This window comes from Flavobacterium frigidum, from assembly GCF_048286795.2.
Genome location: NZ_JBLVPT020000001.1, coordinates 230,686 through 346,028 on the forward strand (window position 1 = coordinate 230,686; position 115,343 = coordinate 346,028).

Below are 115,343 nucleotides of genomic sequence, written 5' to 3' on the forward strand. Positions count from 1 at the left end.
ACAATTTTTATATCTATTTTTATCGTTAGTCTTTGTGCAAGCAATAGACGCCCAAACAAGAGGCACTAAACTAGGTTTCATAGATATGGAATACATTTTACAAAATGTACCCGATTATACAGAAGCAAAGGCGCAATTAGAGCTAAAAACTGAAAAATGGAAACTTGATATTGATGCTAAAAAAATTGAAATCAATAAACTCAAAGAAGCCCTAAAAGCAGAAAGAGCTTTGTTAACTAAAGAATTGATTGATGAAAGAGAAACAGAAATTAATTTTCTAGAAAATGAAAACCTAGATTACCAACAGAAACGATTTGGACCCAATGGAGATTTAATCATACAAAAATCCCTCTTGGTTAAACCAATACAAGATCAAGTTTTTACTGCTGTTCAAGATATTGCTGAAAGGTTAAAATACGATTTCATTTTTGACAAAACATCTGATCTAACCATGTTGTTTGCAGCAAAAAGATTTGATCTTAGCGACCAAATTATACGCACGCTTACCCGAACTGAAAAAAGAGAGCAGTTGACTAAAAAACAACAAAAAGCAGAAGAGGATAAAGAGAAAAAACAAGACGCGATGGATGAAAATCCAGATTTAGCAGAACGTCAAAAGCAAATAGACGAAAAAAAATATGCTAGAGAGAAAGTACTTGAGGACAGGAAATTGCTTCAAGAGCAAAAGAAAAAGGAATTTGAAGACAAAAGAGCACAAATAATAGCAGACAGAGAAGCTAAAAAAAATGGCACGGTTTCTGCAAATGTTAAAATAGAGGATCCTAAAAAAGCGGCAAATGCAGATACGACAAATGATGCTTCAAAACAGTTAGCAGAAGACCTCAAACAAAAACAAGTGGAAGTTAATGCACAAAAACTAGAAGATCGGAAGAAAATTTTAGAGGACCGCAAAAAAGCATTAGAAGAAAAAAGAAAAAAAATTCTCGAAGAAAGAGAAGCGATTAGAAAAGCAAAAGAAGAAAAATTAAAAGAAAATACAAACAAAAATTAATTACTAAATATTTTAAAAACGATGAGACAAATTAAAACTCTATTTATTGCTGCAATTTTTATTTTAGGAGCAAGCCAAACAATTAATGCACAAGCAAAAACGGCTCATGTTGATGTAAGTGAGATTATGACAAAAATGCCAGCAATGTTAGATGCTCAAAAACAATTGGATAAATTGAGTACTACTTACGATGCTGATTACAAAAAGATGGTAGAAGAATACCAAGGGAAATTAAAAAAATACGAAGCTGAAGCTGCTACAGTAACTGAAGCTATTAATGGAGAACGCTCTAAAGAAGTACAAGACATGCAGTCTAGAATTGTAGCTTTTAGAGACAATGCTCAAAAAGAATTGCAACAAAAAGAATCTGATATTGTTAAACCATTGATGGAAAAAGTGAGAGCTTCAATCCAAAAAGTAGGAAAAGCAAAAGGATTCCAATATGTTCTTGATGGTTCTTCTCTTTTACTTGCTGATGGTCCAAACTTGACTCTTGATGTTAAGAAAGATTTAGGTTTCTAGGAAAAATAGACAATCGTTTAAAACTGCTCGTCCTAAATATAGGATTGAGCAGTTTTTTGTTTAAATAAACTATTGGAATGTCATTGATTAGCGTGTAACTTTGTTTTTATGAATAACAACAATCAACCTATTGGAATTTTTGATTCAGGAATTGGAGGAACTTCGATCTGGAAAGCAATCCATGAATTACTAGCTAATGAAAAAACTATATATCTTGCTGATAGTGCCAATGCACCTTATGGACTAAAATCGAAACAAGAGATTGTAGCTTTGAGTATGAAAAACACGGATTTCCTATTGGAAATGAAATGTAAATTAATTGTAGTTGCTTGCAATACGGCAACTACGAATGCCATCCAGGAATTGCGAGCGAAATATGACATTCCTTTTATTGGCATTGAACCAGCAATAAAACCCGCAGTAACGCATTCTAAAACGCAAATAATAGGCATTCTGGCTACGCAAGGAACGTTAAATAGCGAGTTGTTTAACAAAACTACAGAGAAGTATCAAGACACAAAAATAATAGAACAAGTGGGCCACGGATTAGTACAACTAATTGAAAACGGTGACATTCATTCGACAGAAATGACAAAACTACTTCAATCCTACTTGACACCAATGATAGCTGCTAATATTGATTATTTAGTATTAGGATGCAGTCATTATCCGTATTTGATTCCGCAGATAAAAAAAATTCTCCCAGAGCACATTAAAATCATAGACTCTGGTGAGGCCGTTGCCAAACAAACTCAAAATGTATTAAAGACTAAAGTAGGATTATCAACAGCAGAAAATAACAAACCTATTTTTTATACGAATACGAATCCGACCGTATTGAAAGAAATAGTAGGAAATGCATACACCGTTGAAGAAAAGAAATTCTAGAAAAGACTATTCTTCGTCTTTAAACCAACCAGAATACATCACGTAATTATTGGAAATACGTTCGATTTCTCCAGCAAAATCAGATTGATCAATGTCTTTCACTTTTTTGGCTGGAACACCTGCCCAAATCGTACCTGAAGCAACAACCGTATTTTGAGTAATAACAGCTCCTGCTGCTACAATCGAATTGCTTTCGATAACACAATTATCCATCACAATTGCGCCCATTCCTATTAGCACATTATCATGAACTGTACATCCGTGTACGATCGCGTTGTGGCCAATAGAGACATTATTTCCTATAATTGTTGGGTGTTTTTTATACGTACAATGAATTACTGCTCCATCCTGAATATTTACTTTATTGCCAATTGTGATAAAATTTACATCGCCACGAATCACAGCGTTAAACCAAACACTACAATTTTCTCCAAAAGAAACATCACCAACAATAGTTGCATTTTCTGCAACATAACAATCCTTCGGGATTGAAGGTGACTTACCATTTATCGATTTTACTAGCATAATATAAAAGGAGAAATTAATTAATTGCTGGACAGTTGCAATCGTATTTGACAGGTTTACAAAACAGATCGATTCCTAAGGTAATTTGGTGATAGCCACCATTATCAAACTTAACCGCACCTGACAACTGAGAATACGTATAAGCAAACATAAATTTATCAAAATTAACTCCTACAATTGGCGTGATGTATTGCAGTTTTTGTTTAGAAACGGTACTGCCTTGCAGGAATTCGGCACCATCAAAACTTCTTCTATAGGATAACCCACCAAATATTTTTCCGAAATCTAGTGTCTTGTAGGCCTTCAAATTAACATCGATTGCCTTTTCTTTCGTTTTTTCGACCATTTGAAATAAAACAGATGGTTCCCACAAGATTTTATCGCGATCTCCAAAAATATATCCAGCACTCAATAAATACTTTCTTAAATTATCACTCTCGTATTCCGTGTAAATATTTCTTCTAGTTTCGACTGCATTTTTGACTGTTCCATGCACATATAAATCCAAGAAATTATAAGAGGCACCAATATCAACATTAAAATACGAATCTTTTTGAACAATTGTTCCATTTATGATCGGATCAAAATCACCAGATTGACGGAATTTCGTTTCGTCTAACTGACTTTGGATTAGTCCAGCACTGATTCCAAAAGACAACTGATTTAAATCGATTTCATTTCTAGAAAACATTAAATGATACGCATATGTGAATTTGACACCTTTATGGGAATGATATCCATTTTTATCATTAAAAACTATAATTCCTGCACCCGCTTTCTCTCCTACTCTACCATTGAAACTTAAGGTTTGGAGTTCTGGAGCATCGTCTTGATCAAACCACTGTTTACGACCAGTGAGTCTGACTTTGGCGCAATTTGCAGCTCCCGCCATAGAAGGATGAATTAAATAGTAATTATCCGTCAGATAATCCGAGTAAACAGGAATACCTTCCTGCGAATAGGAATAAAACGAGATAAATAAAAGAGCAAATAGGAATTTAATTTTGGTGTGCATTTAATTACTTTTTAGTAAGAAGGAATGATTCTAAATCAATAAAAGTTTTTTGGAAATAAAAGTCAAAATACGTATCCAAAAGTAAAACTAAAGTTAATTTATTCATTAAAAATCAAATATAATTATTCTTAGAAAATAACTTTAGTAAATTTGTAAAAATTTAAAAGTTATGAGCAAAATTAGCATAAAAGAAACACAAAACCCAACTATACTAAAATTTGAATTTCAAGATTTTATCACTCAAAATGAAAGTTTTGAATTTAAAAATATTGATGAAGCAAAAACATCTCCTTTAGCACAGCAATTATTTTACTTACCGTTTGTAAAAACAGTTTACATTTCTGGGAATTTTATAGCAATCGAAAAATACAGTATTGTTGAATGGGATGATGTTAGAGATGATGTTGCTAAACAAATAGAGGAATTTGTAAAAAATGGAGGAAGCATAATTACCGTTGACGAAAACAAAACAAAAAAACAACCCGTAACTGTTTACGGTGAGACTACGCCAAATCCTGCTGCATTAAAATTTGTAGTAAGTAAAATGTTGACCAAAAACGCTATTGAATTTAAAAATATTGATCAAACTGGAGCTTCCCCACTAGCAAAGGAATTGTTCAAATTTCCGTATGTGAAAGAAATTTTTATCGATGAAAATTACATCTCTGTCACAAAATATGAAATTAACGATTGGCAAGAAATAACCTTAGAGTTACGAAGCTTCATTAAGCAATATATTGAAAATGGCGGAACAGTTCTAGATGAAAATTTCATCCAAGCCGTAACAGAAAAGGAAGATACCAAAGCAAAAGAATTTGATAATTTAGATGTGACCTCACAACAAATCATCAATATATTAGAGGAATACGTAAAACCAGCTGTTCAAGCAGACGGTGGAAATATTGCATTCGATTCGTATAACGAAACAGATAAAACTGTTAAAGTAATTCTTCAAGGTGCATGTAGCGGTTGCCCGTCGTCAACATTTACTTTAAAAAGCGGCATTGAAAACATGTTAAAAAGCATGCTGAACGATGAAGCCATTAAAGTGGAAGCCGTAAACGCATAAAAAGAATAAAAAAAATACAATTGATTGAATATGTTATAGTTATGTGAAAAAAATTGCCGTTTTAAATAAAATAGGTACATTTAATACTTAACTTAACACATAGAAATTATGTCAGTATTAAAAGTAATTGAAGTGCTTTCCAGTTCAGATATAAGTTGGGAAGACGCCACTCAAAAAGGAGTAGCAAAGGCAGCTAAAACCATTAACCAAATACGATCTGTATATGTTAAGGATCAAAGTGCTGCCGTAAGTGGGGGAGAAATCACAGAATATAGAGTAAATCTAAAATTAACTTTCGAACTCGAATAGATTAATTTGACCGATTAATTTAAGCGTTCGCATTAGCGAACGCTTTTTTATTTCTAGAAGCTATTTAAAGCTATCGATTGCATTACTTTCTGATGTCAGACACTCATTTGAACTTTCAAACTGAATGAATTTTGCTGAAACCAAAAAAATCAAATAGTGTTATTATCTGTACACTACATAAAAAAGAAAAATGTTGTTTTATGTTTGCCAAAACAAAACGAACATGATGCCAAATACTGATTTTCAGTAAATTATTAATAATTTAATAAAGTAATCCTAGAAAAAATTGTTTAATATTGTGAGACTAATCAAATAAAATAACATGGGACTATCTTCATTTTTAAAAAATTTATTTGGCTCAGCCAAAGAAACTGCCAGCGAATTAGCTGACACAGCGGAAACTACTTTTGAGCAAGCAAAAGAGACTGCTGCACCTTACCTTGAAAAAGCAGAAACATTTGCAGAAGAAACATTTGAAAAAGCAAAAGAAACGGCCACTCCTTACTTTGAAAAAGCAGAAACATTTGTAGAAGAAACATTTGAAAAAGCAAAAGAAACTGCAGCGCCTTATATTGAAAAAGCAGAAACATTTGTAGAAGAAACATTTGAAAAAGTAAAAGAAACTACAGCTCCAGTTATAGATAAAGTAGAGAATTTTACTGGTCATGCTAAAGAAACTGTTACTGAACATAGTGAGAAAGCAGTAGAATCAGTAAAAGAAAATACTGCGATAGCCACAGAAAAAATTGAAGAAATAGCAACTGAAACTAAAACAATAGCTACTGATGCTGTTGAAACTGTTTCTGAAAAAGCAAGTGAATTAGTAAAAGACGGTGATGCAGACGCCACTGAAAAAGCTAAGGAAACTATAAATAAAATAGAAGAAGACGCAGATTAATTTATAAAAAAAAATAATTGTATTTTTGCACTTCAAACTTAACCTTCTCTTTTGGGAAGGTTTTTTATTAGATAAAAATGAACTTAAATCCAAATCAGTTAACTGATTATGCCAATACATTCGTTACTGTATTGGTTGATTATTCCCCAAAAATTATTTCTGCCTTTGTCATTTTATTTATTGGCCTTTACGCCATTCGGCTTATCAATAGATTTATCAGGAAACTGATGACTAAAAGAAATTTAGATCCTACTTTGACAAAGTTCCTTGCCGATATTTTACTTTGGGTTTTAAAAGTCCTATTATTTGTAACATTCATATCAAAGCTAGGAATAGAAACTTCATCATTTGTTGCTATTTTGGGTGCAATGGGACTTGCTGTTGGTTTATCACTTCAAGGTTCTTTATCGAATTTTGCAGGCGGTATGTTGATTATTCTTTTCAAACCTTTTAAGGTTAACGACACTATTGAAGGGCAAGGAGTAATAGGAACGGTGAGCGAAATACAAATATTTGTAACGAAACTAATTGCTGCTAACAATCAAACTATTTTTGTACCTAATGGCGCTTTGTCTAATGGAAACATTATCAATTACTCTTTGCAAAAAATTAGAAGAGCTGATTTGACCATCGCTATTTCCTATGATGCAGATATTAAAAAAGTAAAAGAAATAATTACTGCCATATTAAAAAATAATCCCAAAGTTCTTCAGACTCCATCTGCCGAAGTTTCTGTAAAAAACTTAACTGACAATGCCATTCAAATTGCGGTGAGACCATGGGCAAATAATGAAGATTACGGTCTTGTTTTCTCTGAAACTTTAGAAAGCTGTAAACTGGCGTTTGATGCTGCTGGAATTATCATTCAGCCTTATGTAAGAGAATCAACCCAAACAATTTAATCTAATAAAATTATTTCTTTGGAGTCGTAATCATAAAGTCTTTCAAATAATACGGTTCAAAATAGGCGAGATCTACAGTGTCGCTTTTTTTTAATTTTTCGAAGCTTAAAAAACTCATTTCTTTAGCCGAAGGATATACAATTTCGTCAAGGAAAATATAATTTTCTTTGGTCAAAACCGATTTGCACTTTTCCGCGCAATCGCCAACAAAATAAAGTGTTTCTTGCAAATTTTCAAATGAATTCTCTGTAATTATTTCGGCAAGAACTTCTCTTTTTTGTTCCAAATTTGGAGCAAAAACAGCACTATATACTTCCATTCTTCGGGCATCAATCATAGGAATGATTAATCCATTTGAAATGGCTACCTGCGAAGCCAAAGCTTGTAAAGTATCTACAGCAATTAATGGAATATTGAGCGCATAGCACAATCCTTTTGCTGCAGAAACTCCTATTCGAAGCCCAGTATAGGAGCCAGGCCCTTGACTTACGGCTACAGCACTTAAATCTTGGAGCGTAATACCTACTTCTTTTATGATTTCTTCAATAAAAACATGCAATCGTTCTGCGTGGGAATAGCCTTCTTCTGCAATCTCTTTATAAAAAATTGTTTTCCCTTCTTTTGCCAGAGCAACAGAGCAATTCTTTGTTGCAGTCTCAATGTTTAGTATATAACTCAATTTTGGGTTTTGTTTTAAATTAAAAATCACAATCACAAAATTATATTTTATGATTGTGATTTCAAAACTGTTCTCCTAGACAATTACTTTTTGCTATCGCCTTTTTTGTCTTTGTCAGTAATTAAAGATACTTTATCACCCGAATTTAATTCTTTAGAAACAGTATTATACGGTCCTGTAATGACAACATCGCCTTTTTTAAGACCTGATAAAACCTCAATATTGGTATCATCTTGGATTCCGGTTTTGATAATTCTAATTTTAGCTTTATCCCCTACTTTTACAAATACGCATTCAAATTTCTTATCACTTTTTGGTGCAGCTCCTTTTTGTTCTTCATTAGGATCGTCCACTTTAATTTCTTTTACAGCCGCAGTATCCGATTTTACAACGACAGAACTAATAGGCACCGACAATACATTCGATTTTGTTTCTGTAATAATATCTACGGTTGCGGTCATTCCAGGTCTAAACGGAGAATAGGTGTCCGGTTTACCCTCTAGTAAATCAAGGTATGATTCTTTTAGTATTCTAACTTTAACTTTAAAATTCGTTACTTGATCCGCCGTTAAAGCCGAGCTAGCAGAATTAGAAATACTTGTCACTGTTCCTTTAAATTGCTTTTTCAGGTATGCGTCAACTTCGACATTTGCATCGTCGCCAACTTTTATTTTTACAATATCATTTTCATTAACATCTACTTCAACTTCCATATTGTTTAAGTTGGCCACTCTTAAAATTTCGGTACCCGTCATTTGTTGCGTTCCTAAAACACGCTCACCTAATTCTACGTTCAACATAGAAATTGTTCCGTCAGCTGGAGCATAAATGGTAGTACGTCCTAGATTGTCTTTGGCTTCATTGACAGTTGCCGAGGCGCTTTGCACATTAAAATAAGCCGTCTGTTTAGCAGCTTTGGCAACTTCATAGGATGCAACTGCCTTATCCCAATCCGACTTTGAAATAATTCCTTTTTCGAACAATGTTCGATTACGGTCGTAACTTGATTTCGATTCTTTGAAAGAAGCATCAGCTTGACTTAAATTTGCTTTGGTTCCTGATAAATTTGAAACCGACCGATTGTAGCCAGAAGTGTATAAATCAGGATTTATCTTTACTAGTAAATCTCCTTTTTTAACTACTTGACCTTCTTTTACATTCAAAGAAATAATCTCTCCCGAAACCTCAGATGAAATTTTCACTTCGATTTCTGGTTGAATTTTTCCTGTTGCTGAAACCGTTTCTACAATCGTTATTGGATTGACTTGGGCAATTTCAATTTCGGTACCTTTATCTTTATTTCCGATAACACCCGATTTTGACAGTATTATTAGACCTGCAATGATTACTACTGCTCCACCTATTAGGATATAAATTGTTTTTTTTGACATAATAAATTAGTTTTTGATAAGTGGAATTCCAAAATAGAATTCTAGAACTTTAATTTTAAAGATATAATCGTATTTGGTTCTTAGCACATCTGATTGCGCATTGGTAAGCAATGTCTGTGCTTGATTGAAATCAAAAGAATTCATCAAACCAACATCATATTTTTCTTTAGCATAATCGTAAGCACCTTGTCTCGCTTCTACAGCTACAATCGCCGATTCGTAAGCATTTAGCGCTCCTTTAGCATCTGCAAAACCAGTAAATACATTCCTTTGCAAATCTAAATCTTGTTGCTCAACAGCGATTTTTGATCGTTCTAAACTTACTTTAGAACGGTCTACATTATTTCTAACTGCAAAACCATTAAATATCGGAATCGATAATTGAACTCCAAAAGATTGTCCTTTGTTGTTACTAAATTGATCAAAAAACGGAGCAGAATTTCCTAAAACTGGAGAGACATTATTTTGTATAACATTTTGATTTGTACCGTCAACATAGCCGATTATTGAGGTAGGATTTGAAGTATTTGGTTGAATACCCACTACTCTGTCACCGTAACCAACTCTTGAACTGAAACTATAAAACCCTTGTAAAGTAGGTTGAAAAGCACCTTTGGCAATTGCCACATTTTTCTCTGCTATTTCTAAATTGGTTCTTGCAATTTTTAATTCTGTTCGCCCCTCTTTGGCTTTTTGATATATACTATTTGGAGTTTGCGCCATAATATTATTCTCATCTTTAATGTTGGTGTCATCAACAACATCAAAACTCTCAAAGTCCTTCAGTTGTAATAATTGAGCCAAACTTAATTTTGAAATCAATAAAGTATTTTCTGCAGTAATCACATTTTGGTTGTTTGATGCTACTGTTGCTTTTACGTCCAATAAATCACCTCGAGGAATAGAACCTGCTTTCACTAATTCTTCGGAACGTGCTAATTGTTTTTGGTTAATTCCAAGTTGTTCCAGTTGTACTTTTAAATTTTCCTTGTTAAAAAGCACTTGCAAGAAAGCATTTGCCACATTCAAGGCTACATCCTCTTGCATTTTTAACAATTGATATTTTGCAGCAACTATAGAGAGGTTCGCTCTGCGCAACGTATTTTGATTTTGCAATCCTTTATAAATATCAATTCCTAAATTAACTCCCGCTGATGTAAATTGTGTGGTTTGATTACGCAAAACGCCAGTTAAAATATCAGTATTTAAACCTATATTCCATGAGTGGCGAACATTAGCATCCAATGAAGGGAGAAAACCACCAAGAGCTCCTCTTTTATCAATCAATGCTGTTTTAGTATCTAACTCCGATTGTTTGATAGAGATATTATTTTGGATAGCATAATTTACGCATTCTTGTAGAGTCCATTTCTTGGACTGTGCCTGCATAATCAAGCAACTAAACACGAGTACTATTAAACTGAAAAAACTTCTTTTTTTCATATATTTTTGAATAAAAGCGCAGTAGGACTGCAAACAAATTTAAATATTTATAGATAAGATTTATGTGAAAAATAGCAACTATTTCAATTCAAAATCATCTATTAAATCATTAGACTTTAGAAATTAGCATTTGTTACAAAAATTAATAAAAAAAGAATTCTTTTATTAATTTAGCTACTCTAAAACATTCCTAAAAAATGCCCAAATTCACATTCAATCTGCTTATACTTTTTTCCATTATTTGTACAACTAGCTGTTCAACAACAAATAAGATAGCAACTTTGAAACCAGAGCCAGACGATGCGACACCACTAGTTTACGAAAGTATTCCTTCTTACATTAATTTACCAATTAGCGTAAAACTAAAAGACATTGAAAACCAAACAAACACACAACTGAATGGCCTAATCTATGAGGATAGTACTATCGATGATGATGATATAGAAATGAAGATTTGGAAGCTAGCTCCCATTACAATCAAAAATGATAATACTACAAATGGTCAAAAAATCATAACAGTATTGCCCTTAAAAGCTATTGTAAAATACAGGATTGGCACAAAAAAAATGGGTGTCGAATTATACAATATAAAAGAGTTCAATTTAGATGGAGTGGTAACTTTGATAAGTGAAGTAGGTTTGACCAATTGGAAAATGAACACCAAAACAGAACTTAAATCACTCGATTGGAACGAAAGCCCAACGATGACTGTTTTTGGTAAAAATGTCCCTGTCACCTATTTAATTAATCCAGCCATTGCCCTTTTTAAATCAAAAATTGAAAAGAAAATTGATAATGCCATCGAAAAATCAATGGATTTCAAACCAAATGTTTTGGTTGCTTTGGAAAAGATCTGCGCCCCTTTTCAAATGAGTGACACTTACCAAAGTTGGCTTAGGATTACACCAATCGAGATTTATTCTACGAACGCCAAACTCAAAAACGACACGTTTGTACTCGACATGGGAATGAAATGCACCATGGAAACCATCATTGGAAAACAACCTGAATCAAAATTTAATGATAACAAAATTATTGTAAAGTCTGTTTCTAAAATACCTCAAGACATTTCAGCTAATATTGTAGCCGTTTCGACCTATCAAGAGGCTTCAAAACTAATGACAAAGAATTTTAGCGGACAAACATTTGGTAGCGGCTCTAAGTCAATAAAAGTACAAAATGTTGCTATTTGGCATAAAAACGGGAAAATGATAATCGCTTTAGATATACTAGGAGCTGTAAACGGAACGATTTATTTAGCAGGATTTCCACAATATAACGACAAAACTAAGGAAGTATATTTTGATCAATTGGACTATGCTTTGGATACAAAAAATAAATTGATGCGAACCGCCAATTGGCTGGCTCAGGGATTAATTTTGAAAAAAATTGAGCAAAGCTGCCATTACTCCATAAAACCAAATCTTGAAGAAGGTCAAAAAAGCATGATGACTTATCTAAAAAACTATTCTCCGATGCAAGGTGTTTTTGTAAATGGGAAAATGGAAGAAATTCAATTTGAAAAAATTCAATTGACAAATCAAGCTATCATCGCTTTTCTCAAAATAAAAGGTACTCTAAATGTATCCGTTGATGGATTGAAATGAATTTTAAGAAGCTAACTTGATTTCTTCTTTTTCATTCGGTAAATGGCATACCCAATTCCTGCAACAAGCAGATAGGGAATCACCATTAAATAAACAATTCCGTCATTTACCGCAGCCGCTTGTGATGAATTCTCATTGCTGGTCAAAGCGGCCCGACACATTGCACATTGCGCATTTGTTGGCAGTGAAATAAGATTTAAAACAAATATTAATGATAAGGAATAAAAACAACTTACACGGTTGCTTTTTACTTTCTCCCGAGTTCCCACTACTTTAAATTCGGTTATTAAATTTTTAGTATACATAATAGGGTGAAATCATTAAATAAACAATTACGCCGGTTACTGCAACGTACAACCAGATAGGAAAAGTGATTCTAGATATTTTCTTATGAGACTCAAAATTGGCTGCTAAGGCCCGAACATAGGTTACTAAAACCATCGGAATGATCGCTATTGACAAAACAATGTGGGTAATTAATATAAAATAATAAACATACTTAATAGCACCTTCACCACCAAATTTTGTGGAGTCACTCGTCATATGATACGCTACGTACATCACTAAAAAAGCAAGCGATAGCGCAATTGCTGATGTCATCAACCACTGATGCAGTTTTCTATTACCATTTTTTATGGCTAGTACAGCCACAATTAGCAGGACTGCAGTTATTGCATTGGTAGTGGCATATATTGGAGGCAAAAAAGAAAGAGGTGCTACATCATACCCGAAATCTTTTAGTTTTATTCCAAAAAGTATTGCAACCACTAACGGTATCACAATTGAAACTGCGATAATATATTTACTGAATTTTTGTTCTAACGAATTATTTTCCATCATTATTCTTTTAATAAAATATTAATATCTTGTTGAATATTTCTTACTCCTTTTTTATCTAAACCGTCATAATACAAAATTGGATTTCCAAAATCGTCTGTCCTGCAACGTATGTTTCCATTCTTGTCTATTAGAGCAAACAATCCTGAATGTTCAAAACCACCAGCTACTTTGTTATTTTGACCTGCATAAAGATTAAAACCTTTATTAGCCAAATTAAAAATATACGCTTTGTCTCCTGTCAAAAAATTCCAATTAGCCGATTTCACACCCAAAAGATTTCTGTGATCCTGGAGTACTTTTGCAGTGTCATGTTCTGGATCTATGGTTATTGAAACCATCCCGAAATTAGGATTCCCAAAAAAATTCTTTTCCAGCACCAACATACTTTGATTCATTTTTGGACAAATGGTAGGGCAAGTAGTGAAGAAAAATTCTAACACATATACTTTTCCTTTGTATGTTTCATTGGTGATTTTTTTACTGTCTTGATTGATGAGTTCAAATTTGGGAGCAGGGCCTATTTTTAACAATTGTCCTTCAGATACTGCAACCGGATTTACACTGTCTAATCGATCTCCTTGTACTACTTTGTCATTCTTAATTCTTTCGACTATTTTAGGTATCGCATAAATACCAAAAATCAAAATAATAAAAGAAATTCCTATGTAAGATTTATTTTTGAACATACCGTATTATATTTTTCTAGTGGCGTTATTGTTCTTTTTTAGAGCAGCACGATATTCATAAAGAATCACTTTAAAATCGTCAAGCATTTCATTACTCAACTCTGCGGGGTGAAAAGTGTTGTATCCCTCTTTGGTGTTTTTAACTAATTTTCGACCTCGAAGATTTCGTTTTTTATCAACGATGTACACTTTAGGAGTTCCTAAATTATCATCTAATTTTTCTACTAACTTTAATTGAGAATAATAGGTTTTTATTTCCTCGCTTGAAGCAAAAACAAAACGCCATTGTGCAACATCTGTAAAGGCAGCCAATGCATCGATCACTTTTTTGGCATCTTTTTCAGTACCAGTAGGACAAACCATAACAAACTGCACGTCTTTGAACTCATGATATCTTTGATAAATCTTTTGATTTAAATTAAAAAGATTTCCTCTATTTCTTAAAAGTTCAGTACCCATAAAACCCAAAATGGTTACTTTACCATTCAAACTAACTTTTTGACCATCTAAGGATTCCCAGTTACCTAAGTCAGCGGTATTGGGAGTTATAGTTGGTAATTTAGTAAACCCATTAACACCTGAAGCAAAAAAAAGGTATGCCACAATAGGTAGTATAAACAAAACGAAAAGAACAATATTTTTTTTCATTGGAACATTAATAATTAAAGTACAAAAATAAAAAAAGGCACGCAATGCGTACCCTCTTTTTGAATTAATATCTTGTTAAAAATTCCATTTAATTGTAGAATTTTTAAAAACCTCATAAATATAATCCCCTTCTGTCAAAAGAATGAAGAGCAAATATAAAATCAGAAAAATTACTGGATAAACAACTGCACTTCTTAAAGAGCTTTTTTCACCTTCCATATGCATAAACGCATAAACGATGTAATACGCTTTAAAAATGGTAAGAGCATAAAAGATCCAATTAAGTAAGTTCATACTTAAAAAATCATTCATGAAAAGAAAATCAGGTTTTAAAATTCCTAGATAAACTTCTACTATTGTAACGGCAGATAATATTCCGAAAACTTTCCAGATTCTACCTATATTAGATACGTGTTCGTGTGACATGATAATTACTTTTAGAAAATTAAACGAGATAGAAAACTGTAAATACAAATACCCAAACTAAATCGACAAAGTGCCAATAAAGACCCACTTTTTCTACCATTTCATAACTTTTTCTTTTCTCATAAGTTCCAACTAACACATTGAAAAATATGATAATATTTATGATTACTCCAGAAAAAACGTGGAATCCGTGAAATCCAGTGATAAAGAAAAAGAAGTCAGCAAATAATTTACTTCCGTACTCGTTTCTTACCAAGTTTGCGCCTTCAACAACATAGTGTGCTTGGCTCAATCTTGCTACAGACTCTTCTCTTGAAAGAATTGTTTTCTTTTTGTCTTTTGTAATTACCTCCGTTCTGATCAAAAGTTCTGGATGCGCCTTAAAACCCGCTTGAACTTCCGCAACTGAATACGAAGGCAAACTTGGTTCATCCATAAACCATTTACCCTTGCTTCTTGTTAGTTGTTCTCTCTCTTCAGGTAAAGTCGTTGCAAATTCTGCTAATGCAACACGGTTTCCTTCTTTATCGACAAACTGAAGTAAACTTCCTCCTTTTGTTTCAATAGCACCGTATTCCCCTTTGATGAAATTTTTCCATTCCCAAGCTTGAGAACCTACGAAAATCAAACCACCGATAATGGTTAAGAACATGTAAAGAACTACTTTGTTTTTTTTCATTTGATGTCCAGCATCAACAGCCAAAACCATTGTAACTGATGAAAAAATCAAAATAAATGTCATCAACGCTACGTAATACATAGGAGCCGATACGCCATGCATGAATGGAAAGTGTGTGAACACCTCATCAGCCAATGGCCATGTTTCAATAAATTTAAATCGTGAAAAACCATACGCCGCCAGAAATCCAGAGAACGTTAAAGCATCTGATACGATAAAAAACCACATCATTAATTTGCCATAACTTGATCCCATTGGCTCATTGCCGCCTCCCCAAGTTTTTCCTTCACTATTTGCAGTAGTAACTGTCGCTTCCATAAAAGTTATTCGTTAAAAAGTTCCCAAATTTACGTTTTTTTCTTATTTAAAGAAATATAAAAACAAAAACAAATAAACCCACAATAAGTCAAGAAAGTGCCAGTACATTGCACCAAGTTCAATTCCAAGGGTTTGAGATGAATTGTATTTTTGTTTAAAATGATTATAAATTATAATCAGCAGTGAAATCACGCCACCAGCAAGGTGAATCAAGTGCACAACCGTTACAACGTATAAAAAAGTAGTAGTAATAGAGCTTCCACTTCCTGTGAAATAATACCCATTATCGACTATTTGTCCAAATCCCACAAATTGCAAAACTACAAACAATATTCCAAGAACTAGTGTAGTCAAAAGGAAAAGTGTCGTTTTGCTTTGATTGTTTTTTTGAATTGCTTTTTTTGCCAAATAAAATGTGACGCTACAGCCGATGATTGCAACGGTACTGTAGAAAAAAGCAGTTGGTAATTGAAAGTCTTTCAACCAGTCTGCTCTTGACTTACTTACAACAAATGCACTAGTTAAACCAGCAAACATCATTGTCATACTCACCATAGCAAACAACAAAATCAACTTGTATGATCGTGCTGTTCTGGATTTTTGTTCCTCAGTTGTCATTATCGTATCCATAACTATCTTAAAAATTTATCAAATATATAAACCAATTGCAGCAATGTAATGTAAGAAACACTAACTAGCATCAAAGTCCTAGCAGCTTTTGGAGTTCTTACTTTATACAATTTTACTGCGTAAAAAAGCATCCACAATCCCAACAAGAAAACAACTACTGCCGCTACTGGCGTAATAAATAAACGCCCCGTGTAACCAAAAACAGGAAGAAGTGAAGCCAAAATCAACCAAACGGTATATAAAATAATCTGTAACGCTGTACCTTTGTCTTTTTTGCCTGTAGGCAACATAAAGAAACCAGCCTTCTCATAATCGTCATACAAAAACCATCCAATAGCCCAAAAATGTGGAAACTGCCAAAAAAACTGAATTAAGAATAAAGTTCCTGCTTCTATTCCAAATTCGCCCGTGGCGGCAACCCAACCCAACATAAAAGGTATTGCTCCTGGAAAAGCGCCTACAAAAACAGACAACGAGGTCATTGTTTTTAAAGGTGTGTAAATACTAGTGTATAAAAATATTGAAATAGCGCCAAACATAGCGGTTTTTGGATTGATAGTATAGAGTAATACAATTCCAATAACCGTCAAAAGACTTGCAATAATAAGCGCAACTCCCGAAGACATTCTTCCAGTAGGAACAGGACGATTTTTGGTCCTATCCATTAAAGCGTCCAAATCCTTTTCGATAATTTGATTGAAAGCGTTTGACGCACCAACCATACAATACCCACCTAGTGCCAATTTTAACAACACCATCCAATCTAAGGAATGCAAATCATAAATACCGAGCATAAACCCAGCAACTGACGAAAAGACCACACTAATCGCTAAACGAGCCTTAGTGATTTCGCGGAAATCAATATAAATGGATTTTAGTGAAAATATATAAGGTGTTGCGTTCAATACTTGCGTTTATTTGTTTTAAAATCTTTTGCAAAAGTAGTGCATCAAAAGGGATTTGGCAAAAAACAATTCACAAAAGATTAATAATCAAAATACCAATTAAAAATATCAGCTCGTATCCCCAAAGTAAACCAATTAGTACTTTCAGTAAAAGTAGTAACCGTGTTTTTTGAAGGGTCAAAACTTCTATAGATATAACTACCAAAAAGCTTTAGGTTTGTGGCTGGATTTACCAAATAACCTCCTTGAAAATCAACAATAAAAACAGCCGTTTTATTTCCTTGCCCTACTTTTACATTGCTATCAAAAGCTCTTTTTTCATCATAATCTTTATAAATATTTCCTCCGTAGTTTAAATCATCTTCAAGAGTGTCAAAATCAAATCCTCGTGTCCCCGCAGTAACTTTTGCATCAGCAAAAAGTCTCCCTTTGTGATAGCGAGCAATCGCAATAAATTCCTTGAAGTTTCCGCCCCACTGGTGCCCAATACTCTGATTATTGTGCGCATAATTCGTAATTGGCATGCTGTGCGAATAAACATAGGGACGCACATGATTGTATTCTAATTGTAGTTGCAAATTATCTACTTTAAAAGCATTGTAATACTTAACTCCTAATTGATAACCATACTTATTTTTCCAACTATTATTGCGCTCTTTGATGTCTCCCAAAGAAAACTCATCCAAAATAAACTGTCCATAAAAATTAATTCGATCACTCCATTTGTACTTAAATGTCAATCCTAAAATAGCATTACCGCTTCGAGCCGAAGAAGCAAATTCAACAGCGCGATAAAATATAATTGGATTTACAAAATTCACGTCAAAACCTCGATCGTTTGAATTAGTCCAAACAACTGATTCAAACAAACCAAGATTGAATTTATTAGAAATATTCCAACTCAAATAATGATTTGCCATAAATTTCGTGGCATAGGTGCGTTCTAGCGTAACTACAGGACGAACATCTTTGAGCCACATGTAGGTGTTTGTGTATTTTATTTTCCAAAAATTAGTATTCAACTTAAAATAAGGATATGGACTTGCACCATCACTTTCGAGCAAAGATCGATACCCATCTCCGATAAAATTTCTACCGTAACCCAACTGTAAATCGATGAATTTGCTTGGAGTAAAAGTTAAATTGGCTTCTGCCAAAGGGAAATCATATGCGGAAGTTTTAAAATCTTTTGCAATTCCAATTCCCGGAATAATAGCTGGATTGCCTCCCGCTGGTTTAATTGATTCGGCATATCGATTGAAGTATCCCGCAAATCGACCTTGACTTTCAAAAACTGTGGTCGAAAAATTGATTTGTTTCCCCAATCCACCTCTAAAATTAATCCCCCTTGTGTTCACAAAAGTATTAGAGACTTGACTTTTTGATGCTTTTCCAACCTGTAAATCAAGAATAGGATTTAGTGTAAACCAATATCCCTCGCCCTTGATTTCGACAGTATTCTCATTCCACAATTTTCTTGCCCACCAGCCAGAAGCCTTCTTTTTTAGCTGTTCATTAACTGCTTTTAGATTATAATATTTCGAAACCTCAGCATAGGTGTATGGCTTAGAAGCGGTATGATTATTACTTCCCACTTGATTTAAAGAACTATCAAACTGCTCATAATAGCTATGCGAAAAAGGCACATTTAAATGACTTTCAAATTCTGGATTATTGTATTTTTTATAAACTATACTATCTAATTCTGTACGTCTTGGTTTTGTGTTTGAAAGGATCTCGGCCTTCGCCAAAGCTTCCGATTCTCTTTCCGCCCTACTCTTTAATGGTATCGCTACAATTAGGGTAAACTTAGAATAGACTGGATTCCCATTATAGGTTGAAGGTTGTATTTTTGGAAAAATTGCAAAAACTCTTTTTGTTTCTTTGATTAGGAGTTCCTCATTTGCATCGACATAAATAACTTTAAAAGTACTTGTAGCATCTACCTCAAAAAGTACTTTTATATTCCCATTAAAATTATTCTGTTTTAGAGATTCTGGAACTTGGAAATTTGAAAAAACAAAGTCTTGAACCTGGTTGTAAAAACATTTTTCTAATCCTTTGGATTGCAAATTCAAACATTCTGCAAATACAGGAAAACGCTCTGCTGTAGTGCCCGAATGTTCTACAATAACATTAGTATCTTGAGAAAAAGCAAAAAAGGAGAACGAAAACAAAAATAAAGTGAAAAAGGCTTTTATCATATTTATACTTTTGCAAATTTAATACTCATTTTGCGAATTCTGCCCGTTCGCTATATTCTTTGCGCCCGAAGTTCCAATTCGCTTTACACCCAACTGGATCATCGCGACTGCCTCTTCATAAGTTCTTACACCGCCAGCCGCTTTAACAGGAAGTGGCGACGCATTTTCTAGCATCATTTTTATTGCAGGTACAGTAGCACCATTTGGAAGATTGTCTTCCGTGTTATAAAATCCCGTAGAGGACTTTACAAAAACAGCATAAAAAAGCTCTTGTTCAAAATTAGAAATAATCACGTTTTTTATCAAACTTGACAACTGTATAATTTCCATTTCCGTGAGTGCAGCCACTTCAATAATCCATTTAACTACCTTTTTTTTATTTAAACCTAACTGTGTACATTCAAAAATTTCCTCTTTAACGACAGAAAGTTCGCCCCGTTTAAAAGCTGCATAGTTGCATACAAAATCCAAATCATCAACACCTTCTTGGATCGCTTGACGCGCCTCACTAAGCTTGTCATCAATAGAAGATGCCCCCTCAGGAAAATCGATTACGGTTCCTACAAGAACCATAGAATTCGCCTCCACGATCATCTTTTTTGCCAAAGAGACCATGTTTGGACGAATCATAATCAACTTAAAATTCTCCTCAATTGCTTCTTTGATAAACGCTTCGACTACCAGAGTATTCTCCTTTTCACTGAGTTCAGCTTGTTCAGCTGTTTTCAAATAGGTAGAATCCAAATATTGCTTGATATTCATGTTCTTTAGTTTTCTAATTCTTAGCAAATTATGATACACAAAAATACATTTTATATAAACATAAGAGCATTTAAAAATTTTACTATTTATACGGTATTACTACATCCATTGTTTTTTAATGCTTGTCATAGAAATTAATCTTAGTCAAAAAAAAAGACTCGTAGAACTAGATGTAAAATGAAAAATCCCACTAGAGTGGGATTTTATATGAAATTGTTTTTTATCAGAACCTCTTTTTCAAATTCAATAAAAGAACAACGACTATTCCTAAAATGGCGCCAGATACATTTGCTAAAACATCAAATACATCAGCATGCCTGGTGGCCGTAGCTAATTCTTGAGTTATTTCTATACCGATTCCGAAAATAAAAGAGAAAAGGAAAGCGGGCAATGTAGATTTCCAAATATGTACCGAATTTATATGTTTTTGTAAAAAAGAAAAACAAAGAATCGTTAAAACAAAATGAAAAAAAAGATGCACTACTTTATCTAGGTTTGAGACATTCCCTAAAGGAACTGTCTCAATTTGAACCAAACAAAAAAATGCAATTACTCCAGCCCAGAACAAAGTAGCCACAAAGTAGAGCTGTTTAAGCACCAATAAGTTCTTTGTATGCCTCACTAGACAATAAATCTTCTACCTCTGCCATATTTGAAATTTTTATCTTGATCATCCATCCCGCTCCGTAAGGATCAGAATTTACACTTTCAGGAGAACTTTCAAGTGCATCATTGAAAGCAATAATTTCACCTGACAATGGCTGGAACAAATCAGAAACTGTTTTAACCGCTTCAACGGTACCAAAAACTGCATCTTTGTCTAAGCTCTGATCTAAAGTTTCAACTTCAACATAAACAATATCTCCTAATTCTTTTTGTGCAAAATCAGTGATTCCTACTGTTGCAGTATCGCCATCAATATTAACCCATTCGTGATCTTTAGTGTATTTTAAATTTACTGGTATGTTCATAAAAATTGTAATTGATAATTAATTATTGATAATTTGAATTTTCAGACACAAATGTAACAATCTTATGCACAAAAATGGTTCTCTAAACGGAAAATTAATTTCCAAAATTATAGCGAATCGTAATTCCAGAACGAATATTTGTCAACGGAAATGAAGTTGAGATTACGGCTTTTGAAAACGAATGGTCGTAATAGAAAATGGCCGTTAGGTTTTTGCTAAAAGCATAATCAGCTTTAACTGTTATAGACCAAATATTTTGCCCGCCTGCTAATTGATTGTTGTCATAATCCAAATACCTCACGATTGTTTGGTTATTTCTATAGGTTATATCCGCCTTAAGATTGATGTCACTTTTAATTACTCCAGTTGGATTATCGGCCAATCTGGAGGAGAAAATCACGTCCTTGAAACGATAGCCAAGTCCAACTACATATTCGATACCTTTAACTTCGGTCAATAAATTATTATCAAAACTCATTGATAAAGCACGGTCTTTTTTAATTTCGGCTAATACTTTTAAAGAACTTTTCAACTCAAAATCCATGCGCAACAAAGGATTAAACTGCTCCACCAAATTGATATTTGACATGATTGTTTGATTGAACAAATTCCCTCCCAAATCCGTGTTCAAATCTCCATTTGGTTTATATCCCGATGGGGCTTTATCATATTCAAAATTTGATCTAAAAGCATTTATGGTATAAGAAGCTCTGTAATTATGTTGTAATGAAAAACGTTTGAAATTCTTTTTGAATAGTCCATAACGCATCAATCCATTGTATTTTATAGACCAGTTTGGCAATGGAAAACTTCTGAAAATTCCCAATCTAACATTGGAAGCATCACCTCCTGAATAAGCTGCAAAAAAAGCAGGCAATAATACTGCTTGGTTATTTCTGCCAAAACCAATAGGATAGCCCTCATTAGCTAAATAAATGGGCCTAAGTGAATATTTTGGATCAGATGGATCTGTTGGAATTGGATTTGCAGCATCTCCATACCTTGGAATCAATCCACCATAAAAATTCTGAGCCAATCGATCAGCTACCGTTAATCGATTAGTTTTTAAATTATCAAATGCTGCAGATGAATTTTCATCACTTATTGAGAAAGATGTTTTAATCAACACCGTAGAAATAGAAAAAATACCAATATCGTAAGGTGATCTAGGATTGTAAACACCATCCGTAACATCATACTGCTCCGAAGAGTTCTGAGAATAGGCACGATCAAGTGTCAAATCAATTTTTAAATCTGGAAACAAATCTACATTAGCCGTAGCTTTAAAAACCTTATTTGTCACTTGCGAGAAGTTTTGGTTAAAATCAGGATAGTTTGTCAACCAGCCATTCTTAGCCGCTTCGTAACGAACATCATCTTGACTACCAAAAATAAAACCTAACGATGGTCTTGATGACCCTAGAAACCCTACACCTGGCGTATACCCTGGCAAAACGGTACCGCTGTTGTGGGTGTAATTCATTTGAATGTTTTTAAGACTAGTCAAAACACCGATAAAACCATCAACAAATTCACTGTTTTTTGGAACCTGATTTGGATTTGTATTTACTATTTTTTCACCTGGTTTTGGTGCAGCTACTTTTGGTTTTGGTGCAGTTTTATTTGCGTTTTTAGTCAATCCCAAATATTTGTACAACATGTCCATATTCATTGTTGCATTCAAATTGTTAGAGCTTGCGTTTTGCACCGTATTCCCTAAGTTGTAATCTGTTCCATCAATTTTAATTTGAGATAGCGCATTAGAAGTACGCTGCCAACTGTAATCTCCTGTGTACGTATAATTAGCCTTGATAAAACTAAAAACTGGTATTTTATTAATTGGAATTTCATAATTTACAACTAATTGTTGCATGTGCTGATTGGGATCTCCAATATCCCAATAACTGTCCCAGATCGTAAAAGTATCTATTGGCTCATTATTTTCGTTCAAATAATTTTTGACAATATTGCTGGAAGAAGCCGTATAATTCAACTTCAATGACTTAGTCAAATTAAAATTAAATCCATATTGGTAATTGAAAGCAAAATTTCTTCGGTATAAAGGATCTAGTCCAATTCCTTCCACATCCACTTGCCTGAATTGCTGACGGTTGTATTGTCTATTGATATTCGTATTAAAAGAGATATTAGAAGGTAAATAGTTAAAATTGAAATCTCTTAATAACTTCCAATAATTACTTTTCTTCATGAATTTTGTCTTCGTAAAAGGCTCGATAGGCTTTGGTTTAAAAGTATACGCATAGTCAACAGAGGAATTTACTTGCTGGTCTACATAATCTTCAATTTCAAAATCGTGTCTTTGCACTTCATTAATTGACTGCGAAAAAGTGAAATTTTCCGGATCATAAACGTGCTGTTTTTGCTCGGTACCTCTTTCTTTTCTAACCCCAATGAAGTTGATACTTTTACGTTTGGTATAATCAACAGCTCTTCTCTCTATGTTGTCGCGCTCTTTTTGGTCTGCTGTTTTTTCCAGTAATTGTTTTAATTTGATGTCTTGATTAAAAGGATCATATTGCGGGGTTATGGTTTCCTCACCAATGGCATAATTAAAAGGGAGATTAATTTGCCATTTTTGCGGTAATAATTTACCTAAATTCACATTGGTTACAATATTATATTGTTCTATATCTTCACGATTTCTCTCGTTTGGTCCTTGCTCTAGGGTTCCGAAGCCTATAGTGCTTTTTTTGCCTGACATAGAAACAGTAGCAAAATCAGCAAAGTTTGTATCTATATTCAATAAAGCTGCCATACCGCCTTGATTGTCCATATCAGCCAGACGCAATTCATTGAACCACACTTCTCCTTTGATATCATTGCGCAGATCACTATTTTTCACACCAACCATTAGCGTACGTACTAAACCAAAGTTAGGGTTTCCCCTAATTCCTAATCTCAATTTAGCGTCTCCGTCTCTCATATTAGGATCTCCGTCTATACTTGTATCGTCATCAGGATAATACACCCCATTCAATGGTAAGGTATCTTTTGGAGCGTTTATCTTCATTGCGGTCAATAAAGCCAACGATAAATCTATTTCATTTTCTTCCGGCCAAACCAAATCAGCACTTAACGCAGAACAATCCTTAATATTTGGATTACTGGGAATTGGATTATTGGGATCCGGAATAACAACTTGATCGGCAACCGTTACTTTTAAAGGAATTTCAATTTGATAGAAATTTTGAGTAAAGTCATTTCCAAAACGAATGAATCCCACCATTTGATTGTCTCTCAATGCCACTTCATTTGGCAATGATTCCGCATGTAAAAACATTTTCAATTTATTGAACTGACGCATATCAATACTCACGTTTTTAAAAACGGCTCTAGAATCCTCAGGCTCTAATCCGTTTCCAGAAACTCGTAATGCGAGTGATTGCTCATTTTGATTGAGCACGGTATTGTTGTTGTATAATTGCTCCCGCTGCACGCCTGGTGGAACAACATAGTTAATAGGACATCTTTCATTATTTTCTTGGACATTTACTGCTAAAACATCTAGGTTTGTATCGTCATTATCAACATTAGTGTCATTAAAATCTAGCGTATTAGTATAGCGTCGCCATTCGCCTCGCACTAAATCTAATGCGCCAAAACGTAGGGTTACTTGATCATTAAAATCCGTCATAAACATTCGCATAAAACGAATCGATCTAAAATCAGAAATGTTTCCTATCTTATTTTCTGGTTGTGAAACTGGTATTTTAAACTGCATCCATCTGGCTTCGGTAACAGAACCATCCGGTAAAGGCACCTGCGTATTTCTAATGTCTGTGATATAATTTTGCCCAACATTCATGTTAGGTTGCACATTTATGCTATACTCATAATACGCATTGATGGTGTTCATAGTATTGTCTCTATTGATATCTTCTACATCAGGAACCGTAGTTGAACCTCGGTTTGGATCTGTAATATCAACTGCTGAATTTCCGTCGGTGCCATTGTATTGTTTGTAGCGGTCTAAAATTCCACCTGAAGCATTCAAGTAAAAAGAATAATCATCTGCCGCAGGATCTAATTCAGATGCAAAATTCGTGTATACCGATCCTTCATTGGTATTAGTTAAACCATCCAGACCAATATCCTGATTCCTTCTATTATCGGCATTGGTATCAAACGCATAAATTAACGACTGAGAAGCCGGAACATCGCCCCACAAAGGTTGTGGATTTACTAAAATTTGATCGGGACCAAGTCCGTTTTCATATTGTTTCCTTCCATCTTTCAAAACATCTTCCGAGATTTCTCCTAAATTGAAATAAATTTTCCCCGTGTTAGATTGAGGAATCTTTCCGTTTCCTACATAAGGATCTAACACCCAAAACTGAATGTACTCTACGTTACCTTGCTCAAAATTAGTGGAATTTATAGAGCGCATGATCCCTCCAAAATTTTCTCTTGGATCAACAGCTACAGATGAACTATTGTTATACGGCCCTCTATCAGACGGATAATAACTAAAATCTAATGTATTAACAACTTGTGACTGCCCTTGCGCAATATCTGTTAAAGGGTATAATTCCTCACTAAAAATTCTTCGTGTGGTGTTAAATGACAAATCCTCATTAGAAATCCCGGAGGGTCTTTGGGCATAAAAAATGGGGTCGATAGAGTACCAAGCTAATTTGGCTCTTTTAAAACCGTAGCTCAAATCATTAGAATTAGCATTGAAATCATAGGTACTCAGCGCATTCCGGTCTGGTGTGGATGCCAAGGACCAAGCATAAGGAGAACGCATATCAATAGTGGATTGTGAACCTTCGAAATCATCCACATAAATCGTGGATTCTCCTTCAAACTGATCCGCTTTTGGAGTATCGGGTCTCAAAAAAGCAACTTCACCTCGCACTGAAAGGTTAGATGGAACATCAGTATCAATATTTGGTAATTTATTTACTAAACGCGTAAAGAATGGAACTTCGGTTGAAAAATTTGAATTGAATCCAAAAATAGTATTGTTTACTGATTCCTGACCAAAACTAGATTTTTGTGTAAATGGTCGTTCCGTCATCTTAAGGAATGTTCCCCCGACTACAAAATTATCAGAAATTTTATGCTCTACATTGACCCCCATAAATCTTCTGGTTTGTAAACCAAAAACAGAATTGTTTTCTAAGGATACTTCTATTGGTGTATTAGATGCCTGTAGTGCCGGATCTAAAATCTGGACCCTTCCTAATTGATAGTTTACACTGTAATCGATCCCTTCTACTAAAATCCTTCCTGCAGCGGTAACCACAACAGAACCTGGTGGCACATTCAAAGCACCAATTGGTATGCCGTCTCCACCAGATGATTTGTATCTTCCTCTTAATAAAAATTTATTTTTATCACTGTCTTGTAATGCTCCCGATTGAGTGTTGCGGTACATGCTACGAAACACATATTTTTTCTGATTTTCATTGTAAGAACTAGTGTTGTTGTAATTTTCTCCTGAACCAGTATTTGACAATTTAGAAAATAATAGTTCTCCAAAAGGTTCTTTGGTAGTGAAAATAATTCGACCGTATTGCGCATCCATCGTTAAACTTGGCAGAAAATCAAAAAAACCATCCCCTCCAGTTTGCGGATCGTTGTTGTAGTTTAATTTATCTAAATTGAACACTTTGAGCAAAGGTGTTTCAGCGACTTTATTTTCTGGATTTGGATTGGAAGGAAAAGGACTCCCAGTCACTTCCGTAATATAATTTAAAGGTGAAGGATCTGTGTAAAGGATGTTAAATCTAAAATCTTCCTGTTTCACTTGATAGGCACCAGGAATTTGATAAATATTCTTCATCATCAAGTTCCAAACCGGATTTTTAACATTGGTCAAATTGCTTTTCAACATTTTCAAAATTAAACTCTGAGATATAATAGCTTGCGTTGCAGGAGTATTCCCGGTAACCACGGTTGCATCTACTCCATCATTACCAAACTCTCCTACTTGATACACTTGATCGCCAATGGTGTATTGATAAGCCACAGCTAAAACCTCATCATTAGCCAAGCGTTGTTGCAAAGAAATATATCCTAATTGAGGACTAAAAGTGTACTCGTTTGGATTCAGTTTTCGCGCGTTTTCAAGTTTAGAATAATCTTGTCCTTCACTCACAGTAACATTAAAACCCGAATTTGCAGTAACAATTTCACGGATATTAGGATTCAATAAACCGCCACCCGCCTGAATTAACTCAGGGTTATAAGCATTGTTTTTATTGTCGCTCGGAGTATCGAGACCTGCCGTAAAAAAAGGAGGGCTTGCTGGAATAGGATCTAAAACAACCACTTCATTATCTGCTAAACCAGTTAATTGGGCTTCTCCCAAATCTTGTAAAGCAATGATATTTCGGAGATTATTATTCGTCGCTACTACCCTATTTTGTTTGTTGGTTACCCAAATTTCCAATCGGGTAATTTGAACTCTACTGTCTATAAATGGATAATTAACAAGAGACTTATCGTATCTGTCTCTAAAATACTGGGATAAGAAAAAGTGTCGGTCACTATCATAATCCAAAGCAAACATATCAAAGTCTTGAATCGTGCCGCCACCTTGAGCTACTAAGCTTTTAGTTTGTGATTTTTGCTCTGAAAAAACACCCGTAATTGTTGTTTTTCCAAACTGCAATTGTGTTTTTACACCAAATAAACTTTGAGCACCTCGAATTAAAGAGCTGTTCAAAGGCATGGATACATTTCCTACTTCGATTTTTTGAATAATGTCATCTTCAGTTGGTGCATATTCCAACTTCATTAAGTTTTGAAAGGCAAATGTGGATTGCGTATCATAATTTGCGTTAACACTCAATCGGGTTCCTACTTTTCCCATCAAACTCATGCTAATCCTTTGATCAAAATCAAAAGAGAGATTGGATCTATTTCTTGGTGAAAAAGAAGGATTGTCTTGTTTTGTATACCGCAATCCCAAATCCATTTCTACAGATCCAGTGGGTTTTACATCGATAGTATTACTCCCAAAAATGGATTCAAAAAGTCCAGATTTTACATAATATCTCGGCAGTAAATCTTTTTTGGCATTTTCGCTACCTTCTTTTTTTCCTTCAATTGCATCCAGCTTTTTTTTGAAATAATCCCGCATAGATTCTTTCAAAACGAGCTTTTCATATTCTTTTGGCGTCAATATAATGGGGTAATTAACAGAAAAGCCATCCAATGTACTTGTATAGATGTATCGATCTGAAATGGGATCATACGTATAGGAGGAGAGAATACTCTTTGGATTTTTTAGCTGTACTTTTCCAACAGAAAATCCAGTTTTAACAGTATCCTGAGTAGCTGGTTTTACTTGGGCTTGCACAACAAAGCCAGACAAAAAAACAAGCAGAAAAATGTAAATTTTACGCATACAAACGTGTTACTTGAATACCTTTATAAATTTTTTAGCGCTTTCTTGATTATGGACTCTACAGAAGCATCTGGTTCCTCTTTAACAATCTTTTCTACGACTCGTTCTGAAGCTTTTCTTAAAAAACCTAAAACCTCCAACGCAGATAACGCCTCATCACGATTTGTATTGCTTTGAGACATAGAAACTTCGTCTAAATCAAACAATTTCAACACTTTTTCTTTTAAATCTAGTATTACTCTTTGCGCGGTTTTGCTACCAATTCCTTTTATAGACTGAATAGTAACAACATCAGCAGAGGCTATGGCATTGGTAATTTGTTTTGGATCTAATGATGAAAGCATGGTTCGAGCGATATTGGCTCCTATTCCAGAAACCGACAATAAAAGTCTAAAAATTTCTCGCTCTGACTTTTCCATAAATCCAAAAAGTGTATGCGCATCCTCTTTTATTTGAAGATGCGTATATACTTTTATAAAATCTGTGTTGGGAAGCAAAGAATACGTGTGTAAAGAAATATTTACATGATAACCAACACCACCACAATCTATAATAATTTGAGTTGGCGATTTCTCCACTAATTTTCCTTGTAAATGTGCTATCATTAATTTTTATATATATCCTTCAAATATAATAAAATTACGACATGATTATGTCCATTTATTAGATTTAACACACTTGTAATTTACTACGTTTAATACTAAATTAAATTTGCTTTTTTCTTTCCTTTCTCCTGCGCATCAATAACGGCAATAGCAGCCATATTGACCATTTCCTCAACACTTGCACCTAATTGAAAAATGTGAACTGGTTTTCCCATACCTAACATTATAGGCCCTATGGAGTCTACTTTATTCAATTCTTTCAACAATTTATAGGTGATATTTGCAGATTCCAAATTAGGAAAAATTAAGGTATTCACTTTTTTTCCTGCTAACTTCGAAAAAGGGAATTTATTTTTTAACATTTCAGGATTCAGAGCAAAATCAGCCTGAATTTCTCCGTCAATAACCATATCGGGGTGGTTTTTATGCAAATAAGCTACTGCCTCTCTCACTTTAGCAGCACTTTCATTAGTGGATGATCCAAAATTAGAAAATGATATCATTGCAATTACTGGATCTACACCAAACATTTTAGCCGTTTTTGCAGTCATGATGGCAATTTTAGCCAAATCATCTGCAGATGGATTAATGTTTATGGCGGTATCCGATAAAAACATTGGCCCACGAGCCGTCATCATCATGTTTGTAGTGGCAACAATCGAAGCTCCATGCGCTTTTTCAATGAGCTGCAACATAGGTTTTACAACTGATGGATAACTTCTAGAATGTCCTGTCACTAGCGCATCGGCCTCTCCTTCATTGACCATCATTGCTGCAAAATAGTTTCTTTCGCGCATTAGTTTTTGAGCATCCAAAAAGGAAATTCCACGTCTTTGTCTGGAAGACCAATAGGTATTGGCAAATTTATTTCTGCGGGCTTCCTCTTCTTTAATTTTAGGATCTATAATTGGAACATCAGCATCAAAACCAATTTCCTCTTTTAATTCTAAAATAATTTCTTTATTCCCCAATAAAATAGGAAAACCGATACCCTCTTCCCATACAATTTGGGCAGCTTTTAAAACATCCAAATGATCTGCTTCCGCAAAAACAATTCGTTTGGGATCGATTTTGGCTCTGTTAGTAATCAAACGAACCATTTTGTTATCATTCCCGAGACGATCCATCAATTCCTCTTCGTATTTTTTCCAATCGGTAATAGGATTTAATGCTACACCAGAATCCATCGCAGCTTTTGCAACAGCTGGAGCAACAATGGTAATTAATCTTGGATCAAATGGTTTTGGAATAATATAGTCTCTACCAAAATTTAATTTGGTAGCACCATAAGCAATATTTACTTGTTCTGGAACAGATTCTTTAGTCAATAATGCGAGTGCTTTAACGGCAGCCATTTTCATAGCCTCATTTATTTTCGTAGCACGAACATCTAATGCTCCTCTAAAAATATATGGAAAACCAAGAACGTTATTGACCTGATTAGGAAAATCAGATCTTCCTGTTGCCATAATTACATCTTTACGAGTAGCGATTGCTAGATTATAATCAATTTCTGGATCTGGATTTGCCATTGCAAAAACGATAGGATTGTCTGACATCCCAAGCAGCATTTGCGCCGACATAATATCGCCCGTTGACAAACCTAAAAACACATCTGCGCCCACAAGTGCTTCTTCCAGATTCATGGAAGGAATATCTTTAGCGTATTTTAATTGTAGTTCGGATAGTTTTGGATTGTCTTTAGTCAACAATCCTTTGCTATTGAACATGAAAATATTTTCAACTTTCACACCCAATAAAACGTATAAATCAGCACAAGCTATTGCGGCTGAACCCGCTCCAGAAACTACTAATTTTACATCTTCTGCCTTTTTATCTGCTAATTCTAAAGCGTTTAATAATGCTGCTGAAGAAATGATGGCTGTACCATGCTGGTCATCGTGCATTACAGGAATATTTAACTCTTCAACCAGACGTCTTTCTATTTCAAACGATTCTGGTGCTTTGATATCCTCTAGGTTTATCCCACCAAAAGTTGGCGAAATATTTTTAACCGTCTGTATGAATTCTTCAATATCTTTTGTACCAATTTCGATATCAAACACATCAATATCAGCAAAAATTTTAAACAACAATCCCTTCCCTTCCATTACAGGTTTTGATGCTTCTGGGCCAATATCGCCCAAGCCTAAAACGGCAGTTCCATTAGTAATTACAGCTACTAAATTGCCTTTTGCAGTATATTTGTAAACATTGTTGATGTCTTTGGCTATTTCTAAACAAGGCTCAGCAACCCCAGGAGAATACGCTAAAGATAAATCTCTTTGTGTTGCATATTTCTTAGTGGGAACTACTTGAATTTTTCCAGGAGTTGGCTTTGCGTGGTATAATAATGCTTCTCTTCTTTTACTGTTTTTGTCCATTTTTTTAGATTTTATTCTAGCTCACAAAGATAGAAGACTTGGTTTAAAAAGTCAGCTTTTATACTATTCTTTTCAAAAAAATAGATTAATGACAGCTCATAGTAACAAAAATAGCCACATATAATTGTGGCTATTTTTAATTTTAATCTAATTGGACCTATTGTGTAATATAAGAGTTTAAGTGTTGGATCGTATCTTTTTGCATTTCGATAATTGCTTTTACCACATCGCTAATAGAAATAATTCCTATCACAATTTCGTTTTCTAAAACAGGCAAGTGTCGTACTCTTTTTGTACTCATTAATTCCATACAGTACTCTAGATTATCCGATGGACTTACCGTTACTACATCAGTTTCCATGATTTCATGAACAAAAGCTTTCTTTGAAGATTTAGCTTTCAAAACAATTTTTCGAGCATAATCCCTTTCAGACAAAACGCCTTTAAGAACAGTATCCTCGATGATTAAAATTGCCCCAATGTTTTTTTCGCTCATCACTGTCAAAGCTTCATAAACAGTGTTAGTAGAAAGTATAGAGAAAACTTCCTTTCCTTTGTTGCTTAAAATTTGATTTACCGTCATAATTGGTTCATTTAATGAATTATAAAGTTAAAGAAAATATAGATTCAAAAAACAATATTTAAACTCTAAAAAACATCATTTCAATAAATTAACGTTTTTACTATAACTTTAAATTCATTTTTTGGAAACTTGCACTATATAAATAGGAACAATTGCTTTACCAAAACTTTCTATTATCATGTAATCATAATGAGTTGCTCAATACTACAAAAAATGGAAGTAAACGGATTGGTTTGTCACTCTCTTTTACTTAATAAAATCGACATTTCTTCTAATGCCCTCAAACTTGGCTCTTTTTAAAGGGGAATCTTTAAAGACAATTTTAAAAGTTTCCTCAGTCAATTCTATCCAATCCTTTTTGGACATGGAGAGTAGTTCTGGATTTGGGTTAAATAAGGGTTGGTTATGTGGTTTCGAAAACTTATTCCAGGGGCAAACATCCTGACAAACATCACAACCAAAGGCCCAATCATCAAATTTACCTTTCATTTCCTGAGGGATATTCTCCTTCAATTCAATTGTAAAATACGAAATACATTTACTACCATCAACTACATAAGGTGCTACGATAGCCTGTGTTGGACAAGCGTCGATACAAGCTGTACAAGTGCCACAGTGGTCTGTAGTAGGATTGTCATAATCTAGATCTAAGTCGATAATAAGTTCTGCGATAAAATAAAAAGAACCCACTTTTTGCGTCAATAAGTTACTATTTTTCCCAATCCAGCCTAAGCCACTCTTTGCAGCCCACGCTTTATCGAGTACTGGAGCAGAATCTACAAAAGCACGCCCTGAAACTTCCCCGATGGTGGACTGAATAGAAAACAAAAATTCTTTCAACTTTTCCTTAATTACAAAATGGTAATCTGCACCATAAGCATATTTTGATATTTTAAAAGTATCCGAATTTTGAAATTGTTCTGGGTAATAATTCAATAGCAACGAAACGATACTTTTGGCACCATCAACTAGTAACGTTGGATTTAAACGTTTGTCAAAATGATTTTCCATGTAGGTCATTTGACCATTACTATTGTTTTTTAACCAATTTTCTAATCGAGGTGCTTCTTTATCTAAAAAACCTGCTTGAGATATACCACAAGACATAAAACCAAGCCGTTTTGCTTCGGATTTGATAAATTTCGTGTATGTTGATTTATGGTTTATGATAATCAGAATAGTAGTTAATAAACGAAAGTCCATAGCCCCGATAGCAGTGAAAATCCTTTCCTCTCGTTTCTTTAACGAGCGGAAAGATTGCAACGAATAGCGGGAAATAGCTCCCGAAAATATTAGAATAAACCTCCTTGAATGTTTGTATTTAGTTTTCCTAAATGTTTATAGGCTTTATCTGTAACTTCACGACCACGTGGCGTTCGCATAATGAAACCCTCTTGTATTAAAAACGGCTCGTACACTTCCTCAATTGTTTCGCTACTCTCTGATACGGCCGTCGCCAAAGTAGTCAATCCTACTGGACCGCCCTTGAATTTTTCAATAATAGTGGTAAGTATCTTATTGTCCATTTCATCTAATCCATGCGCATCCACATTAAGCGCTTTTAAGGCATAGCGAGCAATTTCAATATCAATTGTACCATTCCCTTTTATCTGAGCAAAATCACGTACACGGCGCAATAACGCATTGGCTATTCGTGGCGTTCCTCTACTTCTACCTGCAATTTCTATAGCAGCTTCTATAGAAATTGGCATTTTGAAAATAGCGGCGCTTCGCTCTACAATAGTTGTTAATAGCTCAGTGGTATAATACTGTAAACGAGAGGATATTCCAAAACGTGCTCTCATAGGAGCTGTTAATAAACCCGATCGTGTGGTAGCACCAATTAAAGTAAAGGGATTTAAATTGATTTGAACGGTTCTTGCATTTGGCCCAGATTCTATCATGATATCAATTTTGAAATCCTCCATAGCAGAGTATAAATATTCCTCTACAATAGGGCTCAAACGATGAATCTCGTCTATAAATAATACATCACGCTCTTCAAGATTAGTCAACAAACCAGCTAAATCGCCTGGCTTATCTAAAACGGGACCAGATGTAATTTTAATTCCAACTTGCAATTCATTTGCTAGAATATTTGCCAAAGTAGTTTTACCCAAACCAGGCGGACCATGAAAAAGTGTATGGTCAAGTGCTTCATTTCTTTGATTTGCAGCTTGCACAAAAACTTTCAAGTTCTCTAATATTTGGTCTTGGCCAGCAAAATCATCAAAAGAAAGCGGTCTTAATTTCTTTTCAAGATCTAATTCTTCAGAGTCATATGCGTTGGATGTAGGATCTAAATTTTCATTCATACAACAAAGATAACAAAGCTAGATTAAAATAAAATTTAAAATATTAATTGCTTTAAATTAAATCAAAGAATGTATTTGATAACTGATTTGATCAATAAAACGTATAAAAAAAACCTCTATTTTCATAGAGGCTTTTGTGTATATTTTAGTGATGTAGAACTTCTTCACCTTCTTTCATTGGAACATTTTGAGGTACAAAATCCACATCGTGAGATGGATTACTGTAGTCATAAGGCCAACGGTGAACTTCTGGAATCTCTCCTGGCCAGTTACCGTGTATGTGCTCAACAGGTGCAGTCCATTCTAAAGTATTTGATTTCCATGGATTCATTACAGACTTCTTACCATAAAAAATACTACTGAAGAAGTTATACAAGAATACTAATTGGAAAGCACCACCAATTAATGCAAAAGTTGTGATTAGAACATTTACGTTTTGCAAATCATCAAATAATGGAAAGTTAGTATTGGTGTAATAACGTCTAGGCAGACCAGCTAATCCAATAAAATGCATTGGAAAGAAAACACCGTAAGCGCAAATTGCTGTTACCCAAAAGTGAACATATCCAAGGTTTTTATTTAACATTCTACCGAACATTCTAGGAAACCAGTGGTAAATACCAGCAAACATTCCGTAAAGCGCAGATATACCCATTACCAAGTGAAAGTGAGCTACAACAAAATACGTATCGTGTACATTAATATCTAGTGTACTATCACCGAGAATAATTCCAGTTAAACCACCTGTTATAAAAGTAGAAACCAAACCAATAGAAAACAACATCGCAGGATTCAATTGCAAGTTCCCTTTCCACAATGTTGTGATATAATTAAAAGCTTTTACAGCACTAGGAATCGCAATTAACAATGTAGTAAACGTAAATACTGATCCCAAAAATGGATTCATACCCGATATAAACATGTGGTGACCCCAAACTATTGTAGATAAAAAAGCAATAGCTAATATAGACATAATCATCGCTCTGTATCCAAAAATTGGTTTACGAGAATTCGTTGCTATAACCTCAGAAGTGATTCCTAAAGCAGGCAATAAAACAATATAAACCTCAGGATGACCTAAGAACCAAAATAAATGTTCAAACAATACGGGAGAACCTCCTTGGTAATGTAAAACCTCTCCAGCAATGTAAATATCAGAAAGGAAGAATGAAGTACCAAAACTTCTGTCAAAAATTAACAACAACGCTGCTGATAACAAAACTGGAAAAGAAACAATTCCGATAATCGCCGTAACAAAGAACGCCCAAATAGTAAGTGGCAATCTTGTCATTGACATTCCTTTTGTTCTCAAATTAATAACGGTTACAACATAATTTAGAGATCCCATTAAAGAAGATGCAATAAAAATAGCCATAGAAACCAACCATAAAGTCATCCCCATACCAGAACCTGGAATAGCTTGAGGCAAAGCACTCAATGGAGGGTAAATAGTCCATCCTGATGAAGCCGGCCCAGCTTCAACAAAAAGGGAACCAATCATAATTACACTTGAGATGAAAAACAGCCAATATGAAATCATGTTCATAAATCCGGAGGCCATATCTCGTGCGCCAATTTGTAATGGTATCAATAAGTTACTAAAAGTACCACTAAGGGCGGCCGTTAGTACAAAGAATACCATGATGGTACCATGTATGGTGACTAATGCGAGGTAAATATCGTTGGCCATAACTCCATTTGGAGCAAATTTATCACCAAGTAAAATATTGAATATCTTGAATGATTGCTCTGGCCATGCCAATTGCATTCTAAATAGCATAGACATACCAACTCCAATAATCCCCATGAAAATACCTGTAATTAAGTATTGCTTGGCAATCATTTTATGATCTATACTAAAAATATATTTAGTAATAAAAGTGTCTTTATGGTGGTGTTCGTGTTCGTGATCCATTGCGTGATCGTGACCTTCTGCTGACATATATGTTTACTTTAAATTTTCTTATTAATTATTTCGTACCAATTGGGGCAACAACTTCAGTTTCTTTAGCTTTAGTGGTATCCACATCCATTGCTCCATCTACAGGCGCAGCAGGTGCAGCAAGTGCCGCCTTAACTTCGCTAACTATAGTAGCTTTATCTTTTAACCATGCTTTGTAATCTTCAGGAGTATCTACAATAATTTTCATTTGCATATTGTAGTGAGAAGCACCACAAATTTTATTACAAAGTAACAAGTAATCAAATGTGTAGGGATCTAAAGCGGTTTCACCTTTTGCAACAAGATCAGCGCTTTTTTTAGTTCTAATAGCATTGATATTAGCAACTTTTTCTACCATAAAAGGCAATTCTCTATATTCATCTGTCGTGTAGATCGGTTCAAAAGCAAATTGTGTCACCATTCCTGGAACGCAATTCATTTGTGCTCTAAAATAAGGCATGTAAGCTGAATGTAGTACATCTTGAGAACGCATCTTGAAAAGGATTTTTTTGCCTTTTGGAATGTGTAATTCAGTAACTACAATATCATCTTGAGCATAAGGATCTGCTAAATCAACACCAACAGCATTAGCACCTTCAATAAATCTAACATTTGCTTTACCTAAAACATTATCATTACCTGAATATCTTGCTTTCCAGTTGAATTGTTGTGCATATAATTCGATGACAATAGTATCTTCATCTTCATCAACAAACATAATGTTAGTCCAAGCAAAAAGTCCATAAAGAATCAAACCAGCCAAAACAACAGCAGGAATAACACTCCAGATTGCTTCTAATTTATTATTGTCTGCAAAATAAAGCGCTTTTTGATCTTTCTTACCTCTATATTTAAAAGCAAAATAATGTAATAAAACCTGAGTAATAGCTTGAACAATAAAAATAAGAACCCAAGTAATGTTCATCAAATTATCAACTTCAGCTCCATGAGCAGAGGCTGGAGTATGAAGAACAAGTGGACCCCATTTAAACAATCCGTAAATTGAAAAAATATAAATGAAAGCTAAAAAACCAAACATCAAATAACCTTGTACGTTATTATCATCATCTGTAGCTATTTCTGAACTATCTGAAACGGAACCAACTTGCGTTAGATCGAATATTTTGGTCAATTGCCATAAAGCAACAGCTAATAAAACTAAAACTATAATTACCAACAAACTTGTCATCTGTTTTTTTCTTTAAATATTAATAATGAAAATGTTTACTTTCGTCAATGAAAGGATTTCTTTTTGGTAACAATGGATTTTTTGTAAGAGCTGTAAAAACAACAAAAATAAATAATCCAAGGAAGAAAAGAACAGAAGCAATTTCTGAAATTCCAATAAACCATCTGTCACCTACTGTTCCTGGCATAATCATATTAAAGAAATCAATGTAATGACCCGCTAAAATAACAACACCAGCCATAACCAAAATCCAAGTAATTCTCTTGAAATCTGTATTAATTAATATTAATAAAGGGAACAAAAAGTTCATTACAACCGCACCAAAAAATGGTAAATTGTATAATTCAATTCTAGTTATAAAATAAGTTACTTCCTCTGGTATGTTTGCATACCATATTAACATGTACTGTGAAAACCACAAATAAGTCCAGAAAACACTAAATCCAAACATAAATTTAGCTAAATCATGTATATGACTTGTATTAACATACTCTAAAAAACCTCTTGATTTTAAATATAAAGTAACCAATGCGATAGTTGTTATAGCGCTTACAAAGAAACTTGCAAAAACATACCAACCAAACAAAGTACTGAACCAATGTGGATCAATAGACATAATCCAATCCCACGACATAATTGATTCGGAAACTATAAAGAAAACTAAAAAAATTGCAGAAATATTAAAGTTCTTTTTATAATTCAAATTATCATTTGCGTCATCTTGTGCCAAACAATTCTTTTTAGAATAGTATTGATAGAGACTCCATCCTGTTAAAAAAATTGCCGCTCTAATTATCCAAAAAGGAAAATTCAAATAACCTGATTTATTAGCTATTAATTTATCTGTAGCTACTACCTCAGGATCTAACCATATAAAAAGGTGATTGAAATGCAGACCACACAAGATTAAAATAACAAAGAAAATAACAGAACCAACAGGTAAATAGGATGTAATACCCTGCATAACTCTAAATAATACTGGTGACCATCCTGCTTGGGCTACTTGTTGAATTGCATAAAAAACTAATACACCTAATGAAATAAGCATAAAAAATATACAGGCAACATACAAAGCCGACCAAGGTTTGTTTTGCAGTTGGTGCAAAACATGATTTAAATGCTCTTTATGTTCAGCTGCCTCAGTAACATCATGTCCTTGCTTTTCAGCTGAAGATTCATTATGCATTGCTTCAACTGCACCAATATCAGTACTGTTAACAGTATCAACATTCACAGAACCTGCTTCATGAGCACCTTCTTCCTTAACTTCGCTACCTTCGACATGTTTAGAAGCAGGAGCATGAGCAACAGTTGCCACTGTCTCATGTTTAGCTTCCCCATGCCCACCATGGCTTTCAGCAGCAAGTAGTTTTTCAACTTCTTGAATATCTTTTGGTGCAGTTAAAAAACCATATCCAATTCCTAAAAGACCTAAAGCCATTAAGATGAATGAAAAAGTTTTTAATTTACTTGAAAATGTATACATATCTATTACGATCAGTTTGTTCTACAATTATAATTTTGCTCTCAGTTTCATAACATAAGAAGCTACTAACCAACGCTCATGCTGATCAATTTGGTTAGAGTAAGCACCCATGGAGTTTAAACCATAAGTCATTACGTGATAAATGCTTCCTTCGTTTATGTCTCTGTCTTTGTAATTAGGAATACCTAATAATTTACCTTGGGTAACCAATTTACCTTTACCATTACCTTCATTACCATGACAAATGGCACAATAAATCTCATACAATTCTTTAGCTTTCGCCTCTTCTTTCACGGAAATTGTATCTAATGGTGACTTAGAATTTAATTTAGCTAAATCGTAACCTTCAGTAGAATTATCATAACCGTAAGGAACAAAACCTCTTTTTAAAGTCCCATCTGCAGGTAGTTGCCCTTCTTTACCATTTTTAAATGCGCTCGATTCGGAATATGTGTCATATCCAATGTGCTCATACATATTTGGAAAATACTGATAGTTTGGTGCTGCATTATTATGGCAAGATGAAACTAAAATAGTTATGCCAAATAAAAGTGTTATTTTATATACGCTTTTCATATCTATAATTAATGCTTTTCTATTACTTTAACTTCTACAGCTCCCGTACTTTGGAAAAAAGAAACTAATTCTTCTTCGTTATCATTTACAGCAACTTCCATTAAAAAATGGTCATCTGTAGTTCTTACATCTGGATTTTCTGCTTCTTTAAAAGGCCACAATTTACTTCTCATGTAAAAAGTAATAACCATTAAGTGAGCCGCAAAAAATACCGTAAGTTCAAACATAATTGGAACGAAAGCTGGCATATTCTCAATATAACTGAAACTTGGTTTTCCTCCAATATCTTGTGGCCAATCTTGAATCATAATATAATTCATCATCGCTGTAGCAACAGAGATTCCAACACAACCATAAAGAAAAGCACAAATGGCTAATCTTGTTGGTGCAATTCCCATAGCTTTATCCAAACCGTGAACCGGAAATGGAGTAAAGACTTCTTCGATATGATGATGAGCTGCTCTGGTTTTTTTAACCGCATCCATCAATATATCATCGTCATTATAAATGGCGTATATTACTTTATTACTCATGGTGTGAATCTTTATTTGCTTCTCTTTCTCTTTTGTAATTATCTCCTGTTCCTTTCAAAATTGTTTTTACCTCTGCTTGTGCAATTACAGGGAATGTTCTAGAATACAACAAAAACAACACGAAAAAGAAACCAATTGTTCCAATAAAAATACCTATATCAACAAATGTTGGTGAAAACATCGTCCAAGAAGATGGAAGGTAATCCCTATGTAACGACGTTACGATAATAACAAACCGCTCAAACCACATTCCAATATTAACTACTATTGAAATGATGAATGAAAACATAATGCTTGTTCTCAATTTTTTAAACCACATGAACTGTGGTGAAAACACATTACAAGTCATCATTGACCAATATGCCCACCAATACGGTCCTGTTGCTCTGTTAAGGAACGCATATTGTTCGTATTCAACACCTGAATACCAAGCCACAAATAATTCTGTAATGTAAGCAACACCTACAATAGAGCCGGTGATCATAATTACAATATTCATCAACTCTATGTGTTGCACAGTAATGTACGCTTCTAGGTTAGATACTTTTCTCATGATGATCAGCAAGGTATTAACCATTGCAAATCCGGAGAAAACTGCTCCAGCTACGAAGTAGGGAGGAAATATAGTTGTATGCCAACCAGGAATTACAGATGTAGCAAAATCCATCGATACAATAGTATGTACAGAAAGTACTAAAGGAGTAGCTAATCCAGCAAGAACTAATGAAACTTCCTCAAAACGTTGCCAATCTTTTGCTCTTCCGCTCCATCCAAAACTCAAGATGGAATAAACTCTTTTATTAAAAGGAGTAATTGCTCGGTCGCGCAACATCGCAAAATCAGGTAATAAACCAGTCCACCAGAAAACTAATGACACGGAAAGATACGTAGAGATTGCAAATACATCCCAAAGTAATGGTGAATTAAAGTTTACCCAAAGTGAGCCAAATTGGTTCGGAATTGGTAATACCCAATACGCTAACCATGGACGACCCATGTGAATGATTGGAAATAAACCTGCTTGAATTACAGAGAAAATTGTCATTGCTTCAGCAGAACGGTTTATGGCCATTCTCCAACGCTGACGGAAAAGTAAAAGTACTGCGGAAATTAGTGTTCCTGCATGACCAATACCAACCCACCAAACAAAGTTCGTGATATCCCAAGCCCATCCAACAGTTTTATTTAAACCCCAAGTTCCAATACCTGTTGATACAGTGTAAATGATACAGCTAAGTCCCCAAAGGAAGGCTATTAATGCGATTGAAAATACAATCCACCAATGTTTATTTGCTTTACCTTCAACAGGCGCAGCTACATCTACAGTTACATCGTGATACGATTTATCACCTATAACTAAGGGTTTTCTAATGGTTGCTTCGTAGTGAGACGACATAATCCTTTATATTGATTCTTAATTAATTATTTTTGTACTAGGTATTTCTAACTTTAACGTGATAAATCACATTTGGTTTTGTTCCAACATGCTCTAATAAATGATACATTCTTTCGTCTGCAGCTAACTTAGTGATTTCTGCTTCCTTATCATTTACATCTCCAAATTTCATTGCTCCAGTAGAACAAGCATTTGAACAAGCCGTTTGGAATTCACCATCAACGATTGGCCTTCCTTCGTTTTTAGCTTTCAAAATAGTCGCTTGTGTCATTTGAATACACATTGAACATTTCTCCATAACTCCACGAGAACGTACATTCACATCTGGATTCAATACCATACGACCTAGATCATCATTCATGTGATAATCAAATTCGCTATTTTTGTTGTACAAGAACCAGTTAAAACGACGTACTTTATACGGACAGTTGTTTGCACAATAACGTGTACCAACACATCTGTTGTACGCCATATGGTTTTGACCTTGACGAGAGTGTGATGTTGCGGCAACAGGACAAACTGTTTCACAAGGTGCATGATTACAGTGCTGACACATTACAGGTTGGAAAGAAACTTGTGGATTATCTCCTGCTTTTTCCATTTCATTAAATGTAGACAATGAACTAGATAAACCAGCAATATTTTCTTTTCTTTCGTTATCTCCTTCAAAAGTACTTTCAGAAGAATAGTACCTGTCAATACGCAACCAGTGCATATCACGACTTCTTCTAATCTCTTCTTTACCAACAACAGGAACGTTATTTTCAGCATGACAAGCGATTACACAAGCACCACAACCGGTACAAGCATTCAAATCTATTGAAAGATTAAAATGGTGACCTGTTGAACGATCAAATGAATCCCATAAATCTACTTTTGTTGCTTCAACTTCTTTATGATCCAATGAAACCATTGGTTGTTCATTCCAAACATGAGCATCTTTGGTATTAAAAATTTCTAAAGAGGTTTCTTTGATAATATCACCTCTTCCCATTAACGTTTTCTGACCTTGAACACATGCAAACTCATGTTCCCCATCGACTTTCGCCAAAGTAACTGATTGCACATTATCAAATCCTTTGTATAAAGAATAGGCGTTTAAACCTACCATCATTTCTTCTTTTAAGGCTGCTTTACGACCATATCCTAAAGCCAAACCAATAGTTCCAACTGCTTGACCTGGTTGAACAATAACTGGCACATTTTCTAATTTGAATCCATCTGCATTTGTAATGGTAGCATAACTTCCGTTTAATCCACCATTAGCAACAATTTCATTAGAAAGTTCGTATTTTTTTGCATCTGCATTAGACACTGTAACATAATTATCCCAAGAAACTCTTGTAATTGGATCCGGAAACTCTTGTAACCAAGGGTTATTCGCTTGCTGACCGTCACCCATACCTGTCTTGGTATACAAAACAAGCTCCAGTCCTGATGCTGCTTTTGCTTTTGCCAAAGCATTTGCAGCAGCGCTGTAATCAGCAGAACTCGATGAAGCAGCAGAAGCTACGCCAACATAAATACCGTCATGCACCACTTGATTCCAAGTTGAACCAGTAATCATGGTACCAGCGTTAGCTTTAATATAATCATAAAACGTACCTGTTAATCCAGTCAAAGATAACAAGACATCTTGAAATTGTTTAGTATTAAAAAGAGGACGAATCGTTGGTTGTGTAATTCCGTAAGTTCCTTTTGTAATACTCACATCATTCCACGATTCTAAATAATGAGGAACAGCAGCAGCTATAGTACTAACTAAAGCAGTTTCATGTTCTTTTAGTGAAAACGACACTGAAGTTTTAACTTTTTTAAGACCTTCAACAAATGTTGAACTGTCTGCCAAAGTGTATACAGGATTCACACCACTCATAATTAAAGTATACACACTTCCCGCCTTCATATCCTTGATAAGCTGAGTCACTTTTGCATCTGAACCTTTTCTGATTTGTCTAACACCAGAAGTACTGAACGCTTCACTTGCCAACACTTGGTTAATAGCCAAAACAAGCAACTGAGCATTTTTATCTTGAATACCTGAAACCAAAACACCTTTGGATCCAGCAGCTTTTAATTGCATTGCAGCTTTCGTAACTTCTGCTTTGAACTGATTGTCTAAAGTAACTGTAATTGCAGAACCTGTTACAATATTATATATGTGAACTAATGCTTGTTTTTGATTTGCAGTAGACATTGGTAAACGCTTATCAGCAGCTGCACCAGACAAAGTCATGTTTGCTTCTAATTGAAAATGACGAGACATCTTCCCTGCTTTAGGAATTCTTCCTTTAGCATAACCAGCATCAAAACCTCCACCTTGCCAATCGCCAAGGAAATCTGCACCAACTGAAATTATAAGTGATGCTTTCGAAAAATCGTAATCAACTAAAGCTCTTTCACCATAAACCGTTTCAAAAGCATCTAACGCTTCTGATTCAGATACAGCATCATAAACAACATGTTTAGCATTTGGATTTTTACCAATAAACTCAGCAATCAACTTTTCAGTTGACGGACTCGCTAACGTATTTGTCAAAAGAACAACTTGACCACCTTTTGCAACAGCATCAGAAAGACTAGTTTTGATTTTGGCATCTACAGCAGACCAAGTTGAATTTTTTCCTTCAATCTTTGGTTCTTTCAAACGCATGTTGTCATACAATGAAAGTATCGAAGCATGAATTCTTGCATTTGCACTAAACTTAGCTCCAGCAATTTTATTATTATCAATTTTAATAGGACGCCCTTCACGCGTTTTAACCAAAAGGTTGGCAAAATCAAAACCATCAAAAACCGAAGTCGCATAATAATCTGCTACTCCAGGAATGATTTGTTCTGGCTGAAGAACATAAGGAATTGACTTGTTCACAGGACCTTCGCATGCTGCAAGGGTAGCTGCAGCAGTACTAAAACCAACGTACTTTAAAAAGTCACGACGTGATGTTGATGAGGACGATAAAGCATCACCATTTCCTAAAAATTCATCAGTAGGAATTTCTTCAACAAATTCGTTATTTCTAAGCGCCTCAACAATAGAACTATTTTTGTCTAGTTCTTCAACACTTTTCCAGTATTTTTTGTTTGATGACATATATAAATATTAAAATCTTAATAATTTGATTAATAGTGGCATTTACCACATTCTAAACCTCCCATTTGTGCTGCAGTCAACTTGTCTACACCGTACTTTTTAGAAAGTTCATCATGAATTTTTGTGTAGTATTCATTCCCTTCCATTTTAACTTCAGTTTTTCTGTGACAGTCTATACACCAACCCATTGTTAAAGGGGCGAATTGTTTTTGAATTTCATATTCTTGAACCGGCCCGTGACATGTTTGACATTCGACACCAGCTACATTTACGTGCTGTGAGTGATTGAAATACACAAATGAAGGCAAGTTATGAATACGAACCCATTTCACAGGCTCTGTTTTACCAGTATATTTTTGATTGGTAGCATCCCATCCAACAGCCTTATATAACTTTTGGATTTCTGCATCATAAAAAGCTTTAGAATATTCTGGAGTCGCTGTAGTGTCAGAAACCTCAGCAATACTTTTGTGACAATTCATACAAACGTTCAATGAAGGAATACCAGAATGCTTGCTTACTCTTGAAGAAGAGTGACAATATTTACAGCTAATCCCATTGCTTCCTGCGTGAATTCTATGTGAATAGTGAATTGGCTGAATTGGAGCATAATCTTGGTCAACACCTACTTGCATTAAAAATCCGTAAACAAAGTACGCACTTGCCAAAAGCAAAAATATTGCGCTAACTAAAATTAAGAATTGATTTTTAGCAAAGGCTTTCCACAATGATTGTGTTGGTGCTTTCGGAGCAACTTCAATTCCATTTGCTTTTGCTACTTTCGACAAAACGTTATTCACTAAAAACAACATTACCACTAACACTAACATTACTAGAGCTAAAGCACCTAAAATAATGTTATTTGAAGTACCATTATCAGCAGCAGGACCGGGAAGTGCAGCGCCACCCACAACAGAAGGAGCAGCTTCAACTTTAGGCTCTGAAGTATACGCAATGATGTTATCAATATCTGCATTTGACAATTGAGGAAAAGCAGACATTACTGCCTTGTTGTTTTCTTCATAAACTTTTACCGCCTGAGGATCCCCAGACTTAATTAGTTCAGAGCTGTTCTTAACCCACTTGTAAAGCCATGCCATTTCATACTTAGCAGCAATTCCTCTTAACGCAGGACCTGTAGCTTTCGCATCTAATTTGTGACATGCAGCACAATTTGCATTAAACAATTCTTTACCCTTTACAGCATCTCCACCTGTTGCAGCAGCAGGAGCCGCCGTTGCTACAGTAGCCGCCGCGTCAGTTGCCGCCGGAGCAGCCTCTTGACCTAATGAAGTTAAAGAGAAAATTAAAGAAAAGGCTGCGCCTAAAAATAATTTCCTTGTGATCGAATTATGGTTACCCACCTTTTTCATATAGTATAATGATTATCTACTAAAAATTGGCACAGTTTTTTCTATTTGCTTTGTAAAAACTGGTCCTTTATTTAAAAACTTCGACAAAAATACGACTTAAGAACTATTCTCAAAACCCTAAAATAGTCTTAATTTCAATTTATATCTATTCTAAATAACATTTATTACTTGCTTTCAACACTTAAATAGTACTTTTGCACAAAAACCATCACATTATGAGAATTTTAGCCCTTAGAAAAGCATTTTTCATCACTCTTACAATTTGTATTTCCTATTTAAACACGAATGCCCAAGTGGGAAATACTACTCTAAAGCAAGACTCGAAATTTGAACAGTTATTAAATGAAAAGAGAAAAATAAATGTATCAAACGCCGTAAATGACTATTACAAAATTCAAATATTCAGTGGTGATAGCGAAAAAGCAAAAAACACCTTGGCTGAATTCAGACAGGCGTTTTCGGGGATGGATGGAACCATCATTTTCAACACGCCAAACTACAAAGTATGGGTGGGAAATTACAAATCACGCATTGAAGCGGAACGCAACCTTATCGATATTAAAAAAATGTATCCAAACGTACATTTGATCCGCCCAACAAGGTAATAGTACATTTTAATATGTTGTAAAAAACCGAGCAAATTGCTCGGTTTTTTTAATTTACAGTATTTCTTTAATTCCGTTTTACGGTTCGCATTTGGTAGTTATTAAAAAAAACCATTAATACACATTCATTTGACCCAACCGACAAGGCAATCTAATACTTTTTAAAATACTAAAACGAGCAGTTTGCTCGGGTTTTTTTGACTTATTTTAGTTGCTCTCGATTGCTGGCACAGTTTGGAAAACTACGCCAGCAAACCGCTTACATATCAAAATGTTGTGGTACAAGCCACGTCTATGGAAAGCATCACAGAAAAAGTCAGGAGACCTTTAACATATTTAGCATTTTCAAGAACTTTTAAAAAAACGCAAAGGCAGAGACATTTGCGCAGCCCGCATGACAACTTATTCACTCTTAGAAGAGCGGGGGATAATTTTTATTGTATTATACCTTTACTACGAAAAACATATAATAGAAAAATCAATAGACAAGAGGTCAAAATAGATAATATTAGTGCAATAATGTATTTTAAAATTTTGTTCTCTTGAAATAAGTCATAATTATTAAATAAGTTTTTAATGATAAAAAAAAATGGCAATGCTAATACTAGGTAAAAAGCAAATACTACAAAAAAAGAACTCAAGTTTAATTCTAGAAATATCATCACATCTTATTTATTATAATTGTATTGTTTTCGATTTTCAATATTTCTTTGCCCAAACTACCTGTTTTGGTTGCATTATTAGATTTAGATATATAATCTGTACCAATTAAATCCAACAACCTTTTAACAATTTAAATTGCTTATTATTAAGCATATTAAATTCTTTTTTTCCTGATTGTAATTCAATATATGAATTTAAAAGAAAAATATTATTTTTATTAATTTTTCCATTCTGTTGAAGGTAATTAAAAATTGTTAAATCAGGAGATTTTTGATCACCTGCATAAACTTTTGAATAACTTATGATAATGACTTAACATACAACATATATTAAACGCTTCTATACGCTATATTGCCAGCATGCTTTCCATCTTCTGATCCACCCATAGCACATACTCAAATGTAATATCTCCTAAAACTGCTCGAGCGAATAAAGCATAATATGGTTCATTGTTCCCCTTAGCCCCATACACCACAAGTATGCCGTCTTTCATATAACTGTGCACCCAAGAATCCCCTATTGTGTGCAACTTCAAAATATAAAATGATAAAATTTCATTTATTGCGATATTTAAAACATCTTTTTGAATCCCTCCTGTTCAACCATGATACTGTTTTTGCAAAGCAGGGTCAGCCCATGTCCCTAGACCTCCGTCACTCTCCCAAGATAAATAACTTTTATGTGGGGTAATTTTCATAGAATTATTATTCATTATTTCATGATCATACTTTTCCGCAGCTTGAGCCAAAATTCTAGCCGTAGATTTATTAGGTCCCATCGCAATTCCCATTACATAAACTGTCCATAATGACCATCCTCTTCCCAATTTCCATCAGAATCTTTATATCTCATGAGACTATCAAAAGCAAATCTATAAGGCGACCATTCAGGTGTCATTGATTTCATCTTATCAGCACTAAACCATCTATCAATTCTCGGATCTAAAATCCTTGCTCTAAAATCATAACTATTTCCTTCGCCTTTCAGCTCATTATGCATTTCCTACCCTTGAAACACACTCCATATCTGCTTAACTAAAATACAAAAAATCCCGACGAATCGGGATTTTAATTATTAACATATTGAATTCTATTTCAATTTCTTTTTAACTGCTACTTCATGGTACGATTCAATAACATCTCTTTCTTCGATGTCGTTGTATCCTTTTACTTGAATACCACAATCATATCCTTTCGCTACATCTTTAACATCGTCTTTAAAACGTTTCAATGCCAGTAAATCTCCTGTAAATACTACGACACCTTCTCTGATAATTCTCATCTTAGCGCTACGTACAATTTTACCATCCATTACCATACAACCTGCAATAGAACCTACTTTAGAGATTTTGAATATCTCTCTAATCTCAGCAGTTCCTAGAATTTCTTCTTTCATTTCAGGAGCTAACATCCCTTCCATTGCATCTTTCAAGTCATCGATTGCTGCGTAGATAATAGAGTAGTAACGGATATCGATTTCTTCTTTGTCTGCTAATTGTCGTGCATTTCCAGCAGGACGAACATTAAATCCGATAATAATTGCATCTGAAGCAGAAGCCAACATAACATCGGTTTCTGTAATCGCTCCAACACCTTTATGGATAATATTGATTTGAATTTCTTCAGTAGATAATTTAGAGAACGAATCAGACAGTGCTTCAACAGAACCATCAACGTCACCCTTAAGGATTATGTTCAATTCTTTAAATTGACCCAAAGCAATTCTACGTCCAATTTCATCCAATGTAATGTGACGTTGTGTACGTACGGATTGTTCACGCATTAATTGAGAACGTTTCGAAGCAATTTGTTTCGCTTCTTTTTCGTCTTCAAAAATATTGAACTTATCACCCGCAGTTGCTGCTCCATCAAGACCAAGTACTGAAACCGGAGTCGAAGGACCCGCAACAGTAACTATATTCCCTCTTTCATCATGCATGGCTTTAATTTTACCGTGATGCTTCCCTGCTAACATATAATCACCAACTCGTAAAGTTCCGTGCTGTACTAATATGGTAGAAACATATCCTTTTCCTTTGTCCAAGAAGGCTTCAACAACAGTTCCTTGTGCAGCTTTGTTTGGATTTGATTTTAGATCTAAAAGTTCTGCTTCAAGCAATACTTTTTCTAATAATTCTTTCACGCCTGTTCCTACTTTCGCAGAAATATCATGTGATTGAATTTTTCCACCCCAATCCTCAACAAGTAAATTCATACCTGCTAATCTTTCTTTTACTTTTTCTGGATTCGCATTTGGCTTATCAATTTTATTGATTGCAAATATAATTGGAACACCAGCTGCTTGAGCATGGCTAATAGCCTCTTTGGTTTGCGGCATGATATCATCATCAGCTGCAATTACAATAATAGCAATATCCGTAACTTGAGCTCCACGTGCACGCATTGCAGTAAACGCTTCGTGACCAGGTGTGTCTAAAAATGCAATTTTTTGACCGTTATCTAAGGTTACTCCGTAGGCACCAATATGTTGTGTAATTCCTCCAGATTCCCCAGCAATTACGTTTTCTTTACGAATGTAATCCAGTAACGATGTTTTACCGTGATCGACGTGACCCATTACCGTTACAATTGGCGCTCTGAAAACTAAGTCTTCTTCTTTATCTTCAACAACCTGAATTGCTTCTTCGATATCAACAGTGATAAACTCAACTTCGTAACCAAATTCATCGGCAACAATAGTCAATGTTTCTGCGTCAAGACGCTGGTTCATGGTAACCATGATTCCAAGTGACATACACGTACCAATAACTTTAGTAATTGGCACATCCATCATAATGGCAATTTCACCTACAGTAACAAACTCCGTAACCTTTATAGTTTTACTTCCTTCGTCAATAGCTCTTTGCTCATCATCAGATTTCTGACGGTGCGTATCTCTTTTATCTCTTCTATATTTAGCAGCTTTAGATTTACCACCTTTACCTTGTAGTTTCTCTAAAGTCTCTCTAATTTGGTTTTTAACTTCCTCTTCTGTTGGCTCAACTTTAGCAACAATAGCGGGTCTGTTTCCTTTAACGAAACCTGGCCTAGCACTTCTGTTAGCATTAAAACCTCCACCACCAGTATTTGGAGTAATCTTATTAGGATTTGGCGCACCTGGAACACCAGGAGTTGCCGGCGGTCTTGGAGCACCCGGTTTAGGAACAATCCTTTTACGCTTATTTTTATTGGCATTAGCTGCCGCTGATCCTGGAGCACCCGGTTTATTCGGAGTGATTTTCGGTTCTTCTTTTTTCTTTTTAGGTTTATTAAATTGAGATAAATCAATTATCTGACCCGTTAAAGTAGTACCCGATAGTTTTTGATATTGCGTTGTGATGGTTTCATCAACAGGAGCTTCATCAACTTTAACTGCCTCGGTTTTTTCAATTACTTTCGGTTCAGCAACTGCTTCTTTTGGAGCCTCCAATTTTACCTCTTTTATACCAGTAATTGGTTTTACCTCTTTTTTATCTGAAATTGGTTTCTCAGGTGACGGTTTCTCAGCTATCGGTTTCTCAGGCAAAACTTCCTTTGCAGGCGCTTTTACCTCAGGTACATTTGCAATTGGAGCGACTACTTTTTCAGGAGTAACGACTGCTGGTTTTTTCGGATTGAGATCAATCTTACCAACTTGTACTGGGCCTGCTATAACTGCTCTAGCTTTTATAACCTCTTGTTGTTTTACGCGCTCTTCTTCGATCTTACGTTTGTCATCGATTTCCTTCTCTCGTTCTAAACGCAAAGCTTCTTTTTCTTTTCTCTTCTCTTCTCCTACTTCTTTAGAAGCTTCTTTATTCCCTTTGTCACCAGCAAACTGACCGCACAAGACATTGTATACATCATCAGAAATTTTTGCGTTCGGATTTGCTTCCATAGCAATCCCCTTATCTTTCAGATAATCCACAGCTCTTTCTAAAGAAATATTCAATTCCCTCAAAACTTTGTTTATTCTAATAATTCTCTCTTCAGACATAAAACCTTTTTATTATTACCTTTTTTGTTATTCCTCACTTTACTCCCAACTCGATACCTACCGAGAAAGAATTCATTGTAAAGTGGCATGTTTATCGTTGAAGATGTATTTGACTAACTGTCAAATTCTTCTTTCAATATTCTCATTACATCTAGAATTGTTTCCTCTTCTAGGTCTGTTCTTCTTACTAAATCTTCTACGTCTTGTTTCAAAATACTTTTTGCAGTATCCAAACCAATTTTTGCAAATTCTTCGATAACCCAATCTTCAATTTCATCTGAAAACTCTGTCAATTCAACATCATCCTCATCTGCCGTAGCACCTGCAACGTCACCTTCACGAATAACGTCAAGCTCATAACCTGTCAACAAACCTGCTAATTTAATGTTGTGTCCACCACGACCAATTGCTTTAGAAACTTCTTCCAATTTCAAGAAAACTTCCGCTCTTTTAGTCTCTTCATTAATTTTAATAGAAGAAACTTTTGCAGGACTTAACGCTCTTGTAATAAACAATTGAATATTACTTGTAAAATTAATTACGTCAATGTTCTCATTTCCTAATTCGCGAACGATTCCATGAATACGAGATCCTTTCATACCAACACAGGCTCCAACTGGATCAATCCTATCGTCATAAGAATCAACAGCTACTTTTGCTTTTTCGCCTGGTATTCTTACCACTTTTTTAACCATAATTAAACCGTCAAAAACTTCTGGAATTTCTTGTTCAAATAATTTTTCTAAAAACTTCTCAGAAGTTCTAGACATGATTATCTGCGGTTTATTTCCTTTCAATTCAACGCTTTCAATAATTCCTCTTACATTATCTCCTTTGCGGAAAAAGTCAGAAGGTATTTGTTTTTCTTTTGGCAAAATAATCTCATTCCCTTCATCATCAACCAAAATAACAACTCTTGGACGCACATGGTGCACTTCGGCTGTATAAATATCACCTATTAAATCTTTAAATTGCTTGTAAAGATTCGTATTATCATGCTCATGTATTTTTGAAATTAAATTCTGACGCAAGGCTAAAATAGCTCTTCTTCCTAAATCAATTAACTTCACTTCTTCGGAAACTTCTTCACCAATTTCAAAATCAGGCTCTATTTTTCTAGCTTCTGTCAATGTAATTTCAAGATGATCAAAATCCAAGTCTTCATCAGCAACGATTACTCTTCTCTGCCAAATCTCCATATCACCTTTATCAGGATTTATGATGATGTCAAAATTATCATCTGAACCGTATTTTTTTTTCAATGCATTTCTAAATACATCTTCTAAAATTGCCATAAGCGTTACACGATCAATGAGTTTGTCATCTTTAAACTCTGAGAATGAATCGATTAATGCTAAATTTTCCATGCGAATTCTTTAATTAAAATGTTACTGTAACAACTGCTTCTTTTATATCTACGTAAGGCAATGTTAGCTCTTTTTGAACTGTTTCCTTCCCTTTTCCTAACTTCTTAGGTTCTCTTGCTTTCCACGACAAAATTACAAAATCATCATTAGCATTTACTAATTCTGCTTCAATAATTTCCGTAGATGTCTTCACTATCAGTGTTCGACCTATATTTTTCTTGTATTGTCTGGTTAATTTTAATGGAGATCCCACACCTACCGAAGCGACTTCTAGAGAATAATCTTGTTCCTCCCTATCTAAGTTAGCATCAATGAATTTGCTCACATCGATACAGTCTTGCAATGCAACTCCGTTATCACCGTCTAGCGTCACAATAACCTTGAAAGCATCAGTGATGATAAGGTCTATCAAAAAAATCGATGGCTTTTCTAACAAGCCTTCTGTCAACAATGTATTTACTTTTTCTTTAAATGTCATATTTTTATAAAAAGAGGGGACTTAGTAGTCCCCTCATTATCTAGATTTTAATAAATAACGGTGCAAATATAGTGTTTTTTTTTCTAAACTAAAATATTCGAATGCTGTTATATAAATTCATCGCTTTATTTAAGAATAGATTTAGAAATTAATGCCCAACAACTATTATTTGACGATTGGAAAAAATTCGATCGATAAAACTAAAAATTATATTTTTCCATTTATCCAATTCTCAAGATGGTATTAAAAAAAGAAATAAAACACCTTTAAACCTCTACAGCATTGATAAAAATTAACAGCTCGAGTTTTTTATCGGAAAACAATGATTTTTAATTCTTAAATTTAAAAAGTTAGTAATCAATTATTCAACTTACTCTCCCCCTTAAATAAAAAAGATCAAACAATAATTCCTAAGTAGTAAAAACAATTCACATAATTTTAATCACAAATAAAAAGCAATTTTCAATGGCATTAGATTGAAACTAATTTGGAAAACAAAAAAAACTACCAAAACACTAAATAGTGACCTGGCAGTTCCTGCATTATTACTAAAAATTTACCTGATAGAAAAAGTCATTCCTGCTGAAAAGAAATTCCTAACTGTTTTAGTGAGATTACCATCTCCATCAAACTCTTGAACTCCGTAATCATTATTTGTATATCCAACAAATACAGGCAAACTGTAGTTTTTAGAAATTTTAAATTCTTTAGATATAGTCAATCCTACATTCGTAAAAGTAAATCCCGCTTCGTCATTTGCATCTAGACCATAATAACCTCCGTTAATTACTGCTGCTCCAACAACTGGTCTTACATCTACACCTATTTTTTCAAAAGAATGTGTATATCCTATTTCAGCATAACTAGAAAAAGCTCTTTTGGTTGGGTCATTATTCATAAAATCATTCCCGCCAATAAGAGTACTCCAAGTAAAATCAATTGGCACTCCTTTTTCAGAAAAGTCAAACAAAAGACATAAATCCAAGGTTTGGGCTGAGCCCTCAGAATAATCAAAATAAGAATCTCTTGAATTAGCAGCATCCTCCTGATGAGCTTTTTTTGTTGATGGCCAATAATAATCAGCCAACATAACGCTCATAATAGGATTAATTTGATAAGTTATACTACAGTCGAATTCGTTGTATGCATCAACGGCATTGGAGAAATTGGTTGTTCCCCATATCCCTACTGATAATTTATCGGTAAGAGCATAATCTACTGTGGCCTGAAAAGCTACTTTGTCCCCATTATAACGAACTCCTCGCCATAAATAAGGATAAACAACATCAATTGAAGCTGTTAACTTTGGCTCTGCTTCTTCAGCTTCTGGGATTGGTGCTACTGGTGCATCTTGTGCAAATATCAAACTGCTTGTTAAAGCAAATGCGAAAATTAAAATTACTTTTTTCATGTTAAATTTGGTTTTTTTGGTTAGTTAATTCAATTTTAAAATTATTCGATAATCACAGATTTCATATTCATAAATTCTTTAATTCCAATTTCAGACAACTCTCTTCCGTACCCTGATTTTTTAGTTCCTCCAAAAGGAATTCTAGAATCAGAACGTACCAATGAGTTTACAAAAACATTTCCAGCTTCAATTTTTCGTGCCAATCGATATGCGTTTTCACGATCTTCCGTCCAAATTGCCGATGCCAAACCATATCTGTGGTTATTGGCAATAGTGATAGCATCATTTTCATCTTTGGCTCTAATTATAGTTGCGAGCGGACCAAAAGTTTCTTCTTGAAAAGCAATATTATTAGCATCTACAAAATCAATTAATGTTGGTTGGAAATTGCAGTTTTCTCGTTGTCCTCCTAGTACTAATTTTGCTCCTTGTTGTAATGATTTTTCTAATTGATGACTTAGTTTATCGGCCAAATCCAATCGGGCCAATGGCCCCATATTTATTCCATCTTGTAACGGATTTCCTTGATGTAAAGCATTTACTTTTTGGGCAAAAAGGGCAGCAAATTCATCTGCTACTTTTTCGGTAACGATAAAACGTTTGGCACATATACAAGCCTGTCCTGCATTTAGCATTCTGGATTGTGTAGCAACTGTAGCTGCTTTTTCAATATCGGCATCATTCAAAACTATAAATGCATCCGAACCTCCCAACTCCATAACTGATTTTTTGATATGCTTTCCAGCCAAAGAAGCCACGGAAGAACCTGCCATTTCACTCCCCGTCAATGTAATTCCATGTACAATATCTGAAGCGATTACACTTTCGACTTGAGCAATATCAATGGTTATTTGTTGAAAAACACCTTCTGGAAAACCAGCCTCCAAAAATGCATTTTCGATCGCTTTGGCACAACCTATAACGTTTGGTGCATGTTTTAATAGTGTTACATTCCCCGCCATAATAGCCGGCGCTGCATAACGCAATACTTGCCAAAAAGGATAATTCCAAGGCATAATTGCAAAAACGGCTCCCATGGGGTCATAAACAGATAGGCTAGTAAAAGGCGTATCGTACTTTTCGTCTTGCAGCATTCTCTCGGCATTATCCGCATAGAAGTCACAATTTCCTGCTGATTTTTCAACTTCACTAATTCCTTCAGGCAAAATTTTACCCATTTCATTAGTAATCAACAAACCTAGCTCGTCCTTCTTTGCTCTCAGAATATTGCCTAGATTTTTCATTTTATCAGCTCTTTCCTGAAAAGATGTATGTCGCCAATTCTTAAAAGCTCTTTCTGACAATTCCAATTTCTGATTCAATTGTGCGTTCGTCAATACTTCATGCTCCGCAATAATTTCTCTTGAAAAAGGATTTATTGATTTAAATATCATTTTATTTTTTGTTTAAAATTTAATGTTGTAGGCATAAATTTTCATGACTGAACTTCATTACTACTGAACACTGAATACTTCGAACTGACCACTTTTTTAATGATTTTCACTTAATTTAGTGTTTGGATCCAAGGGCCAATACATTAAAACCGAACAATTTCCGCTTCTAGGATCATCTAAGTAATCAAATAATGGCTCGACCAGAATGAATCCACATTTAGTTTGAGCCGTTACTGTTGGGTCAGTAATTTCTCTTTTAATCAGCTTATCACAATATTCCGCAATAGTCATTTGATTTTTAACATTATCATAACCGATAGGCATTCCCGCCGTCATTTGTCCTTTGCAACCTAATGCTTTGGCTATATCCTGACGGGCATTATAAATTTCTCTTCCAATACCTTTTCCTTGGTAATCTGGATGAACAGAAACATCTAACCCGTAAATCCAATCGGCTTTAGGATCATGTGTTCCCAACCATAAATCATCAGAAATCTCCAAAAAAGTATGGTGTCCTTTGTGATAATTTTGACGCAAAGTCGTGCAAGAAGCAATTACTTTATCACCATCCAAAACAATGAATTGTCCCTCTGGAAAAACTTCCAAATGTCTTTTGTATTTTTCTTCCGTAATTAATTCCTCGGCAGATAAAGTTGGAAAAACAATTTCTTGCAATTCAGCTTGCTGTTTTGCATGTTCCGGTAAAGGCGTTTGCAATGTATATTTCCCTAAAATTTCTTTTTTCATGTATTTATAATTAGATGACAGAAAGATTTAAACGTTTAAAGCCTTTTAAATCTTTTACCTTTATGGCTTTCGACTTTAAGACATTTATGACATATTACCGTAACTAATTAGCTTTAACTCCATGTATTCTTTTAATCCTTCAGAACCGGACTCGTGTCCCATACCGCTACTTTTTATTCCAATAAAGGGCAATTCAGTACCGTGAGCAGCCCATTCATTGACTCCCACCATTCCAAATTCAAGATTTTCGGCATAAAAATTAGCTGTTTTAATATGATTTGTAAATACATAAGAAGCCAAACCATATTCAGTGTCATTTGCCCATTCCAAAACTTCTTCTTTCGTTTCGAAAGAGATTACAATCATCAACGGTCCAAAAACTTCTGTCTTAATAAAAGCCTGATTTTGTCTTGCTTCAATCAAAGCCGGATGAACAAAAAATCCTTTTTCAGCAGGTTCGCCGCCAATATGAATAATTGCTCCTTCACTTTTTGCTTTTTCAAGCATTTCCAAAGAATGTTCCTGTTGCTTTTTATTAATTAATGGTCCTACAAAATCGATATCACCCCCATTAATTCCCGTTTTCAATTGCGAAATGTCTTCTTTTACGATAGAAACAAATTGGTTAAAAATAGAGGAATGAACATAAAAACGTTGTGGAGCTACACAAACCTGACCGCAATTACGCAATTTTGCAACCAAAGCTTGATGAGCAATTGCTTCAACATCGACGTCTTTTTCGATAATTACCGGAGCATTTCCTCCTAATTCAAGTGATAATTTTGTTGCTGTTTTTGAAGCGCCATCCATCAAAATTTTTCCAACTCTTGTGCTTCCTGTAAAACTTATTTTTTTCAATAAAGGATTTTCAATCATTTCATTTCCGGTAGAAATAGGCTCAGTATTGATCAAATTAAAAACTCCTTTTGGTATTCCGGATTCGTGCAATGCTTTTGCCATATTAAAACTAGACAAAGGCGTAAATTCAGAACCTCTCATCACCACGCTACAACCAGCAGCTAAAGCAGCTGCAACAGCACGGGCAGGATTATAAGCTGGAAAATTCCAAGCGGTAATTACCCCCACTACTCCTAATGGCTGATAAATAACCATAGACCGTTTATCAATTCTGCTAGACGGAATAACACGTCCATAACTGCGTTTCCCTTCTTCTGCAAACCATTCAAAAAGATTAGCAGAAACTTGCCATTCACCTCGAGATTCCAGCATTGGCTTACCGGTTTCCAGCGAAGTTTCTTTGGCGAAAGCCTCTACATTTGCCCGCATATAATTGGCTGCCTTTTTTAGAAATTCAGCTCTAAAATATGGAGTTGTGTTTTTCCATTCTTTAAAAGAAGCATCAGCGGCTTGAATTGCCAAGGCACAATCACCAGTGTTTCCAAAAGGAATTTTATCAATTATTTCTTCGGTAGCCGGACTTTGTAAATCCCAGGTCGCGCCATCAACTGCGTCGCACCAAGCTCCATTTATATATTGTTTTCTCATGACAGTATTTCTTTTATTGTTTCTTCTAAAATTGACAGGCCTTTTTCTAAAATTTTGTCTTCTATAAATAATGGACTTAAAATTCGGATGCAATTTCCGTACGTTCCCGACGTGATGACAATTAATCCTTTCTCTAAACATTTATTGACAATTGCTTTTGCAACATCACCATCAGGCATTTTAGTTTCCGGGTTAAAAAATTCTATGGCTAGCATCGCTCCCAATCCTCGGACATCAGTAATATTTTTAGGAAATTTTTCTTGTAACTGATTGAATCTGTCTCGAACTATCATGCCTACTTTATCTCCAGCAGCATTGATGTTGTTTTTTTGCATGTAATTGATGCTTGCCAATGATGCTACACAACTCAATGGATTTCCTAAATAAGTTCCTCCAATAAGACCTGGTTTAACGGCATCCATAATTTCCTTTTTCCCTATAACGGCACCAATAGGCATTCCTCCACCCATAGATTTTGCCCAAGTTGATAAATCCGGAGTAACATCGTAATGTTCGTAAGCTGCCCATTTTCCTGTGCGACCAAAACCAGATTGTACTTCATCAAAAATCAAAAAAATGTTGTTTTCAGTACAGAATTTACGCAAGTATTGAACATATTTTTTTGATGCAACCGTAAAACCGCCTTCCCCTTGTACTAATTCTAATATAATTGCAGCCGTTTGACTCAATGAAACGGTTGATGAAAAAGTTTTATGCAACTTCATAATCATCAAATCATCGAATTCATCTGAGGTCATTCGAGCGTTCATACTCGGTTTATAATATGGATATTCTAAACGGTAAACTTCAGGCGCATATGGCCCCGCACCTTCTTTGTATTTTACATTGGATGTCAAGGTCATTGCCATCATTGTACGTCCGTGAAAAGAACCATCGTAACAGATAATCCCTGATTTTCCGGTTACAGCACGAGCAATTTTAATAGCATTTTCAACTGATTCAGCTCCAGACAAAGTTAGCATTGCTTTGGTAGATTCACCATGTGGCAAAATCTCACACAATTTTTCTGTTAAGTCCAAATATTGTTCGTAAACTGAGACATTGAAGGAAGCATGAATAAATTTATCAGCTTGACTTTTGATTGCTTCAATAATTTCAGGCACACCGTGTCCTGCATTATTTACCCCAATTCCTCCTGCAAAATCGATCAATTCTCTTCCATCGGCATCAATTATGATCGCTCCTTTAGCAGATTGAATGCTGGACGAATTGAATATTCCTAAAGCGTTTGGAACACTTTTTTTTCTTCTTTCGTATAATTTGTCTGTATTATTCATTTTGCTTACTTGATAGTTTTGCTAATTCTAAATCGGGTTGCGCGAATTTGTAAATTTTCATATACATATTTGTTTTTGTGTCGAAAACACCCTCCATTTCATGAATTTTATCTCCTAATAATTCATTCAAATGCTCCATATCCCGACACATAATATTGGCTTCAATATCATAATCACCTGAAACAGATGCCAAAAAACTAATTTCAGGCAACTTTGCTAATTCCTCAAAAATGGTTTTCATGTATGATTTTGGTTTAACTGAAATCAAAACACTTGCATAAGCATTAAAACCAATTTTATTAGGATCGACCCTTCCTATAATTTGCAAAGTCCCGTCTTCAATTAAGTTAATGTAGCGGTGTCTAATGGTACTCACTGCTACATTAATTTCTTTAGAAATTTCAGTAAACGACATTCGACCGTCTTTTTGAAGGAGTTTCAAAATTTGGTAATCTAATTCATCATCTAATGCACTCATTTTTTATTTTTTAAAAACTTATTCGGATTTAAAACCCTGATATAGTGTAATTTTTTACTCCTTTTTATATTTTAATTCTCCATTTACCCAAGTTTCATTTACTTCAATGGTAGAAACATCGTCTAATTTAAATGGATTTTTATTCAAAACAATAAAATCGGCATATTTTCCAATGGAAAGACTTCCTTTACTATTTTCTAAATTATCCGCAATAGCACTTCCCATGGTATAAGCACGTAAAGATTGCTCAAAAGTTATTTTCTGGCTTTCGCCAATGACAAAGCCATCCATAGCCTTTCTAGTAACTGCCGTTTCCATATTTATCCAAGGGTTTATTTCTTTTACGACAGGACCGTCCGTAGATAAAGCCAAATTTATTCCGTTATCTAACACCGTTTTGCAAGGGTAGACCACCTCTAATAATTGTTCTGGCAAAGTACTTTTGAAATTATTTGCCAATTCATAAATAAATATTGGTTGCATCGCTGCAGTCATATTCATGTGTTTAAAATCTTTTATATTTTCATTAGATAAAAATCCAACATGCTCAATTCTGTGTTTTAAAGTATTGTCAATTTTGAATAAATCGCGATACACTTTCAAAGTCAAATCAACCGCTTGATGTCCAATTGCATGTGTAGCAACCGAAAATCCTTTTTCAACCGCTTCTTTGGCTGTTTGAAAAAACTTATCGTAATCTAATCTCAAAACACCTTTATAGCCGTCCGTATTTTTATAAGGAACATTCAATGCTGCTGTAGCTGAACTCAAACCGCCATCAGAGAAAAACTTCACAGTTTTTATTTGTAAAAATTCCGATTCATATAATTCCGGTAAAACCTGAATTTCGTCACTACCATCCGGAATTCTAAGCGGAAAAACATTCATTCGCACTTTCAACAATCCTTCTTGGTCCAATTTAATGTAAGCCGCCAATAATTCTTCATTCGCAGCCGGATCAGTTGCACTTGTAATTCCCAAACTTAATAAATACTGATGCGCTTCCAGAATCATGTTTTTATATTCTTCGAAAGTAAATGCTGGTATGTTATTCATGATTAATCCCAAAGCTCTTTCGGTAAAAACACCTTGTAAACATCCATCTTTATTTTTGCGAATTTCCCCTCCAAAAGGAACTTCAGTAGCTTCATCAACTTCTGAAATTGCTATGGCTTTTGAATTGGCAATTCCAATATGAGCGCAAGTTCTAATTACAAAAACCGGTCGATCAGAAATAATTTCATCTAAATCTTCCTTGGTTGGCAATCGTTTTTCTTCTAGTACCATTTCATTAATTCCCCGAGCCAAAATCCACTTTGAGTTCGGATTTTTATCGGCAAACGCTTTTAATAATCTTTTAAATTCCACTATAGATTTTACACCCCGAACATCCAACATATACGTGCGAAGATGACCAATTTTCCAAACATGAATATGTGCATCATTGAGGCCTGGTATAATTGTTTGTTCATTAAAATCAATTTCATTAGAAAAAGAACGAAATTGATTTCGCATTTCGGATTCGGTTCCAATATCCTCAATTTTTCCCAAATAGTTAATTACCATGGAATCGGCCTTTGCAAAAGCAGAATCCATGGTACTAATATTGGCATTATATATCAGTTTAAAAGTCATAATAGTTAATCTTAAAAAGTCTAATTATCGAACAAGTCTTTGCGACTTTCAACTTGTAACTTTTCGTCTAATTTATTTTCTTTCGTTTAATACTTCTTGAATTGCATTTTCGATGACATCTAATCCTTCATGCAATTGCTCGTCAGTGATTACAATTGGAGGTAAAAAACGAATACAATTCGTGTACAATCCAGCTCTGATTAAAATCAATCCATTCGAGACTGATTTTTTGATTACTGCCATAGCAAAATCCATATCAGGTTCTTTAGTTTTTTTATTTTTCACAAATTCAACTACTAGCATCGCTCCTATACCACGAACATCTCCAATGCAAGAAAATTTTTCTGACATCGCATTCAATCGTGTTCTGATGATGTCTCCCACATGAACCGATTTTGCTAAAAATTCAGGTGTGTTAATTTGTTTGACAGTGGCAAGTGCAGCAACTACGGCTATAGGACTGCCAGAATACGTCCCACCAACACCTCCTAAATGTGGTGCATCCATCATTTCTGCTTTTCCTGTCACTGAGCTAATTGGCAATCCTGAACCTATAGATTTGGCCATAGTTACCATGTCAGGAATTACTTCACTGTGCTCTATAGAAAGAAATTTCCCAGTTCTTCCAGCTCCAGATTGAACCTCATCAGCAATAAAAACGATACCATGTTCATCACAAACTTTTCTGATTTTTTCCAAGAAACGTTTTGGCACAGGGATAAAACCACCTTCACCTTGAACAGGCTCGATAATAATTGCGGCAACCGAAGAAGGATCAACATGTGAGATTAAATTCTGGTCGAAACGTTCGATACAGAAATCGATATATTCTTCTTCTGTGAAATTATCTGGTTTGCGATATACATTTGGAGAATGAAAACGATAAATATCCTGAGCGTAACTTCCAAAGCCTTTTTTAAACAAAGCATATTTACTGGTTAAACTCAACGTAAGTAGTGTTCTACCGTGATAAGCGCCTTCGAAACAAATTACTGCAGGACGTTTTGTGTAATATCTTGCAATTTGCACTGCGTTTTCAACTGCTTCTGATCCGGAGCAAGCTAATAATGTTTTCTTAGGAAAATCACCTGGTGTAATATTATTAAGCAACTCAGCAAATTCTAAATAAGGTTCAAAAGTAGTAACCAATGCACCCGTATGCAGGTATTTATCAATTTGATCTTTTATCGCATCAACAACTACTTGAGGTCTATGACCTAAGTTGACCATTCCAATTCCCCCAGCAAAGTCGATCAATTGGTTTCCGTCTACATCCCACACTAAAGCACCTTCTGCTTTTTCAACAACCACTTCAGTAGATTTTCCTAAGCCAGCAGGTAAAGCAGCTGCTCTTCTTGCTAATATTTCTTTACTTTTTGGTCCAGGAATTTCTGATACTTTCTTAATTTGAGTTCCCATTTTTTTTTATTTTAATTCTGTTCTGTTTTTATTTTGCAATCGTTTTATTTAACTATAATCTTAATCGGACAGTAAATATATTAGAGTAATTACAATCCAGAATTTAGGATAATTTAAATAATTATATAAAGTTTTGATCCATCTATTCCTAGTTTTCTCTATGGCGTAATCGAAGGAACTTTATTTTTATTTATTTTCAATCCGTAACAATATTGTTCAATTTTCATTTTGTCTTTTACTTTTCCGCAACCAATTATCATTACTGCTCTAATCTGACTTATCAAATCTAAAGTTTTACATGCTTCCAGAAGAACGGTTTACATATATTTAGGCATGCTATTATTACTTTTAAAGCACATAACCAGCTATTAAATATAAAATTGATGATACTCCAAATATTACCAACTGGTATGGGAACTGTGAAATACCATGTTTCATCATATCTATTTTACAAGACTGCGCTGTAAGCACCCTATTGTCTGAGAAGAAACATGCTGCCGCTCCCCAAACAGTTCCTGAAGCCAAAGCGCCTTGGGTTAGCCAAAAATCTGCTCCAAGGGAACGAGACAATATGGCTGTAGTTGGCACTAAAATGGCATATATCCCCCAGTTTGAACCTGTAGACCAACAAATCCATGCTACTAAAGCAAATACAACAAAAGGCAATGTTGAACCATTTAACCAGCTAATTCCTTGCAATTTCTCTGCTACAAATTCATTAAATCCCAATCCGTTTTGAACATCTTTTAATAAATAGGTCATTCCTAGAACCACTAACACGAAAGTGATTGATTCCATACCTTTGACAAAATTGTTTGAAATTCTATTAAATTTTATGATTCCTGATACTAAATAAAATAGGTATGTAAATACACAAGCTGTTGCTATTCCACGAAGGGCATCAATGTTACTGAAAATTGATTCAGAAGAAAAAGTTAAACTATTCCAATATTCTGAATCGTACGGATAAGGAAAAATGGTACACCAGATTAAAATAAACAAAGGCAAAATAAAATAGACTAACTTCCCTTCTCTTACAGGCTTTTTCTTCATTTTTACATCATCCGCATCAATTACCTTCACAAGTGCTTCCGACTCCTTGATTGCTTTTGTATACGGGACTAACTGAAATACTACTAATGCGCCCAGAATTAATGAAACCCACGCTGAAAAATTATAAGGAATTGTTCCTAAAAATGCTTCAATTGGACTTGTTATGACTTTACCAGCACTATTTAAAACTCCTCCTTGAATAGCCGCTATTTGAGTTCCATAAAAAATAGTCCAGGTAGAAATAGGAAATATTATTGTCAATGGCACACAAACAAAACTCAAAACCAAAGCTAATTTCTCTCTTGAAACACCAAATTTATCTGTAATAGGGCGCATCGTATTACCAACAGACAATGCACTTAAATAGTCATCCAGAAAAAAGAAGAAGCTTAAAAAATAGGTCATAATTAAAGACTGCTTTTTATTTTTAACGTGATTCTCCGAATATCTCCCTACTGCATTTATTCCTCCAGATGCAACTAATAGCTGCACAAATGCACCGTATAAAATGCATACTAAAATTACCCATATTAGTCCCTGATCGTGAGCGTCTCTGGAAATCGATGAAAACATTCCGTCAAACATGTTGAGAGGAAAAATCATTCCTTGTCCTTCTGGAAAAAATTCTTTAGATCCACCTTGCATAGCCAATAATACAAAACCAACAGCACAACCTATTATTAGGGGTTCCAAGGCTTTTCTTGTCATTATTGCAATTCCTAATACAGTAAATGCAGGAACTAAAGCGTGCCAATTAATAAAATAACAAAGTCCAGCCAAAAATAGTAAGGCGACTCCAATAATAGTTGAGATTGATTTCATTGAGTTTTGGTTTTTGGTTGATAGAATAATTTAAAATGGTCAGTTTTAAATTTGCGCTTTAAAATAAATATTATTTAGTATTGTAAATAAATTAATAATTACCTTATTTTTTGTAAATCTAACAATAATTTTAATATTAATAAAAAATAATACTATTTTTTATTAAAAAATGCTTAAGAAAAACTAATTACGGTATTTGATGAAGAAAGAAGCTTTATAAATAGTGCGTTAAAATCAGATATATCAAATGGAATTTATATCATTAAATCTTTAATAAATTATAGGTAACCGACTACTTTAAATGAATCTAATAGAACCGATTTGAATGAAATTATTGATTTTGTATAAAAACATACAAACAGTTATCACCAAAAAAGAGTACAAATATTCTAAAAACACAAGCAAGTAGTAGAAAAAATTGCCCTGAATTAATGCCTTTATTTATCATAAAAATTCATGTCGAAATTAAAGTTTGGTTTATAAAATTTACAGCCTCATGAATATTGCTCGAATAGACAACAAAATAAATAATACACTTTTGCTTACAAAGAAAATCTCAAGTAACGACCAACACGAATTATAATTATTTATTCGCAAAAAATATATTAAATAGTAAGTTTGCAGTAAAAAATGTCTCTTTAAAAGTATGGTTTTCAGATAGTACTTATATCCAAACCAAAGACGGATTGGTATTCCTAAATACTATTAAAGATTTGTGCGACCGAAAAACCTAAACTGGAGTTTGAATCTTCTAAGCGCACATAAGCCGGGCAATAGCGAACAGGCAAAGTAAAACTTACTTAAAGTAAACAGAATGGTTATTAAAACTAGCAGTGTTTAAGGAAATTTGATCTTCATTTGGACAAAGATTTCCGATATGCTAGCAAAAAAGGTTTAAAAGTTATAATTCCCACAAAAATAAACCGTAAATCAAAATACTTGAATAATACTGTAGCTAAAAGCTTTTGTAAATCATTACAACCGTATTGATTTATGGGAACTAACTAATTTTTAATGAACAAATAAAATTGAAAACAGTTGACCCGAACAATAGCGAATTGGTGAAACAAAACATTTAGATTTGGTACAGATAAAAAGAAATTCTTTTTTAAATAATATGTGCTTTTTATTTGCACATCAAATTTATACCAATAGCATACCTAATAGAACCTATGAAATTACTACACCAAAAAAAATCCCGTAAACATAATGTTTACGGGATTTCTAAAATTTGCTAGTTGGTCTACTAGGACTCGAACCTAGAAAGACTGCACCAAAAACAGTTGTGTTACCATTACACCATAGACCAGCTTTGCTGCTAAGCGAGTGCAAATTTAAAATAAATTTTAGTTTGTACAAGTTTATTTTGCCTTTTTATGAAAAAAAAAATTGCTAAAATTTCAAAACAACTTCAAATGAACACAAAACCCGTTTACAATCAATGCGTTATTAAAATGTACTACTTTTCTAGAAAATAATGTTAATGGTATGCCCGTTCAACAAAAAAACATTTTCTTTGTAACTCAAAATTAAATTAAATTTAAGTACATGGATAAAGCAGCATTCAATTTCAATAAGTGGAATACAATTATTGGTTGGCTTACATTTGGAATCGCATTATTAACATACACTTTAACCGTTGAACCCACTATGAGTTTTTGGGATTGCGGGGAATACATTGCCACTGCAGCAAAATTAGAAGTAGGTCACCCTCCAGGAGCGCCCTTATACCAGATGATTGGCGCTTTTTTTGCTATGTTTGCTTCCGACAATACAAAAATTGCCTTAATGGTCAATATGATGTCAGTCTTTTCGAGTGCCTTTACCATTTTGTTTTTATTTTGGTCTTCATCAATCATCTTAAGAAAATTAGTTTCCCGATTTTCAGAATTAAATAAAAATAATGATGTTGTTATTCTTGGGAGTTCTTTCGTTGGGGCATTAGCCTATACTTTTTCGGATAGTTTTTGGTTTAATGCCGTTGAAGCCGAAGTATATGCCATGGCCTCCTTATTTATTGCTTTGTTATTCTGGTTGGGTTTGCGCTGGGAACAAGACATGGACAAACCAAGAGGCAACAAATGGTTGTTAATTATCTCACTGGTTGTTGGACTTTCTTTTGGCGTTCACTTCATGGCTTTATTAACAATTCCTGCAATAGGTTTTCTTTACTTTTTCAAAAATTATAAAGTGGTTACACTTAAAAATTTTATTATTGCTAATATCGTCGTGATTGCTGTATTACTATTTATTTTCAAATTGCTTTTGCCTCTTACTATGGGATTCTTTGGCAAAACCGAAGTTTTTATGGTAAATAGTCTTGGGCTACCATTTGACTCAGGAAGCATCTTTGTTACCGTATTGCTCATTGCGTTGTTTTATTTTGGCTTGCAGTACACTAACAAAAAAGGGCTTGCAACCTACAATACCTTAATATTGTGTGTTCTTTTTATACTGATTGGTTTTTCTACTTGGATGATGTTACCAATTCGTGCTAATGCTAATACCGTTATCAACGAAAACAAACCTTCTGATGCTGCTGAAGTTCTAGCATATTACAACAGAGAACAATACGGTGTGAATCCTCTATTTTACGGACCGCAATACACTGAAGCGTTTGCTGGTTTAGACAAGGAAAAACCCTATCTAGACAAAGCACCTAATTATGAACGTGATTACAAAACTGGAAAGTATATCATTACCAATAATTTCAAAAATGCCGATCAAAATACGGATAACAACCAGAAAACGATTTTACCAAGGATGTGGAGCGGTGATCATATTGAAAACTATATGAATTTTACTAATCCTCCAGAGTTTAAATTGAATCCTGATTATCCATACGAAGATGATTTAGCTAAATACGGTATTGATCCAAGTCAATTAAGTGAGGAAGATTATAACAAAGCCATTGCGCAGCTGAGAAATGAAACTGAAAAAATTGTTACCGAATTCAGACAAGCGTATGCTCAAAAACAAATTGATAATGAAGGTTATATTACCTTCTTAAAAAGCTATGGTGATTATCTATTAGTTGAAAAACCTAGCACTATTGATAACCTAGGATTCATGGTTGAATATCAATTTGGCTATATGTATTGGAGGTATTTGATGTGGAATTTTGTTGGAAGACAAAATGATATCCAAGGAAAATACGATTATCTGGACGGAAACTGGCTTAGTGGTATCACTTTTATTGATGAATTACACTTGGGAAGTCAAGACAATCTCCCATCGGATGTACTTAATAATAAAGGACGCAATGTGTATTTCTTTTTACCTTTTATTTTAGGATTAATTGGTTTAATGTATCATGCCAATAAAGACTTGAAAAGCTTTTACGTTTTACTTGCTTTGTTCCTTTTTACGGGAATAGCACTGAAAATTTATCTTAACGAGAGACCTTTCGAACCAAGAGAAAGAGATTATGCTTTGGTAGGATCTTTCTACGTATTTGCTATCTGGATTGGTTTTGGAGTATATGCTTTATATGAGAGCGCTACAAAATATCTGGCTCCAAAACTAGCAGGCCCGTTACTTATAGCATCCTGTTTACTAGCAGCGCCAGTACTTATGGCATCTCAAAACTGGGATGATCACGATCGCTCTGGAAAATACACTGCAGTTGCAATGGCAAAAGCCTATTTAGAATCTTGTGATCCAAATGCCATTTTATTCACCATTGGTGATAATGATACCTTCCCACTCTGGTACGCACAAGAAATTGAAGGCGTAAGAACAGATGTCAAAATCGTAAATACAAGTTTGTTTATGACCGATTGGTATATTGATCAAATGAAAACAAAAACCTATGAATCAGATCCATTGCCCATCTCCTTTACACATGATCAATACGTGGGTGACAAGCTGGATTATGTAGCTCATATTCCAAAGGTAGAAAGCCGTTGGGATATCAAGGATTTGATTGCTTTTATTAAAAATCCAAAATCAACAGTAGACATGCAAAATGGTCAAACCATCCATTTTTACCCAACAAATAAGATCAGAATACCTGTTGATAAATATACAATTATTAAAAACAAAGTCGTTAATCCAAAAGATCATGACTCGATTGTTCCATACATTGACCTAGACATTAAAGGCAATGCCTTATACAAAAACAGGTTAATGATGCTTGATATTGTAGCTAATAATAACTGGAAAAGACCAATCTATTTTAGTGGTGGAGCATTTGATAGCGAGGACTATCTCTGGATGAAAGAATACCTTCAACTTGAAGGAATGGTTTACAAACTAGTTCCGATAAGAACAATTTTAACAAAAGACGCAAGCCCACTTGACATGGGACAAATAGATGCGGATAAAATGTATGCCAAAGTAATGAAATGGGATTGGGGCAATAGCGAAAGCCCTAACATATACCATGATCCTGAAACAAGAAAGAACAGTGTTAACTACCGTTCCTATCTCTCTAGGCTAATGAACCAATTGATACTAGAAGGTAAAAAAGATAAAGCAAAAAACATTATCAATCTGGCAATGACGAAAATGCCAGTAGAATATTTTGACTATTATTCTTTAGTAGAGCCGTTTGCCGGTGGTTACTACAAAATTAATGAGCCATTAAAAGCACAACAATTACTAGACAAATTGATCATGAAGTACAGAGAAAATCTGAATTATTATGGTAAACTTGCTCCTTCAGAACAAACTAGCATTGCAATTCCTATTATTACAGATATTGAGCGCTACAGAAGTCTGCTGACGGTTATGAAAGAGAATGGCGATTTAAATTTTTACAATAAAAACCGAATCATTTTCAATACGTACATCAAAATGTTTGAACGTTTTGGAAGAGATAGAGAATAATTGAAACTGAAAAACTCCAATTAGAAAAAATAGCGATGTTGAAAAATGTCGCTATTTTTTTTATATTTAAAAAAAATGAAATTCTACTGGATCAAAACAAGTTGGATTATTAAAAAAATTTTCTCTCATTATACTTGGGATGTTTCCAATGTAGAAAAAGATAAAACCGTCTACCTCACCTTTGATGACGGACCTATTCCTGAAATCACTCCATGGGTTTTAAAAGAATTAAAAAAACACCAAGTACAAGCCACATTTTTTTGCATTGGAAACAACATCGAAAAAAATTCTGAAGTATTTCAAACCATTATTAGTGAAGGTCACACAATAGGAAACCACACCTACAACCATTTGAACGGTTGGAAAACCACAACAGCATCGTACCTTGCAAATGTTGCATTATGCGAAGAAGCAATTCAAAAAAACAGCCATTATAGTCTAAAAGCAAGACTTTTTCGCCCTCCATATGGAAAAATAAAAATCTCTCAATCAAGAAGATTAAGAAGAATTGGTTACAAAATAATTATGTGGGATGTATTGAGTGCTGATTTTGATGCAAATGTTTCGCAAGAACAATGCTTGGAAAACGTATTGTCAAACATAAGACCAGGAAGCATACTTGTTTTTCATGATAGCTTAAAAGCTTTCAAAAACTTAGAATATGCGCTTCCTAAAACTTTAATTTATTTAAAAGAAAACAACTTTACTTGTGGAGTATTGTAAGCAATAAAATTACAATTGTTCTTGAACGATATTAATGATTGTATTGGCATCTAATTCACCAGATTGTCTCCAGATCATTTGCCCTTGTTTGTAAATCATCAACGTAGGTAAGCCCTTGATGCGTAAAGCATCGGCTAATTCCTGATTCTTGTCTACATCAATCTTTATTACTTTTGCTTTATCACCAAGAGCGGCTGCTACATCTCTAATTACAGGATGCATTAAAACTGAAGGTTCGTTCCATTCTGTGTAAAAGTCAATCAACACAGGTACTTGAGTATTTATAAGTTCTCCAAATTTTGACATAAAACCAAAAATTTAATTTTTTAAATTCACTAAAAAGAGCTGTATATAGTACAAATGTAGCATTTAAAACGAATTATGCCACACTAACGCCTTTTTTTAGTTCGATGACGGTTATTTCGGGCATGATTCCTACTCTCCCGGGATAGGCGTGAAATCCAAAGCCTCTGTTTACGTAAACGTATCTGCCCATATTTTCATACAATCCTGCCCATTGTTTGTACACATATTGCGCCAAACTCCATTTGAAATATCCCGGTATTTCTATTCCAAACTGCATTCCGTGGGTATGACCGGAAAGCGTGAGATGAAAATTTTTATCGTGATCCTTCACTTCATGTTCCCAATGCGAGGGATCATGGCTCATCAAAATTTTAAAATCTTTTTGACTTAGCCCTTCAGAAGCTTTATTAATATCGCCTGCTTTTTTAAAGTTATTCCCCCAGTTCTCTACACCAACTAATGCAATCTTTTCAGTTCCCTTTTCTATAAAAGTATGTTCATTCAGCATTAACTTAAAACCTATTTGACCGTACAAATCTTTAATAGCTTTAAAATTATTTTCTTTGGCAACCTCAGAAGGCCAAGTGACATACTCTCCATAATCGTGGTTTCCCAAAACAGAATACTTTCCATATTCGTGTTTTTTAATCCCATTAAAGGCTTCTATCCAAGGGTGCATTTCTTTGGCATCGGTATTTACGATGTCGCCAGTAAACAACATTAAATCAGAGTTTTGTTCGTTTACTAAGTCAATTGCATACTTAATTTTCTCTGGATTATCAAAACTTCCGCTGTGTAAATCTGAGATTTGAGTGATGGTAAAACCGTCAAATGCCTCTGGTAAATCTGGAAAGAAAATGCGTTGCTTTATTACCTTATAATTGTATTTACCAACAGTGATCCCATAAATTAAAGATAAAAAAGGTACTGCGGCAATCCCCAATCCAATTTGACTAACAAATTTTCTTCTCGATTTAAGAAAATCGGTAGAATTATCATAGTCAACAAAATAATTGACAGCTCCGGCTCCAACTCTAAAAATATCTTCACCCATCAATATGAAGGTCAAGATTAACTTTGGCACATAAACAATAAGCAACAAACCCATAGTAAACATTGTTTGTTGCGTTTGTCCAACGCTACGATCAAATTGCATCAAGGCATATACGATGTACACTAAAACCAAGATGCTTACTAACTCAATCGAAATTAATACTAGTTTAGATTTTATTAAAGTTTTTAATACCTGAAAAGTATAAAGTTCAATTACTAATAGAATTGAACATAAGAGTACGATACGAAAGATCATTAAAATTATTTTTTTGACAAAATAACAAAAGATTTGAACAAACTAACTTGGCATTAATTAAAATTTAACGGTTGGTTAAGCTTCAAAAAAATGTTTTCTGATTGTGGAAAACCGCATCATATAGTATTTTATGACGCGGTTTATTTTTAGCAGAAATTATTATTGTTTACTTGATAGACATATTATATGAACGAAAAGTGAATAATTTATTTGATCCATTTAATCGTCTTATACACAATTCAACATACTCACCATTGGCGAGAGTTACAGTTCCCAATACTGCAATACTCTGTATATTTGTATTGTTAGAATCGATAAACGTTTCGGAAGAAGTAATCAATGTGATAGGAGTTCCTCCAGCAGCAGATTTTACAAAATAAAATAAAAGATCTGTACTACCATTGTCACCTTCAAAAGAAATTGAAGCTGAAACAGAAAAAGTTCTTGATTTTTTACCTAGATAAACAAGTCTATTAGCTGTTGCACCATCCATTCTAAATAAATTGCTTGAAATAGTGGTTCCTGGTACTTTATAAGTTGCATTAGTATCCGGTAAAGTGCCAGAAGGTGAAGCTGGCACCCTATCTAAGTGCACGCTACCCGTTGCAAACGAATCTCCTTCTGTAGGAATTCCCGCGCATCTTACGTTCCAATTATTATTAAAATTATACCCAGAATAAGTTCCAACTGTGTATCCATTTACATATTTACCTGTAGATACTGTACCTGTAAAAACAACACTCTCCATTACAGCATCTCCAGTAATAGCGGGATTTGTAGAAACATCTACTCCTGTAGCTGCACCATTTACTTCACTAAAACCACCTTGTTTTTGTAGTAAAGAGAATGTACCAGTAAACTTTTCAAAAGTACCTGCATTATTTCCAAACCAAGCAGTGTTGCTTAATAGAACCCTTGAGCAGTTGGTATAAGTGATTCCCGTTGTATTCCCTAAATAATTAACAATTGAGAAAAATACTAAGGCAAAACCACTAATTGTTCCCACATTGGCTGAACCAGAAACAATACAATCTCTGAAGATCAAACCTTGTGTGTTACCCGAACCAATCAAATTAAAAACAGAACTCCCTCCTGCAATAGTAAGATTTTTTACTACTCCTCCCGATGCGCCATCAAATAGAAAACCACTTGTTTTGAAAAGTATATCCTCATTAGTATCTATTCCTATTAAACTGGCATTATTCAAATCAATTGGAAAGTTAAAAGTAACTATTCCATTAATTTCGTAGTGGGTTGCACTATCTAATACATATTTAGCACCACCACCAGCTGCTAACTCTGTTGCTAAAACAGTAGCTAAAACATCAGTAGATCTAATTCGCTTGAATTTTAATCGTCCCGAAGCAGCACTATTCATAACAGTCCAAGTTGCAGTCGATGAGTTGTAATAATGAAAAGCTTTTAAATCAGTATCGTACACCATCAAACCATCTGCTGGCGATGCTATGGCAGTTCTTTGCGCCGTTGTCATTCTGGGCGTCAACATCCCTTGAGTTGTCGATGTAATGTCTAGTACCGAACTAGCATTTGGGGTAACAGTTCCTATACCTACTTGGGCAAACACATTTGTAGTCAATATTAAAAAAAATAACATACTGACTTGCAATACCTTTTTTGAAAAATAATTTTTTCCCATGATACAACAATTTAAAGATTAGAGAACTACGTCGCTTTTAGTTATGATGTAAATATACATAAATAATCGATTAAATACATAAATAAACGTTAAAAAGCACAATATGTCTAATTATAAGGTTAAATTCTTATTAATTTTTAGATTTAAAAATAATTAACCTTTTTTTTCTTATAGAATATAATTATACTTTTCTTGCAACAAAAACCAATACGCTAACAGAATAAGAATTGTTTAATTCCTTCACTTCATTTTCTCGCAAGTTTTGTACTTTTGAACTCTTTACAAAATCACAACTATGTCAGCACAAAAACGACTTTTTCTCCTTGATGCCTATGCTTTAATTTTTAGAGGCTATTATGCTTTTATAAAAAACCCAAGAATCAACTCTAAAGGAATGGACACCTCAGCCATTATGGGGTTTATGAATTCCTTAATGGATGTAATCAAAAGAGAAAAGCCAGATCATTTAGCCGTAGCTTTTGATAAAGGAGGAAGCCAACTGCGAAATGATATCTTCCCAGAATACAAAGCACATCGGGACGCAACACCCGAAGCAATAAAAATAGCAGTTCCATACATTCAGGATTTACTAAAAGCCATGCACATTCCTATCATAGAAGTAGCAGGTTATGAAGCCGATGATTTAATAGGAACTATTGCAAAACAAGCCGAAAAGCAAAACTACCAAGTGTATATGGTGACCCCAGATAAGGATTTTGCTCAGTTGGTATCCGAAAATATATTCATGTATAAACCTGCTCGTATGGGTAATGGGATTGAGATTTGGGGTATTCCTGAGGTTTTGGCAAAATTTGAAATCGAAAGACCCGAGCAAGTAATTGATTTTCTTGGAATGATGGGCGATGCTGCAGATAATATTCCTGGACTGCCAGGCGTAGGCGAAGTAACTGCTAAGAAATTGCTGAAAGAATTTGGCACTATGGAAAATCTTTTGGCTAATACGGATAAGCTAAAAGGTAAAATGAAAGAAAACATTGAAGCCAACAAGGAAAAAGGACTACTGTCCAAAACTTTAGCCACAATAATCCTTGACTGCCCTGTTGTTTTTAACGAACCGGATTATGAGCTTTCTACGCCCGATGTTGAAAAAATAGATGCACTTTTTAATGAATTAGAGTTTAGACGAATGGCGGAGCAATTTGACGCCATTTTTAAAAAAGGCGATTCCGCAGCAACCACAACAAACACTGTTGACGACGCTAAGCTGTATAAAAAACCACAACCAAAAAACGAAGATCAGTTTGATCTTTTTGGGAGTACTTCCGCAAATGATTCTGATGAAGAGGCGCGCCATCAATTTTATAATACATTAGACAATACCACGCATTCGTATCAAATTGTTCAAGGCGATTTGGGATTGCGATTGCTTTTGCAAAATTTACAAAATCAAACTGCAGTGTGTTTTGATACCGAAACTACTGGATTAGATGCTTTGCACGCTAAGTTGGTAGGAATCTCTTTCTCTTACGAAAAAGGAAAAGGATTCTACGTTCCTTTTCCCGAAAATCAAGAGGAAGCACAAACTTTAATTGAAAAATTCATTCCTTTTTTCGAAAATGAGAACATCGAGAAAATTGGTCAGAATTTAAAGTACGATTTAAAGATTCTTTCTAATTACCACGTTATCGTAAAAGGAAAATTATTCGACACCATGATTGCACATTATCTGATTAATCCGGATATGCGTCACAATATGGATATTTTATCGGAAACGTATTTAAAATATTCACCTCAATCCATTGAAGCCTTAATTGGTAAAAAAGGGAAAAACCAAAAATCAATGCGAGATGTTGAAATGGAGGAAATCAAAGAATATGCTGTTGAAGATGCTGATGTGACCTTGCAACTCAAGGAAATATTCACCTTAGAATTGGATAAAACCGGAACCAAGAAACTTTTTGAGGAAATTGAAATTCCGTTGGTAAAAGTTCTGGCTGACATGGAAAAAGAAGGAATTCGGGTTGATGTAGATTTCTTAAAATCAATGTCGAAAACACTGGATGAAGACATTAAAAAATTAGAAACAAGCATATTTGAAACTGCAGGTGAAAAATTCAACTTGGCTTCACCAAAACAGCTGGGTGATGTTTTATTCGATAAATTAAAAATTGGTGGTGTAAAGCAAAAGAAAACCAAAACCGGTCAGTATGCAACAGGCGAGGAAATCTTAAGTTATTTAGCTGCCGAAAACCCAATTGTAAAAGACATTCTGGATTGGAGACAGTTGGTAAAACTACAAAATACCTATGTCGAGGCTCTGCCAAACCAAGTTGACAAAATTACAAATCGCATTCATACCGATTATATGCAAACGGTGGCCGCAACAGGCCGTTTGAGTTCGAATAATCCCAATCTACAAAACATCCCTATTCGTACCGAACGAGGAAGACAGATTAGAAAAGCATTTGTAGCTAGAGACGAAAATTACACTTTGGTTTCTGCGGATTATTCTCAAATAGAATTGCGTGTAATTGCTGCATTAAGTGGCGAAGAAAACATGATTAAAGCATTCCAAAATCAGGAAGACATTCACAAATCTACCGCTTCAAAAGTATTTAATGTCCCGCTAGCAGAAGTGACTCGCGAGCAACGAAGTCATGCCAAAACGGTAAATTTTGGAATCATATATGGTGTTTCTGCTTTTGGATTAAGCAATCAAACCAACTTGTCTCGCAAAGAAAGTGCTGATTTGATTGAAGCCTATTACCAGACGTATCCCCGATTAAAATCTTATATTCAGGAGCAAATAGATTTTGCAAGGGATAATGGTTTTGTACAAACTATAGTGGGGCGACGTCGCTATTTAAAAGACATTAACTCACAAAACGCTATTGTTCGTGGTGGTGCAGAACGAAATGCGGTAAATGCGCCTATTCAAGGAAGTGCTGCTGATATTATCAAAATTGCGATGATTAACATTCATCAAAAACTAACTGACGAAAACTGGAAGAGTAAAATGCTGCTTCAAGTACATGATGAATTGGTATTTGATGTACATAATGATGAACTCGAAAAAATCAAACCGATGATTAAACACGAAATGGAACACGCATTCCAGTTAGATGTTCCGTTGGAAGTTGATTTAGGAGTAGGAAAAGATTGGCTGGAAGCGCATTAAAATGATCTTCCTCATCACAAAAAAAATGGCTAATCATTCAGAAACGATTAGCCATTTTTTTGTTGCTATAACAATCAGTTACTACAATTTTCTTGTTGACTCTCTTTCTTTTAATTTTGTTTTAATGACAACTGTTTCATAAGGAACATACTCTTCTTTAGATTCTAATCTGTCGATAAGCAATTTTGCAGCAACCTCACCTATTTCAATTCCGTGCTGACTTATTGTTGTTAAACTGGGAGTCAATCTGCGAGAAGCCAAAATTCCGTCAGCAAAACCAATTATTGAAATATCTTCTGGAACTTTAAATCCTTTTTTTAAGGCCAGACGCAATGCAGTAACCGAGTCGTTCTCTTCAATAGCAAAGATTCCGTCTATTTTATTCTCGAATATTTTTTCTATTTTCACTGTCAAATCCTCTTCGGCATCCGTTCGAATAATAATACTAGAATTAATAGCAATACCATTATTTTCTAATGCTTTCAGATATCCTTCGGCTCTTAGCTTACCTACACTCAAATTATCAATTGAGGATATCAAAGCAATATTTTTGCACCCCAAATCAATAAGGTGCTGTGTTGCATTACGTGCAGAGTCGAAATCATCTACAATTACCTTGTCGCAATCAACCCCTTCTGCAATTCGATCAAACATCACTATTGGAGTCCCATCATTAATAATTGCTGAGAAATGATAGTAATCTTGATTTTTCTGTGCTTCCTCAGACACCGAAACAATAAATCCATCAATAGTGCCATTACTCAACATTTCCAGTGTATGCTCTTCTTTCTCTGCTGATTCATTAGAAATACACATAATCACGTTATATCCCTTTCCATCAGCCATTTTTTCTATGCCACTAAAAACTTTAGCAAAAAATGAATTCAGAATATTTGGAATAATCACACCAATGGTTTTCGTCTTTCTATTCTTGAGATTTATACCAATTACATTGGGTTTATAATTTTTGAGCTTAGCATATTCTTTAATTTTTATCTTCGTTTGTTCGCTAATCTCTGGACTATCGTTCAATGCTTTAGAGACTGTAGATACAGAAACATTTAATTCTTTGGCGATTTGTTTTAAAGTTGCTTTGGCCTTCATAGGTGAAATATTAGAAAATATATGGTGGGTTTTGAAGAATAAAAAACATACAATATAGCTATAAGCTGTTTTAAAACCAAAAATAGCCAATAAAATATAATATTGAGTTCAGAAAATTGGAAAAACACAATTAATCAAAATAAAAACGTACAACGCTCTAGTAGAATTAGTTCAGAAATGGGTGTCGCCATTTTATAACTTGGCTCATAATCTTAAATATACATTTGATAATCAGTGCAAATACCAGATAAAAATATTCATTTAAGGTATTTGTATTTAAAATAATTAATTGTACTTTTGCAACCCCTTTATTGGGGATGGAATGTTTAATTAAAAATATATTATGGACGCATTAAGCTACAAGACACAATCAGCAAGCAAAGCCACCGTTACAAAAGAGTGGATTGTTGTTGATGCTGATGGTCATAACTTAGGTCGTCTTGCTTCAAAAGTCGCTATGATTTTGAGAGGTAAGTACAAGCCAAGTTATACACCACACGTGGACTGCGGGGATAACGTAATCGTTATCAACTCAGAAAAAATCAACCTTACAGGTAACAAAATGGACGAGAAGACTTACATCCGTCACACTGGTTACCCAGGAGGTCAAAGAACTTTAACTGCTAAAGTATTGCAAGCAAAAAATCCTGCATTATTAGTAGAGAAAGCAGTAAAAGGAATGTTACCTAAAAATAAATTAGGTGCTGAACTTTTTAGAAATTTAAATGTTGTTGTAGGTTCAGAGCACAAACAAGGCGCTCAAAAACCAAAGACAGTTAACCTTAACGATCTTAAATAATGGGAGTTATTCACAAAATCGGTAGAAGAAAAACCGCTGTTGCACGTGTTTATGTTTCGGAAGGAACAGGAGTAATCACTGTAAACAAAAAAGCATTCGAAACGTACTTCCCAACGGCAACTTTACAGTACAAAGTTTTACAACCAATGTCTATGACAGAAAATGTAAGCAACTTTGACGTTAAAGTAAACGTTTATGGTGGTGGTTCAACTGGTCAAGCAGAAGCTGTAAGAATGGCATTAGCACGCGTTATGTGTGAGGTAAATGCAGAAAACAGAGCTATCTTGAAACCAGAAGGTTTGTTAACAAGAGATCCAAGAATGGTTGAACGTAAGAAATTCGGTCAGAAGAAAGCTCGTAAGAGATTCCAATTCTCTAAACGTTAATACTCAATCTGGATTTAATTCAGATTCTCAAGTTTATAGACTGGTTTTATTATCAGCTTAAACGAAAAGACACTGAAATAAATTTAGCATAAAAATTTAAAAACACAGTTGTTGTTGCTCTCCTATCGAGGTAGGAAATAGTTTAGCATCTAAATAAGTCGAAAGTCTATAGACGCAAGTCTCAAAGTCGTATCAAAGAAGCTTATTGCTAATCAACAGAACGTAAACTAGAACAAAAATGGCAAACAAAATAGAAGTTAAAGACTTACTAGAAGCAGGTGTTCACTTCGGACACATGACTAGAAAATGGGATCCAAACATGGCTCCTTACATTTATATGGAACGTAATGGTATTCACATTATCAATCTATATAAAACTGTAGCAAAAATTGAAGAAGCGAATGACGCTTTGAAAAAAATCGCTGCATCAGGTAGAAAAATATTATTCGTTGCTACCAAAAAACAAGCAAAAGACATCGTTGCTGAAAAAGCAAAAGCTGCAAACATGCCTTACATCACTGAAAGATGGCCTGGTGGAATGCTAACTAACTTTGTAACTATCCGTAAAGCTGTTAAAAAAATGGCTACTATCGATAAAATGAAGAAAGATGGTACATTCATGACCCTTTCTAAAAAAGAGCGTTTGCAAGTAGATCGTCTTCGTGCTAAATTAGAGAAAAATTTAGGTTCAATCGCTGACATGTCAAGACTACCAGCTGCATTGTTCGTAGTTGATATCAAAGCGGAACATATCGCAATAAAAGAAGCTCAAAAATTAAACATTCCAGTTTTTGCAATGGTTGATACAAATTCTGATCCCCGTGAAGTAGAATATGTAATTCCTGCAAATGATGATGCTTCTAAATCAATTGATAAAATTTTATCATTAGTTACAGCTGCTATTGTTGAAGGACTTTCTGATAGAGGTTCTGACAAAGAAGGTGATGCTACTGCTGAAGTTGTTGCTCCTGCTACTGAGGCTGTAGAAGTTGCTCCTGCTGTAGAAGCTGCTGCTCCAACTGCAACTGAAGAGTAAATAAACAATTACGAATTATGGATTATGAATTATGTAAGTTTTGCATAATTCGTAATTTGTAATTCGTAATTTCTTTTAAAAGAATTTTCAATTTTAAAATAAAAAAATTATGGCAACAATTACTGCTGCAGATGTAAATAAATTAAGACAAACTACAGGTGCCGGAATGATGGACTGTAAAAAAGCTTTAGTTGAAGCTGAAGGAGATTTCGATAAAGCTATACAAAACCTTCGAGAAAAAGGACAAAAAGTTGCTGCTAACCGTTCTGACCGTGAGTCTAGCGAAGGAGCTGCTGTTTCTTTTATCAATGCTGATAAAACTAAAGGAGCGATCATCACTTTAAACTGCGAAACAGATTTCGTAGGTAAAAATGAATCTTTCGTAACTTTAGCTAAAGAATTAGTTGAAAAAGCGATTAACTTCTCTTCTAAAGAAGAATTCTTGGCTTCAGACTTCAACGGAATGACTGTTGCTGAAAAATTGATCGAGCAAACTGGTGTTATCGGTGAAAAAATCGAAATCGGTGGTTTTGAAATTTTAGAAGGTGCTTTTGTTGGATCTTATGTTCACGTTAACAAAATTGCTGCATTAACTGCTATTTCTGCTGCTGTACCTAATGCAGAAGTTTTGACTAAAGACGTCTCTATGCAAGTGGCATCAATGGGAGCTGATACATTATCTTACAAAGATTTTGACCCTGCTTTTGTTGAGTCAGAATTAGCTGCTCGTATTGCTATCATCGAAAAAGAAAATGAAGAAGCAAAACGTTTAGGAAAAACTTTAAAAAATGTTCCTAAATATATTTCTTTCTCTCAATTAACTGAAAAAGTTTTAAAACAAGCTGAAGAAGATGCAAAAGCAGAATTAAAAGCAGAAGGCAAACCAGAACAAATTTGGGATAAAATTATTCCAGGTAAAGTACAGCGTTTCATCTCTGACAACACTACTTTAGATCAAGAAAAAGCATTATTAGATCAAAACTTCATCAAAGATGACAGTAAAAAGGTTGGTGATTATGTTAAAGAATTCAAGGTTGAAATTACAGGTTTCAAAAGAGCTGCTTTAGGATAGATTCATTTTGATTTCAAATAATTGCTATTTGATTTCAGATTTTAATAAAAAGCCCCATTTCAAATCATTTTGAAATGGGGCTTTTTTACATACAGTCAATATGCCTTTTCGATCTCAAATTAGCTTAAATTGGAATATCCTAAATCTATCACATATTTTTCAATAAATTCACTATCGCACTTTAAAACAAGAATGCACTACCCTTACATGAACTAACTATAAACGTACAGTTTTAATAAGTTTACACAAAAAACCACACCCTATATTTTAGAAAAAAGCCTTTAAAAAACAACTTTCTGCTCTACCTCTTGAAATTTATATTTTAATTCAAATATTAGATAAAATTAAATATTTATAACAATTTCATAAGAATAGACTAAATTTTTAATATCAATACTTTGTTATTATCTTTTTTTTAATATTTTTACAACTGTTAACCAAACCATAAAATTATGAAAAATTTATTTTTGGGCGCTTTAGCCCTGCTTACTATTTCCTCTTGTAGTGATGAAAACAATAACGCTACAGCCGAAGTACAAAATAAAGTGCAACCTGCATTTGTAGCTAATCAAATACTAATTAAATTCAAACCTACAAAATCAGGAGAAAGAACATCCAATACCATTTTATCTCTGATTGGTGGTTCGACAGTTGAGGTAATTAATACCAAATCCATGCAATCTTTAAGTGCGAAAACAAAAGGCCAAGAAGGAAAACTTTTATTAGTAAATTCAGATATGGGTACAATGGAAGCTATTGATCTAATTAAAGACCTCAAAGAAGTAGAATACGCAGAACCTAACTGGATTTACAATCACCACGCTGTGTCAAATGACACGTACTTCACTAATAGCTCTCTTTGGGGGATGTTAGGGTCGACAACTTCTCCATCAAACCAATTTGGTTCAAATGCAGCAGTTGCTTGGGCAAACAATAAGTTAGGATCCGCAACTGTATATATTGGAATTATTGATGAAGGCTATATGTATACCCACGAAGATCTTGCAGCAAATGCTGGTAAAAATCCTGGAGAAGTGGCTGCAAATGGTGCAGATGATGACGGGAATGGCCTTGTTGATGACGTTTATGGCTGGGATTTTGCAGGAAACAACAATAGTGTTTTTGACGGAGTTGACGATGATCACGGAACGCACGTAGCAGGTACAATTGGTGCTGTAGGTGGTAATGGAAAAGGAGTTGCTGGAGTTGTATGGAACGTTAAAATGCTAAATGCTAAATTTTTAGGAGCAACAGGTGGGACATCTGCCAATGCAATAAAAGCAGTTGACTATTTCACAGATTTAAAAACAAGACAAGGCTTGAATATTGTGGCTACTAATAACTCTTGGGGAGGAGGAGGATTCTCGCAAGCCCTTCAGGATGCAATTGAAAGAGCTAATTCTGCTGGAATATTGTTTATTGCTGCGGCAGGAAATAGTGGAACTAACAACGATGCTACTCCAAGTTATCCAGCAAGTTACCCTAATGCAAATATTATTGCAGTTGCATCGATTACAAGTACCGGAGCATTGTCTAGTTTTTCTCAATACGGAGCTACATCAGTGGATATAGGAGCCCCAGGTTCTGGAATTTGGTCTACAGTTCCTACAAGATCTAAGGGCCAGAATATTTCTAGCTACGCTAGCTATAATGGAACTTCTATGGCAACTCCACATGTTTCTGGAGCAGCTGCTTTATACGCATCATTAAATCCTGGAGCAACGGCAGCACAAATTAAAGCGGCACTTTTGAATAGCGCTACACCTACTGCATCACTTTCAGGAAAATGTGCAACAGGCGGCAGATTAAATGTAAGTGGATTCTAATATCTTAAAACATAAAAAAACAAAAAGAGTACAGTAGTTGTACTCTTTTTTTTTATGACCAAGATTTAGCATTGCCTTAAAATCTAAATTGTCTAAAATAGTATACAAACAAAGCGTAAATTGTTTGTCGTTTGATGATTATTGCAGCAAATTATGATTATGTCAAAATCCAAAAAATAAGTTTGTTGCACTTATGAGTTGAACACAGCATTTTAAAAAAATGATAAAAATTTCAAAATTAAAATTTAAAATTAAATTCCTAATTTTGAAATCAAACCAATAGCTATGTTTAAAACCAAAAAAGAACTTGCCTTTATCATCCTTGCTGGAATATTCATTACTAATGCAGTAACCGCTGAACTCATTGGTGGCAAACTCATTCAAATAGGACCGTTTGTAATGAGTATCGGGATTTTACCTTGGCCAATTGTTTTCTTGACAACAGATTTAATCAATGAGTATTTTGGTGAAAAAGGAGTAAAAAAACTATCCCTAATTACAGCTGTATTGATTGCCTATTCCTTCCTTATTTTGCTTTTGGCTATAAGCATTCCCGCAGCAAAAGGAATAAGTCCGGTGAGTGACGCACAGTTTACTGCTGTTTTTGGCCAAAGCATGTGGATTATCGTGGGAAGTATTATTGCTTTTTTAGTTTCACAATTAATCGATGTTACTGTTTTTTGGTTTTTCAAAAATAAAACTGGAAATAATAAGATCTGGCTGAGAGCTACTGGTTCAACTATTATTTCTCAGTTATTCGACTCTTTTATTGTTTTAGGAATTGCTTTTTGGTTGCCCGGAAAAATAAATTTCGATACCTTTCTAACTTCAGCGCTTACGGGTTATACTTTTAAACTGGGTATTGCAATCCTATTGACCCCTTTAATTTATCTGGGTCACTATTTAATAAAAAACTATTTAGCCTCTGAACAGGAATAATTATGGAAGATAAAATAAGATGTGGTTGGTGTTCTTCGAGTAATTTGTACAAAAAATACCATGACGAAGAATGGGGTGTTCCCGTGTATGACGACGCTACTTTATATGAATTTTTGCTACTTGAAACGTTTCAAGCTGGACTCAGTTGGATTACTATTTTGAATAAGAGAGAAAATTTTAGAGTCGCCTTTGACCAATATGATTATAAAAAAATAGCGCAATACACCGATGAAAAAATCCTCGATTTACTGCAAGACACGGGAATTATTCGCAACAAACTTAAAGTCTACTCAGCTGTTACCAACGCACAAGCATTTATAAAAATCCAAGAGGAATTTGGCAGTTTTTCTAAATATATTTGGAAATTTACTGATGGAAAACCCATTCAAAACAACCGACAATCCTTGAAAGAAGTTCCGGCTACTACTCCGCTTTCTGATACAATAAGTAAGGATTTAAAAAAGCGCGGATTCAAATTTGTAGGATCCACGGTTATTTATGCACACATGCAAGCGACTGGAATGGTCAATGATCATGTAAAAAATTGTTGGAAACGAAATTCATAATTTATAATTCATAATTCATAATTTTCATTACATTTGCTCCACACTTTAGGGGTGTCTACAAAATTGTAGGCTGAGAATTACCCTCTGAACCTGATCTAGTTCATACTAGCGTAGGGAAAAGTAAGATGACTTCCGCGCATATTTATGTGCCATTGTAGCCATTCCTAAAGTATAACTGTATACTAAATTCAAAAGGAATGGAGCTTAAAATCAACAATCAAACGAAACAATTTCCAACGGACAGTCTTACTATTCAAGCACTTCTTGACTTGGAAATTCCCGAAAAACAAAACGGAATTGCCGTAGCCATTAACAATACTGTGATTCCAAAATCCGATTGGAACTCTCACCTTATACAAGAAACCGACGACATTCTCATCATCTCTGCAACTCAAGGAGGATAGTTTGGCTGCTCGAGCGGGCTATCCATTTCAAGTCCGCAGTTGCAATCCTATAAAACATAGTCTTAGTCAAAGCTTCCTTACGGTCGCTTTACTAATCCTTGTTTTATTTGGCTTTCCACTTTACGGGCTTTCCATTTCTATCCCTAGCAGAAGACAAACACGCATCAAAACATAAACTACTGAACAATGAATAACGAAGAAAAAATCTCAAGAACTCCTTTCCCAAACTCTACAAAAATTTACGTAGACGGAACCATTCATCCCATAAAAGTAGCGATGCGAGAAATTGCATTGGCAGACACTAAAATGTCAAACGGGCGAATAGAAAAAAACCCGCCAGTAACCGTATACGATACTTCGGGCCCATTTACCGACCCAAATATTGAAATCGACATTCGAAAAGGATTGCCACGTATTCGCGAACAATGGATTTTGGACCGTAATGATGTTGAAGAATTAACTGAAATCTCATCTGAATATGGAAAAAAACGTTTGAATGACGAAAGACTAAACGAATTGCGTTTTGAATATTTACACAAACCAATGCGTGCCAAAAAAGGGGCCAATGTTTCTCAATTGTATTACGCAAAACAGGGAATCATTACACCAGAAATGGAATACATTGCCATTCGTGAAAACCAACGCTTGGAGTTAATAAATGAACAAACCAAAGCTATGCAATGCCAACACGACGGAAATAGTTGGGGCGCAAACACTCCCTCCCTTTCGGGGAGGGCTGGGGTGGGGAAAATCACACCTGAGTTTGTACGTAGCGAAGTAGCCAGAGGACGTGCCATTATTCCAAATAACATCAACCATCCAGAAAGCGAACCTATGATTGTAGGTCGTAATTTCTTGGTAAAAATTAATGCTAATATCGGGAACAGCGCCGTAACCTCAACTATCGAAGAAGAAGTAGAAAAAGCAGTTTGGGCCTGCCGCTGGGGAGCTGATACGATAATGGATTTATCAACAGGTAAAAACATTCACGAAACAAGAGAATGGATAATCCGAAATTCTCCAGTACCTATTGGAACGGTACCAATTTACCAAGCTCTAGAAAAAGTAAATGGCGTGGCCGAGGATCTCACTTGGGAAATCTATCGCGATACGTTGATAGAACAAGCCGAACAAGGTGTTTCTTATTTCACTATTCATGCCGGCGTTTTATTGCGTTACATTCATTTGACTGCTGAACGGGTTACCGGAATTGTCTCCCGTGGCGGTTCGATTATGGCAAAATGGTGTTTGTATCACCACAAAGAAAACTTTCTTTACACCCATTTTGAAGATATATGCGAAATCATGAAACAATATGACGTAGCCTTTTCACTAGGAGACGGTTTGCGCCCAGGTTCTATTGCCGATGCTAATGATGCGGCTCAGTTTGCCGAATTAGAAACCCTTGGCGAACTGACAAAAATAGCTTGGAAACACGATGTTCAGGTATTTATTGAAGGTCCCGGTCACGTACCAATGCACATGATTAAGGAAAACATGGACAAACAATTAGAACATTGTGATGAAGCGCCATTTTATACTTTAGGACCATTAACAACTGATATCGCTCCAGGTTATGACCATATCACTTCTGCGATTGGAGCTGCTATGATTGGCTGGTATGGCTGTGCAATGTTGTGTTATGTTACGCCAAAAGAACACCTAGGTTTACCCAACAAAAAGGATGTCAAAGACGGTGTAATCACTTATAAAATCTCAGCACATGCAGCAGATTTGGCCAAAGGTCATCCCGGCTCTCAATACCGTGACAATGCATTAAGCAAAGCACGTTTTGAATTCCGCTGGGAAGACCAGTTCAACTTGTCCTTAGACCCAGATACAGCTCGTGAATTTCATGATGAAACTTTACCTGCTGATGGTGCAAAAGTCGCTCATTTTTGCTCTATGTGTGGACCAAAATTTTGTTCTATGAAGATCTCACAAGAAATTCGTGATGTTGCCGAAGCCGAAAAAGGAATGGCAGCCAAATCAGAGGAGTTTATTGAACAAGGGAAAGAAATTTACATTTAAAACTACTAACCTGCAAGGTTTATAGAACCTTTCAGGTTTAATACAACAACCAAATTAATACTTACAAGCTCAAAAAAGATCTTGTAGCAAATTCAGAACTATGATTATAATTTCTAGCCCAACTCCACAAGTCGGTGAAATCGAAACCATTCATTCTCTTTTTGAGAATGGACTAGAGTTGCTTCATGTTCGAAAACCAGAATTTACTAAACTCGAAATGGAAGTTTTTGTCTCTGCAATTAGACATGAGTATAAAAACCTACTTTCATTGCACAATCATCATCGATTGGCAGAAGCATTTGGAATTAATCGCATTCATTTTACAGAAAAAAAACGAAATGAAACATCCGAAAATTGTTTGAAGGATTGGAAAAAACGAGGATTTAAACTCTCTACTTCTATTCATAGTATGAGTGACTTTGAAAAATTATCTAATGTTTTTGATTACGCATTTTTTGGACCCGTTTTCGAAAGTATTTCTAAACCAAAGTACGTTTCAGATATTGATTTTGAAAAAGAATTAAAACAAAGAAACAACAACAAAACTGAATTAATTGCTCTTGGAGGAATTACATCTGAGAGAATCAAAACTGCATTAAATTATGGTTTTGATGATGTGGCACTTTTAGGTACCATTTGGAACAGCAACAACCCAATAGAAAATTATAAACTATGTCAGCAAATCGCCCTTTCGTATTAACAATTGCGGGTTTTGATCCTTCTGGAGGCGCAGGAATTCTTGCAGATGCGAAAACATTTGAGCAGCATCATGTATATGGATTTGCAGTGAATACAGGCAATACCATTCAAACTGAAAATACGTTCTTCGAAATACAATGGACTGACTTAGATTTTGTTTTGAAATCATTAGAGAAACTGTTCGAAAATTACACTATTAAAGCCGTCAAAATTGGAATTATTCCTTCATTAAATTATTTAAGAGAAATTGTTTGGGTTGTGAAAAAACTTTCGCCAAAAACAAAGATTGTTTGGGATACAGTTTTGAAGTCCAGTAGCGAATTCCATTTTACAACTATCGAAAACCAAGCTATTTTGATTGAGATATTAAAAGAAATAGATTTAATAACACCTAATTATAATGAGATTTTACAATTGTCTTTGAGAGAAAAAAATCCAGTTTTAATCGCTCTTGAACTTTCAAAATACTGTTCCACTTTACTTAAAGGAGGTCATAATCCGTTTGCTGTAGGTATTGATTATTTATATACCGGAACTGAAATCTTCAGGCTTGCGCCAAATAGTACTTTAGCTTCCGAAAAGCATGGCTCCGGCTGCGTATTATCATCCGCTATTACAGCCAATTTAGCCTTGGAACAAGACCTAAAAACAGCATGTAGCAACGCCAAAAAATATATAGAAACCTATTTACAATCGAACCAAACAAAATTAGGATACCATTATGAATAACCAATTACAATATATTTCGCAAGGAAACACAGTCGAAGAACAAGTATACAACATCCACAAAGCATTGGATAATGGTTGCGATTGGATACAAATGAGATTCAAAAAAAATTATTCAGATGATGCTTTTACTTTGGCGGAAGCCGTAAAAATGTTGTGTAAAGAATATTTAGCAACTTTTATCATCAATGACAGCGTTCATTTAGCTAAGCAATTGGATGCGGATGGAGTTCATTTAGGTTTGAGTGATATGAGCGTTGAAGAAGCAAGACTCATTTTAGGTAAAACAAAAATCATAGGAGGCACCGCAAATACTTTTGAAGACGTGCTTCAAAGAACAGTCGAAAATTGTAATTATATTGGTTTGGGACCATTCCAATTTACAACTACAAAACAACATTTAAGTCCAATTTTAGGATTGGAAGGATATCGTTCGATTATCGAACAAATGAAAGCGAAAAACATCCAAATCCCCATTTATGCCATTGGAGGAATTACACTTGAAAATGTAGAGAGTCTAATGAAAACAGGAATTCACGGTATAGCCGTTTCCGGTTTGATAACACAAACCAAAAATGCATCGCAACTTATCAATCAACTTAACCAAATAATATATGTTACCATTTAAAATAGGAGATAAAACCTTTGAATCCCGCTTGTTTATGGGCACAGGAAAATTTGGTTCGAATCAACAAATGGAAGAAGCCATTTTAGCATCCGGGAGCGAGTTAGTTACTGTCGCACTAAAACGTATCGATTTAGAAACCGAAACAGATGCTATTTTAGCACATCTGAAACACCCTAAAATTAATTTATTACCCAATACTTCTGGCGCAAGAAATGCTAAAGAAGCCATTTTTGCAGCACAATTAGCCCGCGAAGCATTAGAAACCAATTGGCTAAAACTTGAAATTCATCCTGATCCAAAATATTTAATGCCTGATGCAATCGAAACTTTGAAAGCTACAGAAGCATTAGCCAAATTAGGATTTATCGTTTTGCCTTACATTCATGCGGATCCGGTTTTATGCAAACGTTTGGAAGATGCCGGAACTGCAGCGGTAATGCCTTTGGGCTCGCCAATTGGAAGCAACAAAGGATTAAAAACTATCGATTTTTTAGAAATCATTATCGAACAAAGTAGAGTTCCCGTGATTATAGATGCCGGAATTGGCGCGCCATCTGATGCTGCAAAAGCAATGGAACTTGGAGCTGATGCGGTTTTGGTAAACACTGCGATTGCAGTGGCAGGAAATCCCAAACTGATGGCTGAAGCTTTTAAAGAAGCGGTAATTGCAGGACGAAAAGCATACGAAGCAAAAATCGCTCAACAACATAATCGGGCAGTAGCTTCAAGTCCTCTAACGGCATTTTTGTATGAGTGATCCTCTCCCCAACCCTCTCCAAAGGAGAGGGAGCTAAAACCGAATAATAAAAATGACACCTAGTAAATCACTAACTTAAACAATGAAAACATTTAAATCGGTTTTTGACAACTACGATTGGAATACCATTAAATCCAAAATATACAGCACAACAAAAGTAGAAGTCGAACAGGCGTTAGCCAAAAATAAGAGCAGTCTCGATGATTTTCTAGCTTTACTTTCACCTGCTGCTCAACCCTATTTAGAGCAAATGGCGCAACAAGCCCATGAATTAACTAAAAAAAGATTCGGAAAAACAATTCAGATGTATGCTCCTTTGTATTTAAGTAATGAATGTCAGAACATTTGTACGTATTGTGGTTTTAGTTTAGATAACAAAATCAAGCGAAAAACACTTACCGAAAGTGAAATTACGCTAGAAATTAAGGTCTTAAAAAAAGCGGGATTTGATCACGTTTTGTTGGTGACTGGCGAAGCAAATCATACTGTAAACATTCATTACTTTCTAAAGGCAATTACTCAAATAAAAAATGATTTTTCTACTATTTCAGCCGAAGTGCAACCACTGTCAACAGAAGAATATGCGCAATTACATGAAGCTGGTGTTTATTCTATTTTAGTGTATCAAGAAACCTATCATCGTGATGTTTACAAGCAATACCACACAAAAGGAAAAAAATCCAATTTTGATTTTCGTCTAGATACACCAGACCGGGTGGGAACTGCCGGTATTCACAAAATTGGACTGGGCGTTTTATTAGGATTAGAAGATTGGCGTACAGACAGTTTTTTCAATGCTTTGCACTTAGATTATTTACAAAAAACATATTGGCAAACTAAATATGCGGTTTCTTTCCCCAGATTGCGACCGGCAGAAGGAGTTATTGAGCCTAACTTTATCATGGATGATAGTGATTTGACCCAACTCATTTGCGCCTACCGTTTGTGGAATGAAGATTTAGAAATCTCCCTATCGACCCGTGAAAATGAAAAATTCCGTGATAATATTATTCCAATTGGGATTACTAGTATGAGTGCCGGTTCTAAAACGAATCCTGGTGGTTATGTTGTTGATCCGCAATCCTTGGAACAATTTGAAATCAGTGACGAACGATCGGCTTCGGAGATTGCAAAAGTCATTTCCAGTAAAGGATATGAACCCGTTTGGAAAGACTGGGATAAAATATACAGTCAAATGTCGTAAACTCTTCATGTCGAAAGAACTCAACTTAAATTTTTTATCTTCTTTTGACTTTCAACTTTAAAACTAAACCAAAATGAGTGTTATTCAGGATTTTCTACGCTACAACCGACAAATGATGGTACCAGAAATAGGTGATTTGGGGCAGGGCAAACTCAAAAAAGCTAAAATTTTAGTAATAGGTGCTGGCGGATTAGGGTGTCCTATCTTGCAGTATATAGCAACAGCAGGCATAGGAACCATAGGAATTGTAGATTTTGATACAATAGAATTACACAATTTACATCGCCAAATTCTATATACTGAGGAGTACGTTGGTCAATCAAAAGCAATTACTGCAAAATCAGTCTTAGAAACTTTAAATCCATTGATTACTGTTATCGCCTTTGAAAAAAAATTAACAATTGAAAACGCAGCTCAAATTATTAAAGACTTTGATGTGATTGTTGACGGTTGTGACAACTTCGAAACCCGCTATCTGGTAAATGATATTTGTGTACAACTAGGTAAATCATTAATATATGGAAGCATTTTAAAATTTGAAGGTCAAATGGCGGTTTTCAATCATAATGGAAATAAGAATCTTCGTGACTTATTCCCTGAACCACCAAATCCAAAAGACGTTCCAAATTGTAATTTGAATGGTGTATTAGGCACGCTTCCTGGAATCATAGGCACGATGATGGCGCAGGAGACGTTGAAACTGATTATGGATTTGCCAACTTTAGAAAATGAATTGGTACTATTTAATACACTGGATTGGAGTTTTAAGAAACTGAAGTTTTAAATGCTAATTGCTGTTTAATATTTCCATAAAATCGATTCTGTTAATTTCTCTACAACCCAAACTTTCTAAATGTGGATTATAAACTTGGCAATCCAATAGCTTGTAATTTTCTTTTTTTAAATGGTTTACCAAAGCAATGAAAGCGACTTTTGAAGCATTAGAAACTTTAGAAAACATACTTTCCCCACAAAATACATGACCCAATTCAATGCCATACAATCCTCCTACTAAGATGTCATTTTGCCAAACTTCAATTGATTTTGCTATACCTAATTGGTGAAGTTCACAATAGGCTTCGATCATGTCATTTGTAATCCAAGTACCGTTTTGACCCTCTCGCTTTATATTTTGACAATTTGAAATTACGTCCCTAAAATTTTGATTGAATGTTATTTTAAAAATATTTCTGTTCAAAATATTCCTCATGCTTTTAGAAACAATCAGTTCATCCAAAAATAAAACCATACGGGGATTGGGTGACCACCAAATAATGGGTTCGCCATCTTCAAACCATGGAAAAATACCACTTTTGTAAGCTAGTTGTAATCGCTCTGGAGTCAAGTCACCGCCAATAGCAAGAATCCCATCCTTATTGGCTTCAGAAACTGGTGGAAAAAATAAAGCTGGAGATAAATAATACATTTTTTAATTTCAAAAATCAAGGACAATGGCAATTCCGAAAATCAATTTCAAAAAAAAACCAAATTCCAATATAAAGACAGGCTCGATTTGGAATTTGGAATTTAAAAATATAACTTTTTATTTTAGAACGGTAAATCGTCTGCTTCTTCTTCGTTTAAGTTGGTTGCTGGGGCAAAAGCTTCAGCAGCAGGCATAGGAGGCATTTGTCCAGCAGAAGGCGTTTCAACTTGTAATTTACCTATTCTCCATCCTTGGATCGTATTGAAATAAACGGTTTCTCCCTGCGCATTCGTCCACTCTCTACCTCTTAAATTGATGTCTATTTTTACAGCTTCTCCTACTTGAAAAGTGTTCAATAAGTCACATTTATCTTGAACAAATTGAACTGAAATGTGTTGTGGATATTGCTCATCAGTTGTTACTACAACATCTCTTTTTTTGAAACCGCCAGATCCAACTTCTTTCGTTTGATCGATCATTTTAATTTTTCCTGTAACTTCCATCTTCTCTATTTTAATTGTTTTGTTCTATTTTTTTCTTTCCGCTAAAAGTACCTTCCAAGCCGAGGAAACATCGTTAGCATTTAAATATTTTTTAGCTTCCAGATGAACTTTTTCGGCATCATCAGCACTTAAAACTCCTTTTACTGCAAAATTTTGTTTTACAAATATACTAACTTCTTCGGTTGTAGGCAAGGCTTCTACATTTCCTAAAATCCCTAAATCATTTCCATCAAAAATGGGACTTTCTTTGATGAAAGTCGGAATTGCATCTACTCCAATTCCTAATGTCGATAATGGTTTTGGCACTTCAAAAAGGCCTTGATTGGATCTTGAGTACCATTTACCTCCCAATCTAGAAACCAAGTCGATTTTATACTGATCTATCGCACCCTTTTCGTCTAAAACCGATTCATCTATGTGAATTCGAAGCACTTCGCAAAGCACTAAATTCCCAGCTCCACCTTCAGTTCCTAGCGGAATAATCTGAGTGACTTTGCATTCAAATTGCACGGGTGACTCTTTTACTCTATACGGTTTTACCACCTCTGATGGTATTGGCGTTAAGCCTGATTTTACAAACTCATCTACTCCATCTGCATATTCTGTACTTGCCAGAGAAATCTGTTGCACCATGTCAAAATTCACAACATTAATGACTACTTCCCTAGTTGCTTCTACATTAATAAGTGTGTGTTTTATCGAATTATCGCGAACGCGTCTCGCAGGCGAAAATATCAAAATAGGAGGATTAGCACTAAATACATTAAAGAAACTAAACGGAGAAACATTCGCATTTCCCACTGCATCCATCGTACTCGCAAAAGCAATAGGCCTGGGTCCAACGGAACTTTGTAAATACCCTTGTAATTTTGCGATTTCAATACTTTTAGGATCAATAGTTATCATATCTTAATAATTTAATACTGTGGAATACAAAAGTAGACAAATGAATTAAGTATAAAAAGCGGTGTCCCCAAATTAGATTGAAATTCGATGCCAATTTATTATGAAAAAATTTCTTTGCTCAAAACTAAAATACTAGTGCTTTTATTTCGTTATATTTAGCATTTAAATCCATTAGTATGCAGTTTTCCGAAAGAAGAATTAACACCCGCTGGGTCATTATTTTTGCATCTTTTTTTATCATTTTATTAATTCTTTGGAACACCTACACCTTTTTTCAAATCTTCAAAAATGAAGAACGATTAAAAATGAATCTTTGGGCAAAAGCCCAAAAAACACTTAACAATGCCGGTGAAAATACCGATGTGGAACTGCCTCTTCTAATTTTTAGCAACAACACATCTATTCCCATCATAGTAACGGAGAATAAGCGCATTATCAATACAGTAAATATTGACGATGCCATTGTAAAAAATGATCGCAAAGCCCATGTTTTTTTATCCAAATTAAAAAACGAAAACGAACCCATTGTGATTGAGTATGTACCTGGAAAATTTCAAAATTTATATTATGGCAATTCTGCTTTACTCAACAAATTAAAATATTACCCTCTTGCATTACTACTTATTATTGTTCTTTTTGGTGGATTAGTTTATAATTTTTATCGCAGTACAAAAATTGCTACTCAAAACAAACTTTGGGCTGGTATGGCCAAGGAAACTGCCCACCAGATTGGAACACCGCTCTCTTCATTGATTGGTTGGGTAGAACTCTTAAAAACTGAAAATATAGACGAAACCACTACATTTGAAATTGAAAAAGACATTGAGCGCTTGCAAACCATAACCGATCGTTTCTCTAAAATTGGCTCAGAGCCAAAATTAGAAAATAAAGATATCGTAGCAGAAACTTTTCAATCTTTTGACTATTTACAATCTCGATTCTCCAAACAAATTGAATTTTCGTTCCAAGCGCCACAAACCCCAATTTGGGTTTCCTTGAACCCAACATTACACAGCTGGACCATTGAAAATTTAGTAAAAAACGCCATAGATGCGATGAAAGGAAAAGGGAAATTAGCACTTCAAATCGAGCAAGAAGATGCTTCTGTAAAAATAAATGTTTCCGATACGGGAAGCGGAATTCAAAAAAATCAATTCAAAAATATTTTCGAACCTGGTTTTACTACAAAAAAACGCGGTTGGGGATTGGGTTTATCGTTGTCAAAAAGAATTGTTGAGGAATACCACAATGGAACAATCAAAGTACTGAATTCTGAGATTGGTAAAGGAACAACAATGCAGGTTAGTTTTAAAAAAGTAGTTTAACCCAAAGGAATTCCCAACCAAGTAATTTTCGAGAACATCGTTTTTCTAACTATTTTAGACTTACTCAAATAGTTTTTCACAAACAACGAATGTTCTGCGGCTTGCGCCAAAGCAGCATCTATTGATTTTTTAATCGATGCTACATTCGCTGCGTTTTGATCCCCAACAGAACCAACACTGTAAATATCATTATGACAATTCGTTAATTTAGCCTTTGGAATTTCAATCATTCGGCTAGTCTCCTCATCTGAGAAAGTAGGCTTGAATTTATTGTTTCGGTAATGAATAAAATCATTTAGCAAGACTACCGCTTCATTCAATTCTCGTACTACAGCATTCAATTTTTCGATATTTGTATTGTATCGCAAAAAAGTCAAATGTTGCTTTTTATCTTCGTAACGCTCCACTATCATGGCATTTTTTAAACCATTTTTAGCTATTCTTTCAGCTGATGTGAATAACTGATCTTCCTCTGAAAGTGTGAGATGAATATTGATTTCTTTTTCAAAATCGAAGTTTTTCTTAGTTTTATTCATTTGAATTTTACCTTCATAAAAGTCATTATTCGAAATAGGATAATTCGAAAATTGCCACAAATAATCAAACGGCATATGTGATGCGATGATCACTGACGGAAGTACTTTAAAATAGCTATTGTTCAGTTTTTTAAAGAATTTTCCGTTATTCACGTAACCAGCGCCCCAAGTAGGATCAAACACATACCACTTATTATTAATTTTTGCAGCTGTCCATGCATGTGCCAAACTACTCACTTTTCCGTACTGCTTGGTGTACCCTTCTATAATATAAGACTGAATTCCCGCTTTTTGAGCAAGATCATTAAAAACGACAGCATAATGAGCACAAACTCCTTTTCTCCTTTTTAACGCTTTGGCAATTTTCTCTGGAACTGTTTCATTAACATTCAACTCAAACATTCCTGGTACATCATAGCTTATATTTGATGCCGTCCAATAAAAAACAGCTCTAATTTTGTCAGTTTCTGTTTTAAAATTACTATTTATATAATTTGAAATGGCATCCGTTGAGCTTGCTGAAGCACTTGGAATAACTGCCATTTTAGCATCTACTAGAGGATATCCAGTATTGACCTGTCCAAAACCAAGAAGAGAGAAAGAGAAAATAAGTACTAAACAAATGTTTTTCATAATAAAAATCTAAGCTAAAAATAAAAAGGGAAAAGGCTTTCACCTCTTCCCTTTTAAACTAAAACTGTACCAATTTATTTTATTATGAAAATTAAATGTTGGCTGCAATACCAGCTGCCAAAGTTTCAAATTCATCCTGAGTCAACACTACTTTATTTTGAAAACGCATTTCATCCATGTCATTCAAAGGAATCAAATGTACGTGCGCATGCGGAACTTCCAATCCAATAACTGACATTCCTATTCTTTTACACGGCACTGTTTTTTCAAGAGCCACCGCAATTTTTTTAGAAAACTGCATCAGTCCCAAGTACAAATCGTCTTCCATATCAAAAATCTTATTGATTTCTTGTTTTGGAATACAAAGCGTATGCCCTTTTGCATTTGGATTTACATCCAAAAAAGCTAAGAAATTTTCATCCTCTGCAATTTTGTAGCATGGGATTTCTTTGTTAACGATTTTTGTGAATATGCTGCTCATTCTACTATTTTAAAAAATTAAAAACTTTTAAACTGCGTTAGGTGAGACCTAATAATTGAAATTAATCACGAGATATTTCTAAAATTTCGAATTTCAAAACGCCATTAGGCACCGTGATTTCGGCAAATTCACCTACTGATTTTCCTAATAACCCCTTCCCAATTGGAGAAGTTACAGAAATTTTTCCGGTTTTCAAATCGGCTTCGCTCTCTGCTACCAAGGTGTATTTCATTTCCATACCGTTGGTTTGATTTTTGATTTTCACGTTAGACAACACCAAAACTTTAGAAAGATCCAAATGCGTTTCATCTATTAACCTAGCATTAGAATGTACTTCCTCTAATTTTGCAATGCGCATTTCTAGCATTCCTTGTGCTTCTTTAGCAGCATCATATTCAGCATTCTCAGACAAATCTCCTTTATCTCTCGCTTCGGCTATATCTGCAGATGCTTTAGGACGCATTACGCTTTTTAAATAATCTAATTCTTCTCTTAATTTCTTTAACCCTTCTGCGGTGTAATACGATACTGTACTCATAACTTCATCATTTATATAAATAGAAAAAATCCCATCAGGACGGGATTTCTTTCCACTAAGATACTACTATTTTTTTGACTATAAATATATGTTAATCATATATAATTCAAAGTTAAATAAATTAAATTTGTTTCACTAATACTTTGACACTATTTTAAAATGAAAAAATACCTACTGCTTTCCGCTATAATTCCTTTCTTTTTTTCGTGTAGTGATTCTGGTTTTGATAATACAAATCCATTTGTGCCGAATTATACTTTTACAGTAGATATCAATATGAATTTGCCTGCCTACTCTAACCTACAATATGCTAGCAATGCTATTTATTATTCCGGTGTTGGTGCTCGAGGAATTATTGTTTTTAATACCGGTAGTGGCTATAATGCCTTTGATGCTGCTTGTCCTAACCAAGCCATAAGTGCGTGTTCGACTATGACCATTAAAGGAATTAATGCTCTCTGTGATTGTGATACTGAAGAATATAGTTTGTTCAGCGGGCAAGGAAAATTACAATATCCCATGAAACAATATCGGGTTCAGGTAAATGGAACTACGCTACGGGTTTATAATTAAACAAAAAATCCTGATGTTTTACCATCAGGACTTTTCACAATATAACTAAAATAAATCACTAAAACCTCAACGTTACTCCTGCTAAGAAATTAATTCCCGCTTGTGGGTAATAGTACGGATAGATATCATACATGTAGCCATTTGAAACATATTTTTTATCTAAAAAATTGTTTACAAGACCGGTTACAATTATTTCTTTGAAAATTGATTTGGGTTTAAAAGTGTAGGCAACATTTAAATCATTCACAAAATAATCCGCCAATTTTGCTGCTGGCAATTCGATGTTATTCATGTATTGCTCGCCTACAAATTTTTGTAACCATGAAATATGCAAGCTTTCAATAGGCGTGTAGACTAGTATATTTCCTGCAATAATCGATGGTGAATACGCGATATCTGTAGTGCCGTAATCCTTTCCTTCAACAGCTAAATCCCTATTTTTATTAGCACTCAAGGTGAAATTAGGACGGATAATTAGCTGATCCGTTAACGCTATTGTAGCATCTACTTCCAGTCCTAAACGGTAGCTTTTCTCGCTATTGGAACGTATTGGCGCACCTACATCATCGAGATTACCTGTCAAAATCAGTTGATCTTTATAGGCCATATAATACAAATTGGTATTGAATTGTACTTTCTCAGCCACATATCTCCAGCCCAATTCAAAGTCATTCAACTTTTCTGGCTTAACGTTCCCACCTTCATAATCCGTTCTGTTTGGTTCTCTATTCGCTCTGGCATAGGAAAAATATAAGGCGTTATTAGTATCAATATCATACGTTAATCCCGTTTTTGGATTAAAGAAATTAAAAGTATCATCTACAGAATTGGCTTGAACGCCATCTGCTTTATAGTTTACAGAACGAAATTGTAAATCTCCAAACAAACTTAATTTATCAGTAATTTGATAATTGGCTTTGGCAAAAATATTCCCATCTATTTTTACGGCATAATCGTCATAATATTTGTCTCCAAGTTCACTTTGAGATGCAAATCGCGCCCAAATCACTTTACCAAAATGGCTTCCTTCATACTTATTCCAGCCTCCACCAAAAATAAAATCTAATTTAGCATCCTTATAGTTCGCAGAAAATGTTGTCCCGTAAAAATCATTATCCAACCATTTTTGACGAATTAAATCAGTTCCTGGAACTAATTTTCCATCACTATCTTCAACCATTTTAGTAGGTTCAATTGCACCATATCCCTCTACTGGCTCATTATATTTATAGTTTTCATAGAATCCTTTTCCTTTCGTGTAATGTAAGGCAAAATTAGTATTCCAGTTTGTTGATAATTTTTCATTCCAATGCAATTGAGAATGATCTTGTTGGTAATTGTCGGTCTCGTTATCATAAAAACGAGCATTCCCTTGTTCGTCCTTAAAAGCGCCTGCTGAATTGAAATTTCTATCTTTTTGTAAGGTCTCGCCATCTATACCATTCCACGACTGATATGTTTTTTCATTTCCACCAAAAACGAGTGCTTTTATCAATGTAGTTTTGTCTACATACGTTCCCTGCAGAAAATAGGATTTCAAATCAGAAGCACCACGATCAACAAATCCGTCTGATTGGATCGCCGATAAACGTCCTGCGATTTCAAAATGGTCGTTCATCAAACCGGTACTGAATTTTACGGTATGCTTTCGAGTATCGAAGCTTCCAAAAGAGTTGGATATTTCTCCCGTACTTTGGGCAGCATAATTATCTGTTAGCATGTTCAGGCTTGCGCCAAAAGCACCCGCGCCATTTGTAGAAGTTCCCACACCGCGCTGCAATTGCAAACTCTCTACAGAAGAAGCAAAATCTGGCATGTTTACCCAATACGTACCGTGACTTTCAGAATCGTTATACGGAATTCCGTTGATGGTCACATTCACACGAGTAGCATCACTTCCACGCACTCGAATTCCCGTGTAGCCCACGCCATTACCTGCATCAGATGTTGTAACAACTGATGGCAAATAATTCATCAAAATGGGGATATCCTGTCCTAAATTGCGAAACTTGATTTCCTTTTTACCCAAATTGCTAAAACTGACTGGGGTTTTTGCAGTGACACGAACTGCCGAAACCAAAACTTCATCTAACTGATTCAATTTTGTAGTGTCTTTAACCTGTGAAAATGTAAAAAGTGAAAAGTGAAGCGAGCAAAGTAATACTGATACTCGTACAAATTTAGTTTGACTTTTAGTCTTTGGCTTTAAGCCATTCTTAAAAAATAAAGTATTCATTCGTAAAAATGTTACGAATAAAAGGGGGAATTATTCTTGTTGTTAAATAAAAAAAATGATTGCTTCCTATGACAAATAAAGTAGAGTAAACGCTATTATTTTGTCATTATTTCCCTTGACAACATTACTTGTCCAGGTTCTTTGGGTATAATCTCAGCTCGTTATTTAGAGCACCCCTTTGAGACAGCGCAAAACTAATTATAAATTGTGAATTATAAATTACGAATTGTAATAAATTTTAAAAATCGGGTTTTCTACGATTTTTCTTGACTTCAGAAATGCTCTTTTTGTCTTTGATTCGCTTTCTAATCACCGATTTCGGGATTCTGGTAGGTTTACGTTCTTTGGGAATGAACAACGCATCTTTTATCAGTGTTAGAAATCGTTTGATAACAATTTCTTTATTTCTAATTTGGCTTCGATCTTCGTCACAATTCAATATTAATACAGCATCAGTAGTCAATCTAGATGCTAACTTGGTTTCAACCAAATATTTCTCTTCTTCGTTTAATGCCTGAGAATTTTTTAAATCAAAAGTCAATACTACTTTCGAGGACACTTTATTGACATTCTGACCACCGGCTCCACTACTACGGACGGCTTTAAAACTCAACTCTGATATGATTTTTTCGTTTTCCATTATTTCGGCTGATGCGCTGCTTTCAACAAATCATTTACGCTTTTTACAGGATTGAAAGTGATTAAAGGAACTTGGACAAATATTGTAATCCAGTTTGCCATAGCTCCATTCCATAAGCCTGGTAATTCGTATGATTTTACTGTTTTTCCTAATGTTGTTTTCTCTACAATAAAACCACTGTTATGATTTACAAATTGTGCCAAATCAAACTTCTCATTTTTATAATTTTTTATACCGCAAACTAAGTCGACTGGATTAAAATGAGTCGATGCGTTCAGAATATTTTTTTGATTTTCATCAGACAAATCAACCTGTGAACTTTCTACGATTTGTAACGAAATCGCTTGGTCTTTATCTTTTACCCAAAACGGACCTCCACCTGCTTCCCCTTCATTTTTTACCATTCCACAAACTCTAATCGGTTTGTCTAAAAGAGCTTTTAATTCTATAATTTTGTTTTCAAAACTAAATTGGTAAAAAGCATCTAGAATTTTAATGTTCAGTTTTTTCTCTAAAAAAAGTACTATTTCATCTATAGATTCTTCACGAACCTCTTCAGCTTCGATTGCATGTAGATACTTAAAAATTTGACCCTGTGATTCTATCAAGATTCCGGCTAATGCTTTTTTATAACGAGCCGTTTTTTCGATTTTATTTTGAATTACATTATCGATATTTTTGATAAATACAATATCAGCATCAAGGTTATTTAAATTTTTAAGCAAAGCGCCATGACCTCCTGGTCTAAAAAACAAGTTCCCGTTGTCATCTCGGAATGGATTGTTGTCCGCATCAACTGCAAGGGTATCTGTAGTCTTATTTTGAAATGAATAACTTATATTTATTGTTGTTTCAGAGTTGCGTTCGACAGCACCTTTAATAGCATTTATTATAGTTTCAAACTGACCTAAATGAGCTTCAGACATTGTAAAATGCAAATTCGAACTGTTGTTTGAACTCGAATAATAAATACACTCCTGGAGATGCTCCTCAACAGGAGTTACTAATCGGTTTTGATAATTATGAAAAGGAAGCGCCCCCTTAGGTTTATTCCCAAAATCAAAGTGATCTTTTGCTAAAAGTAATTTTATAAAATAGTAATTCATTCTGTCTCGGTCAAGAGAATGAAAATCAGAAAATACTTCTTTTAATTTGTCGTCAATGATCTTAAAAAAAGGGAATTTTTCTAAACCTACTATAAAAACAGACAATTCGGTATCTTTTTTCTTGTTGATGTAAGCATTAATACTTTCTTTCTCAATGTCAAAATCATTCAAAAAAGCGATCAAAAATTTAAACATCCTACTAGCCGCACCAGATGCTGGAACAAATTTCTCTAACTTAAAACTGTCTTTATTTTCATCAAAAAAAAATGCCTTTTCTTGAAAATCATTTTCTGATAGTTCTAAAATTCCATTAAGTAATGTGGCTGGCGCTACTAAAGCACTTTTTGCAATTCCGTTTCTAAAAAAATTAAGCTGTTGTTCAATGTTATGTAATGAAACTCCTTTGTCATAAATTTGCACGAAATCAAGTGATGAAAATCCCATTTCTTTCGCTTTTGACAAATCATCAATAATTGCGATTGCTTTCTTGAATCGTAAATTTTTATCCCCTGAAAGAATTACAAATGGCTTAATATTGTTAAGTAAGGATTGCTTGAAAATTGCAAATACAGACTCTCTCTGGTCAGGACCATCTCGCAAATCGTCTTTTTCCCATGGAACATCAATATCCGTTAGAAAAAAGAGGTCATACTCGTGTTCCCGAGCCGCTTGATCCAATATAGGATCACAAAAATTATAATACACCTCCGAAAAAACTTTGGTTACTAATAAATTTGTATCACAAAAAAGATATTTATTAGCAATTGAAGTGCTTTCATTTTCTAATTTGGTTTGGCCATAAGCAATCGGCAACATATCATCAACAGTACATATTTGCTGGTTTTTATCCCATTTTTTTTGAAGATATTCGCGTGCATATTCTGGAACCCATTCGGTTTTATAATACTCCGCAAGCTGCTTGGCTAATGTGGTTTTTCCCGTACTTTCGGGACCAAATAACGCAATTTTAATTATTTTTGTGGTTCCGTTTGGGAGCTGTCTAAGGTTTTCTTCCATTCTAAATAGCCAAAAATGGCAACAATTGTAAATACTATGTATTGAAAACTAGTAAAAGTAAATCCTTTTGAAAAATATAGAGGAATTGAAATTACATCTCCAATTATCCAAAATATCCAGTTTTCGACTTTCCTTTTGGCCATGAGCCACATTCCTACAAAGAAAATTCCTGTAATAAATGTATCTACATAAGCATACCAAGTGGTAAATTTTCCGAAATATTGATATACCGAAACCACAAAGGTTACCGTAAATATAAAAAGAATTATCGCAATTCGTTTTTCGGCGCTTGAAATTTTTGAAATTGGAAACTCAATTGCATCTCCTTTTTTCCGAGTCCAGTGGTACCAGCCATAAATGCTCATCACAAAATAGTATCCGTTGATCATCATATCGCCCCACAAAGTCCATTTCCACAATAAATAGACAAAGATCGATGTGCTTACCAATCCTGTTGGAAAAACCAAAATATTATCTTTTTTGGCATACCAAACACTTAGTAAGCCAAAAATAACAGCCACGATTTCTAGAACAATATCTAGGGTTGGGTAATCTCTATACTGAGAAAAAAAGTATTCTATCATTGAAGTATTTAAGGTTTGTGAATTTACGTACTTGTCCCACGACTGCGCTCGGGATTAATGTCATTAAGTTAAGGAATAATCCTCATGATTGTGCCATTCCGACGAAGGAAGAATCGCAACAAACGTGCGCAAAAAACAAAGATTCCTCCTTCGTCGCCATGACAAATAAACACTTACTTAATGACATTACGCTCGAGATGCCAAATAAAACTAATGTCTGTCATTAAAAAAATTAGTATTGTTTTCAAATGCGGTTCCAATAACCACTAAATCGGCTCCTGCATGAAACGCATCTTGAATGCCTTGCAAATCTACAATTCCGCCACCTACTAGTAACGGAATCTCAATATTTTGAGCTACTTTTTTAATCATTTCTAACGGTACAGCATGTTTTGCGCCGCTTCCCGCCTCGAGATAAATTAACTTATTGCCTAACATTTCGCCGGCTTGTGCGGTTTGAACAACGTAATTAATATGATCACGGTCTAAAGGCTTGGTTTTACTAATGCGTTCAACAGCGGTTTCAGTTCCACTTTCTATCAAAATATATCCTGTAGAGATAATTTCTAAATCTGTTTGTTTCAATATAGGAACGGCGTTTACCTGATGCTCTATCAAATAATCAGGATTTCTTCCTGAAATTAATGACAGAAACAAAATTGCATCTGCTTCATCTGAAATTTGGGATGGATTACCTGGAAATAAAACGATTGGTAAATTAGAGTTTTGTTTAATTTGCACAACTAATTGATCAATAATAGTAGTTATAACTTGGCTTCCGCCAATAAAAATATGACTTGCAGGCGATTGATTGATTTTTAAAATTAGATCGGATAAAGTCTCCAAAACTACTTTATCAGGATCAAGAAGAATGGCGAGTAATTTTGCATGCTCGCTTTTTGCCTTTAAAATGTCTTTATAAATATTTGCCATACTTTTTACTGCGAATTCGCAAATTTGCAGTTTGTTTTTAATTTTCGAAAGCGTAAACTAACGTAAAACCCTCTATTTCTTCAAAATGAATATTGAAATTTTTAACTAAATTATTAAAATGAAGTTTGGCATTAGTTAGTTTACTGTTTACATGAAACTCCTCAACACTTATATGATCTTTGAAACTTATTCCTTTTTCGTTTCTAATTTTAAAAATGGCTTCTTTGGCTCCCCAAATAACCGTTAATATCCTAATATATTCGTCACTATTCGTATTCAAATATTGAAATTCTGAATCACAAAATTTATCAGCAATGCGAATGATTTTGTCTCTTTGCAATTCGATGTCGATTCCTACGGCTTCATCGCTGATACTAATTGCCGAAAAATTATGGGAATGCGTTATCGAAATGTACTTCTCGCCTTGTAAATGCGGTTTACCAAATTCATCGTAATACAAATCTAAATCGGTATGACCCGTTTCATGCAATAACATACGTACACTAAGAAAGGCGCGTTGGTGCATTTCAGATTTCATTCCGTTTAGGCGAATGCGGTTGCTGTCGTTTAAGACTACTTGGTCTACTAATTCTGCATAGGACTCGGTTACTTTCCAAACGAGGATTTGGGTAGTGTTCCCTTCGCTTCGGGAGAAATGTTTCGTTTTGTAAAGCGGCATCGTGTTATAATCTTGATTTTTAGCCCCGATTAAAGTGGAAATCCTTTTTATTTTTTCTTTAAAAATAAAAAGATTGCAACAAAAAGCGGGAAATAGCTCCAGAAACTGAAATAAGTTCAGCTTAAAGAAATTATTTAGTTAATGTTCAAAAGATTAGCGAATTAAACAATTCATAAATCTTCCGGAAAACAGTAAAATTCTAAAGTTATTCCGTAAATTTGCAAAAAATTTACAATACAAATATACTATAAATGAGTACTACAACTATGCCTTTTGTGGCTTTCAAAGTAAAAGACATTTCTCTAGCGGCTTGGGGAAGAAAAGAAATTGAACTAGCTGAAGCTGAAATGCCAGGTTTAATGGCGCTTCGTGCTGAATATAAAGACGAACAACCGCTTGCAGGTTCTCGTATTGCTGGATGTTTGCACATGACAATCCAAACTGCGGTTTTGATCGAAACATTGATCGCTCTAGGAGCTGAAGTTACTTGGTCTTCTTGTAACATTTTCTCTACTCAAGATCAAGCTGCTGCTGCAATTGCTGCTGCTGGAATTCAGGTTTATGCTTGGAAAGGATTGAACGAAGAGGATTTTGACTGGTGTATTGAGCAAACATTATTCTTTGGTGAAGATAGAAAACCATTGAACATGATACTTGATGATGGTGGAGATTTAACTAACATGGTTTTTGATCGCTACCCAGAATTAATCGCTGGAATCAAAGGTTTATCAGAAGAGACTACAACAGGAGTTCACCGTTTATACGAGCGTATGAAAGAAGGAACTTTGCATTTGCCTGCAATAAACGTAAATGACTCTGTAACTAAATCAAAATTTGACAATAAATACGGTTGTAAGGAAAGTGCAGTTGATGCAGTTCGTCGTGCAACTGATGTAATGTTAGCAGCAAAAAGAGTAATTGTTTGTGGTTACGGTGACGTGGGTAAAGGAACTGCAGCTTCATTTAGAGGTGCAGGATCTATTGTTACAGTTACTGAAATTGACCCAATTTGTGCGCTACAAGCTGCAATGGACGGTTTTGAAGTAAAAAAATTAGATACTGTTATTGCAACAGCTGACATTATTATTACAACTACTGGAAACAAAGACATCGTTTTAGGTTCTCACTTCGAGAAAATGAAAGATAAAACTATCGTTTGTAACATCGGACACTTTGATAACGAAATAGACATGGCTTGGTTAAATAAAAATCATGGCGCATCTAAAGTAGAGATCAAACCACAAGTTGACAAGTATACAATTGCTGGAAATGATATTTTAGTTTTAGCCGAAGGTCGTTTAGTAAACTTAGGTTGTGCAACTGGACATCCAAGTTTTGTAATGAGTAACTCGTTTACAAACCAAACTTTAGCTCAAATCGAATTGTGGAAAAATAGTGCTTCATACAAAAATGAAGTATACATGTTACCAAAGCATTTAGATGAAAAAGTAGCATTCTTACACTTAGCTAAATTAGGTGTTGAATTGGAAACTTTACGTGACGATCAAGCAGCTTATATTGGTGTTGAAGTTGCTGGACCATTCAAACCAGAATACTATAGATACTAGAAATATTTTTGATTTAATTATCGAGGCTTCGGTTTAGGTTTTAAATTTTTAATTCATATTTTAAACCCGATAGATTTTAAAAAATCTATCGGGTTTTCTTTTTTATCTCTTACAATTTCAATAACAAAAACAAAATTTCGACAAAATTTTTCTTAATTTCGAAAATTAACTTTCAATTTTGATTCAAATAAACTAACCACATGAGAAAATATTTAATTTTAATACTATTTACAGTAATACCTTTTTTATCAAATGCACAAATGCCAAACTCGCCAAGAACACAAATGGCTCAAAGAAATCAGCAATGGACAAATCAGCAAAACCTAAAATGGAACAATAGAATGATGGGGAATTCAAAGTCTCAAACGGAAATAGCAGAGAAAAAAATTGCCAAAGAAGAACAGAATAGACGGGAATTAGAGGAAAAAATAACACAATTAAGTTCTGATCTAGAAAAACAGAGAAATCAGTTAGCGGCGTTTGAAAATTCTGTTAATAACAAAAATGATTATTCCCAAAAAGAAAGCGAAAAAACAAAAGAACAAATAGCTAAGACCGAAGAAAAACTAAGTAAAACAAAAACCCAACTCGAAGCAAGTTCTAAAAAAATTGAAACTTTAAAATTAGTCGGCAAATTTTCTGTAACAAATAAAGAAAAACTTAATAAATAAGTGTAATATGAAAATTTTTTTGCATGGAGGCCGAACCATACCGATAAAAAAGAATTTCAGAAAAGCTACTATTTAAGATTTACAAGAAATAAAAAAAATCTAAATAAAGGCTATTAAATAGGTTTACTAACCAGAATACTATAGATACTAATCCTATTTTGTCATTCTGACGGTAGGAAGAATCCAAACCATTGCAGAGATGCGAGGGTTTTTTGTTTTTAGGCAGTACAAATATTTTTTTAGCACTATCGCTTTAAAAAGAAATAAGTTGACTATTTTTACATGTTACAGATTTATAATCAATCAAAGTATTTATGAAACTTAAAGATATATTGACAATTGCAAAAACCGAATTAGCAGACTTATCCACAGTTGAAAATCCTGATTTTAGACTTGAACAAGCTATTTATAAACAAGATGAAAAAATATGGGAAATCGTAGTGTCTTATCTTGTAGAAAATACAAACAGACCATCCAAAGCCTTCTCTGCTCTGTCACCTGAATTTGCTTTTCTAAGAATGTACAAAAAACTAGAAATAAATGAAAAAAATGACGTAATTAGTTTTTTAATGTATGATAACAAAGCATGATTTTAATTGATTCAAATGCTTTAATAGTTCTATTACTTGGGCTTATTGACCCGACATTGCTCAAAACTCATAAGACAACATCTATATATGATGAAGATGATTTTTATGAACTACTGGGTGTAATTGGAAATTTAAATCAAATTATTGTTTTACCAAATATTTGGACTGAAGTAGACAATTTACTAAATAGTTTTGGCGGGAATTATAAGTATCAATATATTCAAAAAATAACTGAAGTAATCAAAACCACTTCTGAAAAATACATAAATTCGCAAACTGGAAGCGAATGCGAAAGTTTTTTTGATTTAGGTCTAACTGACTCTCTTGTTCTCGAACAAGCAAAATCTTGTAACCTTTTAATAACATCAGATTCTAAACTTTCAGATTATGCTATTGCATACGGAATAAAAGTCTACGATTTAGTGAAGGTTAAAAACGAGAAATTTAAGTAAAATCATATTTTTGTCGTGGTTTTTAATTTACCTCAACAATTTATTATTAAAAACTCAAACTACCTTTTGACAACTCTAATTAGGAAGTATTACTACGATTGAAAACTTCCAAAAAATGAAAGACTTCCAAAATCGAAATTTAGTACTCAAATATTTTATATCTTTGTATTCTAATTGATTACTCATAAAAATGACTACACTTACGATAAACATAAAAGACATTTCTCAACTTTCAATCATTAAAAAAATTTTGAAAGCATTTGATGTAGAGGTAATTGAGCAAAACAATGAAATTACTAGCTCCGAAATCATTGAAAGGCTAGAAAAGCATTCCAAAAACTTCCAAAAACCTGCCTATAGAGAGGAAAACTACACCAAAGTTGATGCTAAAAATATATGGGCAGATATACAATAGAAATAAGTAGAGAAGCTCTTACTGATTTGTCTAAAATAAAAAAATCAGGGAAGAAAGCGGACATATCAAAACTTGAAAAAATATTTTTAGAATTGGAAACTCATCCTACTTTCGGAATTGGTAAACCCGAAAAGCTAAAATACAAAGATCTTAATGTCTGGTCTAGACAAATCAACAAAAAAGACCGACTACTATATGAAATTATTGACCAAGAAGTAGTAGTAATTATAATCTCAGCTTTAGGGCATTACAATGACAAATAGTTCAGCATCTTGAATGGCATTCAAAATAATTTAAATAAAAACTAATTTTTGGGAATCCTTAAGACTTTGTAAGAGTAATTAAAACAAAAAAACCCATTTCTTTCGAAATGGGTTTTTAAATAATTGAGAAAATCAATTATGCTTCAACTTCAAATGGAAGGATAGAAACATAAGATTTGTTATCTCTTTTCTTTTGGAAGAAAACAACTCCATCTACTCTTGCGTGTAGTGTGTGATCTTTACTGATGTAAACATTAGCACCTGGATTATGTTTTGAACCTCTTTGTCTTACGATGATGTTCCCAGCAATAGCAGCTTGACCACCAAAAATCTTAACGCCTAAACGTTTTGATTCTGATTCTCTACCATTCTTAGAACTACCGACACCTTTCTTGTGAGCCATGACGTATTAGTTTTATTTTGTTATTATTCTTTTGTGTCTTCTTTTTTAGCTTTAGCTACCTTTTTCTTTGGAGCTTCAACTTCTTCTGTAGTTGCTTCAACTGCTGCTTTCTTAGGAGCTGCTTTCTTTGCACCAACACCAGTAATACCTTCAATTACAATTTGAGTAAGATACTGTCTATGACCATTTCTCTTTTTGTATCCTTTTCTTCTTTTCTTTTTGAAAACGATAACTTTATCTCCTTTTAAGTGTTGTAACACTTTAGCTTCTACTGAAGCACCTTCTATAGCTGGGGCGCCTAAAGTGATAGTTCCGTTATCATCTAATAAAAGAACTTTGTCAAAAGAAACTTTTGAACCTTCTTCATTAGTCAAACGGTTAACATAAACCTTTAAGTCTTTGCTTACTTTGAATTGTTGCCCTGCTATCTCTACGATTGCATACATACTGAATTGTTTTAATAATTTTTAAGGTTGCAAATATACAATTAAATTTTTAACCTGCAATTGGTACTACGAAAATTATTTTTTACTTGCTAAACACTTGATTTAGTTCACTTTTAAACCCTAGTGTTTGGCACTCAAATTGAACAGTTGTTAAAGTTTTATTCTATTGCCGATTCGATGTAACAAAATAAATAGGAACACTACTAATACTCATATTAACAAAATTATTAACCTTATGAAAAATTCATTAATGGCTTTAGGTGCTGTGTTTATGCTAGGAGGAGTCGCTTCTGCGCAGAAAGTAGCTTTTGAGGAATACAAATTAGACAATGGCTTATATGTAATTTTACACAATGATCCATCAGCTCCTACTGTGATCACATCTGTGATGTACCATGTGGGTGCCAAAGACGAAAATCCTGAAAGAACTGGTTTTGCTCACTTTTTTGAACATTTATTATTTGAAGGAACTGAAAATATTAAACGCGGAGAATGGTTTAAGATTGTAACTGGAAATGGTGGTGTGAACAATGCAAACACTACCGATGACAGAACCTACTATTACGAAGTTTTCCCCTCAAATAATCTAGAGTTAGGTTTATGGATGGAAGCTGAAAGAATGCTTCACCCTGTAATTAACCAAATTGGGGTTGATACACAAAACGAAGTAGTAAAAGAGGAGAAAAGACTACGTGTTGACAATCAACCGTACGGAAACTTTTTAGCAGAAGTTAAAAAGAATATTTTTACAAAACACCCCTATCGCTGGGCAACTATTGGTTCTATGAGCCATCTAGACGCTGCAACTTTAGAGGAATTCCAAGCCTTTAACAAGAAATTTTATATTCCGAACAATGCAGTTTTAATTGTGGCTGGTGATTTTAAAAATGAGCAAGCTAAGGAATGGATTCAAAAGTATTTTGGACCAATAAAAAAAGGAGCTGAAATTGTTAGATCTACATTTATTGAAGAACCAATTACTCAAACTATTAAAGCAAGATTTGAAGATGCAAACATTCAAATTCCAGCAATCGTTGCTGCATACAGAACGCCATCTATGAAAACTAGAGATGCTAGAGTTTTGGATATGATTTCTTCTATTTTAAGCGATGGTAAAAGCTCCAGATTGTACAAAAAAATAGTTGACGATAAGAAAATGGCTTTACAAATTGGTGCTTTCAGCAATAATCAAGAAGACTACGGAAGCTACATAATTTACGGTTTGCCACAAGCACCAAACACCGCAGAGAGTATTCTAACTGAAATTGATTTAGAAATTGTAAAACTACAAACAGAACTACTTTCTGAAAAAGATTTGCAAAAATTACAGAATAAATTCGAAAATCAATACGTGAATAGTAACGCAACTATCGATGGTATTGCTGATAACTTAGCAACATACCACCTATTATACGGTGATGTCAATTTGATCAATACCGAAATTGAAATCTACCGATCTATTTCTCGTGAGGAAATTAGAGATGTTGCTAAGAAATATTTAAATCCAAATCAAAGATTAGTTTTGGATTATGTTCCATCTAAAGACAAAGCTCAAAACTAAGATATCGCATTATGAAAAAATCAATATTAATTATATCAAGCTTGTTCTTAACAGTACTTATGCAAGGACAAATCATCCCTCAGCCAAAACCTGGAGTAGCCCCAACGGTAAAAATTGGAAAACCAGTAACTTTTGAATTAAAAAATGGTTTAAAAGTAATGGTTGTCGAAAACCATAAATTACCACGAGTTTCTTTTAGTTTAACATTAGACAATGATCCGTACACAGAAGGCGACAAAAAAGGTGTCGCTGACATGACTAGTACCATGATGGGAAGCGGAACGACTAAAATTTCAAAAACAGCGTTCAATGAGGAAGTAGATTTCTTGGGTGCCAACATCAATTTTAGCGCAAGTGGCGCCTCAGCAAGTTCGTTATCTAAATATTCTGGAAGAGTTTTAGAATTAATGGCAGATGGAGCTTTGAATCCAGTATTCACGCAAGCAGAATTTAACAAGGAAAAAGCAAAACTTATTGAAGGTTTAAAATCGAATGAAAAAAGTGTTTCGGCTGTAGCAGCAAGAGTAGTTGACGTTTTAACTTACGGAAAAAATCATCCTGCTGGAGAATTTGTGAGCGAAGCTACTTTGAAAAATGTAACACTTGCTGATGTTCAAGCAAATTACAATACCTATTTCGTTCCAAGTAACGCCTACCTAATCATTGTTGGGGATGTGAAATTCAGTGAAACCAAAAAAATGGTAGAGAAATTTTTTGGACCATGGAAAAAAGCAATTGCTCCTTCAATAACATTCTCTGACCCTAAAGATGTACCGCAAACACAAATCAACTTTATTGATATGCCAAACGCAGTTCAATCAGAAGTTGCAGCGATAAATGTTTCGAATCTAAAAATGACAGATCCAGATTATTTTGCTGTTTTAATTGCGAACCAAATCCTAGGTGGAGACTTTAATAGTTACATCAACATGAACTTAAGAGAAGCTCACGGATGGACGTATGGTGCAAGAACGAGTATTTACGGGGACAAACGCGTATCTACTTTCAATGCTTCGACACAAGTTCGTAATGCGGTTACTGATAGTACGGTTGTTGAAATTTTCAAAGAATTCAAAAAAATCAGAACAGAAAAAGTAACAGACGAAATGTTAGCCAGCGTAAAAGCAGGTTACATTGGACGATTTGTTATGCAAATTGAAAAACCACAAACAGTGGCAGGATATGCGTTAAGAATTCAAACGCAAAGCTTACCAGCAGATTTTTATGAGAATTACATAAAAAATATTAGCGCGGTAACAGCAGATGATGTTTTAAGAGTAGCGAACAAATACTTCTTGGAAAATAACAGCAGAGTAGTAATTGTAGGTAAAGCGGCAGATGTTGCTCCAAGCCTTGAAAAATTAAAATATCCAGTATTATATTTTGATAAATACGGGAATCCAACTGCAAAACCAGAGTTTAAAAAAACGGTTCCAGCTGGCGTGACTGCTAAGAGCGTAATTGAGAATTTCATCAAAGCTATTGGCGGACTACAAGCTGTAAATGCTGTGAAAACAATTGCAATGAACGGTAGTACTACTATCCCACAAGCACCTTCACCACTTAGTTATACTTCTAAAGTTGATGCTAAAGGGAAATTACTAGTTGAACTAGCAATGGGAACTATGAGTATCATGAAGCAAGTGGTAAATGAAAAAGGTGCTTATGTAATGCAACAAGGACAACGTCAAAATCTTGAAGGCGAAATGCTAAATGATATGAAAGCGGCTGCCACAACATTTGAAGAATTGACTCTTGTTACAAAATCCGGCTTAACCCTTGAAACTATTGAATCTATCAACGGGAAAGATGCCTATGCTGTGAAAAATGGTAAAACAACGCTTTACTATGATGTAGCTTCAGGATTGAAAGTTGCTGAATCTAAAGTAATGGAACAAGGTGGAAAAAGCATGACCCAAACTACAAACTACGGAGACTACAGAGAAGTAAAAGGAGTTAAAGTTCCTTTTAACATCATCCAAAATGTAGGTTTTGAATTGGACATCAAAATGTCTGATGTAAAAATAAACGAAGGTGTTTCTGATACTGATTTTCAATAAACAAACAGCTTATAAATAATTAAGGTTGTCTAGCAATAGGCAACCTTTTTTGATTCAAAATTTCTTGGGCGTGACCCCATAAAAAAAGGGACCAACTAGCAATACCGGCTAGTTGGTCCCTTTTTTTATGGGGTCGGGCAATACGCGCTACTTCGGTAGCTTGCTGCTTTCCCTCACGCAAAACCGCCACAAGAACAGTTATTTCTTTGCAGACAAATAAACGCCAATCAAAATGATAAAGGCGCCAAAAATTTGAACCGCAGTAAGCATTTCGTTGTCTAATAATCCCCAACAAAAAGCAACAACAGGAATCAAATACGTTACCGACGTAGCAAACACAGGTGAAGAAATTTGAATCAGTTTAAAGAATAAAATATTAGCAATTCCGGTTCCTACCACACCAAGAACCATTATAAACAAAACGGACTCCTGCACTTTCACATCTTGTACCACTTCAAAAAAACCAGAGAAAAACAAGACAATAAATGCTGGAACAAACAACACCATAAAATTACCCGTGGTAATACTCAACGGACTTAAATCATGCAGGTGTTTTTTAATTAAATTCACATTAACTGCATAACATATTGAAGCAATTAAAACTAGAATAGCGTAGTAATAATTTTGTTCTGGATGATGAATCGCTCCATTCAAAATCAACAAGGCACTTCCTGCCAAGCCGATTAAAATACCAAAAATTTGGTTGCGTTTGAATTGTAATCCAAAAACCAATGCACCTAAAATTAGAGTATTTAAAGGGGTTAGTGAGTTTAAAATAGAACTTACAGAACTATCGATCTGTGTTTGAGCAATAGCAAATAAATAAGCAGGAATAAACGTTCCAAACATTGAAGTCAAAGCAATGTATTTCCATTTGAACTTTGGTATCTTTGCTAAAGTTCTAAATCCTATTATCATTAAAAAAATAGCTACGAAAAGAATGCGCAATGACCCCAATTGCAGAGCTGTCAACCCTATTAATCCTTTTTTTATCAATATAAAGGAACTTCCCCAAACTAAGGCAAGAACTACCAAGTAAACCCATTTCAACTGCTTTGACTCCATAAAGATAATTTTGGCCAAAATTGTAACTATTTTATGAATTTGTCCTTATTTTTTTAATTAATTTTACAACTCAGACTTTCTTATAACCTTTTAAATTTTCATTCTAATGAATTTCAAAAAATCAATGCTGACTGTTGTACTTGCAAGTGTTCTGTTTACAGGCTGTAAAGACAAACTAAATGAAACTGATTCAAAAGAAATAACAACAACAGATATACCACAAATTAAAAAGAAAATAGCAGCTGCCAATCTTCAAACAGCTCGTTTTTCTGTAGAAGGAATGACATGCGCGGTAGGTTGTGCTAAAACAATTCAAGAAGATTTAACGCAATTAGAAGGAGTTCAGAAAGCTACAGTCGATTTTGAAACAAAAATAGCCACGGTAACTTTTGACAAATCAGTACAAAATCCAGAAAAACTGACAACTGTTGTAGAAGCAGCCGCCGATGGCAAGACCTACAAGGTTACTAATATGAAGTTATAAATAGACTTTTACATTTTTACACAACAAAGTATTCTCTAAATGGGGATGCTTTTTTTGTATTTCTTTGCGAGGAA

102 protein-coding genes, 1 tRNA gene and 1 riboswitch (1 of these 104 running past the window's edge) are annotated in these 115,343 nt (G+C 34.5%); of the genes, 38 read left to right on the forward strand and 65 right to left on the reverse strand.

Annotated features, from left to right (window positions below; all coding sequences use genetic code 11):
- The 3 genes from ACNQGB_RS01105 to murI all read left to right on the forward strand — a co-directional run.
- Positions 1-1,012, forward strand: the 3' portion of a protein-coding gene (locus ACNQGB_RS01105; RefSeq protein WP_417944705.1) for an OmpH/Skp family outer membrane protein. 8 nt of this gene lie to the left of the window's left edge; 1,012 of the gene's 1,020 nt are visible here — the last part of the coding sequence; its start codon lies beyond the left edge, outside the window; it ends in the stop codon at positions 1,010-1,012.
- A 21-nt stretch (positions 1,013-1,033) separates the two neighbouring features.
- A complete protein-coding gene (locus ACNQGB_RS01110) occupies positions 1,034-1,534 on the forward strand; it encodes an OmpH/Skp family outer membrane protein (RefSeq protein WP_309757648.1) in 501 nt (166 codons plus the stop codon).
- A 108-nt stretch (positions 1,535-1,642) separates the two neighbouring features.
- Entirely contained in the window at positions 1,643-2,422 is a 780-nt protein-coding gene (murI, locus tag ACNQGB_RS01115) for a glutamate racemase (RefSeq protein WP_417944706.1), read from the forward strand.
- 6 nt (positions 2,423-2,428) lie between these two features.
- On the opposite strand, the gene ACNQGB_RS01120 is transcribed toward murI, so the two are convergent.
- Both ACNQGB_RS01120 and ACNQGB_RS01125 read right to left on the reverse strand, forming a co-directional pair.
- Entirely contained in the window at positions 2,429-2,947 is a 519-nt protein-coding gene (locus tag ACNQGB_RS01120) for a gamma carbonic anhydrase family protein (protein WP_417944707.1), read from the reverse strand.
- A gap of 16 nt (positions 2,948-2,963) precedes the next feature.
- Positions 2,964-3,962 (reverse strand): PorP/SprF family type IX secretion system membrane protein, encoded by a 999-nt coding sequence (locus tag ACNQGB_RS01125; protein WP_417944709.1) that lies wholly within the window; start codon positions 3,960-3,962, stop codon positions 2,964-2,966.
- Between the two features lie 169 nt (positions 3,963-4,131).
- On the opposite strand from ACNQGB_RS01125, the gene ACNQGB_RS01130 reads away from it, so the two are divergent.
- The 4 genes from ACNQGB_RS01130 (at position 4,132) to ACNQGB_RS01145 (ending at position 7,140) form a co-directional block, all read left to right on the forward strand.
- Positions 4,132-5,031, forward strand: a complete 900-nt coding sequence (locus ACNQGB_RS01130) for a NifU family protein (protein ID WP_417944710.1) — start codon at positions 4,132-4,134, stop codon at positions 5,029-5,031.
- Positions 5,032-5,139: 108 nt separating this feature from the next.
- Positions 5,140-5,340: a dodecin family protein gene (locus ACNQGB_RS01135; RefSeq protein WP_417944712.1), complete on the forward strand. Its 201-nt coding sequence runs from the start codon at positions 5,140-5,142 to the stop codon at positions 5,338-5,340.
- Between the two features lie 322 nt (positions 5,341-5,662).
- Positions 5,663-6,238: a hypothetical protein gene (locus ACNQGB_RS01140; protein WP_417944714.1), complete on the forward strand. Its 576-nt coding sequence runs from the start codon at positions 5,663-5,665 to the stop codon at positions 6,236-6,238.
- Positions 6,239-6,315: 77 nt separating this feature from the next.
- Positions 6,316-7,140, forward strand: a complete 825-nt coding sequence (locus tag ACNQGB_RS01145; protein ID WP_417944715.1) for a mechanosensitive ion channel family protein — start codon at positions 6,316-6,318, stop codon at positions 7,138-7,140.
- 10 nt (positions 7,141-7,150) lie between these two features.
- Here ACNQGB_RS01145 and tsaB read toward each other — a convergent pair whose 3' ends face one another.
- The 3 genes from tsaB to ACNQGB_RS01160 form a co-directional block, all read right to left on the reverse strand.
- Positions 7,151-7,819, reverse strand: a complete 669-nt coding sequence (gene tsaB, locus ACNQGB_RS01150) for a tRNA (adenosine(37)-N6)-threonylcarbamoyltransferase complex dimerization subunit type 1 TsaB (protein ID WP_417944717.1) — start codon at positions 7,817-7,819, stop codon at positions 7,151-7,153.
- 83 nt (positions 7,820-7,902) lie between these two features.
- Positions 7,903-9,210 (reverse strand): efflux RND transporter periplasmic adaptor subunit, encoded by a 1,308-nt coding sequence (locus ACNQGB_RS01155; RefSeq protein WP_309757665.1) that lies wholly within the window; start codon positions 9,208-9,210, stop codon positions 7,903-7,905.
- Between the two features lie 6 nt (positions 9,211-9,216).
- Positions 9,217-10,653, reverse strand: coding sequence for a TolC family protein (locus ACNQGB_RS01160; RefSeq protein WP_417944719.1), 1,437 nt, complete (start codon positions 10,651-10,653; stop codon positions 9,217-9,219).
- A gap of 197 nt (positions 10,654-10,850) precedes the next feature.
- On the opposite strand from ACNQGB_RS01160, the gene ACNQGB_RS01165 reads away from it, so the two are divergent.
- Positions 10,851-12,260 carry a DUF4403 family protein gene (locus ACNQGB_RS01165; RefSeq protein WP_417944720.1) on the forward strand — a complete coding sequence of 470 codons (1,410 nt, stop codon included), beginning with the start codon at positions 10,851-10,853 and terminating at the stop codon, positions 12,258-12,260.
- Positions 12,261-12,271: 11 nt separating this feature from the next.
- Here ACNQGB_RS01165 and ACNQGB_RS01170 read toward each other — a convergent pair whose 3' ends face one another.
- The 26 genes from ACNQGB_RS01170 to ACNQGB_RS01295 form a co-directional block, all read right to left on the reverse strand.
- Complete coding sequence (locus ACNQGB_RS01170) at positions 12,272-12,565, reverse strand: hypothetical protein (protein WP_417944721.1); 294 nt, start codon at positions 12,563-12,565, stop codon at positions 12,272-12,274.
- A complete protein-coding gene (locus ACNQGB_RS01175) occupies positions 12,555-13,097 on the reverse strand; it encodes a DUF420 domain-containing protein (RefSeq protein WP_417944722.1) in 543 nt (180 codons plus the stop codon). Before ACNQGB_RS01175 ends, ACNQGB_RS01170 begins: the two co-directional genes overlap by 11 nt.
- 2 nt (positions 13,098-13,099) lie before the next feature.
- Positions 13,100-13,786: an SCO family protein gene (locus tag ACNQGB_RS01180; RefSeq protein WP_417944723.1), complete on the reverse strand. Its 687-nt coding sequence runs from the start codon at positions 13,784-13,786 to the stop codon at positions 13,100-13,102.
- A gap of 6 nt (positions 13,787-13,792) precedes the next feature.
- Positions 13,793-14,434 (reverse strand): hypothetical protein, encoded by a 642-nt coding sequence (locus ACNQGB_RS01185; protein ID WP_417944725.1) that lies wholly within the window; start codon positions 14,432-14,434, stop codon positions 13,793-13,795.
- A 75-nt stretch (positions 14,435-14,509) separates the two neighbouring features.
- On the reverse strand, positions 14,510-14,860 hold the full coding sequence (locus ACNQGB_RS01190) for a cytochrome C oxidase subunit IV family protein (RefSeq protein WP_417944726.1): 351 nt from the start codon (positions 14,858-14,860) through the stop codon (positions 14,510-14,512).
- A gap of 19 nt (positions 14,861-14,879) precedes the next feature.
- Positions 14,880-15,857 (reverse strand): cytochrome c oxidase subunit 3, encoded by a 978-nt coding sequence (locus ACNQGB_RS01195; protein WP_417944728.1) that lies wholly within the window; start codon positions 15,855-15,857, stop codon positions 14,880-14,882.
- Between the two features lie 42 nt (positions 15,858-15,899).
- Positions 15,900-16,487: a cytochrome c oxidase subunit 3 gene (locus tag ACNQGB_RS01200; protein WP_417944730.1), complete on the reverse strand. Its 588-nt coding sequence runs from the start codon at positions 16,485-16,487 to the stop codon at positions 15,900-15,902.
- Between the two features lie 2 nt (positions 16,488-16,489).
- Positions 16,490-17,392, reverse strand: coding sequence for a heme o synthase (gene cyoE / locus ACNQGB_RS01205; RefSeq protein WP_309755963.1), 903 nt, complete (start codon positions 17,390-17,392; stop codon positions 16,490-16,492).
- 80 nt (positions 17,393-17,472) lie between these two features.
- The gene (locus ACNQGB_RS01210; protein WP_417944731.1) at positions 17,473-19,596 is read right to left on the reverse strand and encodes a gliding motility protein RemB; all 2,124 of its coding nucleotides are present in this window, start codon (positions 19,594-19,596) and stop codon (positions 17,473-17,475) included.
- A gap of 18 nt (positions 19,597-19,614) precedes the next feature.
- On the reverse strand, positions 19,615-20,358 hold the full coding sequence (gene deoC, locus ACNQGB_RS01215) for a deoxyribose-phosphate aldolase (protein WP_417944765.1): 744 nt from the start codon (positions 20,356-20,358) through the stop codon (positions 19,615-19,617).
- A gap of 223 nt (positions 20,359-20,581) precedes the next feature.
- Positions 20,582-20,935: a VanZ family protein gene (locus tag ACNQGB_RS01220; RefSeq protein WP_417944733.1), complete on the reverse strand. Its 354-nt coding sequence runs from the start codon at positions 20,933-20,935 to the stop codon at positions 20,582-20,584.
- 13 nt (positions 20,936-20,948) lie between these two features.
- On the reverse strand, positions 20,949-21,329 hold the full coding sequence (gcvH, locus tag ACNQGB_RS01225) for a glycine cleavage system protein GcvH (protein ID WP_417944735.1): 381 nt from the start codon (positions 21,327-21,329) through the stop codon (positions 20,949-20,951).
- 94 nt (positions 21,330-21,423) lie between these two features.
- Positions 21,424-28,707 carry a T9SS outer membrane translocon Sov/SprA gene (gene sov, locus ACNQGB_RS01230; protein ID WP_417944737.1) on the reverse strand — a complete coding sequence of 2,428 codons (7,284 nt, stop codon included), beginning with the start codon at positions 28,705-28,707 and terminating at the stop codon, positions 21,424-21,426.
- Between the two features lie 23 nt (positions 28,708-28,730).
- Positions 28,731-29,312, reverse strand: a complete 582-nt coding sequence (ruvA, locus tag ACNQGB_RS01235) for a Holliday junction branch migration protein RuvA (RefSeq protein WP_309755324.1) — start codon at positions 29,310-29,312, stop codon at positions 28,731-28,733.
- A 95-nt stretch (positions 29,313-29,407) separates the two neighbouring features.
- Positions 29,408-31,696 (reverse strand): NADP-dependent malic enzyme, encoded by a 2,289-nt coding sequence (locus ACNQGB_RS01240; protein WP_417944739.1) that lies wholly within the window; start codon positions 31,694-31,696, stop codon positions 29,408-29,410.
- Between the two features lie 157 nt (positions 31,697-31,853).
- A complete protein-coding gene (locus tag ACNQGB_RS01245; protein ID WP_309755326.1) occupies positions 31,854-32,279 on the reverse strand; it encodes a CBS domain-containing protein in 426 nt (141 codons plus the stop codon).
- Between the two features lie 246 nt (positions 32,280-32,525).
- On the reverse strand, positions 32,526-33,449 hold the full coding sequence (gene queG / locus ACNQGB_RS01250; RefSeq protein ID WP_417944767.1) for a tRNA epoxyqueuosine(34) reductase QueG: 924 nt from the start codon (positions 33,447-33,449) through the stop codon (positions 32,526-32,528).
- Between the two features lie 122 nt (positions 33,450-33,571).
- On the reverse strand, positions 33,572-34,594 hold the full coding sequence (gene ruvB / locus ACNQGB_RS01255; protein ID WP_309755327.1) for a Holliday junction branch migration DNA helicase RuvB: 1,023 nt from the start codon (positions 34,592-34,594) through the stop codon (positions 33,572-33,574).
- A gap of 145 nt (positions 34,595-34,739) precedes the next feature.
- The gene (locus ACNQGB_RS01260; protein ID WP_417944741.1) at positions 34,740-36,536 is read right to left on the reverse strand and encodes a cytochrome c oxidase subunit I; all 1,797 of its coding nucleotides are present in this window, start codon (positions 36,534-36,536) and stop codon (positions 34,740-34,742) included.
- A 28-nt stretch (positions 36,537-36,564) separates the two neighbouring features.
- A complete protein-coding gene (locus ACNQGB_RS01265; protein WP_417944743.1) occupies positions 36,565-37,725 on the reverse strand; it encodes a cytochrome c oxidase subunit II in 1,161 nt (386 codons plus the stop codon).
- 19 nt (positions 37,726-37,744) lie between these two features.
- Complete coding sequence (locus ACNQGB_RS01270; RefSeq protein WP_417944745.1) at positions 37,745-39,211, reverse strand: quinol:cytochrome C oxidoreductase; 1,467 nt, start codon at positions 39,209-39,211, stop codon at positions 37,745-37,747.
- Positions 39,212-39,238: 27 nt separating this feature from the next.
- Positions 39,239-39,787 carry a c-type cytochrome gene (locus ACNQGB_RS01275; protein ID WP_417944747.1) on the reverse strand — a complete coding sequence of 183 codons (549 nt, stop codon included), beginning with the start codon at positions 39,785-39,787 and terminating at the stop codon, positions 39,239-39,241.
- Positions 39,788-39,795: 8 nt separating this feature from the next.
- On the reverse strand, positions 39,796-40,320 hold the full coding sequence (locus ACNQGB_RS01280; RefSeq protein ID WP_099714289.1) for a DUF3341 domain-containing protein: 525 nt from the start codon (positions 40,318-40,320) through the stop codon (positions 39,796-39,798).
- Positions 40,313-41,716, reverse strand: a complete 1,404-nt coding sequence (gene nrfD, locus ACNQGB_RS01285; RefSeq protein WP_417944749.1) for an NrfD/PsrC family molybdoenzyme membrane anchor subunit — start codon at positions 41,714-41,716, stop codon at positions 40,313-40,315. The genes ACNQGB_RS01280 and nrfD overlap by 8 nt, the downstream gene beginning before the upstream one ends.
- 37 nt (positions 41,717-41,753) lie before the next feature.
- Positions 41,754-44,810, reverse strand: coding sequence for a TAT-variant-translocated molybdopterin oxidoreductase (locus ACNQGB_RS01290; RefSeq protein ID WP_417944751.1), 3,057 nt, complete (start codon positions 44,808-44,810; stop codon positions 41,754-41,756).
- 29 nt (positions 44,811-44,839) lie between these two features.
- Positions 44,840-46,183 carry a c-type cytochrome gene (locus ACNQGB_RS01295; protein WP_417944753.1) on the reverse strand — a complete coding sequence of 448 codons (1,344 nt, stop codon included), beginning with the start codon at positions 46,181-46,183 and terminating at the stop codon, positions 44,840-44,842.
- Positions 46,184-46,398: 215 nt separating this feature from the next.
- Between ACNQGB_RS01295 and ACNQGB_RS01300 the strand changes: the two genes are divergently transcribed.
- Positions 46,399-46,788: an SPOR domain-containing protein gene (locus ACNQGB_RS01300; protein WP_417944754.1), complete on the forward strand. Its 390-nt coding sequence runs from the start codon at positions 46,399-46,401 to the stop codon at positions 46,786-46,788.
- 1,261 nt (positions 46,789-48,049) lie between these two features.
- On the opposite strand, the gene ACNQGB_RS01305 is transcribed toward ACNQGB_RS01300, so the two are convergent.
- The 15 genes from ACNQGB_RS01305 to ACNQGB_RS01375 all read right to left on the reverse strand — a co-directional run bounded on the left by ACNQGB_RS01305 (position 48,050) and on the right by ACNQGB_RS01375 (position 66,343).
- Complete coding sequence (locus tag ACNQGB_RS01305; protein WP_417944756.1) at positions 48,050-48,277, reverse strand: hypothetical protein; 228 nt, start codon at positions 48,275-48,277, stop codon at positions 48,050-48,052.
- Positions 48,241-48,450, reverse strand: a complete 210-nt coding sequence (locus tag ACNQGB_RS01310; RefSeq protein ID WP_417944758.1) for a hypothetical protein — start codon at positions 48,448-48,450, stop codon at positions 48,241-48,243. The genes ACNQGB_RS01305 and ACNQGB_RS01310 overlap by 37 nt, the downstream gene beginning before the upstream one ends.
- Before the next feature lie 90 nt (positions 48,451-48,540).
- On the reverse strand, positions 48,541-51,426 hold the full coding sequence (gene infB, locus ACNQGB_RS01315; protein ID WP_417944760.1) for a translation initiation factor IF-2: 2,886 nt from the start codon (positions 51,424-51,426) through the stop codon (positions 48,541-48,543).
- Between the two features lie 113 nt (positions 51,427-51,539).
- Positions 51,540-52,793 carry a transcription termination factor NusA gene (gene nusA / locus ACNQGB_RS01320; RefSeq protein ID WP_417944761.1) on the reverse strand — a complete coding sequence of 418 codons (1,254 nt, stop codon included), beginning with the start codon at positions 52,791-52,793 and terminating at the stop codon, positions 51,540-51,542.
- Between the two features lie 13 nt (positions 52,794-52,806).
- Positions 52,807-53,271, reverse strand: a complete 465-nt coding sequence (gene rimP, locus ACNQGB_RS01325; protein WP_472777048.1) for a ribosome assembly cofactor RimP — start codon at positions 53,269-53,271, stop codon at positions 52,807-52,809.
- A gap of 556 nt (positions 53,272-53,827) precedes the next feature.
- The gene (locus ACNQGB_RS01330) at positions 53,828-54,682 is read right to left on the reverse strand and encodes a TorF family putative porin (RefSeq protein ID WP_417945959.1); all 855 of its coding nucleotides are present in this window, start codon (positions 54,680-54,682) and stop codon (positions 53,828-53,830) included.
- Between the two features lie 41 nt (positions 54,683-54,723).
- Positions 54,724-56,076 carry an NAD-dependent succinate-semialdehyde dehydrogenase gene (locus ACNQGB_RS01335; protein ID WP_417945961.1) on the reverse strand — a complete coding sequence of 451 codons (1,353 nt, stop codon included), beginning with the start codon at positions 56,074-56,076 and terminating at the stop codon, positions 54,724-54,726.
- A 96-nt stretch (positions 56,077-56,172) separates the two neighbouring features.
- Positions 56,173-56,823 carry a GNAT family N-acetyltransferase gene (locus ACNQGB_RS01340; protein WP_417945963.1) on the reverse strand — a complete coding sequence of 217 codons (651 nt, stop codon included), beginning with the start codon at positions 56,821-56,823 and terminating at the stop codon, positions 56,173-56,175.
- Between the two features lie 84 nt (positions 56,824-56,907).
- On the reverse strand, positions 56,908-58,329 hold the full coding sequence (locus ACNQGB_RS01345) for an aldehyde dehydrogenase family protein (protein ID WP_417945964.1): 1,422 nt from the start codon (positions 58,327-58,329) through the stop codon (positions 56,908-56,910).
- Positions 58,326-59,627, reverse strand: a complete 1,302-nt coding sequence (locus ACNQGB_RS01350) for an aspartate aminotransferase family protein (RefSeq protein ID WP_417945965.1) — start codon at positions 59,625-59,627, stop codon at positions 58,326-58,328. The genes ACNQGB_RS01345 and ACNQGB_RS01350 overlap by 4 nt, the downstream gene beginning before the upstream one ends.
- Positions 59,620-60,105, reverse strand: a complete 486-nt coding sequence (locus ACNQGB_RS01355) for an Lrp/AsnC family transcriptional regulator (RefSeq protein ID WP_309759128.1) — start codon at positions 60,103-60,105, stop codon at positions 59,620-59,622. Before ACNQGB_RS01355 ends, ACNQGB_RS01350 begins: the two co-directional genes overlap by 8 nt.
- Positions 60,106-60,159: 54 nt before the next feature.
- Positions 60,160-61,740: an amidohydrolase gene (locus tag ACNQGB_RS01360; RefSeq protein WP_417945966.1), complete on the reverse strand. Its 1,581-nt coding sequence runs from the start codon at positions 61,738-61,740 to the stop codon at positions 60,160-60,162.
- A 72-nt stretch (positions 61,741-61,812) separates the two neighbouring features.
- Positions 61,813-63,159: an aspartate aminotransferase family protein gene (locus ACNQGB_RS01365; RefSeq protein ID WP_309759133.1), complete on the reverse strand. Its 1,347-nt coding sequence runs from the start codon at positions 63,157-63,159 to the stop codon at positions 61,813-61,815.
- 348 nt (positions 63,160-63,507) lie between these two features.
- Positions 63,508-65,034, reverse strand: a complete 1,527-nt coding sequence (locus ACNQGB_RS01370) for a Na+/H+ antiporter NhaC family protein (RefSeq protein ID WP_417945968.1) — start codon at positions 65,032-65,034, stop codon at positions 63,508-63,510.
- A gap of 1,238 nt (positions 65,035-66,272) precedes the next feature.
- A tRNA-Gln gene (locus ACNQGB_RS01375) sits at positions 66,273-66,343 on the reverse strand.
- A 239-nt stretch (positions 66,344-66,582) separates the two neighbouring features.
- Between ACNQGB_RS01375 and ACNQGB_RS01380 the strand changes: the two genes are divergently transcribed.
- A complete protein-coding gene (locus ACNQGB_RS01380) occupies positions 66,583-69,864 on the forward strand; it encodes a protein O-mannosyl-transferase family (protein WP_417945969.1) in 3,282 nt (1,093 codons plus the stop codon).
- 75 nt (positions 69,865-69,939) lie between these two features.
- Positions 69,940-70,587, forward strand: coding sequence for a polysaccharide deacetylase family protein (locus tag ACNQGB_RS01385; protein WP_417945970.1), 648 nt, complete (start codon positions 69,940-69,942; stop codon positions 70,585-70,587).
- A gap of 9 nt (positions 70,588-70,596) precedes the next feature.
- Here ACNQGB_RS01385 and ACNQGB_RS01390 read toward each other — a convergent pair whose 3' ends face one another.
- The 3 genes from ACNQGB_RS01390 to ACNQGB_RS01400 all read right to left on the reverse strand — a co-directional run bounded on the left by ACNQGB_RS01390 (position 70,597) and on the right by ACNQGB_RS01400 (position 73,859).
- Positions 70,597-70,893: a thioredoxin family protein gene (locus ACNQGB_RS01390; RefSeq protein ID WP_309759141.1), complete on the reverse strand. Its 297-nt coding sequence runs from the start codon at positions 70,891-70,893 to the stop codon at positions 70,597-70,599.
- 73 nt (positions 70,894-70,966) lie between these two features.
- Positions 70,967-72,202, reverse strand: a complete 1,236-nt coding sequence (locus tag ACNQGB_RS01395) for a metallophosphoesterase (RefSeq protein WP_417945971.1) — start codon at positions 72,200-72,202, stop codon at positions 70,967-70,969.
- 166 nt (positions 72,203-72,368) lie between these two features.
- Positions 72,369-73,859: a hypothetical protein gene (locus ACNQGB_RS01400; protein ID WP_417945973.1), complete on the reverse strand. Its 1,491-nt coding sequence runs from the start codon at positions 73,857-73,859 to the stop codon at positions 72,369-72,371.
- Positions 73,860-74,154: 295 nt separating this feature from the next.
- Here ACNQGB_RS01400 and polA point away from each other — a divergent pair, with 295 nt between their 5' ends.
- The gene (gene polA / locus ACNQGB_RS01405; RefSeq protein WP_417945974.1) at positions 74,155-76,998 is read left to right on the forward strand and encodes a DNA polymerase I; all 2,844 of its coding nucleotides are present in this window, start codon (positions 74,155-74,157) and stop codon (positions 76,996-76,998) included.
- A gap of 81 nt (positions 76,999-77,079) precedes the next feature.
- On the opposite strand, the gene ACNQGB_RS01410 is transcribed toward polA, so the two are convergent.
- The gene (locus ACNQGB_RS01410; protein WP_417945975.1) at positions 77,080-78,102 is read right to left on the reverse strand and encodes a LacI family DNA-binding transcriptional regulator; all 1,023 of its coding nucleotides are present in this window, start codon (positions 78,100-78,102) and stop codon (positions 77,080-77,082) included.
- Between the two features lie 343 nt (positions 78,103-78,445).
- Between ACNQGB_RS01410 and rplM the strand changes: the two genes are divergently transcribed.
- The 15 genes from rplM (at position 78,446) to ACNQGB_RS01485 (ending at position 91,959) form a co-directional block, all read left to right on the forward strand.
- Positions 78,446-78,901: a 50S ribosomal protein L13 gene (gene rplM, locus ACNQGB_RS01415; protein WP_417945976.1), complete on the forward strand. Its 456-nt coding sequence runs from the start codon at positions 78,446-78,448 to the stop codon at positions 78,899-78,901.
- Complete coding sequence (gene rpsI, locus ACNQGB_RS01420; protein ID WP_066080508.1) at positions 78,901-79,287, forward strand: 30S ribosomal protein S9; 387 nt, start codon at positions 78,901-78,903, stop codon at positions 79,285-79,287. Before rplM ends, rpsI begins: the two co-directional genes overlap by 1 nt.
- Positions 79,288-79,525: 238 nt before the next feature.
- The gene (gene rpsB, locus ACNQGB_RS01425) at positions 79,526-80,323 is read left to right on the forward strand and encodes a 30S ribosomal protein S2 (protein WP_417945977.1); all 798 of its coding nucleotides are present in this window, start codon (positions 79,526-79,528) and stop codon (positions 80,321-80,323) included.
- A 109-nt stretch (positions 80,324-80,432) separates the two neighbouring features.
- On the forward strand, positions 80,433-81,395 hold the full coding sequence (gene tsf / locus ACNQGB_RS01430) for a translation elongation factor Ts (protein ID WP_417945979.1): 963 nt from the start codon (positions 80,433-80,435) through the stop codon (positions 81,393-81,395).
- A 452-nt stretch (positions 81,396-81,847) separates the two neighbouring features.
- On the forward strand, positions 81,848-83,221 hold the full coding sequence (locus tag ACNQGB_RS01435) for a S8 family peptidase (RefSeq protein WP_417945980.1): 1,374 nt from the start codon (positions 81,848-81,850) through the stop codon (positions 83,219-83,221).
- A gap of 285 nt (positions 83,222-83,506) precedes the next feature.
- Positions 83,507-84,160 carry a queuosine precursor transporter gene (locus ACNQGB_RS01440; protein ID WP_417945981.1) on the forward strand — a complete coding sequence of 218 codons (654 nt, stop codon included), beginning with the start codon at positions 83,507-83,509 and terminating at the stop codon, positions 84,158-84,160.
- Between the two features lie 2 nt (positions 84,161-84,162).
- Positions 84,163-84,726: a DNA-3-methyladenine glycosylase I gene (locus ACNQGB_RS01445; RefSeq protein ID WP_417945983.1), complete on the forward strand. Its 564-nt coding sequence runs from the start codon at positions 84,163-84,165 to the stop codon at positions 84,724-84,726.
- A 37-nt stretch (positions 84,727-84,763) separates the two neighbouring features.
- Positions 84,764-84,860: riboswitch (TPP riboswitch) on the forward strand.
- 63 nt (positions 84,861-84,923) lie between these two features.
- On the forward strand, positions 84,924-85,130 hold the full coding sequence (gene thiS / locus ACNQGB_RS01450; protein ID WP_417945985.1) for a sulfur carrier protein ThiS: 207 nt from the start codon (positions 84,924-84,926) through the stop codon (positions 85,128-85,130).
- Between the two features lie 186 nt (positions 85,131-85,316).
- Complete coding sequence (gene thiC / locus ACNQGB_RS01455; protein ID WP_472777049.1) at positions 85,317-87,161, forward strand: phosphomethylpyrimidine synthase ThiC; 1,845 nt, start codon at positions 85,317-85,319, stop codon at positions 87,159-87,161.
- A 100-nt stretch (positions 87,162-87,261) separates the two neighbouring features.
- A complete protein-coding gene (locus ACNQGB_RS01460) occupies positions 87,262-87,861 on the forward strand; it encodes a thiamine phosphate synthase (RefSeq protein WP_417947132.1) in 600 nt (199 codons plus the stop codon).
- Entirely contained in the window at positions 87,834-88,589 is a 756-nt protein-coding gene (locus ACNQGB_RS01465) for a hydroxymethylpyrimidine/phosphomethylpyrimidine kinase (RefSeq protein WP_417947133.1), read from the forward strand. Before ACNQGB_RS01460 ends, ACNQGB_RS01465 begins: the two co-directional genes overlap by 28 nt.
- Complete coding sequence (locus ACNQGB_RS01470) at positions 88,582-89,214, forward strand: thiamine phosphate synthase (RefSeq protein ID WP_417947134.1); 633 nt, start codon at positions 88,582-88,584, stop codon at positions 89,212-89,214. Before ACNQGB_RS01465 ends, ACNQGB_RS01470 begins: the two co-directional genes overlap by 8 nt.
- Complete coding sequence (locus ACNQGB_RS01475) at positions 89,201-89,971, forward strand: thiazole synthase (RefSeq protein ID WP_417947135.1); 771 nt, start codon at positions 89,201-89,203, stop codon at positions 89,969-89,971. The genes ACNQGB_RS01470 and ACNQGB_RS01475 overlap by 14 nt, the downstream gene beginning before the upstream one ends.
- A gap of 82 nt (positions 89,972-90,053) precedes the next feature.
- Positions 90,054-91,175 carry a 2-iminoacetate synthase ThiH gene (gene thiH, locus ACNQGB_RS01480; protein WP_417947136.1) on the forward strand — a complete coding sequence of 374 codons (1,122 nt, stop codon included), beginning with the start codon at positions 90,054-90,056 and terminating at the stop codon, positions 91,173-91,175.
- A gap of 73 nt (positions 91,176-91,248) precedes the next feature.
- Positions 91,249-91,959 carry a HesA/MoeB/ThiF family protein gene (locus tag ACNQGB_RS01485; RefSeq protein ID WP_417947137.1) on the forward strand — a complete coding sequence of 237 codons (711 nt, stop codon included), beginning with the start codon at positions 91,249-91,251 and terminating at the stop codon, positions 91,957-91,959.
- A 3-nt stretch (positions 91,960-91,962) separates the two neighbouring features.
- On the opposite strand, the gene aat is transcribed toward ACNQGB_RS01485, so the two are convergent.
- The 3 genes from aat to ACNQGB_RS01500 form a co-directional block, all read right to left on the reverse strand.
- Positions 91,963-92,601, reverse strand: a complete 639-nt coding sequence (aat, locus tag ACNQGB_RS01490; protein WP_417947138.1) for a leucyl/phenylalanyl-tRNA--protein transferase — start codon at positions 92,599-92,601, stop codon at positions 91,963-91,965.
- Between the two features lie 122 nt (positions 92,602-92,723).
- Entirely contained in the window at positions 92,724-93,104 is a 381-nt protein-coding gene (locus ACNQGB_RS01495) for a DUF3127 domain-containing protein (protein WP_309760170.1), read from the reverse strand.
- A gap of 24 nt (positions 93,105-93,128) precedes the next feature.
- Positions 93,129-94,010: a flavin reductase family protein gene (locus ACNQGB_RS01500; protein ID WP_417947139.1), complete on the reverse strand. Its 882-nt coding sequence runs from the start codon at positions 94,008-94,010 to the stop codon at positions 93,129-93,131.
- A 176-nt stretch (positions 94,011-94,186) separates the two neighbouring features.
- Here ACNQGB_RS01500 and ACNQGB_RS01505 point away from each other — a divergent pair, with 176 nt between their 5' ends.
- Positions 94,187-95,335, forward strand: coding sequence for a sensor histidine kinase (locus ACNQGB_RS01505; protein WP_472777050.1), 1,149 nt, complete (start codon positions 94,187-94,189; stop codon positions 95,333-95,335).
- Here ACNQGB_RS01505 and ACNQGB_RS01510 read toward each other — a convergent pair.
- The 3 genes from ACNQGB_RS01510 to greA form a co-directional block, all read right to left on the reverse strand.
- Positions 95,332-96,504: a transglutaminase domain-containing protein gene (locus ACNQGB_RS01510; protein WP_417947567.1), complete on the reverse strand. Its 1,173-nt coding sequence runs from the start codon at positions 96,502-96,504 to the stop codon at positions 95,332-95,334. The genes ACNQGB_RS01505 and ACNQGB_RS01510 overlap by 4 nt on opposite strands.
- A gap of 91 nt (positions 96,505-96,595) precedes the next feature.
- Entirely contained in the window at positions 96,596-96,985 is a 390-nt protein-coding gene (locus ACNQGB_RS01515; protein WP_417947569.1) for an HIT family protein, read from the reverse strand.
- Positions 96,986-97,046: 61 nt separating this feature from the next.
- Positions 97,047-97,523: a transcription elongation factor GreA gene (gene greA, locus ACNQGB_RS01520; RefSeq protein ID WP_039108693.1), complete on the reverse strand. Its 477-nt coding sequence runs from the start codon at positions 97,521-97,523 to the stop codon at positions 97,047-97,049.
- A 159-nt stretch (positions 97,524-97,682) separates the two neighbouring features.
- Between greA and ACNQGB_RS01525 the strand changes: the two genes are divergently transcribed.
- The gene (locus ACNQGB_RS01525; RefSeq protein WP_417947570.1) at positions 97,683-98,096 is read left to right on the forward strand and encodes a Rieske (2Fe-2S) protein; all 414 of its coding nucleotides are present in this window, start codon (positions 97,683-97,685) and stop codon (positions 98,094-98,096) included.
- A 58-nt stretch (positions 98,097-98,154) separates the two neighbouring features.
- Here the strand turns inward: ACNQGB_RS01525 and ACNQGB_RS01530 are convergent, their stop codons facing one another.
- The 6 genes from ACNQGB_RS01530 to ACNQGB_RS01555 form a co-directional block, all read right to left on the reverse strand.
- The gene (locus tag ACNQGB_RS01530; RefSeq protein WP_417947017.1) at positions 98,155-100,332 is read right to left on the reverse strand and encodes a TonB-dependent receptor; all 2,178 of its coding nucleotides are present in this window, start codon (positions 100,330-100,332) and stop codon (positions 98,155-98,157) included.
- A 238-nt stretch (positions 100,333-100,570) separates the two neighbouring features.
- Positions 100,571-100,972, reverse strand: coding sequence for an alternative ribosome rescue aminoacyl-tRNA hydrolase ArfB (gene arfB / locus ACNQGB_RS01535; RefSeq protein ID WP_417947016.1), 402 nt, complete (start codon positions 100,970-100,972; stop codon positions 100,571-100,573).
- The gene (locus tag ACNQGB_RS01540; protein WP_417947014.1) at positions 100,972-103,095 is read right to left on the reverse strand and encodes a DUF4301 family protein; all 2,124 of its coding nucleotides are present in this window, start codon (positions 103,093-103,095) and stop codon (positions 100,972-100,974) included. The genes arfB and ACNQGB_RS01540 overlap by 1 nt, the downstream gene beginning before the upstream one ends.
- A complete protein-coding gene (pnuC, locus tag ACNQGB_RS01545; RefSeq protein ID WP_417947013.1) occupies positions 103,050-103,679 on the reverse strand; it encodes a nicotinamide riboside transporter PnuC in 630 nt (209 codons plus the stop codon). The genes ACNQGB_RS01540 and pnuC overlap by 46 nt, the downstream gene beginning before the upstream one ends.
- A gap of 210 nt (positions 103,680-103,889) precedes the next feature.
- A complete protein-coding gene (locus ACNQGB_RS01550) occupies positions 103,890-104,612 on the reverse strand; it encodes a phosphoglycerol geranylgeranyltransferase (RefSeq protein ID WP_417947011.1) in 723 nt (240 codons plus the stop codon).
- A gap of 37 nt (positions 104,613-104,649) precedes the next feature.
- Positions 104,650-105,291, reverse strand: coding sequence for a 4'-phosphopantetheinyl transferase family protein (locus ACNQGB_RS01555; RefSeq protein ID WP_417947010.1), 642 nt, complete (start codon positions 105,289-105,291; stop codon positions 104,650-104,652).
- A 251-nt stretch (positions 105,292-105,542) separates the two neighbouring features.
- On the opposite strand from ACNQGB_RS01555, the gene ahcY reads away from it, so the two are divergent.
- The 6 genes from ahcY to ACNQGB_RS01585 all read left to right on the forward strand — a co-directional run bounded on the left by ahcY (position 105,543) and on the right by ACNQGB_RS01585 (position 109,250).
- Positions 105,543-106,859 (forward strand): adenosylhomocysteinase, encoded by a 1,317-nt coding sequence (gene ahcY, locus ACNQGB_RS01560; RefSeq protein WP_417947009.1) that lies wholly within the window; start codon positions 105,543-105,545, stop codon positions 106,857-106,859.
- Between the two features lie 200 nt (positions 106,860-107,059).
- Positions 107,060-107,530 carry a hypothetical protein gene (locus ACNQGB_RS01565; protein ID WP_417947008.1) on the forward strand — a complete coding sequence of 157 codons (471 nt, stop codon included), beginning with the start codon at positions 107,060-107,062 and terminating at the stop codon, positions 107,528-107,530.
- A 314-nt stretch (positions 107,531-107,844) separates the two neighbouring features.
- Positions 107,845-108,120, forward strand: coding sequence for a hypothetical protein (locus tag ACNQGB_RS01570; RefSeq protein WP_417947006.1), 276 nt, complete (start codon positions 107,845-107,847; stop codon positions 108,118-108,120).
- Complete coding sequence (locus tag ACNQGB_RS01575) at positions 108,117-108,572, forward strand: PIN domain-containing protein (protein ID WP_417947005.1); 456 nt, start codon at positions 108,117-108,119, stop codon at positions 108,570-108,572. The genes ACNQGB_RS01570 and ACNQGB_RS01575 overlap by 4 nt, the downstream gene beginning before the upstream one ends.
- A 190-nt stretch (positions 108,573-108,762) precedes the next feature.
- Positions 108,763-108,987, forward strand: a complete 225-nt coding sequence (locus tag ACNQGB_RS01580; protein WP_417947004.1) for a hypothetical protein — start codon at positions 108,763-108,765, stop codon at positions 108,985-108,987.
- A complete protein-coding gene (locus ACNQGB_RS01585) occupies positions 108,969-109,250 on the forward strand; it encodes a Txe/YoeB family addiction module toxin (protein ID WP_417947002.1) in 282 nt (93 codons plus the stop codon). The genes ACNQGB_RS01580 and ACNQGB_RS01585 overlap by 19 nt, the downstream gene beginning before the upstream one ends.
- A 136-nt stretch (positions 109,251-109,386) precedes the next feature.
- On the opposite strand, the gene rpmA is transcribed toward ACNQGB_RS01585, so the two are convergent.
- Positions 109,387-109,653, reverse strand: coding sequence for a 50S ribosomal protein L27 (rpmA, locus tag ACNQGB_RS01590; protein WP_086453627.1), 267 nt, complete (start codon positions 109,651-109,653; stop codon positions 109,387-109,389).
- A gap of 23 nt (positions 109,654-109,676) precedes the next feature.
- Complete coding sequence (gene rplU, locus ACNQGB_RS01595; RefSeq protein ID WP_103998998.1) at positions 109,677-110,099, reverse strand: 50S ribosomal protein L21; 423 nt, start codon at positions 110,097-110,099, stop codon at positions 109,677-109,679.
- A 235-nt stretch (positions 110,100-110,334) separates the two neighbouring features.
- Here rplU and ACNQGB_RS01600 point away from each other — a divergent pair, with 235 nt between their 5' ends.
- Together ACNQGB_RS01600 and ACNQGB_RS01605 are read left to right on the forward strand one after the other, a co-directional pair.
- Positions 110,335-111,660, forward strand: coding sequence for a M16 family metallopeptidase (locus ACNQGB_RS01600; RefSeq protein WP_472777051.1), 1,326 nt, complete (start codon positions 110,335-110,337; stop codon positions 111,658-111,660).
- 11 nt (positions 111,661-111,671) lie between these two features.
- Positions 111,672-113,720, forward strand: coding sequence for an insulinase family protein (locus tag ACNQGB_RS01605; protein ID WP_417946630.1), 2,049 nt, complete (start codon positions 111,672-111,674; stop codon positions 113,718-113,720).
- A gap of 198 nt (positions 113,721-113,918) precedes the next feature.
- Here the strand turns inward: ACNQGB_RS01605 and ACNQGB_RS01610 are convergent, their stop codons facing one another.
- Positions 113,919-114,785, reverse strand: a complete 867-nt coding sequence (locus ACNQGB_RS01610; RefSeq protein WP_417946629.1) for a DMT family transporter — start codon at positions 114,783-114,785, stop codon at positions 113,919-113,921.
- Between the two features lie 106 nt (positions 114,786-114,891).
- On the opposite strand from ACNQGB_RS01610, the gene ACNQGB_RS01615 reads away from it, so the two are divergent.
- Positions 114,892-115,269, forward strand: coding sequence for a heavy-metal-associated domain-containing protein (locus ACNQGB_RS01615; protein ID WP_417946628.1), 378 nt, complete (start codon positions 114,892-114,894; stop codon positions 115,267-115,269).
- Positions 115,270-115,343: the final 74 nt, after the last annotated feature.

Bases quoted from the DNA above. Each gene is read 5' to 3' on its own strand.
- polA (WP_417945974.1), top strand. From the start codon at position 74,155: ATGTCAGCACAAAAACGACTTTTTCTCCTTGATGCCTATGCTTTAATT.
- ACNQGB_RS01135 (WP_417944712.1), top strand. From the start codon at position 5,140: ATGTCAGTATTAAAAGTAATTGAAGTGCTTTCCAGTTCAGATATAAGT.
- rimP (WP_472777048.1), bottom strand. From the start codon at position 53,271: ATGACATTTAAAGAAAAAGTAAATACATTGTTGACAGAAGGCTTGTTA.
- ACNQGB_RS01390 (WP_309759141.1), bottom strand. From the start codon at position 70,893: ATGTCAAAATTTGGAGAACTTATAAATACTCAAGTACCTGTGTTGATT.
- thiH (WP_417947136.1), top strand. From the start codon at position 90,054: ATGAAAACATTTAAATCGGTTTTTGACAACTACGATTGGAATACCATT.
- arfB (WP_417947016.1), bottom strand. From the start codon at position 100,972: ATGGAAAACGAAAAAATCATATCAGAGTTGAGTTTTAAAGCCGTCCGT.
- ACNQGB_RS01175 (WP_417944722.1), bottom strand. From the start codon at position 13,097: ATGGAAAATAATTCGTTAGAACAAAAATTCAGTAAATATATTATCGCA.
- ACNQGB_RS01505 (WP_472777050.1), top strand. From the start codon at position 94,187: ATGCAGTTTTCCGAAAGAAGAATTAACACCCGCTGGGTCATTATTTTT.
- greA (WP_039108693.1), bottom strand. From the start codon at position 97,523: ATGAGTACAGTATCGTATTACACCGCAGAAGGGTTAAAGAAATTAAGA.
- ACNQGB_RS01550 (WP_417947011.1), bottom strand. From the start codon at position 104,612: ATGGCAAATATTTATAAAGACATTTTAAAGGCAAAAAGCGAGCATGCA.
- ACNQGB_RS01400 (WP_417945973.1), bottom strand. From the start codon at position 73,859: ATGGGAAAAAATTATTTTTCAAAAAAGGTATTGCAAGTCAGTATGTTA.
- thiS (WP_417945985.1), top strand. From the start codon at position 84,924: ATGGAGCTTAAAATCAACAATCAAACGAAACAATTTCCAACGGACAGT.
- ACNQGB_RS01460 (WP_417947132.1), top strand. From the start codon at position 87,262: ATGATTATAATTTCTAGCCCAACTCCACAAGTCGGTGAAATCGAAACC.
- ACNQGB_RS01600 (WP_472777051.1), top strand. From the start codon at position 110,335: ATGAAAAATTCATTAATGGCTTTAGGTGCTGTGTTTATGCTAGGAGGA.
- ACNQGB_RS01605 (WP_417946630.1), top strand. From the start codon at position 111,672: ATGAAAAAATCAATATTAATTATATCAAGCTTGTTCTTAACAGTACTT.
- ACNQGB_RS01485 (WP_417947137.1), top strand. From the start codon at position 91,249: ATGAGTGTTATTCAGGATTTTCTACGCTACAACCGACAAATGATGGTA.
- ACNQGB_RS01580 (WP_417947004.1), top strand. From the start codon at position 108,763: ATGACTACACTTACGATAAACATAAAAGACATTTCTCAACTTTCAATC.
- ACNQGB_RS01530 (WP_417947017.1), bottom strand. From the start codon at position 100,332: ATGAATACTTTATTTTTTAAGAATGGCTTAAAGCCAAAGACTAAAAGT.
- ACNQGB_RS01445 (WP_417945983.1), top strand. From the start codon at position 84,163: ATGGAAGATAAAATAAGATGTGGTTGGTGTTCTTCGAGTAATTTGTAC.
- ruvB (WP_309755327.1), bottom strand. From the start codon at position 34,594: ATGAATGAAAATTTAGATCCTACATCCAACGCATATGACTCTGAAGAA.
- ACNQGB_RS01270 (WP_417944745.1), bottom strand. From the start codon at position 39,211: ATGTATACATTTTCAAGTAAATTAAAAACTTTTTCATTCATCTTAATG.
- pnuC (WP_417947013.1), bottom strand. From the start codon at position 103,679: ATGATAGAATACTTTTTTTCTCAGTATAGAGATTACCCAACCCTAGAT.
- ACNQGB_RS01525 (WP_417947570.1), top strand. From the start codon at position 97,683: ATGAAAAAATACCTACTGCTTTCCGCTATAATTCCTTTCTTTTTTTCG.
- ACNQGB_RS01200 (WP_417944730.1), bottom strand. From the start codon at position 16,487: ATGGATACGATAATGACAACTGAGGAACAAAAATCCAGAACAGCACGA.
- rpsB (WP_417945977.1), top strand. From the start codon at position 79,526: ATGGCAAACAAAATAGAAGTTAAAGACTTACTAGAAGCAGGTGTTCAC.
- ACNQGB_RS01340 (WP_417945963.1), bottom strand. From the start codon at position 56,823: ATGAAAAAAGAAATTTTAGGGAAATATACATTGCAAACGCCTTTACCG.
- rpmA (WP_086453627.1), bottom strand. From the start codon at position 109,653: ATGGCTCACAAGAAAGGTGTCGGTAGTTCTAAGAATGGTAGAGAATCA.
- ACNQGB_RS01245 (WP_309755326.1), bottom strand. From the start codon at position 32,279: ATGACGGTAAATCAAATTTTAAGCAACAAAGGAAAGGAAGTTTTCTCT.
- ACNQGB_RS01120 (WP_417944707.1), bottom strand. From the start codon at position 2,947: ATGCTAGTAAAATCGATAAATGGTAAGTCACCTTCAATCCCGAAGGAT.
- ahcY (WP_417947009.1), top strand. From the start codon at position 105,543: ATGAGTACTACAACTATGCCTTTTGTGGCTTTCAAAGTAAAAGACATT.
- tsf (WP_417945979.1), top strand. From the start codon at position 80,433: ATGGCAACAATTACTGCTGCAGATGTAAATAAATTAAGACAAACTACA.
- ACNQGB_RS01575 (WP_417947005.1), top strand. From the start codon at position 108,117: ATGATTTTAATTGATTCAAATGCTTTAATAGTTCTATTACTTGGGCTT.
- ACNQGB_RS01350 (WP_417945965.1), bottom strand. From the start codon at position 59,627: ATGAATAATACAGACAAATTATACGAAAGAAGAAAAAAAAGTGTTCCA.
- ACNQGB_RS01130 (WP_417944710.1), top strand. From the start codon at position 4,132: ATGAGCAAAATTAGCATAAAAGAAACACAAAACCCAACTATACTAAAA.
- rpsI (WP_066080508.1), top strand. From the start codon at position 78,901: ATGGGAGTTATTCACAAAATCGGTAGAAGAAAAACCGCTGTTGCACGT.
- ACNQGB_RS01510 (WP_417947567.1), bottom strand. From the start codon at position 96,504: ATGAAAAACATTTGTTTAGTACTTATTTTCTCTTTCTCTCTTCTTGGT.
- ACNQGB_RS01500 (WP_417947139.1), bottom strand. From the start codon at position 94,010: ATGATAACTATTGATCCTAAAAGTATTGAAATCGCAAAATTACAAGGG.
- ACNQGB_RS01170 (WP_417944721.1), bottom strand. From the start codon at position 12,565: ATGTATACTAAAAATTTAATAACCGAATTTAAAGTAGTGGGAACTCGG.
- ACNQGB_RS01395 (WP_417945971.1), bottom strand. From the start codon at position 72,202: ATGATCTTTCGTATCGTACTCTTATGTTCAATTCTATTAGTAATTGAA.
- nrfD (WP_417944749.1), bottom strand. From the start codon at position 41,716: ATGTCGTCTCACTACGAAGCAACCATTAGAAAACCCTTAGTTATAGGT.
- ACNQGB_RS01210 (WP_417944731.1), bottom strand. From the start codon at position 19,596: ATGATAAAAGCCTTTTTCACTTTATTTTTGTTTTCGTTCTCCTTTTTT.
- ACNQGB_RS01145 (WP_417944715.1), top strand. From the start codon at position 6,316: ATGAACTTAAATCCAAATCAGTTAACTGATTATGCCAATACATTCGTT.
- ACNQGB_RS01370 (WP_417945968.1), bottom strand. From the start codon at position 65,034: ATGAAATCAATCTCAACTATTATTGGAGTCGCCTTACTATTTTTGGCT.
- sov (WP_417944737.1), bottom strand. From the start codon at position 28,707: ATGCGTAAAATTTACATTTTTCTGCTTGTTTTTTTGTCTGGCTTTGTT.
- ACNQGB_RS01615 (WP_417946628.1), top strand. From the start codon at position 114,892: ATGAATTTCAAAAAATCAATGCTGACTGTTGTACTTGCAAGTGTTCTG.
- ACNQGB_RS01465 (WP_417947133.1), top strand. From the start codon at position 87,834: ATGTCAGCAAATCGCCCTTTCGTATTAACAATTGCGGGTTTTGATCCT.
- infB (WP_417944760.1), bottom strand. From the start codon at position 51,426: ATGTCTGAAGAGAGAATTATTAGAATAAACAAAGTTTTGAGGGAATTG.
- ACNQGB_RS01335 (WP_417945961.1), bottom strand. From the start codon at position 56,076: ATGATATTTAAATCAATAAATCCTTTTTCAAGAGAAATTATTGCGGAG.
- ACNQGB_RS01110 (WP_309757648.1), top strand. From the start codon at position 1,034: ATGAGACAAATTAAAACTCTATTTATTGCTGCAATTTTTATTTTAGGA.
- ACNQGB_RS01155 (WP_309757665.1), bottom strand. From the start codon at position 9,210: ATGTCAAAAAAAACAATTTATATCCTAATAGGTGGAGCAGTAGTAATC.
- ACNQGB_RS01380 (WP_417945969.1), top strand. From the start codon at position 66,583: ATGGATAAAGCAGCATTCAATTTCAATAAGTGGAATACAATTATTGGT.
- ACNQGB_RS01360 (WP_417945966.1), bottom strand. From the start codon at position 61,740: ATGACTTTTAAACTGATATATAATGCCAATATTAGTACCATGGATTCT.
- ACNQGB_RS01310 (WP_417944758.1), bottom strand. From the start codon at position 48,450: ATGCATAATGAGCTGAAAGGCGAAGGAAATAGTTATGATTTTAGAGCA.
- ACNQGB_RS01495 (WP_309760170.1), bottom strand. From the start codon at position 93,104: ATGGAAGTTACAGGAAAAATTAAAATGATCGATCAAACGAAAGAAGTT.
- thiC (WP_472777049.1), top strand. From the start codon at position 85,317: ATGAATAACGAAGAAAAAATCTCAAGAACTCCTTTCCCAAACTCTACA.
- ACNQGB_RS01190 (WP_417944726.1), bottom strand. From the start codon at position 14,860: ATGTCACACGAACACGTATCTAATATAGGTAGAATCTGGAAAGTTTTC.
- rplU (WP_103998998.1), bottom strand. From the start codon at position 110,099: ATGTATGCAATCGTAGAGATAGCAGGGCAACAATTCAAAGTAAGCAAA.
- ACNQGB_RS01365 (WP_309759133.1), bottom strand. From the start codon at position 63,159: ATGGGAACTCAAATTAAGAAAGTATCAGAAATTCCTGGACCAAAAAGT.
- ACNQGB_RS01240 (WP_417944739.1), bottom strand. From the start codon at position 31,696: ATGGACAAAAACAGTAAAAGAAGAGAAGCATTATTATACCACGCAAAG.
- ACNQGB_RS01165 (WP_417944720.1), top strand. From the start codon at position 10,851: ATGCCCAAATTCACATTCAATCTGCTTATACTTTTTTCCATTATTTGT.
- ACNQGB_RS01295 (WP_417944753.1), bottom strand. From the start codon at position 46,183: ATGAAAAAGGTGGGTAACCATAATTCGATCACAAGGAAATTATTTTTA.
- ACNQGB_RS01410 (WP_417945975.1), bottom strand. From the start codon at position 78,102: ATGAAGGCCAAAGCAACTTTAAAACAAATCGCCAAAGAATTAAATGTT.
- ACNQGB_RS01195 (WP_417944728.1), bottom strand. From the start codon at position 15,857: ATGGAAGCGACAGTTACTACTGCAAATAGTGAAGGAAAAACTTGGGGA.
- aat (WP_417947138.1), bottom strand. From the start codon at position 92,601: ATGTATTATTTATCTCCAGCTTTATTTTTTCCACCAGTTTCTGAAGCC.
- ACNQGB_RS01570 (WP_417947006.1), top strand. From the start codon at position 107,845: ATGAAACTTAAAGATATATTGACAATTGCAAAAACCGAATTAGCAGAC.
- murI (WP_417944706.1), top strand. From the start codon at position 1,643: ATGAATAACAACAATCAACCTATTGGAATTTTTGATTCAGGAATTGGA.
- ruvA (WP_309755324.1), bottom strand. From the start codon at position 29,312: ATGATAGCACATTTACAAGGAAAATTAGTGGAGAAATCGCCAACTCAA.
- ACNQGB_RS01265 (WP_417944743.1), bottom strand. From the start codon at position 37,725: ATGACAAGTTTGTTGGTAATTATAGTTTTAGTTTTATTAGCTGTTGCT.
- ACNQGB_RS01470 (WP_417947134.1), top strand. From the start codon at position 88,582: ATGAATAACCAATTACAATATATTTCGCAAGGAAACACAGTCGAAGAA.
- nusA (WP_417944761.1), bottom strand. From the start codon at position 52,793: ATGGAAAATTTAGCATTAATCGATTCATTCTCAGAGTTTAAAGATGAC.
- ACNQGB_RS01515 (WP_417947569.1), bottom strand. From the start codon at position 96,985: ATGAGCAGCATATTCACAAAAATCGTTAACAAAGAAATCCCATGCTAC.
- ACNQGB_RS01555 (WP_417947010.1), bottom strand. From the start codon at position 105,291: ATGCCGCTTTACAAAACGAAACATTTCTCCCGAAGCGAAGGGAACACT.
- gcvH (WP_417944735.1), bottom strand. From the start codon at position 21,329: ATGAACATACCAGTAAATTTAAAATACACTAAAGATCACGAATGGGTT.
- ACNQGB_RS01475 (WP_417947135.1), top strand. From the start codon at position 89,201: ATGTTACCATTTAAAATAGGAGATAAAACCTTTGAATCCCGCTTGTTT.
- ACNQGB_RS01540 (WP_417947014.1), bottom strand. From the start codon at position 103,095: ATGGAAGAAAACCTTAGACAGCTCCCAAACGGAACCACAAAAATAATT.
- rplM (WP_417945976.1), top strand. From the start codon at position 78,446: ATGGACGCATTAAGCTACAAGACACAATCAGCAAGCAAAGCCACCGTT.
- ACNQGB_RS01140 (WP_417944714.1), top strand. From the start codon at position 5,663: ATGGGACTATCTTCATTTTTAAAAAATTTATTTGGCTCAGCCAAAGAA.
- ACNQGB_RS01355 (WP_309759128.1), bottom strand. From the start codon at position 60,105: ATGAGTGCATTAGATGATGAATTAGATTACCAAATTTTGAAACTCCTT.
- ACNQGB_RS01330 (WP_417945959.1), bottom strand. From the start codon at position 54,682: ATGAAAAAAGTAATTTTAATTTTCGCATTTGCTTTAACAAGCAGTTTG.
- ACNQGB_RS01180 (WP_417944723.1), bottom strand. From the start codon at position 13,786: ATGTTCAAAAATAAATCTTACATAGGAATTTCTTTTATTATTTTGATT.
- ACNQGB_RS01385 (WP_417945970.1), top strand. From the start codon at position 69,940: ATGAAATTCTACTGGATCAAAACAAGTTGGATTATTAAAAAAATTTTC.
- ACNQGB_RS01435 (WP_417945980.1), top strand. From the start codon at position 81,848: ATGAAAAATTTATTTTTGGGCGCTTTAGCCCTGCTTACTATTTCCTCT.
- ACNQGB_RS01185 (WP_417944725.1), bottom strand. From the start codon at position 14,434: ATGAAAAAAAATATTGTTCTTTTCGTTTTGTTTATACTACCTATTGTG.
- ACNQGB_RS01125 (WP_417944709.1), bottom strand. From the start codon at position 3,962: ATGCACACCAAAATTAAATTCCTATTTGCTCTTTTATTTATCTCGTTT.
- ACNQGB_RS01300 (WP_417944754.1), top strand. From the start codon at position 46,399: ATGAGAATTTTAGCCCTTAGAAAAGCATTTTTCATCACTCTTACAATT.
- deoC (WP_417944765.1), bottom strand. From the start codon at position 20,358: ATGAATATCAAGCAATATTTGGATTCTACCTATTTGAAAACAGCTGAA.
- ACNQGB_RS01275 (WP_417944747.1), bottom strand. From the start codon at position 39,787: ATGAAAAGCGTATATAAAATAACACTTTTATTTGGCATAACTATTTTA.
- ACNQGB_RS01160 (WP_417944719.1), bottom strand. From the start codon at position 10,653: ATGAAAAAAAGAAGTTTTTTCAGTTTAATAGTACTCGTGTTTAGTTGC.
- ACNQGB_RS01610 (WP_417946629.1), bottom strand. From the start codon at position 114,785: ATGGAGTCAAAGCAGTTGAAATGGGTTTACTTGGTAGTTCTTGCCTTA.
- ACNQGB_RS01345 (WP_417945964.1), bottom strand. From the start codon at position 58,329: ATGAGAAAACAATATATAAATGGAGCTTGGTGCGACGCAGTTGATGGC.
- ACNQGB_RS01260 (WP_417944741.1), bottom strand. From the start codon at position 36,536: ATGTCAGCAGAAGGTCACGATCACGCAATGGATCACGAACACGAACAC.
- ACNQGB_RS01280 (WP_099714289.1), bottom strand. From the start codon at position 40,320: ATGAGTAATAAAGTAATATACGCCATTTATAATGACGATGATATATTG.
- ACNQGB_RS01585 (WP_417947002.1), top strand. From the start codon at position 108,969: ATGGGCAGATATACAATAGAAATAAGTAGAGAAGCTCTTACTGATTTG.
- ACNQGB_RS01290 (WP_417944751.1), bottom strand. From the start codon at position 44,810: ATGTCATCAAACAAAAAATACTGGAAAAGTGTTGAAGAACTAGACAAA.
- ACNQGB_RS01440 (WP_417945981.1), top strand. From the start codon at position 83,507: ATGTTTAAAACCAAAAAAGAACTTGCCTTTATCATCCTTGCTGGAATA.
- ACNQGB_RS01565 (WP_417947008.1), top strand. From the start codon at position 107,060: ATGAGAAAATATTTAATTTTAATACTATTTACAGTAATACCTTTTTTA.